Annotated in this window: 114 protein-coding genes and 1 tRNA gene (2 of these 115 only partly in view); 51 read left to right on the top strand and 64 right to left on the bottom strand. The window is 31.5% G+C overall.

Annotation, left to right across the window (positions count from 1 at the left end; genetic code table 11):
- Window positions 1-1,143, top strand: partial view of a S41 family peptidase gene (locus tag AC3IF2_RS06270; protein ID WP_489166214.1) — the 3' end only. The gene continues 2,142 nt to the left of window position 1, outside the view; only the last 1,143 of its 3,285 coding nucleotides appear in the window; the start codon falls outside the window, past its left edge; it ends in the stop codon at window positions 1,141-1,143.
- A 12-nt stretch (window positions 1,144-1,155) separates the two neighbouring features.
- Window positions 1,156-2,598, top strand: coding sequence for an amidohydrolase (locus AC3IF2_RS06275; protein WP_489166215.1), 1,443 nt, complete (start codon window positions 1,156-1,158; stop codon window positions 2,596-2,598).
- On the opposite strand, the gene AC3IF2_RS06280 is transcribed toward AC3IF2_RS06275, so the two are convergent.
- From AC3IF2_RS06280 to AC3IF2_RS06310, 7 genes are read right to left on the bottom strand one after another with little or no spacing between them, the layout of a single operon-like run.
- Window positions 2,588-2,905, bottom strand: a complete 318-nt coding sequence (locus AC3IF2_RS06280) for a DUF6122 family protein (protein WP_489166216.1) — start codon at window positions 2,903-2,905, stop codon at window positions 2,588-2,590. The two genes, AC3IF2_RS06275 and AC3IF2_RS06280, sit on opposite strands and share 11 nt — an antisense overlap.
- Window positions 2,905-3,519, bottom strand: coding sequence for a WbqC family protein (locus AC3IF2_RS06285; protein ID WP_489166217.1), 615 nt, complete (start codon window positions 3,517-3,519; stop codon window positions 2,905-2,907). Before AC3IF2_RS06285 ends, AC3IF2_RS06280 begins: the two co-directional genes overlap by 1 nt.
- A gap of 3 nt (window positions 3,520-3,522) precedes the next feature.
- Window positions 3,523-5,100 carry a signal peptidase I gene (gene lepB, locus AC3IF2_RS06290; RefSeq protein WP_489166218.1) on the bottom strand — a complete coding sequence of 526 codons (1,578 nt, stop codon included), beginning with the start codon at window positions 5,098-5,100 and terminating at the stop codon, window positions 3,523-3,525.
- A 21-nt stretch (window positions 5,101-5,121) separates the two neighbouring features.
- Window positions 5,122-5,823, bottom strand: a complete 702-nt coding sequence (gene dapB, locus AC3IF2_RS06295; RefSeq protein ID WP_489166219.1) for a 4-hydroxy-tetrahydrodipicolinate reductase — start codon at window positions 5,821-5,823, stop codon at window positions 5,122-5,124.
- Complete coding sequence (locus AC3IF2_RS06300; RefSeq protein WP_489166220.1) at window positions 5,824-6,411, bottom strand: DUF5683 domain-containing protein; 588 nt, start codon at window positions 6,409-6,411, stop codon at window positions 5,824-5,826. It abuts the gene before it with no gap.
- Window positions 6,411-7,310 (bottom strand): ParB/RepB/Spo0J family partition protein, encoded by a 900-nt coding sequence (locus AC3IF2_RS06305; protein ID WP_489166221.1) that lies wholly within the window; start codon window positions 7,308-7,310, stop codon window positions 6,411-6,413. The genes AC3IF2_RS06300 and AC3IF2_RS06305 overlap by 1 nt, the downstream gene beginning before the upstream one ends.
- On the bottom strand, window positions 7,276-8,076 hold the full coding sequence (locus AC3IF2_RS06310; protein ID WP_489166222.1) for a ParA family protein: 801 nt from the start codon (window positions 8,074-8,076) through the stop codon (window positions 7,276-7,278). Before AC3IF2_RS06310 ends, AC3IF2_RS06305 begins: the two co-directional genes overlap by 35 nt.
- 294 nt (window positions 8,077-8,370) lie before the next feature.
- On the opposite strand from AC3IF2_RS06310, the gene rpmH reads away from it, so the two are divergent.
- Window positions 8,371-8,529 carry a 50S ribosomal protein L34 gene (gene rpmH, locus AC3IF2_RS06315; RefSeq protein WP_480200245.1) on the top strand — a complete coding sequence of 53 codons (159 nt, stop codon included), beginning with the start codon at window positions 8,371-8,373 and terminating at the stop codon, window positions 8,527-8,529.
- 158 nt (window positions 8,530-8,687) lie between these two features.
- Window positions 8,688-11,537 carry a carbamoyl-phosphate synthase large subunit gene (carB, locus tag AC3IF2_RS06320; protein ID WP_489166223.1) on the top strand — a complete coding sequence of 950 codons (2,850 nt, stop codon included), beginning with the start codon at window positions 8,688-8,690 and terminating at the stop codon, window positions 11,535-11,537.
- Window positions 11,538-11,562: 25 nt separating this feature from the next.
- Here the strand turns inward: carB and AC3IF2_RS06325 are convergent, their stop codons facing one another.
- Window positions 11,563-13,362, bottom strand: a complete 1,800-nt coding sequence (locus AC3IF2_RS06325; protein WP_489166224.1) for a M61 family metallopeptidase — start codon at window positions 13,360-13,362, stop codon at window positions 11,563-11,565.
- Window positions 13,363-13,455: 93 nt separating this feature from the next.
- Here AC3IF2_RS06325 and AC3IF2_RS06330 point away from each other — a divergent pair, with 93 nt between their 5' ends.
- Window positions 13,456-14,631 (top strand): GlmU family protein, encoded by a 1,176-nt coding sequence (locus AC3IF2_RS06330; protein ID WP_489166225.1) that lies wholly within the window; start codon window positions 13,456-13,458, stop codon window positions 14,629-14,631.
- 53 nt (window positions 14,632-14,684) lie between these two features.
- Here the strand turns inward: AC3IF2_RS06330 and AC3IF2_RS06335 are convergent, their stop codons facing one another.
- From AC3IF2_RS06335 to AC3IF2_RS06360, 6 genes are all read right to left on the bottom strand, one after another.
- A complete protein-coding gene (locus AC3IF2_RS06335) occupies window positions 14,685-15,425 on the bottom strand; it encodes a hypothetical protein (RefSeq protein WP_489166226.1) in 741 nt (246 codons plus the stop codon).
- 184 nt (window positions 15,426-15,609) lie between these two features.
- Window positions 15,610-16,074, bottom strand: coding sequence for a hypothetical protein (locus AC3IF2_RS06340; RefSeq protein ID WP_489166227.1), 465 nt, complete (start codon window positions 16,072-16,074; stop codon window positions 15,610-15,612).
- Window positions 16,075-16,433: 359 nt separating this feature from the next.
- Complete coding sequence (locus tag AC3IF2_RS06345) at window positions 16,434-17,150, bottom strand: head GIN domain-containing protein (RefSeq protein ID WP_489166228.1); 717 nt, start codon at window positions 17,148-17,150, stop codon at window positions 16,434-16,436.
- Window positions 17,151-17,177: 27 nt separating this feature from the next.
- A complete protein-coding gene (locus tag AC3IF2_RS06350; RefSeq protein WP_489166229.1) occupies window positions 17,178-18,287 on the bottom strand; it encodes a hypothetical protein in 1,110 nt (369 codons plus the stop codon).
- 29 nt (window positions 18,288-18,316) lie between these two features.
- Window positions 18,317-18,859 (bottom strand): hypothetical protein, encoded by a 543-nt coding sequence (locus AC3IF2_RS06355; protein ID WP_489166230.1) that lies wholly within the window; start codon window positions 18,857-18,859, stop codon window positions 18,317-18,319.
- A complete protein-coding gene (locus AC3IF2_RS06360) occupies window positions 18,849-19,397 on the bottom strand; it encodes an RNA polymerase sigma factor (protein WP_489166231.1) in 549 nt (182 codons plus the stop codon). The genes AC3IF2_RS06355 and AC3IF2_RS06360 overlap by 11 nt, the downstream gene beginning before the upstream one ends.
- Before the next feature lie 248 nt (window positions 19,398-19,645).
- Here AC3IF2_RS06360 and lon point away from each other — a divergent pair, with 248 nt between their 5' ends.
- Window positions 19,646-22,084 (top strand): endopeptidase La, encoded by a 2,439-nt coding sequence (gene lon, locus AC3IF2_RS06365; protein WP_489166232.1) that lies wholly within the window; start codon window positions 19,646-19,648, stop codon window positions 22,082-22,084.
- A gap of 107 nt (window positions 22,085-22,191) precedes the next feature.
- Window positions 22,192-23,010 carry a sterol desaturase family protein gene (locus AC3IF2_RS06370; RefSeq protein ID WP_489166233.1) on the top strand — a complete coding sequence of 273 codons (819 nt, stop codon included), beginning with the start codon at window positions 22,192-22,194 and terminating at the stop codon, window positions 23,008-23,010.
- Here the strand turns inward: AC3IF2_RS06370 and AC3IF2_RS06375 are convergent.
- On the bottom strand, window positions 23,007-23,501 hold the full coding sequence (locus AC3IF2_RS06375) for a type III secretion system chaperone family protein (RefSeq protein WP_489166234.1): 495 nt from the start codon (window positions 23,499-23,501) through the stop codon (window positions 23,007-23,009). The two genes, AC3IF2_RS06370 and AC3IF2_RS06375, sit on opposite strands and share 4 nt — an antisense overlap.
- Before the next feature lie 130 nt (window positions 23,502-23,631).
- Here AC3IF2_RS06375 and AC3IF2_RS06380 point away from each other — a divergent pair, with 130 nt between their 5' ends.
- Genes AC3IF2_RS06380 through AC3IF2_RS06400 form a run of 5 tightly spaced genes read left to right on the top strand, consistent with a single transcriptional unit; the run spans window position 23,632 to window position 28,534 of the window.
- Window positions 23,632-25,575, top strand: coding sequence for a BatA domain-containing protein (locus tag AC3IF2_RS06380; RefSeq protein ID WP_489166235.1), 1,944 nt, complete (start codon window positions 23,632-23,634; stop codon window positions 25,573-25,575).
- On the top strand, window positions 25,572-26,825 hold the full coding sequence (locus AC3IF2_RS06385; protein ID WP_489166236.1) for a dihydroorotase: 1,254 nt from the start codon (window positions 25,572-25,574) through the stop codon (window positions 26,823-26,825). The genes AC3IF2_RS06380 and AC3IF2_RS06385 overlap by 4 nt, the downstream gene beginning before the upstream one ends.
- Before the next feature lie 42 nt (window positions 26,826-26,867).
- Window positions 26,868-27,197: a DUF4870 domain-containing protein gene (locus AC3IF2_RS06390; protein ID WP_489166237.1), complete on the top strand. Its 330-nt coding sequence runs from the start codon at window positions 26,868-26,870 to the stop codon at window positions 27,195-27,197.
- 58 nt (window positions 27,198-27,255) lie between these two features.
- Window positions 27,256-27,909: an alpha/beta hydrolase gene (locus AC3IF2_RS06395; protein ID WP_489166238.1), complete on the top strand. Its 654-nt coding sequence runs from the start codon at window positions 27,256-27,258 to the stop codon at window positions 27,907-27,909.
- 1 nt (window position 27,910) lies between these two features.
- Window positions 27,911-28,534: a DUF2490 domain-containing protein gene (locus tag AC3IF2_RS06400; RefSeq protein WP_489166239.1), complete on the top strand. Its 624-nt coding sequence runs from the start codon at window positions 27,911-27,913 to the stop codon at window positions 28,532-28,534.
- 123 nt (window positions 28,535-28,657) lie between these two features.
- Here AC3IF2_RS06400 and AC3IF2_RS06405 read toward each other — a convergent pair whose 3' ends face one another.
- Together AC3IF2_RS06405 and AC3IF2_RS06410 are read right to left on the bottom strand one after the other, a co-directional pair.
- Window positions 28,658-29,275 carry a class I SAM-dependent methyltransferase gene (locus tag AC3IF2_RS06405; RefSeq protein ID WP_489166240.1) on the bottom strand — a complete coding sequence of 206 codons (618 nt, stop codon included), beginning with the start codon at window positions 29,273-29,275 and terminating at the stop codon, window positions 28,658-28,660.
- Window positions 29,276-29,280: 5 nt separating this feature from the next.
- On the bottom strand, window positions 29,281-29,763 hold the full coding sequence (locus tag AC3IF2_RS06410; protein ID WP_489166241.1) for a hypothetical protein: 483 nt from the start codon (window positions 29,761-29,763) through the stop codon (window positions 29,281-29,283).
- Window positions 29,764-29,832: 69 nt separating this feature from the next.
- On the opposite strand from AC3IF2_RS06410, the gene AC3IF2_RS06415 reads away from it, so the two are divergent.
- On the top strand, window positions 29,833-30,228 hold the full coding sequence (locus AC3IF2_RS06415) for a MerR family transcriptional regulator (protein WP_489166242.1): 396 nt from the start codon (window positions 29,833-29,835) through the stop codon (window positions 30,226-30,228).
- Between the two features lie 39 nt (window positions 30,229-30,267).
- On the opposite strand, the gene AC3IF2_RS06420 is transcribed toward AC3IF2_RS06415, so the two are convergent.
- Both AC3IF2_RS06420 and AC3IF2_RS06425 read right to left on the bottom strand, forming a co-directional pair.
- Window positions 30,268-31,113 (bottom strand): phosphatase PAP2 family protein, encoded by an 846-nt coding sequence (locus AC3IF2_RS06420; RefSeq protein ID WP_489166243.1) that lies wholly within the window; start codon window positions 31,111-31,113, stop codon window positions 30,268-30,270.
- Between the two features lie 16 nt (window positions 31,114-31,129).
- On the bottom strand, window positions 31,130-31,891 hold the full coding sequence (locus AC3IF2_RS06425; RefSeq protein ID WP_489166244.1) for an MBL fold metallo-hydrolase: 762 nt from the start codon (window positions 31,889-31,891) through the stop codon (window positions 31,130-31,132).
- 89 nt (window positions 31,892-31,980) lie between these two features.
- Here AC3IF2_RS06425 and AC3IF2_RS06430 point away from each other — a divergent pair, with 89 nt between their 5' ends.
- A complete protein-coding gene (locus AC3IF2_RS06430) occupies window positions 31,981-33,435 on the top strand; it encodes a TonB-dependent receptor (RefSeq protein WP_489166245.1) in 1,455 nt (484 codons plus the stop codon).
- 317 nt (window positions 33,436-33,752) lie between these two features.
- Here AC3IF2_RS06430 and bcp read toward each other — a convergent pair whose 3' ends face one another.
- The gene (gene bcp / locus AC3IF2_RS06435; protein ID WP_489166246.1) at window positions 33,753-34,208 is read right to left on the bottom strand and encodes a thioredoxin-dependent thiol peroxidase; all 456 of its coding nucleotides are present in this window, start codon (window positions 34,206-34,208) and stop codon (window positions 33,753-33,755) included.
- Window positions 34,209-34,242: 34 nt separating this feature from the next.
- Here bcp and AC3IF2_RS06440 point away from each other — a divergent pair, with 34 nt between their 5' ends.
- On the top strand, window positions 34,243-34,902 hold the full coding sequence (locus AC3IF2_RS06440) for an endonuclease III domain-containing protein (RefSeq protein WP_489166247.1): 660 nt from the start codon (window positions 34,243-34,245) through the stop codon (window positions 34,900-34,902).
- Window positions 34,903-35,127: 225 nt separating this feature from the next.
- Here AC3IF2_RS06440 and AC3IF2_RS06445 read toward each other — a convergent pair whose 3' ends face one another.
- Window positions 35,128-35,712 carry an RNA polymerase sigma factor gene (locus AC3IF2_RS06445; RefSeq protein WP_489166248.1) on the bottom strand — a complete coding sequence of 195 codons (585 nt, stop codon included), beginning with the start codon at window positions 35,710-35,712 and terminating at the stop codon, window positions 35,128-35,130.
- A gap of 270 nt (window positions 35,713-35,982) precedes the next feature.
- On the opposite strand from AC3IF2_RS06445, the gene uvrA reads away from it, so the two are divergent.
- On the top strand, window positions 35,983-38,763 hold the full coding sequence (gene uvrA / locus AC3IF2_RS06450) for an excinuclease ABC subunit UvrA (RefSeq protein WP_489166249.1): 2,781 nt from the start codon (window positions 35,983-35,985) through the stop codon (window positions 38,761-38,763).
- 49 nt (window positions 38,764-38,812) lie between these two features.
- Here uvrA and AC3IF2_RS06455 read toward each other — a convergent pair whose 3' ends face one another.
- From AC3IF2_RS06455 to rpsF, 5 genes are all read right to left on the bottom strand, one after another.
- Window positions 38,813-39,508, bottom strand: a complete 696-nt coding sequence (locus tag AC3IF2_RS06455) for a hypothetical protein (RefSeq protein WP_489166250.1) — start codon at window positions 39,506-39,508, stop codon at window positions 38,813-38,815.
- A 122-nt stretch (window positions 39,509-39,630) separates the two neighbouring features.
- Window positions 39,631-42,729 carry a TonB-dependent receptor gene (locus tag AC3IF2_RS06460; RefSeq protein WP_489166251.1) on the bottom strand — a complete coding sequence of 1,033 codons (3,099 nt, stop codon included), beginning with the start codon at window positions 42,727-42,729 and terminating at the stop codon, window positions 39,631-39,633.
- Window positions 42,730-42,859: 130 nt separating this feature from the next.
- Complete coding sequence (gene rplI / locus AC3IF2_RS06465) at window positions 42,860-43,315, bottom strand: 50S ribosomal protein L9 (protein ID WP_489166252.1); 456 nt, start codon at window positions 43,313-43,315, stop codon at window positions 42,860-42,862.
- 13 nt (window positions 43,316-43,328) lie between these two features.
- Complete coding sequence (gene rpsR / locus AC3IF2_RS06470; RefSeq protein WP_489166253.1) at window positions 43,329-43,625, bottom strand: 30S ribosomal protein S18; 297 nt, start codon at window positions 43,623-43,625, stop codon at window positions 43,329-43,331.
- A gap of 3 nt (window positions 43,626-43,628) precedes the next feature.
- Window positions 43,629-43,970 (bottom strand): 30S ribosomal protein S6, encoded by a 342-nt coding sequence (gene rpsF, locus AC3IF2_RS06475; RefSeq protein WP_489166254.1) that lies wholly within the window; start codon window positions 43,968-43,970, stop codon window positions 43,629-43,631.
- Between the two features lie 118 nt (window positions 43,971-44,088).
- Between rpsF and AC3IF2_RS06480 the strand changes: the two genes are divergently transcribed.
- The 3 genes from AC3IF2_RS06480 (at window position 44,089) to AC3IF2_RS06490 (ending at window position 46,100) form a co-directional block, all read left to right on the top strand.
- The gene (locus AC3IF2_RS06480) at window positions 44,089-44,979 is read left to right on the top strand and encodes a sterol desaturase family protein (protein ID WP_489166255.1); all 891 of its coding nucleotides are present in this window, start codon (window positions 44,089-44,091) and stop codon (window positions 44,977-44,979) included.
- Window positions 44,980-45,085: 106 nt separating this feature from the next.
- A complete protein-coding gene (locus AC3IF2_RS06485) occupies window positions 45,086-45,388 on the top strand; it encodes an antibiotic biosynthesis monooxygenase family protein (RefSeq protein ID WP_489166256.1) in 303 nt (100 codons plus the stop codon).
- 169 nt (window positions 45,389-45,557) lie between these two features.
- Window positions 45,558-46,100, top strand: a complete 543-nt coding sequence (locus AC3IF2_RS06490; protein ID WP_489166257.1) for a DinB family protein — start codon at window positions 45,558-45,560, stop codon at window positions 46,098-46,100.
- Window positions 46,101-46,138: 38 nt separating this feature from the next.
- On the opposite strand, the gene AC3IF2_RS06495 is transcribed toward AC3IF2_RS06490, so the two are convergent.
- The gene (locus AC3IF2_RS06495; protein WP_489166258.1) at window positions 46,139-46,786 is read right to left on the bottom strand and encodes a porin family protein; all 648 of its coding nucleotides are present in this window, start codon (window positions 46,784-46,786) and stop codon (window positions 46,139-46,141) included.
- 86 nt (window positions 46,787-46,872) lie between these two features.
- Window positions 46,873-49,323: a replication restart helicase PriA gene (priA, locus tag AC3IF2_RS06500; RefSeq protein ID WP_489166259.1), complete on the bottom strand. Its 2,451-nt coding sequence runs from the start codon at window positions 49,321-49,323 to the stop codon at window positions 46,873-46,875.
- A 130-nt stretch (window positions 49,324-49,453) separates the two neighbouring features.
- On the opposite strand from priA, the gene AC3IF2_RS06505 reads away from it, so the two are divergent.
- The 8 genes from AC3IF2_RS06505 to AC3IF2_RS06540 all read left to right on the top strand — a co-directional run bounded on the left by AC3IF2_RS06505 (window position 49,454) and on the right by AC3IF2_RS06540 (window position 55,377).
- Window positions 49,454-50,704: a hypothetical protein gene (locus AC3IF2_RS06505; RefSeq protein WP_489166260.1), complete on the top strand. Its 1,251-nt coding sequence runs from the start codon at window positions 49,454-49,456 to the stop codon at window positions 50,702-50,704.
- Between the two features lie 208 nt (window positions 50,705-50,912).
- Window positions 50,913-51,779 carry an alpha/beta hydrolase family protein gene (locus tag AC3IF2_RS06510; protein WP_489166261.1) on the top strand — a complete coding sequence of 289 codons (867 nt, stop codon included), beginning with the start codon at window positions 50,913-50,915 and terminating at the stop codon, window positions 51,777-51,779.
- Between the two features lie 272 nt (window positions 51,780-52,051).
- Window positions 52,052-52,495 (top strand): SRPBCC family protein, encoded by a 444-nt coding sequence (locus tag AC3IF2_RS06515; protein ID WP_489166262.1) that lies wholly within the window; start codon window positions 52,052-52,054, stop codon window positions 52,493-52,495.
- 42 nt (window positions 52,496-52,537) lie between these two features.
- Window positions 52,538-52,837, top strand: a complete 300-nt coding sequence (locus AC3IF2_RS06520) for a GIY-YIG nuclease family protein (protein ID WP_489166263.1) — start codon at window positions 52,538-52,540, stop codon at window positions 52,835-52,837.
- A gap of 43 nt (window positions 52,838-52,880) precedes the next feature.
- Window positions 52,881-53,489: an alpha-ketoglutarate-dependent dioxygenase AlkB family protein gene (locus AC3IF2_RS06525; protein WP_489166264.1), complete on the top strand. Its 609-nt coding sequence runs from the start codon at window positions 52,881-52,883 to the stop codon at window positions 53,487-53,489.
- Window positions 53,486-54,067, top strand: coding sequence for an OmpA family protein (locus AC3IF2_RS06530; protein WP_489166265.1), 582 nt, complete (start codon window positions 53,486-53,488; stop codon window positions 54,065-54,067). Before AC3IF2_RS06525 ends, AC3IF2_RS06530 begins: the two co-directional genes overlap by 4 nt.
- A gap of 17 nt (window positions 54,068-54,084) precedes the next feature.
- A complete protein-coding gene (locus tag AC3IF2_RS06535; protein ID WP_489166266.1) occupies window positions 54,085-54,456 on the top strand; it encodes a VOC family protein in 372 nt (123 codons plus the stop codon).
- Window positions 54,457-54,474: 18 nt separating this feature from the next.
- Entirely contained in the window at window positions 54,475-55,377 is a 903-nt protein-coding gene (locus AC3IF2_RS06540) for a haloalkane dehalogenase (protein WP_489166267.1), read from the top strand.
- Here AC3IF2_RS06540 and AC3IF2_RS06545 read toward each other — a convergent pair.
- The 3 genes from AC3IF2_RS06545 to AC3IF2_RS06555 all read right to left on the bottom strand — a co-directional run bounded on the left by AC3IF2_RS06545 (window position 55,374) and on the right by AC3IF2_RS06555 (window position 57,002).
- Window positions 55,374-55,787: a VOC family protein gene (locus AC3IF2_RS06545; protein ID WP_489166268.1), complete on the bottom strand. Its 414-nt coding sequence runs from the start codon at window positions 55,785-55,787 to the stop codon at window positions 55,374-55,376. The two genes, AC3IF2_RS06540 and AC3IF2_RS06545, sit on opposite strands and share 4 nt — an antisense overlap.
- Window positions 55,788-55,798: 11 nt before the next feature.
- On the bottom strand, window positions 55,799-56,101 hold the full coding sequence (locus AC3IF2_RS06550; protein ID WP_489166269.1) for a hypothetical protein: 303 nt from the start codon (window positions 56,099-56,101) through the stop codon (window positions 55,799-55,801).
- A gap of 253 nt (window positions 56,102-56,354) precedes the next feature.
- Entirely contained in the window at window positions 56,355-57,002 is a 648-nt protein-coding gene (locus AC3IF2_RS06555; protein ID WP_489166270.1) for a rhomboid family intramembrane serine protease, read from the bottom strand.
- A gap of 62 nt (window positions 57,003-57,064) precedes the next feature.
- Between AC3IF2_RS06555 and AC3IF2_RS06560 the strand changes: the two genes are divergently transcribed.
- Window positions 57,065-57,955: a lysophospholipid acyltransferase family protein gene (locus AC3IF2_RS06560; protein WP_489166271.1), complete on the top strand. Its 891-nt coding sequence runs from the start codon at window positions 57,065-57,067 to the stop codon at window positions 57,953-57,955.
- On the opposite strand, the gene glmM is transcribed toward AC3IF2_RS06560, so the two are convergent.
- From glmM to AC3IF2_RS06595, 7 genes are all read right to left on the bottom strand, one after another.
- Window positions 57,952-59,343 carry a phosphoglucosamine mutase gene (glmM, locus tag AC3IF2_RS06565; RefSeq protein ID WP_489166272.1) on the bottom strand — a complete coding sequence of 464 codons (1,392 nt, stop codon included), beginning with the start codon at window positions 59,341-59,343 and terminating at the stop codon, window positions 57,952-57,954. The genes AC3IF2_RS06560 and glmM overlap by 4 nt on opposite strands.
- Before the next feature lie 93 nt (window positions 59,344-59,436).
- Complete coding sequence (rpsA, locus tag AC3IF2_RS06570) at window positions 59,437-61,671, bottom strand: 30S ribosomal protein S1 (protein ID WP_489166273.1); 2,235 nt, start codon at window positions 61,669-61,671, stop codon at window positions 59,437-59,439.
- A 187-nt stretch (window positions 61,672-61,858) separates the two neighbouring features.
- Window positions 61,859-62,812 carry an AAA family ATPase gene (locus tag AC3IF2_RS06575; protein WP_489166274.1) on the bottom strand — a complete coding sequence of 318 codons (954 nt, stop codon included), beginning with the start codon at window positions 62,810-62,812 and terminating at the stop codon, window positions 61,859-61,861.
- Window positions 62,813-62,818: 6 nt separating this feature from the next.
- On the bottom strand, window positions 62,819-64,156 hold the full coding sequence (locus AC3IF2_RS06580) for a peptidylprolyl isomerase (protein ID WP_489166275.1): 1,338 nt from the start codon (window positions 64,154-64,156) through the stop codon (window positions 62,819-62,821).
- A gap of 43 nt (window positions 64,157-64,199) precedes the next feature.
- Window positions 64,200-65,051 carry a hypothetical protein gene (locus AC3IF2_RS06585; protein ID WP_489166276.1) on the bottom strand — a complete coding sequence of 284 codons (852 nt, stop codon included), beginning with the start codon at window positions 65,049-65,051 and terminating at the stop codon, window positions 64,200-64,202.
- A gap of 4 nt (window positions 65,052-65,055) precedes the next feature.
- The gene (locus AC3IF2_RS06590) at window positions 65,056-66,954 is read right to left on the bottom strand and encodes a peptidylprolyl isomerase (RefSeq protein ID WP_489166277.1); all 1,899 of its coding nucleotides are present in this window, start codon (window positions 66,952-66,954) and stop codon (window positions 65,056-65,058) included.
- Between the two features lie 99 nt (window positions 66,955-67,053).
- Window positions 67,054-67,335: a DUF493 family protein gene (locus AC3IF2_RS06595; RefSeq protein WP_489166278.1), complete on the bottom strand. Its 282-nt coding sequence runs from the start codon at window positions 67,333-67,335 to the stop codon at window positions 67,054-67,056.
- Window positions 67,336-67,470: 135 nt separating this feature from the next.
- Between AC3IF2_RS06595 and AC3IF2_RS06600 the strand changes: the two genes are divergently transcribed.
- The 5 genes from AC3IF2_RS06600 (at window position 67,471) to AC3IF2_RS06620 (ending at window position 71,966) form a co-directional block, all read left to right on the top strand.
- Window positions 67,471-68,010: an AAA family ATPase gene (locus AC3IF2_RS06600; protein WP_489166279.1), complete on the top strand. Its 540-nt coding sequence runs from the start codon at window positions 67,471-67,473 to the stop codon at window positions 68,008-68,010.
- A complete protein-coding gene (locus AC3IF2_RS06605) occupies window positions 68,010-69,920 on the top strand; it encodes a RecQ family ATP-dependent DNA helicase (RefSeq protein WP_489166280.1) in 1,911 nt (636 codons plus the stop codon). Before AC3IF2_RS06600 ends, AC3IF2_RS06605 begins: the two co-directional genes overlap by 1 nt.
- Complete coding sequence (gene fmt / locus AC3IF2_RS06610) at window positions 69,913-70,857, top strand: methionyl-tRNA formyltransferase (RefSeq protein ID WP_489166281.1); 945 nt, start codon at window positions 69,913-69,915, stop codon at window positions 70,855-70,857. Before AC3IF2_RS06605 ends, fmt begins: the two co-directional genes overlap by 8 nt.
- 188 nt (window positions 70,858-71,045) lie before the next feature.
- Window positions 71,046-71,318, top strand: coding sequence for an HU family DNA-binding protein (locus AC3IF2_RS06615; protein ID WP_489166282.1), 273 nt, complete (start codon window positions 71,046-71,048; stop codon window positions 71,316-71,318).
- 90 nt (window positions 71,319-71,408) lie between these two features.
- Complete coding sequence (locus AC3IF2_RS06620) at window positions 71,409-71,966, top strand: YqgE/AlgH family protein (RefSeq protein WP_489166283.1); 558 nt, start codon at window positions 71,409-71,411, stop codon at window positions 71,964-71,966.
- Here AC3IF2_RS06620 and AC3IF2_RS06625 read toward each other — a convergent pair.
- Window positions 71,963-72,790 (bottom strand): aminotransferase class IV, encoded by an 828-nt coding sequence (locus AC3IF2_RS06625; RefSeq protein WP_489166284.1) that lies wholly within the window; start codon window positions 72,788-72,790, stop codon window positions 71,963-71,965. The two genes, AC3IF2_RS06620 and AC3IF2_RS06625, sit on opposite strands and share 4 nt — an antisense overlap.
- Window positions 72,791-72,904: 114 nt before the next feature.
- On the bottom strand, window positions 72,905-73,285 hold the full coding sequence (locus AC3IF2_RS06630) for an START-like domain-containing protein (protein WP_489166285.1): 381 nt from the start codon (window positions 73,283-73,285) through the stop codon (window positions 72,905-72,907).
- Window positions 73,286-73,414: 129 nt separating this feature from the next.
- On the opposite strand from AC3IF2_RS06630, the gene AC3IF2_RS06635 reads away from it, so the two are divergent.
- Window positions 73,415-73,488, top strand: a tRNA-Met gene (locus AC3IF2_RS06635).
- Window positions 73,489-73,542: 54 nt separating this feature from the next.
- Here AC3IF2_RS06635 and AC3IF2_RS06640 read toward each other — a convergent pair.
- Window positions 73,543-74,289, bottom strand: a complete 747-nt coding sequence (locus AC3IF2_RS06640; protein ID WP_489166286.1) for a M15 family metallopeptidase — start codon at window positions 74,287-74,289, stop codon at window positions 73,543-73,545.
- A 452-nt stretch (window positions 74,290-74,741) separates the two neighbouring features.
- Window positions 74,742-75,911: a THUMP domain-containing class I SAM-dependent RNA methyltransferase gene (locus AC3IF2_RS06645; protein ID WP_489166287.1), complete on the bottom strand. Its 1,170-nt coding sequence runs from the start codon at window positions 75,909-75,911 to the stop codon at window positions 74,742-74,744.
- Between the two features lie 111 nt (window positions 75,912-76,022).
- Here AC3IF2_RS06645 and AC3IF2_RS06650 point away from each other — a divergent pair, with 111 nt between their 5' ends.
- A complete protein-coding gene (locus AC3IF2_RS06650; RefSeq protein WP_489166288.1) occupies window positions 76,023-76,748 on the top strand; it encodes an SAM-dependent methyltransferase in 726 nt (241 codons plus the stop codon).
- A complete protein-coding gene (locus AC3IF2_RS06655; protein ID WP_489166289.1) occupies window positions 76,745-77,434 on the top strand; it encodes a ZIP family metal transporter in 690 nt (229 codons plus the stop codon). The genes AC3IF2_RS06650 and AC3IF2_RS06655 overlap by 4 nt, the downstream gene beginning before the upstream one ends.
- Here the strand turns inward: AC3IF2_RS06655 and recQ are convergent.
- Window positions 77,431-79,623 (bottom strand): DNA helicase RecQ, encoded by a 2,193-nt coding sequence (recQ, locus tag AC3IF2_RS06660; protein WP_489166290.1) that lies wholly within the window; start codon window positions 79,621-79,623, stop codon window positions 77,431-77,433. The two genes, AC3IF2_RS06655 and recQ, sit on opposite strands and share 4 nt — an antisense overlap.
- Window positions 79,624-79,706: 83 nt before the next feature.
- On the opposite strand from recQ, the gene AC3IF2_RS06665 reads away from it, so the two are divergent.
- The 5 genes from AC3IF2_RS06665 to AC3IF2_RS06685 are packed head-to-tail and all read left to right on the top strand — an operon-like array spanning window position 79,707 to window position 83,629.
- Entirely contained in the window at window positions 79,707-80,672 is a 966-nt protein-coding gene (locus AC3IF2_RS06665) for a KpsF/GutQ family sugar-phosphate isomerase (protein ID WP_489166291.1), read from the top strand.
- 1 nt (window position 80,673) lies between these two features.
- The gene (gene tatC, locus AC3IF2_RS06670; RefSeq protein ID WP_489166292.1) at window positions 80,674-81,489 is read left to right on the top strand and encodes a twin-arginine translocase subunit TatC; all 816 of its coding nucleotides are present in this window, start codon (window positions 80,674-80,676) and stop codon (window positions 81,487-81,489) included.
- Between the two features lie 36 nt (window positions 81,490-81,525).
- Window positions 81,526-82,125, top strand: coding sequence for a YdeI/OmpD-associated family protein (locus AC3IF2_RS06675; protein ID WP_489166293.1), 600 nt, complete (start codon window positions 81,526-81,528; stop codon window positions 82,123-82,125).
- Between the two features lie 2 nt (window positions 82,126-82,127).
- Window positions 82,128-82,868, top strand: a complete 741-nt coding sequence (gene lptB, locus AC3IF2_RS06680; protein WP_489166294.1) for an LPS export ABC transporter ATP-binding protein — start codon at window positions 82,128-82,130, stop codon at window positions 82,866-82,868.
- Window positions 82,869-82,927: 59 nt separating this feature from the next.
- Window positions 82,928-83,629 (top strand): tetratricopeptide repeat protein, encoded by a 702-nt coding sequence (locus tag AC3IF2_RS06685; RefSeq protein ID WP_489166295.1) that lies wholly within the window; start codon window positions 82,928-82,930, stop codon window positions 83,627-83,629.
- Window positions 83,630-83,710: 81 nt separating this feature from the next.
- On the opposite strand, the gene AC3IF2_RS06690 is transcribed toward AC3IF2_RS06685, so the two are convergent.
- The 5 genes from AC3IF2_RS06690 to AC3IF2_RS06710 all read right to left on the bottom strand — a co-directional run bounded on the left by AC3IF2_RS06690 (window position 83,711) and on the right by AC3IF2_RS06710 (window position 90,193).
- Window positions 83,711-84,379 (bottom strand): hypothetical protein, encoded by a 669-nt coding sequence (locus AC3IF2_RS06690; RefSeq protein ID WP_489166296.1) that lies wholly within the window; start codon window positions 84,377-84,379, stop codon window positions 83,711-83,713.
- Window positions 84,380-84,654: 275 nt separating this feature from the next.
- Window positions 84,655-85,020: a hypothetical protein gene (locus tag AC3IF2_RS06695; RefSeq protein ID WP_489166921.1), complete on the bottom strand. Its 366-nt coding sequence runs from the start codon at window positions 85,018-85,020 to the stop codon at window positions 84,655-84,657.
- Window positions 84,977-85,942 (bottom strand): PorP/SprF family type IX secretion system membrane protein, encoded by a 966-nt coding sequence (locus AC3IF2_RS06700; protein WP_489166297.1) that lies wholly within the window; start codon window positions 85,940-85,942, stop codon window positions 84,977-84,979. The genes AC3IF2_RS06695 and AC3IF2_RS06700 overlap by 44 nt, the downstream gene beginning before the upstream one ends.
- A 23-nt stretch (window positions 85,943-85,965) precedes the next feature.
- Window positions 85,966-89,256 (bottom strand): T9SS type B sorting domain-containing protein, encoded by a 3,291-nt coding sequence (locus AC3IF2_RS06705; RefSeq protein WP_489166298.1) that lies wholly within the window; start codon window positions 89,254-89,256, stop codon window positions 85,966-85,968.
- A gap of 133 nt (window positions 89,257-89,389) precedes the next feature.
- Window positions 89,390-90,193: a CDP-alcohol phosphatidyltransferase family protein gene (locus AC3IF2_RS06710; protein WP_489166911.1), complete on the bottom strand. Its 804-nt coding sequence runs from the start codon at window positions 90,191-90,193 to the stop codon at window positions 89,390-89,392.
- A 109-nt stretch (window positions 90,194-90,302) separates the two neighbouring features.
- On the opposite strand from AC3IF2_RS06710, the gene AC3IF2_RS06715 reads away from it, so the two are divergent.
- Genes AC3IF2_RS06715 through AC3IF2_RS06730 form a run of 4 tightly spaced genes read left to right on the top strand, consistent with a single transcriptional unit; the run spans window position 90,303 to window position 96,583 of the window.
- Window positions 90,303-92,162 carry a DNA topoisomerase IV subunit B gene (locus tag AC3IF2_RS06715; protein WP_489166299.1) on the top strand — a complete coding sequence of 620 codons (1,860 nt, stop codon included), beginning with the start codon at window positions 90,303-90,305 and terminating at the stop codon, window positions 92,160-92,162.
- Window positions 92,162-94,807, top strand: a complete 2,646-nt coding sequence (locus AC3IF2_RS06720; RefSeq protein WP_489166300.1) for a DNA gyrase/topoisomerase IV subunit A — start codon at window positions 92,162-92,164, stop codon at window positions 94,805-94,807. The genes AC3IF2_RS06715 and AC3IF2_RS06720 overlap by 1 nt, the downstream gene beginning before the upstream one ends.
- A gap of 3 nt (window positions 94,808-94,810) precedes the next feature.
- Window positions 94,811-95,659 carry a mechanosensitive ion channel family protein gene (locus AC3IF2_RS06725; RefSeq protein ID WP_489166301.1) on the top strand — a complete coding sequence of 283 codons (849 nt, stop codon included), beginning with the start codon at window positions 94,811-94,813 and terminating at the stop codon, window positions 95,657-95,659.
- Window positions 95,660-95,710: 51 nt separating this feature from the next.
- A complete protein-coding gene (locus AC3IF2_RS06730; protein WP_489166302.1) occupies window positions 95,711-96,583 on the top strand; it encodes a DUF1684 domain-containing protein in 873 nt (290 codons plus the stop codon).
- Window positions 96,584-96,706: 123 nt separating this feature from the next.
- Here the strand turns inward: AC3IF2_RS06730 and AC3IF2_RS06735 are convergent, their stop codons facing one another.
- Entirely contained in the window at window positions 96,707-97,288 is a 582-nt protein-coding gene (locus AC3IF2_RS06735; RefSeq protein ID WP_489166303.1) for a non-canonical purine NTP diphosphatase, read from the bottom strand.
- Window positions 97,289-97,429: 141 nt separating this feature from the next.
- Here AC3IF2_RS06735 and AC3IF2_RS06740 point away from each other — a divergent pair, with 141 nt between their 5' ends.
- On the top strand, window positions 97,430-97,621 hold the full coding sequence (locus tag AC3IF2_RS06740) for a cold-shock protein (protein WP_489166304.1): 192 nt from the start codon (window positions 97,430-97,432) through the stop codon (window positions 97,619-97,621).
- Window positions 97,622-97,685: 64 nt separating this feature from the next.
- Here the strand turns inward: AC3IF2_RS06740 and mscL are convergent, their stop codons facing one another.
- Entirely contained in the window at window positions 97,686-98,135 is a 450-nt protein-coding gene (gene mscL, locus AC3IF2_RS06745; RefSeq protein ID WP_489166305.1) for a large conductance mechanosensitive channel protein MscL, read from the bottom strand.
- 38 nt (window positions 98,136-98,173) lie between these two features.
- On the bottom strand, window positions 98,174-99,439 hold the full coding sequence (locus tag AC3IF2_RS06750; RefSeq protein WP_489166306.1) for a hypothetical protein: 1,266 nt from the start codon (window positions 99,437-99,439) through the stop codon (window positions 98,174-98,176).
- A 198-nt stretch (window positions 99,440-99,637) separates the two neighbouring features.
- Here AC3IF2_RS06750 and AC3IF2_RS06755 point away from each other — a divergent pair, with 198 nt between their 5' ends.
- A complete protein-coding gene (locus tag AC3IF2_RS06755) occupies window positions 99,638-100,747 on the top strand; it encodes a LamG domain-containing protein (protein ID WP_489166307.1) in 1,110 nt (369 codons plus the stop codon).
- Between the two features lie 2 nt (window positions 100,748-100,749).
- On the opposite strand, the gene rlmH is transcribed toward AC3IF2_RS06755, so the two are convergent.
- Window positions 100,750-101,223, bottom strand: coding sequence for a 23S rRNA (pseudouridine(1915)-N(3))-methyltransferase RlmH (gene rlmH, locus AC3IF2_RS06760; protein ID WP_489166308.1), 474 nt, complete (start codon window positions 101,221-101,223; stop codon window positions 100,750-100,752).
- Window positions 101,224-101,266: 43 nt separating this feature from the next.
- Here rlmH and nadC point away from each other — a divergent pair, with 43 nt between their 5' ends.
- Window positions 101,267-102,127, top strand: coding sequence for a carboxylating nicotinate-nucleotide diphosphorylase (gene nadC, locus AC3IF2_RS06765; protein ID WP_489166309.1), 861 nt, complete (start codon window positions 101,267-101,269; stop codon window positions 102,125-102,127).
- On the opposite strand, the gene AC3IF2_RS06770 is transcribed toward nadC, so the two are convergent.
- Window positions 102,128-102,772 (bottom strand): protein-L-isoaspartate(D-aspartate) O-methyltransferase, encoded by a 645-nt coding sequence (locus tag AC3IF2_RS06770; protein WP_489166912.1) that lies wholly within the window; start codon window positions 102,770-102,772, stop codon window positions 102,128-102,130.
- An 86-nt stretch (window positions 102,773-102,858) separates the two neighbouring features.
- Here AC3IF2_RS06770 and AC3IF2_RS06775 point away from each other — a divergent pair, with 86 nt between their 5' ends.
- Together AC3IF2_RS06775 and AC3IF2_RS06780 are read left to right on the top strand one after the other, a co-directional pair.
- Window positions 102,859-103,818 (top strand): Gfo/Idh/MocA family protein, encoded by a 960-nt coding sequence (locus AC3IF2_RS06775; protein ID WP_489166310.1) that lies wholly within the window; start codon window positions 102,859-102,861, stop codon window positions 103,816-103,818.
- Window positions 103,819-103,866: 48 nt separating this feature from the next.
- Entirely contained in the window at window positions 103,867-104,754 is an 888-nt protein-coding gene (locus AC3IF2_RS06780; protein ID WP_489166311.1) for a 3-hydroxyacyl-CoA dehydrogenase family protein, read from the top strand.
- 64 nt (window positions 104,755-104,818) lie between these two features.
- Here AC3IF2_RS06780 and AC3IF2_RS06785 read toward each other — a convergent pair whose 3' ends face one another.
- From AC3IF2_RS06785 to AC3IF2_RS06800, 4 genes are read right to left on the bottom strand one after another with little or no spacing between them, the layout of a single operon-like run.
- Complete coding sequence (locus AC3IF2_RS06785; protein WP_489166312.1) at window positions 104,819-105,934, bottom strand: efflux RND transporter periplasmic adaptor subunit; 1,116 nt, start codon at window positions 105,932-105,934, stop codon at window positions 104,819-104,821.
- 45 nt (window positions 105,935-105,979) lie between these two features.
- A complete protein-coding gene (locus AC3IF2_RS06790; protein ID WP_489166313.1) occupies window positions 105,980-107,242 on the bottom strand; it encodes an ABC transporter permease in 1,263 nt (420 codons plus the stop codon).
- A 14-nt stretch (window positions 107,243-107,256) separates the two neighbouring features.
- Entirely contained in the window at window positions 107,257-108,486 is a 1,230-nt protein-coding gene (locus AC3IF2_RS06795; protein ID WP_489166314.1) for an ABC transporter permease, read from the bottom strand.
- Window position 108,487: 1 nt separating this feature from the next.
- Complete coding sequence (locus tag AC3IF2_RS06800) at window positions 108,488-109,180, bottom strand: ABC transporter ATP-binding protein (protein WP_489166315.1); 693 nt, start codon at window positions 109,178-109,180, stop codon at window positions 108,488-108,490.
- A 100-nt stretch (window positions 109,181-109,280) separates the two neighbouring features.
- Here AC3IF2_RS06800 and AC3IF2_RS06805 point away from each other — a divergent pair, with 100 nt between their 5' ends.
- Window positions 109,281-109,691, top strand: a complete 411-nt coding sequence (locus AC3IF2_RS06805; RefSeq protein WP_489166316.1) for a thiol-disulfide oxidoreductase DCC family protein — start codon at window positions 109,281-109,283, stop codon at window positions 109,689-109,691.
- Window positions 109,692-109,872: 181 nt separating this feature from the next.
- On the opposite strand, the gene AC3IF2_RS06810 is transcribed toward AC3IF2_RS06805, so the two are convergent.
- The 7 genes from AC3IF2_RS06810 to gshB all read right to left on the bottom strand — a co-directional run.
- Window positions 109,873-110,448, bottom strand: a complete 576-nt coding sequence (locus tag AC3IF2_RS06810) for a DUF2911 domain-containing protein (protein ID WP_489166317.1) — start codon at window positions 110,446-110,448, stop codon at window positions 109,873-109,875.
- 54 nt (window positions 110,449-110,502) lie between these two features.
- Window positions 110,503-110,910 carry a hypothetical protein gene (locus AC3IF2_RS06815; RefSeq protein ID WP_489166318.1) on the bottom strand — a complete coding sequence of 136 codons (408 nt, stop codon included), beginning with the start codon at window positions 110,908-110,910 and terminating at the stop codon, window positions 110,503-110,505.
- 92 nt (window positions 110,911-111,002) lie between these two features.
- On the bottom strand, window positions 111,003-111,410 hold the full coding sequence (locus tag AC3IF2_RS06820; protein WP_489166319.1) for a hypothetical protein: 408 nt from the start codon (window positions 111,408-111,410) through the stop codon (window positions 111,003-111,005).
- A gap of 738 nt (window positions 111,411-112,148) precedes the next feature.
- Window positions 112,149-113,306: a peptidase MATCAP family protein gene (locus AC3IF2_RS06825; RefSeq protein ID WP_489166320.1), complete on the bottom strand. Its 1,158-nt coding sequence runs from the start codon at window positions 113,304-113,306 to the stop codon at window positions 112,149-112,151.
- A 32-nt stretch (window positions 113,307-113,338) separates the two neighbouring features.
- A complete protein-coding gene (locus tag AC3IF2_RS06830; RefSeq protein ID WP_489166321.1) occupies window positions 113,339-114,169 on the bottom strand; it encodes an N-formylglutamate amidohydrolase in 831 nt (276 codons plus the stop codon).
- 6 nt (window positions 114,170-114,175) lie between these two features.
- On the bottom strand, window positions 114,176-115,015 hold the full coding sequence (locus AC3IF2_RS06835; protein ID WP_489166322.1) for a sulfurtransferase: 840 nt from the start codon (window positions 115,013-115,015) through the stop codon (window positions 114,176-114,178).
- Between the two features lie 24 nt (window positions 115,016-115,039).
- Window positions 115,040-115,343, bottom strand: partial view of a glutathione synthase gene (gshB, locus tag AC3IF2_RS06840; RefSeq protein WP_489166323.1) — the end only. The gene runs 731 nt beyond the window's last position; 304 of the gene's 1,035 nt are visible here — the last part of the coding sequence; its start codon lies beyond the right edge, outside the window; it ends in the stop codon at window positions 115,040-115,042.

Consider the following 115,343-nt stretch of genomic DNA (forward strand, 5'->3'; position numbering starts at 1 on the left):
AATATGCACGGTGTTAATTGGAATGCTATGCATGCAAAATATCTTCCATTGGTAGATCGGGTAACTACTCGTAATGAACTTTCAGATCTTATAGGACGTTTTGTAGGAGAACTTTCTGCTTTACATACAAGTGTGCGCGGTGGAGATAGAAGAAGTGATAATAAAAATATAACTGTTGCCAGTTTAGGCGCTAAGTTTAGTAGAGATGAAAAAAATGATGGATTTAAAATAGAATATATCTACAAGGCTGACCCAGATTATCCAGATGAAAAATCACCTCTAGACGATCCTTACCTAGATATTAATGTAGGAGATGTTATTACTAAAGTTAATGGCAAAAATGTGCTAACGGCATTAGATATAGGTGAACTTATTAGAAATCAAGCAGGTAAGCAAGTTTTAATGACTTTAAAACGTGGAAATATATTTAGAAATGTTATTGTAAAACCAATTAGAAATGAGTTTAACCTACGTTATAGAGACTGGGAATATGGCAATCGTTTAAAGGTTGAAAACAAAGGAAATAATGATATTGGTTACTTACATCTACGTGCTATGGGTAGTAGAGATATCAGCCAGTTTTATAGAGAATTTTATCCTGTTTTCAATAAAAGAGGATTGATTATCGATGTACGGTACAATTGGGGTGGTAACATAGACAGCTTTATTCTAGAAAAATTACTTCGTAAAGCATGGATGTATTGGAAAGCAAGATCAGGCAAACCCACTTGGAATATGCAATATGCCTTTAGAGGACATATCGTTGTTCTTGTTAATGAAAATACCTATTCAGATGGTGAAGCTTTCGCTGATGGTTTCAAAAAATTAGACCTCGGTACAACAATTGGCACAAGAACCTGGGGTGGTGAAATTTGGCTGCATAGTGGTAATAGGTTAAGTGATAACGGTTTAGCAAGGGCACCAATGTTTGGTGTTTATGGCGATAATGGAAAATGGCTTATTGAAGGACATGGATTTGAACCAGATATTGTTATTGATAATTTACCACACGCAACATATAATGGACAAGATGCTCAATTAGAAGCAGCCATAAAACATTTACAACAATTAATTAAAGAAGATCCAAGAGATGTGCCCCCAGTACCAGCATATCCAGATAAATCTTTTAATAATAAAAACTAAAATTTAAATACAATGAAAACCAAACTTTTATTTCTAACAGGTCTATTCATCTGTTTAATAGTTTTCCCACAAAAGAAAAAGAAACTATCAAAAAACAAAGCTCAAATTCAAGCATCTGTTGAAAAACATAAAGCAAATCTTATAAAAATTAGTGATGAAATTTGGGCTAGTGCTGAACTAGCTTTCGAAGAATATAAATCTGCAGAAATACTAGCTAAATATGCAGAAGATAATGGTTTTAAAGTAGAGCGTGGAGTAGCGGGTATGCCTACGGCATTTGTAGCTACTTATGGTTCAGGAAAGCCTGTGATTAGTGTATTAGGTGAGTTTGATGCTCTACCTGGTATTTCTCAAAAAGCAGAACCAACTAAGCAACCATTAAATGAAGGAGCTGGCGGCCATGGTTGCGGTCATAATTTATTTGGTGCTGGTAGTTTAGGTGCTGCAATTGCTATAAAAGAGTTAATCGAACAAGGTAAAATTAAAGGCACTATCAAATTTATGGGCACGCCATCTGAAGAAAAATTCTTTGGAAAAATTTGGATGGTTCGAGAGGGTATTTGGGATGATGTAGATGTAAATATTAGCTGGCACCCTAGTGCAAGTATAAAAGCAGACGTACAAAGTTCATTAGCGCTTGTAGATTTTAAAGTAGAGTTTTTTGGGCAAGCTGCTCACGCATCTGGTGATCCATGGAATGGTAGAAGTGCTTCTGATGCGTTAGAATTATATACAACAGGCATCAACTATTATAGAGAGCATGTTAAGCCTACGGTAAGGATGCATTATCATATTCAAGATGGTGGTCAAGTGGTAAATGTGGTGCCAGATTATGCAAAACTTTGGATGAGAGTTCGTGATACAAAACGAGAAGGTATGATGCCAGTGTATGAACGTGTTATGAAAATGGCTGAAGGTGCAGCAATAATGGCAAATGTTGATTATAAAATATCTTTAATTTCTGGTATTTATGAAGTCTTGGTTAACAGAGCTGGTGGAGAAATTATGCAAAATAATTTAGAGTTATTAGGACCAATAAATTATACTGAAGAAGAGACTGCTTTTGGTAAAAAAATTCAAGAAGTTACTGGTAAAAAACAAGTGGGTATGGATAGTGCCATTAAGCCATTAGAAGCAACTAAAGAACATCCTGGTGGTGGTTCAACTGATGTTGGCGATGTAAGTTGGAATGTTCCAAATATTAACTTAGGTGTTACAACAGCTCCGAAAGATACCCCTTGGCACTCTTGGGCAGTTGTTGCATGTGGTGGCATGAGTATTGGACACAAAGGAATGATCTATGCTTCAAAAGCAATGGGCATGACTATGTTAGATCTTTTTGAGAACCCCAAATTCGTTGAAAAAGTAAAAGCAGAATATAAAAAACGTAAAGGCGATGCTGTTTACAAGGCTATAGTTCCAGATGGCCCACCTCCTATTCCTGCTAAGAAATAAATAGACAATCTATATAATCTGTTAATAAATGCAAGAGTAATCCTAATCCGATTACTCTTGTTTTCTTTAACAGGAAAAGTAACACATAAACAATTAAAGCATAGTATGTATGCAATGGATGAAAATTAATACTGCATCGATGTGCATCAAAAATAGGGTTGGCAAGTAAATGGTCTAAATCAATCACCATAGTGGCTAACATAATGATCCAGGCTTGCTTCCATTGTTTTTTAAAAAATATATAAGCTATTAACCCAGGAAATAGAAAATGTAACCCATAATGAACACTAAATCGTAAAACTTCCATTAAACATTTAAAATTTGTCTCTCAAGATAGTTTAAGGTATTACCACCTTCCATAAAAAGTAAATCTAAAATGCTCAAATTTTCTAGAAAACCATGTTTATCTGAAAATACTTGAGTGTAAGGATCAAAACCAAAACTATGCTTCGACTTAGCATCTACCAAAAAGCGATAATCCTTGCCACTTTTATAGTCTTTTTCAAAATCCGTTGTCTTTTGATAAGCATAGATCTCTAGTTGAGCATGATCGGTGATAAACTCATGACATTTAAAGTTAAAATCTAAAAGGAATTTTTCCTTAATAGCATATAAGGCTTCTAATTCATTATCAAAAAATTCAAAAAAAGGTGATGAATTATATGCTGAAGCAATAGATTTTAAATGCTGTTGTTGCCAATCTTCACTATAATCTATTTTTACGTCTTTAGTTGATTGCTTGTTATTTATTTTTAATACTGGAATATTTAGTAATTGCTTTCCGTTCGCACCATAAATATAACAACGAGTTCTATAGGTTTGTTTTTGATAATTATCTTTTACCTCAAAAGAAATTTTATCCGCTTTAGCGATTGCAACATATTGAGCTATAGGTGAAAAATAAGTAGGATAAAATAGCAAATACTAAGCTTTTCTACGTTTTCTAAAATAATTAAATACAAACCAACCAGTCAGTGCAATTATAAAGAACTTAAAGTATGAAGTTGGCTTACCGTTACCTTTAACTGTAGTAAATAATCGGTCCCAACGTATTTTATTAATACCGCTGGCATTTGTTTCCCAACTAAACCAAATGAATACCGGTTTACCAACAACATGATCAAATGGTACATAACCCCAAGCTCTGGCATCTAAAGAATTCTGACGATTATCACCCATCATCCAATAATAATCTTGTTTAAAAGTATATTCGTCTGTAATCTTGCCGTTGATCATAATTTCATTTCCATTCACAATTAAATTATTCTTTTCATATTCAGAAATGATGCGCTTATAAAACGGCAATGAATTTTTATCCAGCTTTACTGTAGTCCCTTTTTTAGGAATATATATTGGCCCAAAATTATCCATATTCCAACCTAAACTTGGCACATGAGGGAATAAATCTTCACCTTGACCCTTCGATTGTAATTGCTTTGTAACGCTCTTTACAGTAGGATTTTTAGCAATCTGAGCAGCTTCGTTATCAGTTAAAGTAAGATAATAATTACCGTCTTGCATTCTACCGCCCTCTCGAACATTGTATCTATTTGTAAGTAACGATTGATTAATTGGTTGCCCTGCAGTATTTACTATAAAATTATATTGAGGCTTTGCCCTATCTGTATATGTAGTACGATTACCATTAATATATATATACCCATCTTTAATTTCCATTGAGTCACCAGCAATAGCCACACAACGCTTTACCAAATTGGTTTTCTTATCAATAGGCTTATAATAGTTTCTATTAGGATGAAAATCATTCATGTCCAGCAATGTATCTGCTGGTTGATTAAATACAACTATCTCATTGCGTTCTATTTTCTGAAACCCAGGAAGTCGCATATAAGGCAATTGCAACTTATTTTTCCAAGATGATTCTCTATTTTCATAATCATCACTAAATAAATATGACTTTTTCTTAATTACTGGAAGTGTATCATGAACCATTGGCGCAGCAACAGTAGTCATTGGTACTCTAGCGCCGTAATGAAATTTACTTACAAATAAAAAGTCACCAACAAGTAAGGTTTTTTCTAATGACGAAGATGGTATTACATACGGACGCATAAAATACGTGTGTACTAAAGTAGCGGCCACAATTGCAAAAACAATAGAACTCACCCATTCACCTGCGCTTGATCTTGGCTTTAAACTTCTATCTTTTATGTATTCTACATCTAAAACATAGTTTACATAATAAATATAAAATCCTAATGTAAGAATTACTAAAAAGGTTTCTGGTCTAGAGTTTCTACCAAAACTACGAATGGTCTCTACCCAAATCACCGGAAACATAAACAAGTTAATTACCGGTAAGAACAGTAAGATTACCCACCATCTTGGGCGATTAATAATCTGCATTAAAACTAATGCGTTATAAATTGGTATCGCCGCTTCCCAGGCTTTTCTACCTGCTTTTACATATAATCTCCAAGTACCTAAAAAGTGAATTAACTGTACTATCAAAAATAATATAAACCAACCTTGTAATGTCATTCTATTTAGTTTAGTAAGATGCTATAACCTTAAAACATCCCTCATTGTATAAACTCCTTTTTTATCTTTTAACCATTCTGCAGCAATAATAGCGCCCAGAGCAAATCCGTCTCTATTCTTTGCGGTGTGCTTAATTTCAATTTCGTCTACAGAAGAATTGTAATATACACTATGAGTGCCAGGCACTTTTTCTATTCGTTTTGCTACAATAGGTAGCTTATTTTTATCACTTGTTACATCTAAAGCCCAAGCATTTTTAGATGAATTTTCAATAATCCCTTCTGCTAAGGTAATTGCAGTACCACTTGGTGCATCTAACTTTTGTGCATGGTGTATTTCTTCCATACTCACATTATATTCATCAAATTTAGACATCATCTTGGCCAGCTGCTTATTTAATTCAAAAAATAAATTAACCCCAAGGCTAAAATTTGATGCATATATAAAAGCACCATTTAAATCATTACAATTTTTTACTACCTCCTTATAACTATCTAACCACCCAGTAGTACCAGAAACAACTGGGACACCTTCTTTAAATGATTTATTAATATTATCAAAAGCTGAGTTAGGTATACTAAAGTCAATAGCTACATCAGCACTAGCAAGATTACCGTCTATATGGTCCTTGTCAATTATAGCTACAATTTTATGGCCACGATTCTTAGCCAATCGTTCAATGGTTTTACCCATTTTCCCGTAACCAAAGAGTGCTATTTTCATCTAAAAATCATATTTAAAGGTGATTCCTGCCAATGCCTGATTGCTAACAGGTGATAAAAATACGGCGGGCCTTAACGTTAAATTTGTATCTAAAGCTTTATCTGGTAAATGTGCATCGACATTAGCCTCCAATATATTTAAGGCATATAAACCAATAGTGATGAATAGCGATAAATCTCTATTCTTTTTGAATACATCTTGAGCTCGTATTAAAGCATCTTGACTTAAATTGGGTCTACCCTCTTCACCATCAAATTCATGAGGTCTATTTGCCAACTCTAATTTATATGCATCTCTATAACGGTTAAATTCATTGTCATTATCAAAATAAAAATATGCACCAGTGCCTATGGCTGCCCATACAATTGGAATCTTCCAATACTTCTTATTATAAGCCTGGCCTAAACCTGGTAAAACAGCTGAGTAAAATGCAGCTCGTGCAGGAGAAAGTGGATCTATGCCTTGATTTAGGATAATTCCTTTTACAGGAACAGAATCTTTCTTAATAATTAATTCATCGTTATTTTGTGCAAAAACGCCAAAAACGAAAAGAAAAAAAAAGATGCTATAAATAGACTTGTGAAGCACTATTGCAGTAATTTTTTGATACGATTAAAATCTTCTTCAGAATGAAACGGAATGATAATTTTTCCTTTGTCTTTACCAGAAATTTTTACGTCAACTTTATGCCCTAAATATTCACTAATATCCTTAACACCTTTTCTAATAAACTTTGGCAATTCTGTTTTTTCAGAAACTTCAATTGTTGGTTCCGAATTCCCATCACGAAGATTTTTAACCAATTGTTCAGTTTGACGCACAGATAATTTATTCTTAATTATCTTTTCGTAAATATCTAATTGCTCGTCTTGGTTTTCAATATTAATCAGAGCTCTACCGTGCCCCATGCTCAAAAAACCATCGCGCATCCCAGTTTGAATAATTGGGTCAAGTTTTAATAATCTTAGGTAATTTGTGACTGTAGATCTATTCTTACCTACTCTGGCACTTAATTGCTCTTGCGTAAGTTTAATTTCATCGATCAAACGTTGGTAAGACAAAGCCACTTCTATAGGATCAAGATCTTGACGCTGAATATTTTCAACTAATGCCATTTCGAGCATTTCTTGATCATTGGCTAGACGAACATAAGCTGGAATTTTTTCTAAACCAATCAGTTTAGAAGCTCTAAAACGACGCTCACCAGAAACTAATTGAAACTTACCATTTTCTTGTTTTCTAACTGTAATTGGCTGAATTACACCCAATTCATTTATAGAACTAGCTAACTCGCGTAATGCTTCTTCGTTAAAATATGTACGTGGTTGATAAGGATTTACTTCAATAGAATCTAAATCAATTTCAACGATATTACCAACAACTTTGTCAGCATTTTTATCTTTAATCGAATTGATATCCTCTACAGAATCTTTTAATAAAGCAGATAACCCTCTACCTAACGCTTGCTTTTTTACTGCTTTCGCCATTACTTACATTCTTTTTTAGAATTTCGTGTGCTAAATTAATATAATTTATGGCACCTTTACTTGTAGCATCATAAGCAATAATACTTTCGCCATAACTAGGCGCTTCACCTAAGCGAATATTACGCTGTATGATGGTTTTAAATACCATATTATGGAAATGCTTCTTCACTTCTGCCACAACTTGATTTGATAATCGCAAACGAGAATCATACATCGTTAGTAGTAATCCTTCTATATCTAATTCAGGATTATGCACTTTTTGTACACTTTTAATGGTGTTCAATAATTTTCCTAATCCTTCTAAAGCATAATACTCACATTGAATAGGAATAATTACTGCGTCAGCAGCCGTAAGGGCATTTAGTGTAATCAATCCTAAAGATGGCGCACAATCGATAACAATATAATCATATTCGTCTTGGATAGGAGCTATAGCTTGTTTCAACATGTACTCTCGCTCATCTTTGTCTACCAATTCAATTTCTATAGCGACCAAATCTATATGAGCAGGGATAATATCTACATTAGGTGAACTAGTTTTTACTATTGCTTGTCTAGCGGTTGTAGTGTGTTCAAGTAATTGGTAGGTTCCATCAACTACACTCTCAACTTCAATACCCAAACCAGAAGTTGCATTGGCCTGAGGATCAGCATCTATTAGCAGAACCTTTTGTTCTAATACTCCTAAGGAAGCAGCCAAATTTACAGTAGTAGTAGTTTTACCAACTCCTCCCTTTTGATTAGCAATAGCTATAATTTTCCCCATTAAAATTCTATGATAATTACAGCTGTAAAAATACGATTATTTAGCACTAATAAAAATGAAGTTTTGAACAAAAGCAAGGCCTTTCTTAACAAATTCATTTTCAAAAAATTAGTTTTAAACAAAGAAAAAGTATGTCTAAAAAAGGCTTAATAAAACACCCAAAAATAAATTTAGAATTTTTCTAATTATTCTATTTGCTAAACATAAAAAGGTTTGTATATTTGCGCACGATTTTAGCGACGCTGCTTATCACTAATAAAAAGAATACAAAATACATTTTAAAGATATACTGAAATGAAAAGAACGTATCAGCCATCGAAGAGAAAGAGAAGAAATAAACACGGCTTTATGGAAAGAATGGCTAGTGTTAACGGTAGAAAAGTTTTAGCTAGAAGAAGAGCTAAAGGAAGAAAAAGATTAACTGTTTCTTCTGAAGCAAGACCAAAGAAATAATGATTATTCATTTATATTAACAAAAGGTGTTACTGATTTAGTAACACCTTTTTTTTATATCTTTTTAATAAGTTTTTTAAAATTGATTAAAGCAAAAACAAGAAATTTAAAATATTTGCAACCATCTAAAATAAACGATTAAAATCTACACTTAAAAAATGCCAAAAAACAACAACATAAAATCGGTTTTAATTATAGGTTCTGGTCCAATCATCATAGGGCAAGCATGTGAATTTGATTATTCTGGGTCTCAATCTTTAAGATCTTTAAGAGAGGAAGGAATAGAAACTGTTCTTATAAATTCCAATCCTGCAACAATCATGACAGACCCTTCTATGGCTGATCATGTGTATTTATTACCTCTCACAACAAAGTCTATAATTAAAATCTTAAAAGAACATCCACAAATAGATGCAGTTTTACCAACTATGGGCGGACAAACTGCGCTAAATCTTTGTATAGAAGCAGATAATAAAGGTATTTGGAAAGATTTTGGTGTTAAGCTTATTGGCGTAGATATTGATGCAATCAACATTACTGAAGATAGAGAGCAATTTCGTGAGTTAATGGGTAAGATTGGTGTTAAAATGGCGCCTCAAGCTACAGCAACTTCATTCTTGAAAGGTAAAGAGATTGCTCAAGATTTCGGTTTCCCATTGGTAATCCGTTCGTCATACACACTTGGTGGTGCTGGTGCATCTATAGTATATAAAGCTGAAGATTTTGATGATCTATTAAGAAGAGGACTTGAAGCATCGCCAATTCATGAGGTTATGATCGATAAAGCCATGATGGGTTGGAAAGAGTATGAATTAGAATTACTTAGAGATAAAAATGATAATGTAGTTATTATCTGTACCATAGAAAATATGGACCCCATGGGTATTCATACGGGTGATTCTATTACAGTTGCACCTGCAATGACACTATCTGACAAAACTTTTCAAAAAATGCGCGATATGGCCATACATATGATGCGTTCTATTGGTGATTTTGAGGGTGGTTGTAACGTACAGTTCGCTGTAAGCCCAGATGAAAAAGAAGAAATAATCGCCATTGAAATTAATCCTCGAGTATCACGATCATCAGCATTGGCTAGTAAAGCAACTGGATACCCAATAGCAAAAATAGCTACGAAACTAGCTATAGGTTACTCCTTAGATGAATTAGACAATCAAATAACTAAATCTACCTCGGCATTATTTGAGCCTACTTTAGATTATGTTATCGTAAAAATACCTCGTTGGAACTTTGATAAATTTGAAGGAAGTGATCGAACCCTAGGTTTACAAATGAAAGCTGTTGGTGAAGTAATGGGTATTGGAAGGTCCTTCCAAGAAGCTTTACATAAAGCGACGCAATCACTTGAAATTAAGCGCAATGGTATCGGTGCAGATGGTAAAAGCTATACTGACTATGAGCAGATAAAGGATAAATTAAAAAATGCTAGTTGGGATCGTGTCTTTGCTATTTATGATGCCATACAAATTGGTATGTCTTTGAGCAAAATTCACGAAATTACAAAGATAGACATGTGGTTCTTAAAACAATATGAAGAACTGTTTGCTATAGAAAAAGAGATTGCTACTTATAATTTAGACACATTACCTAAAGAGCTATTATTAGAAGCCAAGCAAAAGGGTTATGGTGACCGTCAGATCGCACACATGTTAGGCTGTTTAGAAAGTCAAGTTTATAGTAAACGACAAGAATTAAATATTAATCGCGTTTATAAATTAGTTGATACTTGTGCTGCTGAATTTAAAGCCAAAACACCTTATTATTATTCAACTTTTGAAAATAATATGATGGTTAATGGTAAAGCTTATGCTGAAAATGAATCTGTAGTAACCGACAAGAAAAAAATAATTGTTTTAGGATCTGGGCCTAACCGCATAGGTCAAGGAATTGAATTTGATTATTGCTGTGTACATGGTGTTTTAGCTGCTAAAGAAGCTGGTTACGAAACTATTATGATCAATTGTAATCCTGAAACGGTTTCTACAGACTTTGATACTGCTGATAAATTATATTTCGAACCTGTATTTTGGGAACATATCTATGATATTATTCAGCATGAAAAACCTGAAGGGGTTATTGTTCAATTAGGAGGACAAACAGCTCTGAAATTAGCGGAGAAGCTAGATAAATATGGTATTAAAATAATTGGAACTTCATTTGAAGCACTAGATTTAGCTGAAGATAGAGGTCGTTTTTCCACCTTGTTAAAAGAGTTAAACATTCCTTATCCTAAATTTGATACTGCTACTACTGCTGAAGAAGCTATAGCAGTAGCTGATAAATTAGATTTTCCAATTTTGATAAGACCATCATATGTCTTAGGTGGTCAAGGAATGAAAATTGTTATTAATAAGGAAGAGTTAGAAGAACATGTTGTAGATCTACTAAGAAAAATACCTAACAATGTATTATTACTTGATCACTACTTAGATGGCGCTATAGAAGCTGAAGCAGATTCTATCTGTGACGGTGAAGATGTACAAATTATTGGCATTATGGAACACATTGAACCTTGTGGTGTACATTCAGGAGATTCTAATGCTACCCTACCTCCTTTTAACTTAGGTGAATTTGTAATGCAACAACTAAAAGATCACACTGTAAAAATCGCCAAAGCACTAAAGACCGTAGGTCTCATCAATATACAATTCGCTATAAAAGATGATATCGTATATATTATCGAAGCCAACCCAAGGGCTTCACGTACTGTACCGTTTATTGCAAAGGCATACGGAGAGCCGTATGTAAATTATGCAACAAAAGTAATGTTAGGTAAAAATAAGGTTAAAGATTTTGATTTTAATCCTAAATTAGATGGTTATGCAATTAAGCAGCCAGTATTCTCATTTAATAAATTCCCAAATGTAGATAAGCGTTTAGGGCCAGAAATGAAATCTACTGGTGAAAGTATCTTATTTATTGATGATCTAAAAGATGATCAATTCTACGAACTCTATTCAAGAAGAAAAATGTATTTGAGTAAGTAAACAAAAGAAGCCGCTTTTGCGGCTTTTATTTTTTACTCAACCATTCATCTCTTCTTAGTTTGTCTTTTTTGTTTTCTTTTTCAACTAGAGAAGTTGCATAAGAGTTGTTAGCATCAAAAACTAATTGTGTTTCTTTTTGTTTACCAAAACGCATAAAAACAACTTTAACAGATTGACTTGGTTTAAAGTGTTTTAAAAAATTTGCAGGTTTTATTTCTTTAGAAACAGCAATATCGTTAATTGATAATATTAGATCGCCATTAGCTAATCCCGCTTTAAAAGCTGCACTTCCTTCTAAAGGATTAGAAACTATTTTAAAACCGTTGCTAATACTAGCTCCGAAACTAGCTTCATTTTGCCTAGACTGTTCGAAAGAAACCCCTACAGAAGCAAACAATGATTTATAATCTGGCATTTGGCTATCAAAAATATATTTGCCAAAGAAGTTATTAGAAAAGTCCACTCCAGCATAAGCACTCAACAATTCTTGTAAATCTTTTATAGTATAAGGTATTTCTAGCTGACCATAAGTTTTCCAAACAAGTTTCATAAAATCATCTAGATTTTTATTATCATCTAAATTTCTTAATGATAAATCTAGTGCTAAACCAAGCACACTACCATAAGTATAATATGAAATAAAGGTATTCTCTCTATTTACTGGGTCAACAGAACGAGCTGCATCTACAAAAGGCGCTTGATAACTCATTTCAACAGGATTAAAATACTTACGTGCAGGTGAATTCCAAACATAATTTAATCCGCCTGCTAATCCTTTTATATAATCTTCTTGCGAAAGCAATCCAGCACGGCATAATATTAAATTTGTATAATAGCTTGTAAAACCTTCAGCAAACCATAATTCACCAGACATATTAGATTCCTCATAATCAAAAGGTTCTAATGATTGTGGTCGTATACGTTCTACATTCCATGCATGAAAAAACTCATGAGATACTGTACCCATATTCCTTTTTAAACCTCCATTGGCCAAACTTCTTGTACTTGTTAAAATTGTAGAGTTACGGTGCTCCATACCATCACCAGAAGCATTTGGTATATAACATGCTAAAAAAGAGTATTCATCATAATCGAAATCTGGTAATTCTCCATAGACTGCTTTTTGTTGTAAAACAACTTTTTTTACGCCATCGAAGTATTGATCTAGTTCTGCATCTGTTCCATTATGATGTAATACGAATTTGATAGTTTTATTCTTACCATTCTCATTAACAACAAAACTTCTTATAGCATGATTACTTATCTCAGTAGGGCTATCCATAAAATAATGTAAGTCTGGAGCATAAAAAGTATTATTTTCGAGTGACTTTAATTGGGTTGCTACTTTCCAGCCTAAATCTTTGCGTACATTAAATGTTACTTTTATCGGACGGTGTTCATAATTCTTAGCATACATAAATGTAGCTGGTATATTTAAATGTGCATGCGTTTCATCAATTTGTGAATACGTACCTCCTCCTCTATTCGCGAATAATGTATAGCTTATTTTTACAGCACCATCATGCCCAGCAACATTCCATTGATAAGGATTAGGTCTCGTTACAACTAATTTATTTCCTTTACTATCAACGGCTTTTAAATTATAGACATTCTTAGCAAATTCATGTAAAGCATAACGCCCTGGTGAAGTTCTGCTCATTCGTAATTCTAAGACTTTAGTTTCAAGATTTTGAAACTCTACCCCTATTACAGCTTCATGATGAATAGCATTATCAAAAGAAACAGTATAAATATTATGGGTTTGTGCTAAAACTAAAGTTGTAAAAAATAAAAATGTAATGTGTGCTAGTAAATGTTTTTTCATTTAAATAGATGATTTGTGAATTACCAAATTTATTAATAAATATGGTATTTGGCTATTGAATGACAAAACTTATCTTTGCCTAAAAGCTAATTAATGAACTACATCTTATTTGACGGAACTGTACGTAATGCCTTATTGCCCTTTACATATACACGACCTGTTGCAGATATTCGCATCGGTATTTTGACTATTCGTGAGAAATGGGAAAAACATTTAAGTTTTACTACAACTACTTTAACTGAAGAGTATTTAGAAGAAAAATACCCTATGGTAGAACTAGAAGAAAACATTATGATTAATGCTTCTTTTTTACCAACAATAGATTTAGTTGATAAAGTAAAGCGATTACAAAAAAATGAAGTAATTGTAAAAGATGATGAAATAGTTGCATTCTTTACTACTAATGCTCAAGAAGAAGTCGATTTTGATAGTTATACAACTATCGAATTTGAAAATAATTTACTTCAGGTAAAAAATACTTGGGACATTTTCTCAAAAAATGAGGAAGCCATAAAAGCAGACTTTGAGTTATTAACAGATGGTAGAAAGTCTGAACCTATACCTGATACAGTAAATTGTATTGGTAAAAATCATATTTTTTTAGAAGAAGGCGTTGATATTTCTTTTGCTACCTTAAATGCTTCTAAAGGACCAATATATATTGGCGAAAATGCCATTATTATGGAAGGTTCTCTAATTAGAGGTCCTTTTGCTATGGGACATGATGCTGTGTTGAAAATGGGAGCTAAAATCTATGGAGCAACGACTATTGGACCTATGAGTAAAGTTGGTGGTGAAGTAAATAATTCGGTTATTTTTGGGTATTCTGGTAAAGGGCACGAAGGTTATTTGGGTAACTCAGTAGTTGGAGAATGGTGTAATATAGGTGCAGATTCAAATAATTCGAACCTAAAAAATAATTATGCTGAAGTCCGTTTGTGGAGTTATGAAACTGAAGGTTTTGCAAAAACTGGTTTACAATTTTGTGGTTTGATGATGGGAGATCATTCTAAATGCGGTATTAATACTATGTTTAATACAGGTACAGTTGTTGGGGTTAGTGCAAATATATATGGAAGTGGTTTCCCTAGAAATTTTATTCCTTCTTTTGCTTGGGGCGGATCTTCTGGCTTTATGACATATAGAATGAATAAAGTAAACGAAGTGGTTAAAGCTGTGATAAAGCGTAAGCATTTAGAATATGATGATGTAGAACAAAATATTTTAAAACATGTTTTTGAGCTTACAGAAAAATATAGAAATTTCTAAATAAAAAAACTCCAGCTAAAGCTGGAGTTTCACTTTTTAATCAATTCAAATATTTAGATAGCTGGAAAACTAATACAGCTTAAAAATTCAATTCTTTCTTCATTATTTAAACCTTCATAAGCATAAAATGTAACTGGTAAATATTCAGCAGTATCAAAATCGAAAGGTTCATCTGCTTCTTCAATTGCTACTTCGTAAATATCATCTAATTTTAACTTAGCATTAAATCCTAAAGGTAAATAGTCTTTTGTGTTGAAGTCAAATACCTCATCTTCTTCTACAGTTGCATATTCTGTATATAATCCTTTAAATGCATCAAAGTTAGTTGGTAAATAGTCTTTAGTATTAAACTCAAATGGCTCATCTACTTCTTGTATAGCTATTTCTACAATATCTTCTAAATTTAATTCTGGATTGAATCCAACAGGCAAATAATCTTTCGTATCGAAATCAAATGTTTCATCTAATTCTTCTACTACTCCATAATCGATTAAAAATCCAGTATAGGCATTAAAATCAGCTGGTAAGTAATCATTAGTGTTAAACTCAAAAACTTCATCGGCTTCAGCTATATTAACTTCTTTGAACATTCCTTCGTATGCATTAAAGCCTTTTGGTAAATATGTTGCTGTATTAAATTCGAAACATTCGTCAACTTCCTCTAAATCAATAGTTTCAAAGTTTGGCACGTTGTTTGTATTATTTGATAGTGTAAGATCGGTTTCATATTCGATAGTTAACGCCGAAGTACTGAAAGCGATCAATAAACTAAGGCTTAAAAATATTTTTTTCATGGTTGTATGTTTTTAAATGTTTGAGTCTTTGTTTTAAAAATTTGTTACACTTATAAGACGATAGCTATTTTGTTTTGTTACCCTATTGGTTGATAGTTAAGAATACTTTAACACATAATTAGAGGTATCGTTAAATATATGTGAATAAAAAAGCCTCGGCTTTAACCGAGGACTCTTTTAAGGTTTATAGTTCGTTGACTATGGTACTCGTTTTATTAGGATTAAAATCTTTTGGTAAATACTTTTTAGTATCAAAATCAAATGATTCGTCTTCTTCTATCGTATTTATTTCTACAATAGATTCTAGAATGCTTTTATTTAAGTTGAATCCTATTGGTAAATAATCTTTTGTATTAAAATCAAAAAGTTCATCTACTTCTTGACTTACAGTACTAAATTCTATACCATACTTTTCTTCTAAGCTTAATTTAGCATCAAAACCTAATGGTAGGTAGTCTTTAGTATTAAACTCAAATGGCTCATCAACTTCTTCTTCTCCAACTATAACAGGGTAATTGTCTGTAGCTGTTTTAGGTTCATTGTTTGTAATTGTATCATTAGTAGTATATAATATACTTTCTGATAATTGTGTTGCAGTAGCTGTCAAAAAACTTATGGCTAGCATACTTGTTAAAATTAATTTTTTCATTTTTTTAAGGTTTTTTGGTTGTGTTCTTATTTTTAATTTAGTACTATGTTTTACAAGGTACTTTACAATAAGACGATCAAAAATATTTTTTGTTACACTTTTCATAAAATATTTTTAAATTTTATCTTTTAAAGTGATTGTAATCGTTTGTCTTTTATTACGTTACAAATATTTCTAAAATTTCAAAGGAGTTTCAAAAAAGAATAACTGAGCTGTTATTTTTGAAGTACGAATTGTTATATAATAGACGTCAATTAGTAAAAAATGTTACAAGAAATCGTAAAATATTATCATTTTAAGCACAAAAAAAGAGCAGTTTTAACTGCTCTTATAATTAGATTAGATATAATAATTTGAGTTTATCTAGAACTTACATTGCCAGATCCGCTTACTTTTACGTCTTGCTTTGCAGGATTACCTTTATAATATACATTGCCTGAACCTGATATTCTAGCTTTTAAATTGTCTTTAACACTAATTTTTACTCCGCCAGAACCGGCAATAGATACTTCAGCATCTTTTGAATTTAAATCGTAGGCATGAATATCACCTGATCCAGCTATAGCTGCTTTAACGGTATTAGTAGAACCTTCTAAATATATATCGCCAGAACCAGAAATAGCAGACTTAATATGACCTGTATCTACTTTTAGCTTTAAGTCACCAGACCCTGCTAAAGCAGCTTTAAATGAATCCGCTTTAATAACATCTTCTGAGTAAACATCGCCAGAACCAGCTAATCCTACCGATTCTATATCTCTAAAAGGAATTGTAATTAATATTTTCTTATGAGAAACATTAACTCCTTTCCTCCATTTAACCTTTAATTTACCGTCTTCAACTTTAGTAACTAGATATTCTAAAAGATTTTCATCAATATTTATAGTAAGCTTTCCTTCGGTACCGGCAACCAACTTAACATCAAAAGAACCTCCTACTCCAATCTTATCATATTCTCCAACAGTTCTGGTTTTAGTAACCATATTACCGTTACCTTTAACTCTCTTTTTAAGCCATTGGGCATTAACGTTTACTACAAATGTTACTGTTATTAATAGTGTGATTAGTTTTTTCATTATTTTAAATTTATAGTTTTATTTATTTTAATGGAAGGTTACACTTCCGTAATCAGAGTTTATTTTTATTGTAGAACCAGAGTTCTTGCTTTTATAATAACCTTCATAATATTTAGAAGAAGATTTTACAATTTGCTTAGAGATTTTGTATTTACCATCTTCTCTTTTAAATCCGCCATAACTTAATTTTAATTCAAAGTTAAAAGGGGCATCTGGTACACCAATCTTTACGCCGCAATAATCACCATTTACACTAACCGAATCAAAACCAGGTTTTAATTCTTCTATACGTAAAGACCCATAATCTGAAGTTATAGCTACTTTTTTAGAAATGGTACCTAACCTTGTGGTCAAATAATCACCATTTCCTGTAACTGTTGCTCCGTTATTAATCTTTAAACTTCCATAATCACAGTTATAATCTACATTGTCTAAGTTTTCAAAAACTGATGTAGTGTAATCGGCATTCAATCTAATATTGCCTGCGTCTTCTACAGTAAATTTAGAATAGTCTGCATTGATTGAGCCTCCATTCATTTTACCTATAGTTGAAGCGTTACAATAATCTATATTTATCTTATTATTAGTACTATGTAATTCGCCAATTATAATTTTTCCATAATCACAATTAATCGAAGCATCTCCTTTAATTTCATTCAATGAAATACTTCCATAGTCATTCATTAAATTTACATTGTTGGTTACTGGAACTTTTACCTTATAATTGATCTTATAATGTACATTGCTTTTTTTGCCCCAGCTCCAAGACCAACTAGAAGATTTCTTTTCAATAACTGTTTTAGCAGATACTAAGCTGTTACTTCCTTCTAATTCTACATCTATCATTTCTAGACGTTTCACAACTTTTTCCTCATTGTTTCCACTTACAGTAATCTTAACATCGATTACCACACGATTTTCATCCCAAGAAGTTACATCTACATTGCCATATCTGTTATTAATTTTTAACAAAGCATCAGCATTTACGTTGTACTCTTTTTTTACGGTTTTGCTCTTTTCATATTTTCCTTTATGATAATGGTTTTTGTTACAGCTATTTGGGCAATCATACGCCATTGCCAATGCTGGAATCATTATTAAAAGAAGTAGTAGTTTTTTCATATATATTGTTTTCATGACTTTATAATTAATAATTTGATAGTTAATTAAGCATTACTTAATTCACTTTTTAAGGTTTTAATTTCATCTAATTGTTGTAATAAGGTTTGTAAAACTTCAATGCGCTGTTGAAAGTTGTTGATCATAGCATAGATAATACGTTTATCTTGATCGCTATTTTCAAGTTCTAAGGTTAATTGATCATATTCTTTTTCTAACTCTTTTAAATGTATTAAAGCGTTATCTATTATTTCTTTATTACTATCATCACGTTGTAAATTGATGTCTTGTAATTCTTTTTCAATTGTAGAAACAAAGAAGCTTTGAGTTTCTTCCATTTCTGTAGATACTTCTGCTAATTGCATACCTTGTTCTGTAGTAGGGTTACCAAACCATAAACCAACTAATACTACAACAGATGCCGCTACTGCCAACCATTTCCATGTGTTCGGATTCCAACTTATATTCTTAGTTTGCTCAGACTGTTTGGCCAGTTTCGCTTCAAAACGATTAAAATGACCAATAGTTGGTTCTTGTAAGTCGAATTGACCTTCTAATTCTTTAAATCTTTTTTCTAAATTATCCTTCATAACTCAATACTAATAATTGACGTAATTTATTTTTTGCTCTAGAAATTGTTGTTCTACTATTTTGATATGTAATATTCATAATATCAGCAATCTCTTCGTAATCATATCCTTCTATAAGGTTCAGCGTTAATGCCACTCTATAATTTTCTTTTAATTGATTAATAGCTTCTGAAATTTCTTTTGCTTTAATCAAGGTGTAATCTGCATCTTCTACATCTTCTACCTTTTCAGGGATTACATCCAATTTAACCTCATCAAACCTATTATTCTTCTTTAATTGGGTTAAACTTCTGTTTATTACAATTCTTTTTAACCATGCACCAAAAGCAACTTCGCCTTTAAAAGTGCCCAATTTTGTAAATGCTACTAGAAACGACTCTTGCATAACATCTTCAGCTTCAAAGCTGTCCTTTAAAATCCTTACCGCCGTATTATACATTGCTTTATAGTACAACTTATAGATTTCGGATTGGGCACTAGACTCACCGCTTTTACAGCGCTCCAAAAGGTTTGTAATATGTTGATTTTTAGCTTGCAATGAATCGTTTCTGTTAGAAAGACAATACTGTTATTAAACTGTTACACTTTTATAAAAATAAATGTAAAATTTTTAATAAGAGTTAATTAATGTTAATAAAACTGCCTTGGCATAGGAATTGTCATATTATAATTGAAAAGAAGAATGATAATATGTATTTTACTGAAAATGAATTTTTTACAAAAAGGATGCATACATATTATTTCGAAGAATAAAACGTTTAATGTCATATTGACCTAGAAAGACCTATGAGTGATCCAAAATTTTTAAATCTTGACAGTTTGTCACTTCACAATATACTAGAAGAAGATGCAGAGTTAATACCTTTAATGACTCCAGAAGATGAAGAAGAAATTAGTAAAGAAGATGTACCTGAAATACTACCTATATTACCTTTAAGAAACACAGTATTATTTCCAGGTGTTGTAATACCAATTACTGCTGGCAGAGATGCTTCCATTAAATTAATTAAAGAGGCAAACGCTGGTGATAAAACAATCGGTGTAGTTGCTCAAAAAAATGAATTGGTAGAGAATCCTACAGCAGACGATGTTCATAAAATAGGTACAGTTGCCAGAATTTTGCGCATTTTAAAAATGCCAGATGGTAACACTATGGTGGTGATACAAGGTAAAAAACGCTTTGAAATTGGTGAATTTGTTCAAACTGAACCTTATATAAAAGCTACTGCAAAAGAAATAATAGAAGAAAAGCCCAAAAGAAAAGGTAAAGAATTTACCGAAATAATTGAATCTATTAGAGATTTGTCTTTAAAAATTATTAAAGAAAATCCTAATCTACCTAGTGAGGCTTCTTTTGCAATTAAAAATATACAGAGTAATTCTTTCTTAGTAAATTTTGTCTCTTCAAACATGAATTTGAGTGTTGAAAAAAAGCAAGAGCTATTAAATACAAATAGTTTAAAACAGAGAGCTTTATCTACACTTAAGGAGATGAATGTAGAATTGCAGCGATTAGAATTGCGCAACGATATTCAATCGAAAGTTCGCGAAGATATGGATCAGCAGCAGCGCGAATATTATCTACATCAGCAAATGAAAACCATTCAAGAAGAATTGGGTGGTGTTTCTTATGATGAAGAGCTTGAAGAAATGAAAGTTCGTGCTAAGAAGAAAAAATGGTCTAAAGAAATAGCTGATACATTTGCTAAAGAAATTGGTCGTTTACAACGTATGAACCCTCAAGTAGCTGAGTATTCAATACAACGTAATTATTTAGACCTACTATTAGACTTACCTTGGAATGAATATTCTAAAGATAAGTTTGATCTTAAAAAAGCTCAAAAAATATTAGACAGAGATCATTTCGGTTTAGATAAAGTAAAAGAGCGAATCATAGAGCATTTGGCAGTTCTTAAGTTAAAAGGTGATATGAAATCGCCTATTATCTGTTTATATGGCCCTCCTGGAGTTGGTAAAACATCTTTGGGTAAATCTGTTGCTGAATCTTTAGGTAGAAAATATGTACGTATGTCTCTAGGTGGTTTACGAGATGAAGCTGAAATCAGAGGGCATCGTAAAACATATATTGGTGCAATGCCAGGTCGTTTAATACAGAATATTAAAAAAGCCGGTACATCCAATCCTGTTTTTGTATTAGATGAAATTGATAAATTATCAAATAGTCATCAAGGAGATCCTTCTTCAGCAATGCTAGAAGTGCTTGACCCTGAACAAAATACTTCGTTTTATGACAATTATTTAGAGGTAGGTTACGATTTATCAAAGGTATTATTTATTGCCACTGCCAATAACTTAGGCTCTATTCCTTGGGCGTTACGTGATAGAATGGAAATTATTAATGTTAATGGCTATATTATAGAGGAAAAGATTGAGATTGCTAAAAAACATTTATTACCAAAGCAATTAAAAGAGCATGGTTTAACAAAAGAAGATTTGCAAGTAGCAAAACCTCAATTAGAAAAAATTATTGAAGGATACACTCGTGAGTCTGGTGTTCGTGGTTTAGATAAAAAGATAGCTAAAGTGGTAAGATATGCTGCCAAATCTATAGCTATGGATCAAGAATATAATAAGAAGTTGACCAATAATGATATTATTGAAATCTTAGGTCCTGCACGATTAGAACGTGACAAATACGAAAACAATGATGTTGCCGGTGTAGTTACTGGGTTAGCATGGACAAGCGTTGGTGGTGATATTTTATTTATAGAATCTATCCTTTCAAAAGGCAAAGGTGCATTAAGCATTACTGGTAATCTAGGTAAAGTAATGAAAGAATCTGCAACTATTGCATTAGAATTTATAAAAGCGAATGCTGATGATTTCGGTATTACTGTTGAAGAGATGGAAAAACAGAATGTCCATATTCACGTACCTGAGGGTGCCACACCAAAAGATGGACCAAGTGCTGGTATTACCATGTTAACTTCGTTAGTATCTGTTTTTACAAAAAGAAAAGTAAAATCACGCTTGGCAATGACTGGCGAGATCACTTTACGTGGAAAAGTCTTACCTGTAGGTGGAATACAAGAAAAAATATTAGCTGCAAAGCGCGCAAATATTAAAGAAATTATTCTTTGTAAGGATAATAAAAAAGATATAAATGAAATTAAACCTCAATATTTAAAAGGATTAAAATTTCATTTTGTCGATACTATGAAAGAGGTTATAGATATAGCTTTATTAAAGCAAAAAGTAAAATAATAACCTCATATAAATTTAAAGTTCTAAAAGCCTGTATTTTAATTAAAATACAGGCTTTTGTTTTTAGAATCATTTGTTACTTTTGTAAAACCCAAAATTGAAGTATAGTGGAAAGTTTCTTATTATTTTTTGAGCAGATGCCTTCTTGGCAAAAATTAGTTTGGATTTTTGTTTGTCTTAGTATTAGTTGGGGCTTCGAAGGCGGATTTCCTTTAGTGAACTTCAATTATAAAAAATGGTCTCATGCAGGTGTTAATCTTATTTTCTTAGCATGTAGCCTAGCTATCAATGTCATATTTGGTATTGCAACTGTTGGTGTATTTCATTATTTAGCAGAAAATCAATTAGGGTTATTATACTTAGTTGATTTACCTATTTGGGTTGAGCTCTTAATAGCAATTTTATTTTTAGATTTTGTTGCACAGTATGTAGTGCATTATTTATTGCATAAAGTAAAATGGATGTGGAAATTCCATATGATACACCATAGCGATACCAAAGTAGATGCTACTACTGGAACTCGTCACCACCCAGGTGATTATGTACTACGTGAAATTTTTGCTTTACTTGCAGTCATCCTTTTAGGTATGCCTTTTGCTTTTTATGTGGTATATAAAGTTGCCTCTATCTTTTTTACCTATTTTTCTCATGCAAATGTAAATATGCCTAAATGGATTGATAAACCCTTAAGCCTCGTATTTATAACACCAAATATGCATAAATTTCATCACCACTTTGAAAGACCGTGGACGGATACTAACTTCGGAAATATATTCTCTTTTTGGGATCGCATTTTCGGCACCCTTGTATATGATGATCCTAAAAAAGTAGTCTATGGTTTAGATGTTTTAGACGGTAAGCTTGATGAAGATGTATTGTATCAATTTAAAGTGCCTTTTGATAAGTCAATTAAAACAGATTATTAGATCTTTTTCTTTTTTTCTTCTAGTTTCTCTTTCCTCTTATCAGGAAAAGTCAGTCCCGTACTGTTGTAGGTTGTGCCATATGTATGTGCTGCAGTATAAACCTGTTGTATTGCACTAACAACTTGTTCTCTGTCTAGCTCTTTTAGCGGATGAATAAATACAGACCAGAGCAAATCGTTAGAAATAGCATATTTAACATCTAAAGCTGTATGAAAATTTGCTTCCATAACCTTTAACATATCTGTATACGCTAATTTTTTTTGTTCTATAATTGGTGACATAATTCGCATTCTATTATTATTTTGGTCGGTAACACAAAATAATAATCTATCTTTCATCATAAATTGCCAATTTCCTTCTTTACCTCTTAAGCTATCTGCTACAACATAGATAATTTTACCAAGCTCTTCGTTATTCATTTCTTGAGCCTTAACTGTATTAAAATTTAATGCAAGAAAAAAAATAATGGAAATGGATAAAATGTCTTTCATAATCTAAATATTTCTAATTTCGACAGTATAAACCGATTTTCCTTACCAAATTACAGATTTAATTTTACATTAACATTTTCCTTTTTGTACTTCTATATAAATTATTACTTTTGACAAATCAATTTGAACAATGCAATTTAAGCACCCAGAGATTCTTTACGCTTTATTTTTGCTACTCATTCCTATCATTGTTCATTTATTTCAACTAAGACGTTTCGAAAAAGTTCCTTTTACCAATGTAAAATTCTTAAAACAGGTAGAATTACAAACTCGAAAAAGTTCTAAATTGAAGAAATTCTTGATTCTTTGTGCAAGATTGTTAGCCTTAACGGGATTGATTTTTGCATTTGCTCAACCATATTTGAGTAATCTTAAAAAGGAAGAAGTACAAAATACCTATATCTATCTTGATAATTCTTATAGCATGCAAGCCAAAGGTAGTAAAGGTGAATTGCTTAAAAGAGCTAGTCAAGACATTATTGAAAATTTCTCAAATACTAAAAATGTTAATTTAATTACGAATGATAAGTTTTTAAAAAACCTTTCACAAGAAGATTTAAAAAAGGAATTATTAGAACTTAACTACCACCCAATAAAACAAGATATAAATGCTACACTATTTAAAATAAAAAATGAATTAAAAAATAATAAAAATACTTTAAATGAAGTTATTTTAATATCTGATTTTCAAAATAATAAAAAAATAAATATTGATAGTGTTAATTCATATAATTTTGTTCAGTTAAAACCAGTTAGGCAAGAAAACATCAGTATAGATAGTATATATATTTCTAGCCAAAATAACGAAAATATTACGCTAGAAGCTATTCTTAAAAACTATAATTCTAGTGCCGAAAACGTTAGTATCTCTTTATATAACAATACTATTTTACAAGGCAAATCTAATGTAGAATTCACAAAAAAGGATAAAGAAATCACTGAATTTGTCATCCCAAATAATGGTAATTTCAATGGTCGTTTAGTGCTCGATGATTCGAATCTAACTTTTGACAACGAACTCTATTTTTCCATAAATAAGGCTGATAAAATAAACGTATTAGCTATTGGCGATGATATAGATTATTTATCGAGAATTTATACAGCAAATGAGTTTAATTATACCTCTACTCAACTTAATCAATTAGATTATAGTTCTATTTTAGAGCAAAATCTCATCATTATTAACGAATTAGAAAACATCCCCAATTCTTTAGTTAGCAACTTATTAAGTTTTACGAATAATGGAGGAAGTTTAGTTATTATTCCAAATGTTAATAGTGATATTAACTCTTACAATGCTTTATTAAATACTTTAGGTTTAGGTAGTTTAAATAACAAAATAGAAAATGAATTAGCTATAACTGATATTAATTTTTCACATCCGCTACTAAATAATGTCTTTGAAAAACAAATCAAAAATTTTCAATATCCAACTGTAAAATCATATTATAGTACCTCTTTACCAAATAGTTCATCTATCCTAAAATTTGAAAACGAATCATCTTTTATATCACAATCTAAAATTAGAAATAGAACAGTTTATTTTTTAGCTTCTAGTATTAATAAAGACAATTCTAATTTTAAAAATTCACCTTTAATTGTACCCATTTTTTACAACTTTGGTAAAAATAGTTACAAGCATTCAGAATTGAATTATACTATTGAAAGAAACAATCAACTTGAAGTTAAAGCAAAGCTTAATAAAGATGATATTTTACAAATAGCAAATGATACCGAAAGTTTTATTCCACTACAACAAATAGGTAATTCTTCAGTTAAAATCACTTTAAATAATCAACCTTTGAAAAGTGGATTTTATCAGTTAAAGAATAAAGATCAAGTCATTAAAAATATTGCATTTAATTACGATAGAAACGAAAGTAGTTTAACTTATAATGACGTTGAATCATTTACTAAAGAAAAATCGAATGTAAAGTATTTCGATTCTGTACAAGATGTATTAAAAACAATAAATAAAGAATATCAAACAAGTAATCTTTGGCAAGTTTTTTTACTGCTAGCCATATTATTTTTACTAGCAGAAATTGGACTACTTAAATTTTTAAAATCATGAATGTTCTTATAAAGTCAGCAACAATTATTGATTCGAATAGTCCGCACAATGGACAACAAAAAGACATTTTAATTGAAAACGGTGTTATTACCAAGGTAGCCAATAACGTCGCTAACTCGAACAAATACAAAGAATTAAAGCTAGATCACTTACATGTTTCTTGTGGTTGGTTTGATACAAGCATTTCCTTTGGCGAACCTGGCTTTGAAGAGCGTGAAACCATAGAAAATGGATTAAAAGTAGCGGCAGCGAGTGGATTTACAGCTGTTGCCATTAATTCTAATACAAATCCGTTTATAGATAATAAGTCAGCTGTTGAGTTTCTAGTTAACTCAGCTAATGGAATTATTGGTTTGTACCCAATTGCTAGTTTAACCAAGAATTCTGAAGGTAAAGATCTGGCTGAATTGTATGATATGCAGCAATCTGGCGCTATTGCATTTGGTGATTATAATAAATCAATTAGCAATGCCAATCTTATGAAGGTTGCCCAATTATATACCCAAAATTTTAACGGTTTAGTATTGAGTTACCCTGACAATAATCAGATTTCGAATAACGGATTAGCTAACGAAGGGTATAACAGTACTCGATTAGGATTAAAAGGAAATCCTGCTTTAGCAGAAGAGCTTCAGGTTTCTAGAGATCTTTTTTTATTAGAATATACAGGAGGCAAATTACATATACCAACTATTACCACAGCTGGCTCTGTAAAATTGATAAAAGAAGCTAAAAAGAAAGGTTTAGATGTAAGCTGTAGTGTATCTGCACATCATTTAAGCTTAACAGACGATGAGTTATCGCCTTTCGACTCTAACTATAAGGTTTCTCCACCACTACGCTCAGAAAAAGACTGTAAAGCACTAAGAAAAGGCATCTCAGATGGAACTATAGATGTTATAACTTCTGATCATAATCCTATAGATATAGAAAACAAAAAGTTGGAGTTTGAGAATGCTTTAGACGGAACAATCGGATTAGAAAGCCTTTTCGGAGCAGTTAATTCAGTAATTGAATTAAATGATATTATAAAATGCTTGAGTGAACTTCCGCGTAAGCGATTTGGTTTAGAGCCAATAAGTATTAAAAAAGGAGAAAAAGCAAATCTAACATTATTCGATCCTTCGGTAGAATATACTTTTAGCGAAGATCACATTCTGTCTAAATCGAAAAACTCAATATTTTTAAATAAAAAATTAAAAGGGAAAGCCTACGGAATTATTGCAAACAATAAATTAGCTATCAATTAATATTATTATATTTACTACAATTAACCAAAATGTAAAAATCAAATGGAAAATGTAACCGTAAAAGAAGGGAAAACAACTGCAATAATAGCTTATCTATGGATTATTGGCTTAATAATAGCTTTTGTTATGAACAGCTCTAAGAAGAATTCATTTGCTTCTTTCCATATTAGACAAGTTGTAGGTTTAATAGCAATTCACCTTATTATTTACTTTTTAGAAAGGTATTTAGGTATCGGTATGATAGCTTGGGTATTAGATTTAGGATTATTAGTTCTTTGGATAATAGGTTTTATTGGTGCTATACAAGGTGAAGAAAAGAAAGTTCCGTTATTAGGAGACCAGTTTCAAGAATGGTTTAAAGGAATAGGATAAAAGAATAGAAACATATATTTTTGAGTCGCACAAATTGTGCGACTTTTTATTTTATTACATGAAACAATTATCATTAGAATATTTAGTAAGACAGCCAAAAACAACAATAGAAAATCCTCCGCTAATCATCTTATTACATGGTTATGGTAGTAACGAGCAAGATCTTTTTTCTTTTGCAGGTGAATTGCCAAATGAACTATTAATTATAAGCGCTCGAGCACCATTAACTTTAATGCCAAGTAGCTATGCCTGGTACGAAATACATTTTGACAATACAGACGGTAAATTTTCTGATATTCCTCAAGCTAAATCAGCTAGAGACACTATTGCTACTTTCATAGATGAGGTAAAACAAGAATTTAAGGTAAATAATGATAATACTTTTTTACTAGGATTCAGTCAAGGTACTATTTTGAGCTATGCAGTTGCTTTAAACTATCCAGAAAAAGTACAACATGTTGTAGCCTTAAGTGGTTATATTAATAATGAATTATTATCAGAAAATTTAAATTCAGAAAATTATAAAAATTTGGACTTTTTTATTTCTCATGGCAGTGTAGATCAGGTATTACCTGTTGATTGGGGGCGAAAAGCTAAGCCATTTTTAGATAGCTTGAATATCGAAAATAGTTATCAAGAATATCCTGTTGGCCATGGTGTAGCTCCACAAAATTTTTATGCTTTAAAATCTTGGATAGAAGAACGTATTTAAAATGAAAAATTACTTAACCTGCATTATTATTTTATTCGTTTCATTTTGTTATGCTCAAAATGATAATATATTATGGAGTTCTGTACAATTACAAACGAAGGCTTCAGATAAATTGACTTTGAATTTGAAACCTATATTTAGGTTTAATGATGATATTTCTGACTTCCAAAATGCATCAATAGATATTTTTGCTAATTATAAACTTGGTAAAGGTTGGTCAGCGCAATTAAGTTCTAGAACTTGGTTTATACCAGATCAAAAGCCTAGACAATTTATTTGGCCAGATATTGCGTATGGTTTTACAAAAGGAACCATAAAAATTGATAATAGATTACGATATCACCTAGCGTTAGATATAAACGATCGTAAAGATCCAGATTTTTTACGATGGAGTCTTCGATTTATGTATAACAAAGGAAAAGTAAAACCCTTTTTTGGTATAGAGCCTTGGTTTCGATTAAATGGATTTGAGCAATGGCAACGTATTCGTTATATGCCAGGCATAAATTGGAAGCTAAATGACACCTACTCTTTATCTTTTACTTATTGGAAAGAAGATAGTATTAATCTAGACCCAAAAGTTAACAACAATATCTGGCTAGTAAACTTGTTGATGAAAATTTAATACCAGTATTGATTATCTATAAAGTTTGAGTGAACTTTGCTTATCGGTAGAATAATATTAACCTGTACTGAGTGTAGTCGAAGTATTAAAACGAATTGATAATCCATATAGTTTGCATGTATTCTATCGCAATTTTGCCGTGCCAAGAAAATTATAACTGGCAGGTTTCCAACCGGGAATATATTTAGAGTCCAATGTATTTATTATTAATCCATTTTCCTCAATAATGGTTGGAATATCTCTATTGAGCGTACAACCACCACCTAATTGTTTCCAGATTGGATTAATGAAATTTTGCCATTTTTGAACAGATTTTTCTGGAGCTTTACCATGTTCACAAAAAATAACTTTTCCGTTTGTTTTTAGTACTCTTTTAATTTCATCAAAAGCCTCAGTTATATTAGGTATCGAACAGAGTGTGTAGGTAAAAACAACTGTATCAAAACTATTATTGTTAGAAGGAATATTTTCAGCAACTGCTTTTACGAAATTGAATTCAAAAGATAATTCTTTAGTCTCTACGCGATTTTTATTCCATAGTTCGATAGAAGGGTCAATAGCTAAAAGGTTTTTCACTTTTTCTTTATTGTAAAAGGGCAAATTCAAACCCGAACCAACACCAATTTCCAAAACATTGCCACTAGCTAAAGGAATAATTTTTTCTCTTTGCTTCATATTTGGTTGTTGATTGCAAGTCCAATCAATCACCTTTGGAAGAAGGTATTTGTTGTATAATCTCATAGTTTTCAATTATATTCAGCTAAAAACATTTCCAGCATCTTTTTAGACTCTAAAAGCCCTGAAATTTTGAGCAGAATACTATTTGTTCGATGGATCTTAATTTCAAATGTGAAAAAGGGACAACATCTTTTTTCTGTTATAATATATTCTGTCATTTTTAATAAGAATTTTTCATCGTATGGAAAGGAAAATAAAAATCCCGCTTCGATTTCTTTAGTACTCCTTACTCTAGAAAACACTTCTTTTTGAAGTTCATTTTTTCTTTCAGCCAGTTTAGATTCTATTAAATTACAGGCTATTAATTCGTATTCTTGCTTACCTATTTCGAAATCAATTGAGGTTTTTTGCTTAATGGAAATAGATTTTTTTTCGCAACAGTTGGCTGTACATGCTAATGGTTTTTTTGGCGAAAGCCCATTGAACCCAGATGTTAAATTTCCCCAAATAGTCCTTATTCTCGAGAACTTCATTTCATTTTTATTTGACATATTGGCAAAGATAAACCATGGAGTATAGTCAACGGTCAAGGAAAAAATCACTATTTTTAGAAAAAAATTATGCTAATAGGAGAAATTTCAAATAAAACGGGCTTATCTCGAGATACCATACGATTTTACGAAAAGAAAGGACTAATTAAGGTTAATCGTTCAGAATCTGAATGGAATAATTATAAGCAATATAGTGAGCAGAACCTTAACACCTTATTTCTAATAAAAAAATCGAAAAGTTTCGGTTTTACTCTTAATGAAATAGCAGAAGTTCTAGAATTGTTTGAATTGAATAAGGCCAACTGTTCTACAATAGAATTAAAAGTTGAGGATAAAATAAAAAAGATTGACAAAAAAATAACGGAATTAAAGGCAATGAAGAAAGTGATTCTAGAAAAAGTTGTCTCATCCAAACTTGCGTGTGATTCGGAATTAAATAATACAAATTGTAAAATTTTATCATAAGAAAAGAACGACATGCCAACAAAGCCTATGAGCGAAATTTTAAAAAGTCCCTACAAAACCAAGCTTATTCGGGCTAACATTTAATCGCCAAGAAATTTTATTTTTTCTTTTAAACTTGTATTTATTATTGTCTTTTAAGTAATTATCTATGCTGTCTACAATAAAAACACTTAAAACTATACCAATGGTAACATCTGTTAACCAATGTGAGCCAGACCATAGTCTAGAAATTGGGGCAATTAGACCTGCGCCATAAATTGGTGCTTTTACCCACCAGTTATCAAACTGTCTAGCAACCGCATGTGCTGTGGTAAATGATAAAATAGCATGCCCCGACGGGAATGAGTGATAGGCACCTTCGCTACTAAAAGGTTTAAAAGAGCCTCTACCTTCAAAAGTTAAAGGTCTAGCTCTACCAAAAGCATTTTTAGATAATGTTTGTATAAAACCAGCGGCAGTAGCAGATGCAATTAATAAAACACCTGTATGTCTAATCTTTTCGTTTCTTGTAAATAATCCAACACCATAAATACCAGCAGAAAGCATATAGTTATTTTGTGGTGCACCAAAATACCAACCAAATTCTTTTAAAATCTGAGGTGCATTTTCTTCTTGATTTATAAAATATTCTGAGCTTTCTTCGTCAAAACTGTACAAAATAATAGTGCTAAGAGCAACACCTCCTAATTTTAAAAAATCATCTCCTTTCCAGTGCAAAGGTCTTGTATATGCATGTTTTAACCCTTCAAATGCTGTTTTACCATCATATTTCATCATTTGCCAGATAGATTCTCGCTCTATACTATCCTTTTCTTGCTGTGCATTTATCGAAAAAATACACAACATCAATAAAACTGTAAATAAACTTTTAAAATTAGCTTTCATTTATTTTCAAAAATATCTAAACGTTAATTTTTAACCCATCGTACGCTAAACGCACATTTTCTGGCAGTTCTTTTTCAACTTCAGTATGGAATCCTAATCTATGGCTAATATGTGTTAAATAGGCTCTTTTAGGCTTTAATTTATTTATAAAAGCCAAGGCTTCCTCAAGATTTAAATGTGTAGGATGCGATTCTATACGTAAAGTACTAATTATTAGTACATCCAAATCGTTTAACTTTTCTTTTTCCCTATCAGAAATTGATTTAAAATCAGTTAAATAAGCAAAATCATCAATGCGATATCCAAAGATTGGTATCCTACCATGCATATACTCTACAGGAATAACATTCTTATCACCTAAAACAAATGGTTTATTATATAAAATCTCTATAGAGGCGCTAGGCGCTCCAGGATAACGATTTACTTTAGTAAAAATATAATAAAACCGTTGTTGCAAATTATCAGTGATCCGTTCGGGCACAAAAAGAGGCACGTCTCCCATTTTATGAGTAAATGGCCTAATATCATCTAAACCAGCGGTATGATCTGCATGTTCATGGGTAAAAAGTATACCATCAATCCTATTTACCTTTTCACGTAATAACTGTTGTCTAAAATCTGGCCCACAATCAACAATAAAACGATAGTCATTCCATTCTAACATAATAGAACTTCTCAGCCTTTTATCTCTTTGATCATCAGATAAGCATACTGGGTGGTCATTGCCAATAATTGGTATTCCTTGTGAAGTTCCTGTGCCTAAAAATGTAACGACCATTCAGAAAAATTTCTCAAAAATAACGCTAATTTATTTAATAGAATTAATCATTGTTAGTACATTTGTAACAAACAAAAACGCTTAGTAAAATGTCTATTACTCTTAAGGGAGACAAAGAAATCGAAAATATCCCCTCGGTTAAAAGAAAAGCACTTCGAATTAATTTAAACGAATTTTTATACGGAACCTTTGCTGAAATTGGCGCAGGTCAAGAAACTGTACGTAATTTTTTTAGAGCTGGTGGTGCATCAGGCACTATTGCTAAAGCAATGTCTGCCTACGATAAAGATTTTTCTGACGCTATCTATGGTATAGAAAAAGACAAGCGCTATGTTACAGAACCTCGTTTAAAGAGGATGCTTACGCATGAGATTGAATTAATGGAAGATCGTTTAAGTAGAGACAAACACCCAGATAAATTATTCTTTACTTATGCTAATACCGTAGCTACAATAGACTTTGCTAAAAAATTTAAAGGTCATGGTTGGGTTGGTGTTAAGTTTCAATTAGATGCCCTAGAAGATTATAATGAAATTGTAATGCACATCCGTTTTAAGCAGACAGATGCACGTTTGCAACAAGAAACACTAGGTATATTAGGTGTAAATCTTCTTTATGGAGCCTTTTACATGAATGACAGACCTAAAGATCTTTTAAAATCTTTTTACGATCATTTAGATAGAGATCAGATAGAGATTGACATGATCAATTTTTCTGGGCCACGATTTACATATGTTGACAACCGCTTAATGAGCTTACAATTAGTCCGTAATGGTATGACAGATGCTGTAATGTTCGGACCAGATGGTAATAACTTATTACCAGCTCAAGAATTATATAAAAAGAACATACTTGCTTTACGTGGAAGTTTTAGACCTGTAACTAAAGTGAACATGGATATGTATGAAAAAGCATATGACATGTTCTTACAAGAGCGAACTGTAGATGAAAAGAAGAGCAAAGTAATTTTTGAAATTACTTTAGCCAATTTAAGAGCAGAAGGTAAAATAAATGAGCGTGATTTCTTAGATAGAGCGGAATTATTATGCTCTCTTGGTCAGACAGTTATGATAACTAACTTTCAGGAATACTACAAATTAGTTGAATACTTCTCTGAGTTTACAAAAGCACGTATGGCATTAGCCATGGGTGTTTATAATTTGGTGCAAATTTTTGATGAAAAATACTATCGTCATTTAAGTGGTGGTATACTTGAAGCATTTGGTAAATTATTCTTTAAAGATTTAAAAGTATACTTATACCCTCTTAAAGATCAAGACAGCGAAGAGTTTATTACTAGTGAAAATTTAAAAGTGCATCCACGTATGAAAGAATTGTATAAATTCTTTAAATACAATGGAAAAATGCTAGATATTAAAGACTTTGATCCTGAAATTTTAGATATTTTCTCTCGAAAAGTTCTAAAAATGATTATGGATGGTGAAGAAGGATGGGAGGAAATGCTGCCTGATGGTGTAGCCGAAATCATTAAAGAGCATCGATTATTTGGATTTTCAAGAAGACGTATAGTTGGTAAGCGATAAACCGACCTTAAAACCTTATTTGGTAAGCTACAACACTAAAAATTAGAATATTTTACTATATTTGATAACGTTCAGATGTTATTTTTAATATTATAAGTTCATTTTTTTTGATTATTTAATGTGCACAATAAATAAGTTGATTAATAGAGAATTACAAATATTTAAAATGACGATTGAGCTGAGATTCTACAAAAAGAATTAATTATTAATCTGTTATTGTTATTTAGAGTTAACAACAGTAGAACAAAGGCTTAATAATTTTGAACTTAATATAGTCCCCATATTAAAAAAGGGCGAATCTTAATCAGATTCGCTTTTTATTTATCTAATAATTGAGCTGTGTGCTCTTTAGTTTTTACTTTAAGAATAATATCTTCTATAACACTTTCTTCATCGATCACAAATGTTGTTCTGTGAATTCCATCAAATTCTCTACCCATAAATTTTTTCGGACCCCAAACTTTATATGCCAAAATCACTTCTTTATCAATATCTGCTAATAAAGGAAATGGAAAATTATGTTTATTAATCCAATTCTGTTGTTTTCTAGCTGTGTCTGCACTCACCCCAAGTATTTCATAACCAATAGATTGAAATCTTTTATAATTATCCCTTAGATTGCAAGCTTCAAAAGTACAACCTTCTGTATTTGCCTTAGGGTAAAAGAATAAAACTAATTTTTTTCCTTTATAATCTTCTAATTTTCTTAATACCCCGGCATTATCTTTTACAGCAAAATCTGGTGCTTTCTGTCCTATTTTCAATGTTGTCATTATTTGTATTTTAGCCATACAAAGCTACCACTAAATGACAAAAAAAGAAAGCGTTGAATTCGTTATAAAAACCTTGAATAAATTATTTCCGAATCCTCCTATTCCTTTAGATCATAAAGACCCATATACCTTATTAATTGCTGTTCTATTATCTGCTCAAAGTACAGACGCTCGAGTAAATACTATTACCCCTCTCCTATTCAAAAAAGCAGACAATCCATACGACATGATTAAATTAACCATGGAAGAAATTCGCGAAATCATAAAACCGGTTGGTCTTTCACCTATGAAATCTAAAGGAATTTACGGATTATCGCACATTTTAATAGATATACATGATGGTAAAGTGCCTAAAAATATGGAAGCATTAGAAAAATTACCAGCAGTTGGTCACAAAACAGCTTCTGTAGTAATGAGTCAAGCTTTTGGAGTGCCGAGTTTTCCTGTAGATACGCACATTCATCGTCTACTATATCGATGGAACTTAAGCAATGGTAAAAATGTTGTACAAACAGAAAAGGATGCAAAGCGTCTTTTTCCGGAAGAAACATGGAATAAATTACACTTACAGATTATTTATTATGGTAGAGCTTATTCACCCGCAAGAGGTTGGGATTTAGAAAAAGATATTATTACAAAAACTATTGGTAGAAAGAGTGTACTAAACGAATATTACAAAATCAAAAAAGGCTAGTGATAATTCACTAGCCTTTTTCAACTAATTCAAATGAAACATAATAGGTTTCTCTTTTCTGTTTCTTACTACCCTAATTGACTTAGAATAATTTAATAAAAATGAAACAGTTTCGTCTTTTGGGTTGAATTGCTCGTTCAGCAACTCCTTAGAGTAAAGTTTTTCCATAAAATCTTTTAATTTGTTGGGGTTTTAAAAGATAACGCAGAAAAACTTACTTTATTGTTAGTTGGTTAAAATTATTTTATTCTTATCTATCACCTTTCTTAAATTGATTAATGCATAACGCATTCTACCTAATGCAGTATTAATACTTACACCAGTTTGTTCAGAGATTTCTTTAAAGCTCATATCTCTATAAATACGCATCATTAATACTTGTTTTTGGTCTTCAGGAAGTTCATCAACTAAGTTACGAACATCCATGTGGATCTGATCTTTAATGATTCTTTTTTCGGCATTTAAAGAAGAATCACTTAATACTGAAAAAATATCGAATTCATCAGTGTTTTTGAATGATGGCATTCTGTTATCTTTTCTAAAGTGGTCTATCACTAAGTTATGCGCAATACGCATTACCCAAGGTAAAAATTTACCTTCTTCGTTATAGTTTCCTTTCTTTAACGTATTTATAACTTTAATAAAAGTGTCTTGAAAAATATCTTCAGAGATATCTCTATCAAGAACTTTAGAGTAAATAAAACTGTAAATACGTTGTTTGTGACGACCAATAAGAATTTCTAATGATCTTTCGTTTCCGCTAATGTAGTTGCTAACTAAAACGCTGTCGTTTAATTGGTTTGCTTGCATAATTCCCTTTTTTAATTTTTACGAAGCTATGAGACTTCTTAATTAATTTTTGATAAAAAAGTAGAACTATACTATAAGCGTTTTATTTTAAAGTTAGGGGGAGACTAGCTCCTTTTTTATTGTTTGATCACTATGAGTCGATCGGGACAAATATAAACACAAACTTTTCATATAAACAAGTTTTTTGTAAAAAAATTTTATTTTCAACTAAGTTTTTTTTCAGAAATTAAGTAAGTACCTTTGCAGTTATTCTTATTTTAAAGGGCTTCCGTGAAGATAGACGACTTAAATCCTAAAGACTATATTATTATAAAAGGAGCAGCTTTACACAACCTAAAAAGTGTAAATGTTGCCATACCAAGAAATAAATTAGTGGTAATCACTGGGTTATCTGGCTCAGGAAAATCGAGCTTAGCATTTGATACATTGTATGCTGAAGGGCAACGCAGATATGTAGAAAGTTTATCTTCTTATGCTAGACAATTTTTAGGTAAATTAAACAAACCCAAAGTTGAATATATTAAAGGTATCGCTCCTGCTATAGCCATTGAACAAAAGGTGAATAGTACTAATCCACGCTCAACGGTAGGTACTTCTACAGAAATATATGATTATCTAAAGTTATTATATGCAAGAATTGGTAAGACTTACTCTCCTATTTCTGGTAATGAGGTAAAAAAACATACCGTTTCTGATGTTATTAATCACATTAAAGAATTTGATTTAGAAAGTAAATTATTACTATTAGCACCAATTATACTTGATAATGGTAGAAAATTAGAAAAGGTACTCGAAATATTGGCTCAACAAGGGTATTCTAGAATTAAGGTAAACAATGACGTTATAAGAATAGATGAATATAAGGTAAACAAAAAAGACACTTTGTATTTAGTTGTAGATAGAATCGTAGTTAAAGGTGATGGAGATTTCTTTAATAGGATAGCTGATTCTATACAAACTGCTTTCTTTGAAGGTAAAGGAGAATGTATTATCGAAAATCTTGCGGATAATAGTCAAAGAAAATTTAACAATCGATTTGAGCTTGATGGAATTACTTTTTTAGAACCAAATACACATCTTTTTAGTTTTAATAATCCTTACGGTGCTTGTCCTACCTGTGAGGGATATGGTAATATTATAGGCATAGATCAAGATTTAGTAATACCAAACACGTCTTTATCAATTTATGAAAATGCTATTGTTCCATGGAAATCAGAATCATTTAGTGAGTATAAAGATGCATTAATTGATAACGCCTATAAATTTGATTTCCCTATTCATAAGCCCTATTTCGAATTAACTGAAGAACAAAAACAGCTACTGTGGGAAGGTAATAGGTACTTTCATGGTTTAAATAAGTTCTTCAAGCATTTAGAAGAAAAAACATATAAGATTCAGTACAGGGTAATGTTATCACGTTATCGTGGTAAAACAAAATGTACCACATGCTACGGCAAACGTTTACGCAAAGAAACCAATAATGTTAAGGTTGATAATAAAACAATTACTGATTTGGTTGATATGCCAATTAATGAAATATTAGAGTTTTTTAAAACCCTGAAATTGTCTAAACATGATGAAGGTATTGCTAAACGTCTTTTAAAAGAAATAAATAACCGATTACAATTCTTATCTGATGTTGGTTTAAACTATTTAACACTTAATAGAGCCTCAAATACCTTATCTGGAGGAGAAAGTCAACGAATTAATTTAGCTACATCACTAGGAAGCAGTTTGGTTGGCTCTATGTATATTCTAGATGAACCAAGTATCGGATTACATTCTAAAGATACCGAACGGCTGATAAAAGTATTAAAAGAATTACGAAATCTGGGCAATACTGTTATTGTTGTTGAGCATGACGAAGATATTATGAAAGCCGCAGATCACATTATCGATATAGGGCCAGAAGCAGGAACATTTGGTGGAGAATTAGTAGCCGAAGGAAGTTTTAAAGAAATATTAAAAGAAAAAACCTTAACTGCTAACTACTTAAATAATAATTTACGAATAGAAGTTCCAGAAAAAAGAAAAACATCAAAAAAGTTTATAGAAATTAAAGGCGCAAGACAACATAATTTAAAGAATATCGATGTCAAGTTTCCTTTAAATACCTTAACTGTTATTACTGGTGTGTCTGGTAGTGGTAAGAGTACATTAATCCGTAACATATTATATCCTGCTTTACAGAAAAAGCTTTATAATTATGGTGATAAACCTGGCCAGTTTACTGAACTCAATGGCGAATTTGAAGCAATAAAAAATATTGAGTTTGTAGATCAAAATCCTATAGGTAGGTCTAGTAGATCAAATCCAGTTACCTATATTAAAGCTTACGATGATATTCGTGCTTTATTTACAAATCAAAAACTTTCAAAAATTAGAGGTTATAAAGCCAAGCATTTCTCTTTTAATGTAGACGGTGGTCGTTGCGAAACTTGTAAGGGTGATGGAAAAGTAACCATTGGCATGCAGTTTATGGCTGATGTCCATTTAACTTGCGAAACTTGTAATGGAAAACGATTTAAAAAAGAAATTCTTGAAGTAAAGTTTGAAGATAAGTCTATTGATAATGTATTACGTCTAACAATAGATGAAGCTATTTCTTTCTTTAAAGAGCATGCTCAAAAGAAAATTGTAGCTAGATTACAACCTTTACAAGATGTTGGCTTAGGGTATGTACAACTAGGTCAATCTTCTTCTACACTTTCTGGTGGTGAAGCGCAACGAATTAAATTAGCCTCATTCCTCGTAAAAGGAACTACAAAAGATAAAACTTTGTTCATCTTTGATGAGCCTACTACTGGTCTACATTTTCATGATATAAAAAAGCTATTGGCATCATTTGAAGCCTTATTAAACAAAGGACATTCAATTATAGTTATTGAACACAATATTGATCTCATAAAATGTGCAGATTATATTATAGACCTTGGTAAGGAGGGTGGTAAAAATGGTGGTTCCCTCCTATTTGAGGGAACACCGGAAGAACTAATTAAGTCTAAAGAATCATATACCGCAAAATACTTAAAGGAAAAATTAGTGTATTAAAAAACCGAAGTCGTTACTTCGGTTTTTTAAATATTCTATAATTATATTCTTAATTGTTTTCAGCTTTCTTTCCTTCTTTGGCAGCTTCTAAATTTTCTTTTGCTAATTTAAATTCTGGCTCTAAAGCAATTGCCTTTTGAAAACTAGCTTTTGCAGAGGTTACATCATCCATTGCAAATTGAATTAATCCTTTTAAGTTAGCAATAGCTGATAATAATGATACTTGTTGACTATGTTGTTTATTAATTGGTGTAGTAATCTTAATTTTACCTGTATCATTTAAAGATTCTGCTTTTTGAATTGCATTCATAGCTTCCTTATTTTTTTTCATAGAATAATAAATGTTTGCTAATTTATAAGCATGAAAATTATTATTCGATTTAGTAACTAGCTTTGCATACGATTGAGCTGCTTTATCATAAGCACCTAGTCCTTCTAAAGAGATTGCTTGCATTTCTAATATATCTTGCTTATTACCATCTCTACTTAAGATATCAGTACAAACCATAAAGCAAGGTGAGTATCTTCTTCCATTAAAATACAAATAAGCTAAACTATCTTTATATGTACTTGTAACTCCTTCTTTTGCAATAATTTTATAAATACTGTTAACAGCTACAGAATTATCTCCATAGGCTAAAGCTTGTTTCATAATCAATCTATCTAAAGAAGTATCTTTAGTTTCTTGAGCCGTAATAGAAAGAACGGTTAGTAATAATGTAATTCCAAAAATATAATTCTTCATAATCCTAGTTTTTAATGGCTGCAAATTTATTTAAATTATTGAAAATTAAAAGGTAAAGTTTTCATAAAAAAAACCGCCCTATAAAATGAGCGGTTTTAATTTATAATTACTTAATTTATTTTCTAAAAAATATATCTTAAGCCTAATTGCATTTGCCATCTAGATAATAAACTGGTGTTTGCACCAAAAGTATCCGTTAAAGAAGTATCAAATGAATAGGTAGGTACATTATTAGCATCTACAGAAACCCCTAATGGCTGTCTAGTATTGTTTGTTTCAACAATTCCCCAATCTGAGTTTAATAAATTACTTAAGTTTAAAATATCTACACTAAATTGTATTGCATTATCATCTGACACTTTTAATTCTTGAATAAATTTAAAGTCCCACTTACCTCTCCATGGAGCTAAAGCAGCGTATCTTTCAGCATACTGACCTCTTCTACTACTCAAATATTCATCTTGTTGAATAAATGCTTCAAGAGCTTGTGCCTGACCTGGACCAGAAAATTGCATGTTACCAATATCTCCAGAAGTAGGTATGTATAAAAGGTCATTTAGTCCTGAGCCATCTCCGTTAATATCACCACCGTATGTGTAATTAAAACGGCCTCCTTGTGCATATTCAAAAAATGTAGACATTGTAGTACTCCATTTATCATTACCATATGTCCATTTTTTGCTTACAGCTCCAATTATTCTGTGCTTATCTCCATATTTAGAGTTAGCTAATACGTCATTATTTACGTTACCAACAGCTGGGTTACCTGCAAATGCATCACTAGTAATTTCGGCTTCAATAGAATTTACATCTTTAGCATCTAAATAATTATAGGCTACCATGGCATATAAATTATTTTCCCAAGTTTTTTGAGCTTTAAAAGATGCATTCCATATTCTTCCTTTATCAGAATTTGTAAATACAAATGGCCCTTCACCAGCTCCGCCTATAATATCGGTAGCCTCATAAACAGGTCTATTATCTACGCCTTGTAAAGTACCAGAAGGAGCGAATAATCCCCAATTTTGCACATGTGGCCCATTAATATCCTTCGTATATGCAATATCAGCAGTTAAAACTAAACCACTTTCAAAACGCTTGTCTGCGCCAATATTTGTTCTCCATACTTGTGGGAATTGATAATCTGGATCAACCGCTTGTAAGAAAAACACATCTGGATTTGCAATTTGATTACCTAACCATACAAATGGAAAACGACCAGTAAATAATCCTGAACCACCTCTCAATTGAAAAGTATCGTCTCCATTAACATCCCAATTAAATCCTAATCTAGGTGAAATTAAAAACTTATTATCTGGCATCTGTGTATTATCTATCAATGTAGCTTGGCCATTATTAGGGTTAAAATAAGGAATGTTAGGTAATACAAATCCTCTATTAATAACTTCTTGAGCTTTCTCGGCAGAATCAAAGAACAAAGGCTTATCAAAACGTACACCATAGGTTACTTTAAATCTATCAGTAAGATTCCAGTCATCTTGTGCATAAAAAGATAATTGACCGACATTAGTCTCTGCTAAAGCCCATGCTCCAGGTGTACCTGGAGGTACTGCATTATTGGCATTAAATACATTTTGAGCATTTTGTAATGCGCCAACATAATTATTAGCATCAAAATCGGCTATATCTACACTTCCAAAAAGATCAAAACCATAAGCTACTAAATTGAAAGAGTTGTCAAATTGAAACTTCTCATAAGAAAATCCAACCGTAAACGTATGGTCTCCGCTAAAAATATTCAAATTGTTAGTCATTTGAAACACCTTTTGATCTAATCTATTATGAACTGAAAATGGCTCATGACCAGCAATAATATAATTTGAACCATCTCTAGTAATATTTATTGAAGGTGCTGGTACAGAGAAAGGATTTCTAAAATCATCAAAGTGTGTATAACCTATCTGAAATTTATTTGTCATGTTATCATTAAGCGTTGAATTTAATTCTAATTGAACCGAATTTAACTTATTATTAATTTGATAACCTGAATTTTGAAACTGTAAAGTGGTAGCACTGGCTTCTCTAAATTGAATTGCAGTTGGGTGTGCTGGCTTATCTTTAGATGCATCTAAAAAATTATAGATCAATGCCATTCTATTATTATCATTAATATTCCAATCTAACTTAAAAATACCTTTGGTAGAATTAGATTTATGGATAAAGCCTTGATATTCACCTGGGTCATAACCTACTGCTCTAAGAGCGGTTTGAACAGCGATTAAATCAGATTCTAAAACTCTTGATTCATTAACTGCGCCTGAACCTGTGTTTGGTAAAAAGTTTTGACCTAAATCATCTCTTTCATCTTTTTCGAAATTGACAAAAAAGAACAATTTATTTTTTACGATTGGTCCACCAACACTTAATCCATATTGGGTTTGAGAAAGTTCAGCTTTAGGCAATTTGTCACCTTGTATCTTTCTACCCGTAATATCTTCATTTCTAAAAAAGCCATATACGGTACCATGAAACTCATTAGTACCACTTTTGGTAACTGCATTTACTGAGGCTCCTGTAAAACCAGCTTGTGTTACATCATAAGGTGCTAATGATACTTGAATCTGATCAATTGCATCTAAAGATACTGGTTGTGCATCAGTTTGTCCACCTGGTGTAGCAGCATCTAATCCGAAAGGATTATTAAAAATTGCTCCATCAAGTGAAAAATTATTGAATTGATCATTACGACCACCAAATGAACCTCCACTAGAAGATGGTTCTAGTCTTGTAAAGTCAGCTTGAGAACGAGAAATGGTTGGCAACGTAGTAAGTTCTCTACGACCAACACTCGTTTCTGAACCTGTTCTATCATTTCCGAAAACATTATTGCCTCCTGTACCTCTAACAACTACTTCATCTAATTGCTGGCTATCTGGCACCATAGATAAATCTAATGAATAGGTTTTACCTAATGTTAAGAAAATATCCTTTACCTCTTGTGTCTTAAAACCAACATAACTTAAAGTTACTGTGTAGGGTCCACCAACACGCATATTTAATAGGTTGAAACGACCATCAAAGTTTGTTGTACCTCCATATTTAGTACCTGTTGGCGTATGTACAGCTACAACGCTGGCTCCAGGTAATGGTTGATTTTGATCATCTACTACAAGTCCTCTAATATTAGACGTGGTAACCTGAGCAAACGATGTAAGTGCAATACAGAAGAACAGTACTGCAAAAAAGTACATTTTTTTCATAATTATCTGAGTTTATTTTGAATTTAGTTTGAAGCTAATAAAGTTAGCTCATCCTTACGAAAGTATAAAAAAAAAGGCTATCCGAAAAGGATAGCCTTAAAACTTTACGTTGAATTAATCAACAATATGTTTATTTCTTTGCTTCAGCAACAACATCAAAAGGCACTTCTACAACTACCTCTCTGTGTAAACGTACTTTAGCATTGTATTTGCCCAAACGCTTTACTAAACCACCAGCAACAGAAATATATTTTTTCTCTATTTCTGTACCAGCTTTAGCAATAGCCTCGGCTACATCTGAATTACTTACTGAACCAAATAATTTATCACCAGCACCTGTTTTAGCAGCAATCTTAATTTCTAATGCTTTTAAAGCTTCAGCAGTTTTATTAGCTTCAGCAATAATATTTGCCTCTCTATGTGCTCTTTGCTTTAAATTCTCGGTTAATACCTTTTTAGCAGAACTTGTTGCTAAAACAGCATACCCTTGAGGGATTAAAAAGTTACGACCATAACCATTCTTAACAGTTACAACATCGTCTATAAATCCTAAATTCGCAACGTCTTTCTTTAATATAAGTTCCATAATCGTATCTTTATTATTTTAACATATCACCTACATAAGGCATTAATGCCAAATGACGCGCTCTTTTAATTGCCTGAGATACTTTACGCTGATATTTTAATGAAGTACCTGTTAAACGACGTGGTAAGATCTTACCTTGCTCATTTACTAAATACATTAAAAAATCTGCATCTTTATAATCTATATACTTAATTCCGTTTTTCTTAAAACGACAGTATTTAACTTTCTTTTGAGTATCAATATCTAACGGAGTTAAATATCTGATCTCTGCTTTGTTTCCTTCTTTTGCTTGTTGATCTATTGATGCCATACCTTAATTTTTAGTTGCTTTTACACGTTCTTTTCTAACATCTGCCCAAGCTGCAGCATGCTTATCTAACTTTACAGTTAAATAACGCATAATACTATCGTCTCTTCTAAATTCTAATTCGAAAGGAGCGATAGCCTCACCTGCTACTTTGTACTCAAATAAGTGGTAAAAACCAGTTTTTTTCTTTTGAATTGGATATGCTAATTTTTTTAAGCCCCAATCCTCTTTGTGTATCATTTCGGCACCTTTAGAAACCAAGTAGTCTTCAAACTTCTTTACTGTTTCCTTTACCTGAGTATCAGATAAAACGGGATTCAAAATGAAAACAGTTTCGTAATGATTCATAAATTAAATTTTAATTTGTTTATTTTTAAGCGTGCAAATATACGATATTCTTCTAATAACTAAACATAAATTTAACTAAAAAAATGTAGTTTTGAAATCGCTTTAAATTGCTCATTTTATGCAAGTACCAGAAATACCAGATTTAATACTTTACGCAATACCTTTCTTTATTATTACATTAATTATTGAAATAATAGTTGATGTACGTGAAAAAGCAAAAGCTTATGAAACAAAAGATGCCATAACCTCAATAAGTATGGGGCTTGGTAATGTAGCCCTAAGCTTTATAAGCAAAGCAATGGTTTTTGCTATTCTAATTTATGTTTACAACAATTTTAGATTATTTACAATCCCTTTTGTTTGGTGGGCCTGGTTATTAATCTTAATTGTAGATGACTTTGCTTATTATTGGTTTCATAGAATTAGTCACGAAAGTCGTTTTTTTTGGGCAAGTCATGTAGTACATCATTCGTCACAAAAATATAATTTAAGTACAGCGCTTAGACAAACATGGTCTGGAGCTTTTTTAGCTTTTGTTTTTTGGTTGCCGTTACCACTACTAGGGTTTCATCCAGCGATGATCTTAGCTCAAATGTCCATTAGCTTAATTTATCAATATTGGATACATACCGAGTTTATAAAAAAAATGCCTTGGTGGTTCGAAGCCATTTTTAATACCCCTTCACATCATAGAGTGCATCATGCAACGAACCCACAGTATTTAGATAGAAATCATGCTGGTATTTTTATTATTTGGGATAAGTGGTTTGGCTCTTTTGAACCTGAAGTAGAAAAACCAGTATACGGATTGGTTAAAAACATCAATTCTTTTAACCCATTATATGTGGCATTTCATGAATGGATTGGCATGTTTAGAGATGCTTCTCAGAAAAACACTTCACTACTTGGTAGAATTAAATATTTTATAAAGCCACCCGGTTGGAGACATGACGGTACTGGTACAATTTCCTCTGATTTGAGAAAAGAATGGGAGAAATCTAAAACTTGATTTTGTCATATTAAAAGCCGACATTCGCTTATCGGCCGTTAAAATGAATTAAAACTCTTCTTAGCTTAATGCTGTACGAAAGCTGAAAATTTAAAATACAATACAAATGATTGCAAGAATTTGGAAAGGAAAAACAAGAATTGAGCATTTGAAAGAATATACAGATTTCATGAAAGTTAGAGCAATTCCAGACTATTCCCAAGTTGATGGATTCATTAAATTAGCTTTTTTAAAACGAACCGATAATAATTACGCGTATTTTGATTTAATCACTTTCTGGGAAAATATGGAAGTGATAAAGGGCTTCGCTGGAAATGATTTTGAAAAAGCCAAATATTATCCAGAAGACAAGAATTATTTGGTTGAGTTTCCTGAAAATGTTATTCATTATGAAGTATTCGCTGAATAAGCCAGCATACAACAACATCTATAGTTTATTGTTATTTTAGAACTGACACCTGTTCTTAATAATATTTGTATATTTTGTTCGCGGAATAGTCCTTACGGAAGATTCGACAACGAAACCATACACAAGCCATAAACCAAACTCCTAATAAACTTACATTAATTACAATAACATGAAGCATCTATTTATTTTAACCTCAGCTTTATTACTTAACCTAACCACATCTCCACTACAAGCTCAAGAAAATATTCTTATTAAAGATTATTTAGAACGATTAGAGAATTCTCGGAAATATTTAATTCTTGTCGCAGAAACTATGCCTGAAGAAAAATATGGATTTAAGGCTTCGAAAGAATCTTTAACCTTTGCCGAAAACTTAATGCACATAGGGTTTGCATTAGATTGGCATAGCCAATCACTTTTAGGTGGTAGGGCATCTAGAGAATGGAAAACAGATACTATCTATAAAACTGTCAATAAATCTAAAAAAGAAATGATAGAAATCATTGACAAAACATTCGATGAGGCTATAAAATTGATGAAAAATTTCGATACAGCTAAGTTGGATGATGGATTAGATTATTTCGGTTTAAATAGATCTAAAAGGCAAATTTTCTTATTACTTTCAGATCATATAACGCATCACAGAGGGCAAATGCTTGTATATATGAGATTAAACGGACTCATACCACCTAGATATGTTTTGTTTCAATAATCTAAGGAGAGTTTAAATTCGGGTTCTAAACGAAATTCCTAATAAACTTCGCGTTCCTTTAAAAAGTAATTGAGAGAAAGGCTAAATGTTTTATTTTTCCATGTATCACTTTCGGTGTTTACTATATTAGATAAACCGATATAATAATTCAAACGGATTTTAACTCGTTTTTTAATTAAGAACCCGGTTCCTAAATTTGCTCCCATTGCAATTCTTTTAATATCGGCGTCACTACCAATATCTAAGCGTATCGTTTCAGTAGTATTTTCAACAGCTGCACGATTATTATATCCTAAATTGATACCAGTGTCTACAAAAAATTGAAAATTTCTTCTATTCCAGTTTATATAGTAGCCTAGATTTATTGGTATTTCAATAACATCAACACTCCACTTTTCGTCACTAGTATTAATACCTCTTCTATTTATAGCTTCAAATTGTCTTTTATTATAATTGATTCCTATTCTAAAGAATAAATTATCTGTAATATCTCTTTCTGCTAAATAACCAAAATGAAATCCTACTGAACCATTTGGGTCTACTGTTTCCCCGAAAATAAAATCAGCAGCATTATAATTAACACCAGCTTCTATACCATGATAAAATTGACTAAAAGAGAATTGTGAGGTTAGAAGGAATATAAGAATCGAAATTGCCTTTCTAAAAAATCTATTTTGTGCTCCCATATACATTCTTTTATAAAGAATTCGGTTTAACTTTAGGGAGTATACTTTACAAAAACGTGTTCAGCTAAAGTTTAGTATAGTTTAACTTAGTAGTTATCTACATCAATATTAAATCGAACTGATCTAAACTCAGCAATAGACTGAAAGCCATTCTTAATTTTTTGAATTACAGCCTTAGACCGTTTTAAAGAGCGTTCTTTAGGTAATTTTATTAAAATAGTTTTGATATGCTGGTTTCTTATTCGCGAAATTGCAGGACTTGTAGGTCCTAGTACCTTATCTCCAAAAGAGTTTACAAGTGATTTACCTAACCAATCAGCTGCCTTATCTACTTTATTAAAATCTTTATGTTTTAAGGTAATTTTCACCAAACGAATTATAGGCGGATAATGATATTGATGACGTTCATTTAACTGCTCTTTATACATCGTAGTATATTCATTGATCGTTACTTGCTGTAATATCTGATGATACGGATTAAAAGTCTGTATAGCTACTTTACCGCGCTTCTTCGCACGTCCTGCCCTACCAGATACTTGCGTTAACATTTGAAAACTCTTTTCATGTGCTCTAAAGTCTGGAAAGTTGAGCATATTGTCAGCGTTTAGAACTCCAACTAACGATACATTACTGAAATCTAAACCTTTACTTAGCATTTGAGTACCTACCAAAATATCTATTTCTTGTGCTTGAAATGAATTAATGATCTTCTCATAACCATATTTACCCCGCGTAGTATCTAAATCCATTCTACCTACTTTAGTATCTGGAAATAATTCTTTCAATTCTAGTTCTATCTGTTCCGTACCAAAACCTTTGGTATCTAACGTAACATTACCACATGCCGAACATGTTTGCGGCATAGATCGGTTATAACCACAATAATGGCATCGCAATTCATCACGATACTTATGGTAGGTTAAGCTCACATCACAATTAGGGCATTGAGGTGCAACACCACAGGTTTTACACTCTACTATTGGTGAATAACCTCTACGATTTTGAAATAAAATGACTTGTTCTTTCTTTTCTAATGCGCTGGCAATCAACTCTAATAGTCGCTCAGAAAAATGACCTTTCATTCGTTTTTTACGATAGCCTTCTTTAATATCGACCAGCTCAATTTCTGGCAACAGTACATTGCCAAAACGCCGATTCAATTCTACTAAATCATATTTGTCTTTTTTAGCATTGTAATAACTTTCTATAGACGGCGTAGCACTACCAAGTAATGTCTTAGCATTATGAATATTTGCCAATACAATTGCCGCATCACGAGCATGATATCGAGGGGCTGGATCAAACTGTTTATAGGATGTTTCATGCTCTTCATCAACAATTATAAGATCGAGGTCTGTAAATGGTAAAAATATAGCTGAACGCGCTCCTAAAATTAATTGTGTTTTTTCTTTTTTAGCTAAAAGGTTATTCCAAACTTCTACTCGCTCATTTAATGAGTATTTAGAATGGAAAACAGATATTTTATCTCCAAAGTAATTTTGAAGTCTTGTAATCAACTGAGTAGTTAGAGCAATTTCTGGCAACAAATACAAAACTTGTTTTCCCTTTTGTAAAACTTCTTCAATTAGTTTTGCATAGATTTCTGTTTTACCACTTGATGTAATTCCATGCAATAAAACAACATCTTTATTACTAAATGATTCTTTTAGGTTGTTAAAAGTATCTTTTTGAAGATCAGATAATTTAGGTAAATTACTTTTTTCTTTACTTAAATCTACTCTATCGACTTGTAAATGATAAAATTCTAAGATTTCTTTATCAACTAAAGCCTTAAGAACTGCATCAGAAACATTACTTTTCTGTATCAAATCTTTAGCCTTAATTGGCTTTTTAGATGTCTGCAAAGAAAAATAGGTTAGTAAAACTTCACGTTGTTTTTTTGCTCTACCTAAACTACCCAATAATTCATTTAATTTTTCATCACCGGTATAAGCATCATTTAAACGAATATATTTTACCAATTTAGGTTTGTATTGCTCATACAATTCTTCTTTTAGCTGTACTGCATCCTTATCTAATAACTTATGTATTATAGGTAATACTCGTTTTTTATCTAGAATTGCAGAAATTTCATCCACTTTTAAGGTAGATTGATGCTGTAAAGCTTCAACTAGTAAGAATTCATCATCTGTAAGTTCAGCATCTTCCTTAAATGTATCTTTTAAAGACACTAAGGTTTCACTTTCTAATAATAAAGAAGAAGGTAATGCAGAACGCACTACTTCGCCTAAAGAACATAGATAATAGTCAGCAATCCATTGCCAATGCTGTAACTGTTTTTCATTTACAATAGGCCTATCATCTAAAATTTGATGAATTTCTTTAGCATCATAAGCTTCTGGGGCTTCCTTATGAATCTTATAAACCAGTGCTGTATAAATCTTCGACTTCCCGAAAGGGACAGCAACACGCATACCACACTCTAAAAAACTAGCCTCAGCTTCGGTAATTGCATAAGTAAATAACCGTTGCAAAGGAATCGGTAAAACAACATCTATGTAATTAGTAGTATTCAATGGGTTTGTAAAAATATCGAATCAAATTTAACCTTGCTAACCTTAATTTCATTTTTTGGCACACTGTTTGGTATTCTTAGATTAAATAATGCTAACCAAAAGCAATTATTAACATCTTAACACTAAAAAAATGAAGAAAACAGCATTATTAGTAGCAGCATTTATCTTAACAGCCCTTTCTCCTCTCGCTGCTGCCGAGACCAAAGAAAACGCAACTAGCATTCGCTATTATAATGGATATGGAGATACGTTCACTTTCGTGGAAAGAGGTATTACATTTTCAGTATTTCAAAATGGTGAATTTGACTTTTATATAAATCCTAGACAAGGAGGCATTCATGCTGGTATAGATCTAGGCGCTGTGAGTATTAACTATAATTCTGGTTACGATTATGATGCATATGTACAATATGATGACTACGGAGCAATTGTGCAGATAGAAAATATTCCTATTTATTATGATTATTACGGACGTATCAGTCAAGCTGGAAGCGTACGTATACATTATAACAACAATCGTTTATATCGTGTAGGAGGATTATACGTTCACTATGATAGATTCGGAGTGTATTCACATTACACAGGATTCATTAATAGATGGAATAGAGCGTATGTGTATCACCCATACCACAACTATTTTGTAAGACCATTATTTACGAGCTGTATTGTTAGTTTTAACCCTTACAGACGCAATTATAGACCGTATAGATATACTTATAATAGAGGTCGTGGTTATGATAGAGGATATAGATATAGAAACTACAGACGCGATGGTAGAAGCTTTAGAAGCATAGATTCGCGTGTAAGAACTAATAATGATGGCAGAAGAGTTGCAAGACGTTCTAATGATGCTAGAAGAGGTAACGATCGTGTAGTAAGACGTAATGATGGTGTTAGAAGAGGCACACAACAGCGTTCAGCACGTAGTAATAGAAATCAGTCTGTAGACAGAAGGTCTCAAGGTGTTAGAAGAAGTGATTCTAGAATAACACAAAGAAGAGGTACTTCTACACAAAGAAGTTCGACGCCTAGAGCTACGCAAGAACGCAGAACGGTGCAGAGAAGATCTACAACTCCTAGAGCAGGTGAGCAAAGAAGAACCGTAGAAAGACGTTCTACTCCAAGAGCAATTGAACAACGTAGAACAGTAGAAAGAAGAACTTCTACGCCTAGAGCGAATAGCCAACAAAGAACTGTGCAAAGACGCTCAACAACACAGGCAAGAACACAAAGTAGAAAAGCACCACAAAGACGTGTTGTGCAAAATAGATCGAACAGTAGTAAAAAATATGCTACGAGTAAAAATAGAACTGTTAGAAAGCAATCTAATAGAACACCCCAAAGAAATACCACTACCGCTTCACGAAAAAGGAAAAGGTAAAATTGGTATGGATAAAAGGGCTCGCAATTGCGAGCCCTTTTTAATTTAGCTTGATTCTTAGCTTGTTTTCAGCTAACTTCGCATCAGTCACTAAATGGAATTAAAACCCCACTTAGCTTAAGGTTGTAGACAATACGACCAAAATTCTGAAGAAAATTATATGATAAAATTAACAAGTCGATTTTTATTACTAATCCTACTTGTAACTATGATTAGTTGTAATAAATCAGTTGAACAAAAAAAGACAACACCTAATCCAGAAAAAACTGAATCAATTGATTATATAAAAACAGAAAATGTGACTTTCGAGAGTGAAGGAGTTAAATTAGCAGGTACAATTTATAGCCCTAGCCATCCTCAATCAGCAGTTGTCATTGTTCACGGCTCTGACCAAGTACCTCGAATGACAAAGTTCGCTGAATTGTTAGCCAAAAATGATATTTTAGTATTGACGTATGATAAACGTGGAGTTGGAGAATCTGGTGGAATTTATGCTGGACCAGAAGTAGGAACAAATAACATTAGTGTTGAAAATCTAAATCTATTAGCAAAAGATGCAAGTTCTGCTGTTGATTTAATACATAAAGAAAGAGGAAATTTATCTATTGGACTTATAGGTGCGAGTCAAGCAGGTTGGATAATTCCAATTGTCGCAAGTGCAAATCCATTGGTAGAGTTTATGGTTTTGTTAAGTTGCCCTACGATAACCACTCTTGAACAATTAAGGTTTCAGTTTTATACAAACGGAAGAACGGATTTTTGGGATAATCATACAGAAAAAGATGCACGTGAACACATCAAAAACGATCCTGACAGGTATCAATTTGAAGCCACTGACCCAAAAGAGATTTTGAAAACTCTTTCAATTCCTGGTCTTTGGATTTTTGGCGAAAAAGATATTCAAATTCCTGTGAAAATGTGTATCGAGCATCTTAATGCTTTGAAATTAGAAAATAGATCATTTGAGTATGTTTTGTTTCCATCATTAGGACATAATACCAATAAGACAGAACCAATAAACATTTCAGTTAATTGGATAAAACAAAAGTCATTGGAAATTAACAACAATAAATAAAAATAAAGCGCTGCCTACAACACGGTATATAAGTAATAGCGGTTTAAGTGATAAAACCAAAGTATAAACATAAAAGCACCTTAACAATTAATGGATTAGTGAGACGAGGAGAATATTTTGGAAAGGATTATCTAAAAAAACTATCGGAAGACTTCATTAACTAAACCCAACAACGTGCATAATTCATTGTTAGTACTCGCCTACTTACGAAACTCCTATTTTTTCATACTAAAACATTCATTTTGTATCTTTGAGTACATCAATTTTATTAGATGAAATTCAAAGTGCATATAGATATCAACCAATCTTTAAATATTATTACTAAACTATTTGCTGATCCTCAATATTTAAAAGACTATCAAGACGGTTTTGTAAAAAAAGAGCTGATTAGCGGTACAGCTGGTAAAGATGGTGCGATTTCTAAAATGTATTACAAACATGGTAAACGAGATATGGTATTAACAGAAACCATTAAAGCCAATAAGTTACCAGAAACATTTGAAGCATTTTATGAGCATAAGCATATGGATAATACTTTTTTAGCCACTTTTACAAAGTTAGATGATGCGAAAACACGCTATACTATGGAAGTCGATTATATACGCATGACTTTTTTACCAAAGTTAATGGGTGTACTCTTCCCCAGCATGTATAGAAAACAAGGTGAAAAGTGGATGAACAATTTTAAAAACCTTGCTGAAAATTACAAAGATTAATTGTTTCTTGTCATTCCAAACTTGATTTGGAATCTATACAACATGAAATTATATCATCAATATTATGTTTACATCCTAACCAATAAAAAGAATGGTACAATTTATATAGGAATGACTAATGATTTAGAAAGAAGGATGTTTGAACATAAAAAGAAACTTATTGAAGAATTTACCAAAAAGTACAATTTAGTTAAACTAGTTTATTTTGAGCAATTTCAATATGTAAATGATGCTATTAAAAGAGAAAAACAATTGAAAAATTGGAATAGACAATGGAAGATAGATTTGATTGAAATCGATAATATGAGTTGGAACAATTTATCAATTGATTGGTTTGACTAATAGATGCTGTATCAAGTACAGCATGACAAAATAATATAATTGAGTGGATTTATTTAGTAGTACATTAAAAGAGCCTCAAAATTTACTTCGAAAAGATGGTGTTGTAAATTATTATGGAAAAGTATTACCACAACAAAAAGCAAATCACTATTACGAGCGATTACTAAATACTATAGATTGGAAAAATGATGAAGCTAAGATCTTTGGTAAGTTAATTATTACCAGACGTAAAGTAGCTTGGTATGCCGATAAACCTTTCGAATACTCCTATTCTAACAGAATAAAGATTGCTTTGCTTTGGACGCCAGAATTACTAGAATTAAAACAAATGGCTGAAGAAAAGACTAACGAAACGTATAATTCTTGTCTTTTAAATCTTTATCATGATGGTTCCGAAGGTATGGCGTGGCATTCTGACGGAGAAAAAGATTTAAAAAAGAACGGTGCTATAGCTTCTTTAAGTTTTGGCGCAGAACGCAAATTTGCTTTTAAACATAAAGAAACCAAGCAAAAAGTTGATTTGATATTAGAGCATGGTTCTTTACTCGTTATGAAAGGTGAAACTCAAACCAATTGGTTACATCGCTTACCTCCTACTAAAAAAATAAATAAACCTCGTGTTAATTTGACTTTTAGAACTATCGAAGAATGAAAGAACTAGTAAAATTTTTAATTTTCATGATTACTTTTACCTCTGTTGCACAAGAGGATCTTAGAATAAATATTGACTCTACTAAAGTAGTTCTTATTGGCAATAGACTTTTTAAAGCGCATCAAGGTCGAGAATATAAAAACGACGGATCAACTAACAATACGAGAATTCAATATTCAGAAATAGATTTATCGAATATATTATTTAAAAAATCTACTTCTGAGCTTTTACCAAGTTCTTACAACTCATTAAATGCTCTAGTTATTTTATTAAGAGATAATAAAAACTTAAATCTCAAAATTGATGGGCATGCCGATAAAATTGGGCATACAATTAAAAATTTAAAATTATCTATCCGAAGAGCAAGAACAATAAGGCTCTATCTTTTTAAGAAAGGAATAAAAATAAATCGTTTAATTGCAAATGGTTACGGAGATACTCAGCCAATATGTAAATCTCCATGTAAAGAAAATCAACGTGTAGAATTTATAATAATCAATAATGGGCTAGAAAATAAATTAAGAATAAAATTACCAGAACAGATTGATACAATGCAAATTATAAACAAACCAAATTAATAAAAACATCATAAATTATGAAACTAGGTGCTTTTTCTATTAGTCTCGCTGTAAAAGACATACATGCTTCAAAAGAATTTTATGAAAATTTAGGATTTTCTGTCTTTGCAGGAGAACTAGAACGGAATTATCTAATTATGAAAAATGGCAATGCTTTGGTTGGTCTTTTTCAAGGAATGTTTGAAAATAATATCTTGACTTTTAATCCTGGGTGGGATGAAAACGCTCAAAAATTAGATGATTTCACTGATGTTCGCGACATTCAAAAACATCTAAAAAGCAAAGGCATAAAATTACAGAATGAAGCTGATGAATCTACTTCTGGTCCTGCAAATTTTGTAGTGGTTGATCCTGATGGAAATCCAGTATTGATAGACCAGCACATCTAATCATTAAAAGTGTTAAACATGAAAAAAGTAGTTAGAACCCCAGAAAGTAGATTCGAAAATTTATCAGACTATGATTTTAAAAGCAATTATTTAGAAGTTGAAGATAGTCTGCGTCTTCATTATCTAGATGAAGGTGAAAAAAGCGATCCTGTTGTTCTATTGTTACACGGAGAGCCTAGCTGGTCATATTTATATCGTAAAATGATTTCTGTCTTAGTAGCAAATAACTTTAGAGCTGTCGCTCCTGATCTTATAGGCTTTGGAAAGTCAGATAAATTTGTAGACAAAAGTGATTATTCTTATCAAAAGCATCTAGATTGGCTCACAACATTTATTAAAGAACTCGATTTAACTAATATTATACTCTTTTGCCAAGATTGGGGCGGATTACTTGGTTTACGCATCATTACTCAAATGTCCGAACGTTTTGATATGGTTGTAGCGTCTAATACATTTTTGCCAACTGGTGAATATCCTATGCCAGAGAGTTTTTTAAAGTGGAGAGCATATTCACAACATTCTTCTTCTTTTGATATTGGTAAAGTTATAGATATGGGTACGCATCAAGAATTATCTGAAGCTATCATTGCAGCCTATAATGCGCCTTTTCCGTCGGAAGAACACAAAGCTGGCGCTAGAATATTTCCAACATTAGTACCTGTTGAAAAAGGCGACCCAGAAGCCATAAAAAATAGAGATGCTTGGCAACAGTTAATGCAATGGCAAAAACCTTTTTTAACCATTTTTGGTGATAAGGATGATATTATGAAAGGTGCTGAAAAAATCTTTCAAAAACTAGTGCCTGGCACAAAAGGTCAAGATCATACCATGCTCGAAGCGGGACACTTTATTCAGGAAGAAAAAGGAGAAGAATTAGCTGAGCTTTTAGTTAAATTTTATATAAAAAATAATCAAATTTAACTTTCAAATACTTCATCATCATTACTAAAAGATTTAAACTCTACCATATAGCCATTAGGATCTTTTACAAAAAAAGAAATATGTTCTCCTTTTTTATTCTTTAAAAAAGTAATTTCATCGAACACTTCAATATTAGAGGCATTTACTTTCGCATAAACCTTTCCCCAAGTAGTAATGTCAACGATCACTCCATAATGAAATGAAGGTAAAATTTTACCCTCGAAACTGTAATTCTGATAATTAAAATCAAATCTACCAGATTTAGTAAAGGTAATTTGGTTTCCATAAAGATTAATATCTAACCAATTATTGGCATTTCTAGCTAATTGAGCACCTAATTTATTGCAATAAAAATCTTTTGTTTGATCAATATCGAAACAAGGCAATGATAAATGAAAGGAAGCTTGCATATTTTAAAAATTTAATCTCCATTTAAGTTAATATCCTTTTCGTCAACTTCAACAATACTACTGTCTACATTTTCAGTAACTTCGTCCTCATCGTCTTCATCCATAAAATCTTCCATTCTTTGTTCAAGTCTCACACTAACTTTTACTAGGTAAACCGTGTCGTCTGTTTTAACTTCTACAGCCTCTATAAGTTCATTTTTAGCATTTCTAAATGAAATAATATCAGAATCATTATATCCGTCTGGATATTTTTGCACCAGAAGGTCTAAAATATTCTGCGTCAATTTACTATAATCAACAATTATCCTTTTCATAAAGTAGTATTTAAAATGTGATACAATGAGAATACAAGCACAAACTGCGCTCGTTTTAGCGATCTATAATTAATAGAATGAAGTGGAAAATAACCTGATTTTTCGCTGTGTTCACCAAACACATTACAACTATCCTTTTCCGAAAAATAATTGTTTACGAAATAAGCAAAACGTAACATTTAACTTAATCAAACAATTCAAATGTAGAAAATAATTTGATTCAGCAAACAATTAACAAAAAATAATTAGACGTTTAATTTCGCTCTAACTTATCCTTAAATAAAAACATTAAGATAATTGGTAATGCAAGAATTAAGATGATTGTCCTATTTTCTGCGAATATTTGAGGATACAACGCTAAAGTTAATACAAAGCCACCTATGGCACCACCCATGTGCGCGCTATGCCCAATATTCCCTAACTGCGCTTTCATACCATATATAGAATATAAAAAGTACCCAACACCAAATACCCAGCCAGGAAAAGCAAATACTGGAAAGAATATAAAACTCAACCGCATATCAGGATTCAACATGATAGCCGCATAAACAATACCCATAACTGCTCCAGAAGCACCAACAGCACTATAATAAGGTTCTCGTTTGTGCATACTTAAAGATAAGGTGCTACCAGCCAATAAACTGCCAAAATAAATAATTACAAATTTTAATACACCAACCTGATTAATAACTTCGTCTGCAAAAATATAGAGAGCAAACATATTAAAGAATAAATGTGCTTGATCTACATGCAAAAATCCAGAAGTTAACATCCGTAATTGTTCTCCTTTTAAAATAGGCCCAACTTGAAATTTATTTTTTTCAATAAACAGTCGATCAGAAAAACCTTTAAAAGAAACTAAAACATTAGCGGCAATTATTGTAAGTACAGCAGCATTCATTCAGAAGAATTATTTTGTTCAAAGATAAAATTATATACCGATATTTGCTCAAAATTTTACGAGTGCAATTTTTAACTTTTATACTTGTTTATCCTTTTATTTGGTTATTCTCAATATTGCCGTTTAGAATACTGTATTTTATTTCTGATGTCGCGTATTATATCATTTATTATGTAATAGGCTATCGTAAAAAAACTGTTTATTATAATCTAAATCTTGCATTTCCAGATAAAAGTAAAGACGAAATAAAGAATATCGCAAAAAAATCGTACAGACACTTTACAGATATTTTTGTTGAAATGATAAAATCATTTACTATTTCTAAAAAAGAACTTACAAAGCGATATACTTTTAAAAATATCGATATTCTACATAAATTAGAAGATGAAAATCGTAGTGCCATGTTACTCGCGGCACACTATGGAAATTGGGAGTGGATTTTTATTTTAAATACACAAGTAAAATTTAATGGGTATGCTATTTATAAAAAAGTAAAGAACCCATACTTTGACAAAAAAGTGAGAGAGACTAGAGGAAGATTTGGAACAACTTTAGTGCCAACAAAAGAAATCTTTTCTGTAATTAGTAAGAATGCAAAAAATAAAAAATTATCGCTGTATGGGTTTTTAGGAGATCAATCTCCCAAGCCTGAAAAAGCACATTATTGGGGTGAATTTTTGGGGGTTAAAAATGTGCCTATACATACAGGAGCAGAATTACTATCAAAAAAACATGATCTACCAATCGTAATTTTTACTACTAAAAAAATTAAAAGAGGTTTTTACGAAACTACATTTATAACTACAACTAACAATCCTAAATCTGTTAAAGATTACAAAATTACAGATCAGTTTTTAGAGATTATAGAAAAACAAATAAGAAAGGCCCCAGAATATTATTTCTGGACTCACAAACGCTTTAAACACATTGGCAAAATGCCAATCAAAAATTAGATACCTGCCACTTCAGCTATTTCTTTCATAACTTTTTGAGCTAAGGCATCTGCATTTTCTTGCGATGTACTTTCCGTGTAAATTCTAATGATAGGCTCGGTATTTGATTTTCTAAGATGTACCCATTCATCAGCAAAATCAACTTTTACACCATCAATGGTTGTTACAGTTTCGTTTTTATAGTTTTCTGCCATCGTTTTTAAAATAGCATCCACATCTAGACCAGGTGTAAGTTGTATTTTATTTTTACTCATAAAATAGCTAGGGTAACTTTCGCGGAGTGCTTTGCAACTCATATTAGATTTTGCTAAGTGTGTTAAAAATAAAGCAACACCTACTAAAGAATCTCTGCCATAATGAGAAGCTGGATATATGATTCCGCCATTGCCTTCTCCACCAATTACTGCATTCGTATCTTTCATTAATTGAACAACATTTACTTCGCCAACTGCGCTAGCTTGATATTTACCACCATGTTTTTCGGTAACGTCTCTTAATGCTCTTGACGACGATAAATTAGAAACAGTATTTCCTTTGGTTTGACTTAGTACATAATCTGCACAAGCCACCAAGGTATATTCTTCTCCGAACATAGAGCCATCTTCACAAATTAATGCTAAACGATCAACATCTGGATCAACCACAATACCGCAGTGAGCTTTCTCTTGAACTACTAGTTTAGATATATCTGTTAAATGTTCTTTTAATGGTTCTGGATTATGAGGGAATTGCCCATTTGGTTCACAATATAATTTTACACACTGTACCCCTAATCTATCTAATAATGCTGGTATAGCTATTCCTCCTGTTGAATTAACAGCATCTACAACTACTTTAAAATTAGCATTCTTAATAGCATCTACATCTACCAATTCTAAAGCTAAAACTTCATCGATGTGTCTATCTATATAACCTTTATCTTTTATGTATTGACCTAAGTCATCTACTTCCGCGAAAGTATAGTTATCACTTTCAGCAATCTCTAAAATCTCAGCACCATCTGCTCCATTTAAAAATTCACCTTTTTCGTTCAGTAATTTTAAGGCATTCCATTGCTTAGGATTATGAGAGGCAGTTAAAATAATTCCTCCATCAGCATTTTCTAATGGCACCGCAACTTCTACCGTAGGCGTTGTAGATAAACCAACATCTACTACATTAATACCCAAACCAACCAATGTGTTTGCCACAATACTACTGATCATCTTACCAGAAATACGAGCATCTCTACCAATAATAACTTTTAAATTATTTTTCGAGTTGTTTCTCTTTAACAACCAAGAACCATAAGCTGCAGCAAATTTTGCAGCATCTATTGGTGTTAAATTATCATTTACATTTCCGCCGATTGTGCCACGTATTCCAGAGATTGATTTTATTAAGGTCATAGTTCAATTTTAATGAAAGCAAATATAAATGATATTGCATAAAAAAACCGCTCGATAAACGAGCGGTTTTTAATTTATTTACAATGGTTGGTTTTATTTACCGTCCATTTTATCTTTAAGAGCTTGTAAAGCTTCATTAGCATCTCCTAATGTTGGTTTTTCAACACTTTCTGCCATTTTCTTTTGAGCTTTCTTAAAGTTTCTCTCTTCTTGAGCTTTAAATATTGAAGTATGAGAAGCTACAATTCGTCTATACTCTTTACTAAATTCTAGTACTTTAAAGTCTAATGTTTCACCTTTAGCCAATTTAGAACCATCTTCTTTTTCAGTATAACGATTAGGTACAAATGCCTCAACTTCGTCATTAAATACTACGATAGCACCTTTGTCTGTTTTCTCTTTTACAACACCAGAGTGTACAGAATCGATTGTGTATACTTCTTCGTATTTATCCCAAGGGTTTTCTTGAGTTTGTTTGTGACCTAAGTTTAACTTACGACCCTCAACATCTAATTCTAATACTTGTACTTCTAAGTTATCACCAACTTTTACAAAATCTGATGGATGCTTTACTTTCTTAGTCCAAGATAGATCTGAGATATATACTAATCCATCAATACCTTCTTCTAATTCAACAAAAACACCAAAGTTAGTATAGTTACGTACAATTCCTGTGTGCTTAGAACCTACAGCGTATTTAGAAGTAATATCTGTCCAAGGGTCTGGATGCAATTGCTTCATACCTAAAGACATTTTACGCTCTTCTCTATCTAAAGTTAAGATTTGTGCTTCTACCTCATCACCAACTTTTACAAAATCTTGTGCCGAACGTAAATGTGTAGACCAAGACATTTCTGATACGTGAATTAATCCTTCAACGCCTTCTGAAACTTCGATAAATGCACCGTAATCAGCAATAATTGCTACTTTACCTTTTACTTTATCGCCAATTTTTAAGTTTTCATCTAAAGCTTCCCATGGATGCTTACTTAATTGCTTAAGGCCTAATTGAATTCTAGACTTGTTATCATCAAAATCAAGGATTACAACATTTAATTTTTGATCTAATTCTACAACTTCACTTGGGTGATTAATTCTACTCCAAGATAAATCAGTAATGTGTACTAATCCGTCTACTCCACCAAGGTCAACAAATACACCATAAGATGTTACATTTTTAACAACACCTTCTAATACTTGACCTTTTTCTAATTGACCAATAATTTCTTTTTTCTGTAATTCGATATCAGCTTCGATCAATGCTTTGTGAGAAACAACTACATTTTTAAATTCGTGATTGATTTTCACAACCTTGAATTCCATAGTTTTATCTACGTACTGATCGTAATCTCTAATTGGTTTAACATCAATTTGAGAACCTGGTAAGAATGCTTCGATACCAAATACGTCAACGATCATACCACCACGAGTTCTACATTTTACATAACCATTAACTACTTCTTGAGTTTCGTGTGCTGTGTTTACACGCTCCCAAGCTTTGATTACTCTCGCTTTTTTATGAGATAATACTAATTGACCCGTAGCATCTTCTCGCTTATCAACTAAAACTTCTACTGTATCACCAACAGCTAAACTAGGATTGTAACGAAACTCATTTAATGAGATTACACCTTCTGATTTAGAGTTAATATCTATAATTGCTTCACGCTCTGTTAAACGTGTTACAGTACCTTCGATCACTTCACGTTCGTCTACAAACCCAACAGTACCCTCTAAGGCTTTTTCGAAAGCTTTTAATTTATCTTCATCAACAGCTTCAATACCTTCTTCGTATTTATGCCAGTCGAAATTATCTAAAAATTCTTGAGTGTTAGTAGCTACTACTTCAGCAGGTTGAGCAGCTTCAACTTTTTCTACCTTTTCTACTTTCTCTTCTACTTTTTCAGCTTTTGCTTCTGCTACAGCTTCTTCTTTCATTTCTGTTTTTTCTTCTTTTTTAGGTTCTTCTTTTACTTCTTCTTTTTCTGAAGTTTCGTAAAAAGATTGTAACCCTAGCTCTTCTACTAAGATAGTATAGAAAATAGCTCTATACTTATTTCTGTTAGATGAACCAATAGTATCAATTGCTTTAGCAATAGCATCATCTAATTTAGCAGAATCTTCTTGACCTAATTTTTTGATCAAAAAATTCTTTTTTACAGTTTCTAATTCTTTTGAATCTGAACTTGAAACTTTTTCTGAATCTGCTTTGTAGATAGAAGGACCTAATCCTTTTGTTACTGATGCTAGTAAATTTGTGTCGATTTTTATACCATGTTTTTCAACTTCTGCTGTATATAAATCGATTTTTTCTTGAAGTTTAGACATAAGTCTAATTGTTTTGTATCTTGTTACTAATCAGATTATTAAGCGAAAATAATATCAAGAGATGTTTAACTTTATTTGTGTAAATCCTTTTTATAAATCTTAACTCGCTAAAAAAGGAGTGCAAATTTACAAATATTTTTCAATTCTAACAATAAGTAAATCAATAATTTAAAATGATAGAAATCTTCTAAAAAAGTGAGGTAATAATTTCCTTTTCGGATATGTTTTCAGCTTCAGCTTTATAATTCTTTACTATACGATGACGTAAGATTGCATTAGCAACTTTTCGTACATCTTCTATATCTGGTGAAAACTTACCTTTAACAGCTGCATTTGCCTTAGCTCCGAGAATTAAATTTTGAGATGCTCTCGGGCCTGCACCCCAATCGATAAAATCTGAAATTATTTGTGGAGTTCCATTAGCATTTGGCCTAGTCTTACCCACCAAAGAAACAGCATATTCTACTACATTATCAGCTACAGGAATACGTCTAATTAAATGTTGTAGATCAATAATTTCTTGCGCTGTGAATACCGAATTAACTTTGTTTTGAATATCGGATGTAGTACTTTTTACCACCTGAACTTCTTCGTCAAATGAAGGATAATCTAGGTAAATCGAAAACATAAAACGATCTAATTGAGCTTCAGGTAACGGATATGTTCCTTCTTGTTCAATTGGATTTTGTGTAGCCAATACAAAAAACGGTTGGTCTAATTTATAATGGTGACCAGCAACCGTTACAGCTTTTTCTTGCATAGCTTCTAATAAAGCAGCTTGTGTTTTTGGTGGTGTTCTATTAATCTCATCTGCCAGAATAATATTAGAAAATAACGGCCCTTTAATAAATTTAAATTTCCTGTTTTCGTCTAATATCTCACTCCCTAAAATGTCTGATGGCATTAGGTCTGGTGTAAATTGTATACGCTTAAAATCTAAACCTAAAGCCTCAGCTACTGTGTTGATCAATAATGTTTTTGCTAACCCAGGTACTCCAACTAATAAAGAATGACCACCGCATAAAACTGAAAGTAATACGTGATCTATAGCATCATGTTGCCCTACAATTACCTTAGCAATTTCTGACTTTAATTGAGCATGTTTCTTAACAAGATTTTCGATAGCGGCAACGTCTGACATAGGTGATTAGTTTTTAGCCCAATTATTTTTAAAAGTACATTTTTTGTAATCGTTATTTATTTTAATGTACGTATCACCTATCTTCTCTTTAGCCCATTTAGCAACAGTTTCTTCTTTTTTCTTACGTAATGCTAAATCTTGAATCTTTACATAATCTTGACTTAGATCAGCTTTGTGAGCTGGTGTTTTCTTTTTTACTAAAATCATCTTGTACATCTTCTCACCTTCTCTAGTTTCATCATAGAAAACTTCACTAATTTCTCCTTCCTTCAATACACTTATTCTAGCATAAAGGGCCGGATCCATTCTTGTAAGGTCAAATTTTGTATCACTTGTTAATGGGTTAACCAATAAACCACTATTGCTTTTAGTGTCTTTATCTTCAGAATATTTTTTAACAGCTTCTTCAAAAGTAAGTTTCATTGTTAAAATATCTTTTCTCAATTGAGTTAAGGTATCTTTTACTTGTAATTTCTCATCTTCAGTAATCTTTGGCTGTAATAGTAAGTGCCTTGTATCTCTTTGCTGCCCTTTAATTTTCTCTACTTGCAATATGTGATAGCCAAAATCTGACTCAAAAGGTTCAGAAATCTCACCTTCTTCTAAACTAAAAGCCGCTTCTTTAAATTCTTTTACAAATTGACTTTCTCTGGTCAATGTATAAGCACCTTTATTGTCAGTTACCCCAGGGTCTTCAGAATATAAAATAGCTTTCATTGTAAAACTATCACCGTTTTCAACTTCCTTCTTAATTTCATTCAATCTTTTAATAACTCGATCTGTTTCTTCTTGCGATGGATTTGCATACAATACTATTTGTGCTAATTCTACTTCTGCACCAAAATCTGGTAAGTTACCTTCAACTTCTAAACTCTTATAATAGCTTCGTACTTCTTCTGGAGTAACATCAACTTTTTCTGTTAACTTACCTTCCATGCTTTCTATGAGTGCTGATTCCTTTTCAATTTCAACGAACTCAGTTCGTAAATCTGAAATATTATCAAAACCATAATACTGTACCATTCTATCTTCAGAACCTAATTGCTGCATTAAATAAGCAATTTTACGTTCAACTCTTTGATTTACATTAGCATCTGAAACAACAACACTATCAATTACCGCATGATGTGCTAATAATTTTCTATCCATCACTTGTTCTAATATCTCACAACTTGAAGCTTTTACCTTACCTTCACTCTGTTGTTCTAATTGCTTTTTAAAAGCTTCTACTTCTGAATCTAATACGATATTCTTACCTACTACAGCAGCTACTCCATCAAGTTTAATTCTCTTATAGTATACTTTAGAGCTATCATTCTCAGTACTATTTTGTGCAAACGACATTGTAGTTATAGTTAATATCGCCACAAATAATGCTGTTATTTTTTTACTCACGTTCATAAATCTCAAATTCTTTATTATTAATTGCATCTTCTATAAGTGTTTCTTCTATTTTTTTCAATAATTCTAACTTACGTCTATGTAAAATCATTTGTTTTACTGTTGGTACTACGTAGCTCATCGGTGCTATATCACCTCTTTTAAGTACTTCTTTTACAGCGATCAAATATACTCCTAAAGGATCTTTCTTTTCAAAAAACTTACTTTTATTTAATATTCGTTCTTTATCCTCAGAGTCTAAAGATGGTATTTCTTTTAAGATGTCCTCCAATCGAATCCAAATAGAATCATTTAAATTAAAAGATTTTAACTCTAATTCTTTTGATTTTAAGCTGTCGAGATCTTCTTGTTTATCTGACCTAAATAATTCTTCGAAATCTTTAGGATTTAAAACTTCGTTACCAAAATGAATATACATGATCTTAACTAGTTCTTCATTTAGTTTAAAAATCTCTTTATTTTCATTGTAAAATGCAGCAACATCTTTAGAAGTTGCCATTGTGTCTAAATATTGCTCAACTACGGCCTCTTTATATTTATTTATTAAAAGATCTTGGCGGTATTGAGCAACTAATTCATCAATTTTATCAATATCATCTCCAAGGTTAATCTCAGCCTTTTTTAATAACAATTGTTTTTTAGCCCAATTGTTCAAGAAATCTTTTGTTAATAGCACACTGTCTTTCTCCTGAATTTGTTCTGGTAAAATAACATCTAATTCATCTTGATATAAATAAGAATCGTAAACACGAGCTACAGCACCACCATTCTCTGATTTGCCAACACATGAAATTGCTGTAATCAAAATAAAAAAACAATATGATAATATTCTATTCAATCTTCTAATTAGGGTTTTGTTTAATCAGTCTTTTAAGGGTACGCTTATTAATCTTTACTTCATATTTATTTCTCAATTCTGCTATCCAATCTTTTTCAAGCTTATCTTGAAAATCATTCATAACCAAACCTTTAGCCTCTTTTAATTCTTTTAAAGAAGGTTCTATTACTTTTTTAACCTTTACAACAAAATAATTCTTCTCTTCATTATAAATTTTAGACACTCCTTCTTTTAATTCGAAATTCTTTGGTAGTTTTTTGTTATCAGCCTCAATAATTCCTTGTGAAAATAACACATGAATAGTAGGATCTTCATTCACCAATTTCTTAATTTCTTCTACCGATTTATCTTCTTCTAAATATTTTTTTACCAGCTGCGCCTTTTCTAATTTAGTACAAGTTGCTAAAATTAGATCACCTCGCTTGTTATGCTTGTAGTCTTCGCGATGCTCATTAAAATATTTTTGTAATGAGACTGTATCATTTTCTGAGCGTTTCCATACTTTTTCTTGTAAAAGGTCAAATAACAATAAACCATCCTTGTATTCTTGCATGGTAATGGCAAAGTCTTGGTTGTCTTTTTCAAGATTATCCTTATAATAATTCAATAGTTCTTGGTCTAGAAAATCATTATAAGTTGCCCGTAATGATTTATTTCTCTGTTTCTCATTATAAGCAACAAGATCTTTTAATTTTATTTTCTTTCCATAAATGGAATAGATCATATTATCTGAATTACTGGCTATTTTTTTTGTATCATTTTGCAAAAAAATTCGTTTCATATCATTATCATAATTGATCTGAAATTCTTTTTTTAATCGATCAGCAACAGACTTACCAATAGCCGTAGCACGCTCACTATTTTCAATTTTTTTTGTTAACTCATCCTTCAATTCATCATAAGATTTAATCGGATGTTTCTTAATTAATTTTACTACATGCCAGCCATAAGACGTTTCAAACGGTTTCGAAATATCGTCTTCTTTTTCTAATGAAAATGAAACATCTGCAAAAGGCTTTATCATTCTATTGGCAGTAAACTTCTGTAATTTACCACCTTTCATTGCACTTTGTCTGTCTTCTGAATATTTACGAGCTAAAAAATCAAATTTATCACCTTGTTGAATCTTAGCATAAATATCATCGATTTGAATTTTTGCAAATAAAGAATCGTTCTTTTTATTCTTGATCATTATATGTGCAACTTCTACTTCTCCTCTAGATGGTCGTTTATCGTTTACTTTTACAATATGATAACCAAAATTGGTTTTAAAAGGCATTGAAATTTTTCCTATTTCATTAGCGTAAGCAGCATTTTCAAAAGAATAAACCATGCCGAAAGCTGAAAAATATCCTAGGTCTCCACCATTTTTTTGAGCTGAAGGATCTTCAGAATATAATTTGGCAGCCTCCTCAAATGGAATTCCATTTAATATCTTGGTTCTCGCTTCAACAATCTTATTATAAGCTTTTAAAGTATCTGCTGGTGAAGCTTTAGGGCTCAATCTGACCAAGATATGGCTGGCATTCACCTCGGTTTTCATTCGTTCGTATGCCTCTTTAACTAAAGCCGTAGTAACTTTTGAATCTTTTAAATATGGCTGTACTAATTGCTCTCTATATTTTTCTAATTCTTTTTTGTAACTATCAACAGAATCTAATCCTAGTTCATAAGCTTGCTTCAGCTTAAGTTTATAGTTGATATATAATTCGAGATATTCGTCGATCGTTTTTTTATTCTCTTCATCTACGATATCTCTATTTTTATTAAAAACTCTTAAAAATTCGGTTGAATATACTGGCTCAGAATCTACAGTAAAAATGATATCTTTTTTACTCTGTGCATAATTGTAAGTACTTAAAAATATAAATACTATAAGAACAAATCTATTGAATCTCATCATCTAATTCTTCTAAAATATTTTCTTGATCTTTTAAAACGTGGAATAGATTTTAGAACGAACAAAAATATTTTTTATTTTTTATTTTTCTTGTTAAATAAATCACAAAGAAATTACACCTTCTACTGTAGAAACTTCCTTATATTTTGTAATCACGTCGTCTGCATTTTTCATTTGAACTCTAACAGTTATACTATTGTATTTACCCGTTTTAGAAGGTTTTGTATTAATTACCGCACCTGTATGATTAAAGATATTTTCTATCTGTGTCATTTTCTCCTTGCTAGAAGGTATAATAAACTTATACATATACTCCGTTGGAAAACTAGTAGTTTCTTCTAAACTAGCTTTTAATTTTATATAAAATGCATCCTCTTTTGTCATCGTGATATTTTAGCTAAAGTTTTCAAAAACAATACCATTTTAAAATTCTTTAAAAGTGCTGACAAAATTACCGATATTATTCTTCTTAATTAAATATTTTCTTTTCTTTGTTAAAACTGAAATTTTACAGGAAAAATGCAGCAGAAAATAGTAATTACAGGAGGGCCAAGTACTGGTAAAACAACAGTAATTAATGAGTTGGTAAAGAAAGGATTTAATTGTGTTGAAGAAATATCTAGACAAGTTACCAAAAAAGCTCAAGAAGATGGTATCGAACAGCTATTTTTAGAAGACCCCTTACTATTTAGCAAGCTTTTGTTAGAAGGAAGAAAAAAACAATTTAAAAAGGCAGATAAAAGCAAAGATAAACTTGTTTTTTTTGACAGAGGCATACCAGATGTACATGCCTATATGAATTATTTAGGTGTAGAATATCCAGATATTTATATTAAAAAAAGTAAGGAGTATAAATATGATCTTATTTTCTTAATGCCCCCTTGGGAAGAAATCTATATTACTGATAAAGAGCGCTACGAAAGTTTCGAACAATCTTTAGCTATATACAATCACCTAAAAAATACCTACCAAGAGCTTAATTATGAGGTTATTGAAATACCAATTGATTCTGTTGATAATCGTATTGATTTTATTTTAAGAACCATTAAAAACAATTAATGATTGCTCCATTAGAGGTATTAAAAAAATATTGGAAATATGATTCTTTTAAAGAACCTCAAAAAGAGATTATCACTAGTGTTTTATTAGGTAAAAATGTTTTAGCTGTCTTACCAACTGGAGCTGGCAAATCGATTTGCTTTCAAATTCCCGCCTTAATCAATGATGGAGTTTGTATTGTTGTATCTCCATTAGTAGCTTTAATGCAAGATCAGGTTAAAAGTCTAAAAGAAAAAGGGGTAAAAGCTGTAGCATTATCTTCCTCCTTAAAACAAGATGAAATAGTAGATCTTTTCGATAATTTACGGTATGGTAATTTTAAGTTTTTGTATCTATCTCCTGAAAGATTACAATCAGAGTTTATTCAAGAAAAAATAAAACAATTAGATGTAAATCTTATTGCAATAGACGAGGCTCATTGTATTTCTGAATGGGGGCATGATTTTAGACCATCTTATCGAAAGACCAATGTTCTTATCAATATGCATCCTAAGGCATCAGTTATAGCATTAACAGCATCCGCTACAGCTAAAGTTGCAAATGATATAGTAGAGAATCTCGAATTAAAAGACGTTGTTCAATTTAATAAAACCTTAAAAAGACCAGAATTAGCTTATAATGTGATTAGAACAGAGGATATTAACTACACCACTAAACAACTATTATCTAAAAAAATGTCTCCAGCTATTGTTTATACAAGTAGTAGAAAAACCACAAAAAATTTAAGTGATTTCTTAAATAGAAATGGTTTTAAAAGTAGTTATTATCATGGTGGTTTACCTGCTGACGAAAAGCAACAGTCTTATCAAAATTGGCTTTGTGAGAAAACACCTGTTATCGTCGCTACTAATGCTTTTGGTATGGGTATAGATAAAGCCAATGTGTCAACAATTATACATGTGAACTTACCTTTTAGCTTAGAAAATTATATTCAAGAATCTGGTCGTGCAGGTAGAAATGGTGAAAAATCCAACGCTTTTCTTCTATATAATAATGCCACTATTCATCAATTTGAAAGACAATTCAAAAAAGGAATAATTTCAACCGATTTTTTAAAAGATATTTATCAAAAATTAAATCAATTCTATCGTATTGCTAATGGTGAAAAGCCTTTAGAATTTTTTCAATTTGATCTTAATGAATTTTGCAATAACTATAATCTACCATATTTAGAAACATATACAGCAATTGATCTATTAGAAAAAGAAAGTATTGTAGAATTAAATCAGAATTTTCGAAGAAAATCTTCTTTAAAATTTACAGTCAATCAGCAACAATTGTTTGATTATATAAGCCATGATAAAGAACTTGATAATCTTATTAAAACATTGCTAAGAACTTATGGTGGGCTCTTTGAGCAGCATATTAAAATTGATGAATATACCCTATCAAAAAAAGTTAGTATTTCAAAAGAATTACTAATTGAGAATTTAAAAAAAATTCATTATGATAAAATTGCTGATTATAAAGTTATTAGCAGTAATTATATCTTGCAATTTTTAGTGCCAAGAGAAGACGATTATGTTATTAACAGAATTTCAAAAAATATAAAACAACGACATAAAATAAAGCAGCAAAAGTTTGATGCTATTGTAGGTTATGTAAGAAATTCTACTACCTGCAGAACCGTACAATTATTATATTATTTTGGAGAAAAAAATATAGAAAAATGTGGGAATTGTGATGTATGCTTACCTCAAAAAACAGAAGAAGTATCAACAGATTATAGAAGTGCCTCCATATTGATTAGTAACTTATTAAAAGATTCAAAAGCAAAAACATCTAGAGAAATTATAGAGCAATTAAAACTTGACAAAGATCTTGTACTTACTACGCTTCAGTTCTTATTGGAAAAGAACAAAATTACGCTAACTTCGCACAATAAATTTGAACTTAATACCAATGCGTGATTTGCGAATTGTTTTTATGGGCACACCAGACTTTGCTGTCAGTACTTTAAGTGCTTTACTTACAAATAATTTAAAAGTGGTTGGTGTAATTACGGCACCAGATAAGCCAGCTGGTAGAGGCAGAAAATTAAATCAATCTGCAGTTAAAAAATTTGCTCTAGAAAATAATCTAACAATTTTGCAACCTACAAATCTAAAAAATGAATATTTTCTGAATGAATTGAGAGCATTAAAAGCAAATCTTCAAATTGTTGTTGCTTTTAGAATGTTACCAAAAGTAGTTTGGCAAATGCCTGAATACGGAACATTTAACCTTCATGCATCTTTATTGCCAGAATATCGTGGAGCAGCACCAATTAATTGGGCTATTATAAATGGAGAAAAGAAAACTGGTGTTACTACTTTTTTTATTGATGAAAAAATAGATACTGGAGAAATTATCTTACAAAAAAAGGTTGAAATTAAAAAAAGAGACACTGCAGGTGACCTACACGATAAATTAATGATAGCTGGTAGTAAATTGGTAGTTAAAACTGTTGAGGCAATTGCTAACGAGTCTTTAGAAACTAAGAAACAGCCGAATAAAGAATTAAAGGCTGCTCCAAAAATATATAAAGAAACCTGTAGAATAGATTGGCAAAAATCTCGTAAGAAGATTTACAATAAAATTAGAGGCTTGAGTCCCTATCCTGCTGCTTGGACTGTTCTTAAAAATGGAGATCAATCATTTGAAATGAAAATTTATAAAGTAGAAAAAGAAAAAACACCTCATTCAAATGTGATCGGCACTGTAATACATTCTAAAAAAGAATTAAAAGTTGCCGTTAAAAAAGGATATATAAATATCCTCGAATTACAGTTATCAGGTAAACGAAAAATGAAAGTTTCTGACTTCTTAAACGGATTCTCTTTTGAAAAAGATGTAAACGTTCTGTAAGCCCCTGTTTATGGGCTTTTATGTGTTTTTTAAATGATTTTTCCTGCCTTTATTAACAATTACATCTAATTTATCAACAAAACAGCTAGTTTTTGGTGCCAAATCTTGTGTAAAACCCTATAAAATCTATATTTGTTGGGCTTTCACGAAAAGCAAAAATAATATTTAATCAATTTAATTTTTTAATTATGAACAAATCAGAATTAATAGAAACTATGGCTGCTGATGCAGGAATTTCTAAAGCTGCTGCTAAAAAAGCTTTAGATAGTATGATGGGATGTGTAGAAGGTACACTTAAAAAAGGAGGAAGAGTTTCTTTAGTAGGTTTTGGTTCTTGGTCAGTTACTAAAAGAGCTGCTAGAGATGGTAGAAATCCACAAACTGGAAAGGCTATTAAAATAGCTGCTAAAAATGTAGTAAAGTTTAGACCAGGTGCTGAATTAAAAGGTTCTGTAAACTAAAAATAGTTTAAAGAAATAGAAAGACCTTCATAATAATGGAGGTTTTTTTTTGTTATAAATTTTGTTATATTAGTTGAATATTAATCTATTATGTATACTGTAAAACCTTCTAAAGGAAAACTTTTGATCGCCGAGCCATCTATATTAAACGATTCTTCGTTTAATAGATCAATCATTTTGCTTTCTGAACATAATGATGAAGGTGCAGTAGGTTTTATTATTAATAAACCATCTACTTATACCATTAGTGACTTAATACCTGAGATAGATTCTGACTTAAGAATTTATAATGGGGGGCCAGTTTCAAAAGAGAATTTATACTTTGTTCATCGTGTACCAGAATTGATACCAGATAGTGTAGAAATTGGTGAAGGTATTTTTTGGGGAGGAGATTTCGATAGTGTTCAACAATTACTTGAGGACGGTACTTTGTCACCAAAAGATATTCGATTCTTTTTAGGATATTCTGGATGGAGTAAAGAACAGTTACAAGATGAATTAGATACTACCTCTTGGAAAGTAATTGAAAATAAATTCAAAAATATCTTTGGTGTTCCTCACAAAAATTTCTGGAAAGATGAATTAATGAAATTTGGCGGAGAGTATCAAATCTGGGCAAACGCCCCCGAAAATCCTAGCTTAAATTAAGCCAATAAAGCCAACGCGTTTAATTTCTTACTTAGTTTCTCTGTAACTTCTTTGCTATAAGTTTTTCTTCTATACTTGGTAATGGGTTGAATTCCTACAATTGCATTTGTAATAAAGACTTCGTCTGATTTTTGTAATTCAAAAGGTGAAATTTCGGTTTCTTCGATAGTTAATTCTTCATCCTTATTAATTATTTCAATTAATTTCTTTCTAACTATGCCTTTAATACAGCCTTCTGTCAATGCAGGGGTTAAAATAGTATTTCCTTTAACTAAAAAAATATTTCCATTAATAGCTTCAACCAAATGTATTTTTTCATTTAATAATAAGCAATTGTTATAACCATTTTCAGATTTAAAGATACTTGCTACAACATTGATCAAACGGTTATTTGACTTAATCGTTGACAATAATCCTGAATGGATATAATGGTCTTTAAATAACTCTACCTCATAAGTTTCAGCAATAGTTTCTATAAGTCCACTTGCTTCGATAAGAAAATCTGTTGAGTTATTTGCAGGATTATATAGCCCGCCTTCTTTTCTATAAACTGAAAAACGAACGCGAGCATTGTCTAAATTGAGAATAGCTAAAAGCTTTAGTATTTCATCCTCAAAATATTCTAATGTAAAGTTCATTGCCATTTGCATACGTAACATACGAGTAGATGCCATTAATCTAAAATAATGATCTTCAACAAAAATCACTTTTCTATTTTTTATTTTAATGGTTTCAAAAATTGCATCACCATATTTAAGAGCTCTGTTCTCTGTAGAAATCGAAACACTAGATTTAGGTAAAACTTTACCGTTAAAGTTAATCATCAAGATAATTATTAGTTGCGAGCAAAAATACAGAATGTTAGGCTATTCTTTTTAGGTTTAAAGCTAAAAAAAGCCTTAAAATTAAGGCCTATCATATTCTTTGTTGGAAGTATTTTATGCTCCTATGGTATGTTTAAGTTCATCAACTTGATTTTCCCAAAACATTTTAGACTCTTCAACTTCATCTTCATCTGCAAAAGCAGTTACAATTAAGGAAACATCTTTGGTTATATCGTCTACCTGAATCTTAAATTCAAAATAAGTGTCTTCATCTTCTTCTAACCATTTAAAACGAATACGCTCATTGTTTTTATAAGATACTCTTTTGGCTTGTTCTTCAGAATCATCCCAAATAAAAGTAAAGACATCACTACGAGAATTAACGTTGTCTGCAAACCACTCACCTAGCCCATCTGGTGTAGATAAATATTGGTATAAAAAGTTTGGTGATGAGTGTATTGGAAACTCTATTTCGAACTTAACTTTATCGGACATTTATTAATTTTAATTTTACTAAGGATGACAATATATATATTATTTGTTTTAAAAAAAACTTTTTACAAAAAATTAAATACGTTTACTTGTAGCCAATAAATTTGTTTTTATATTTGCAACCGCAAAAATGGCGAGGTAGCTCAGATGGTTAGAGCGCAGGATTCATAACCCTGAGGTCGGCAGTTCAATTCTGCTCCTCGCTACAAAAAAACCCAAGCAAATTGCTTGGGTTTTTTAATTAATATGAGTTAGTATATTTAAAATAATAGATTTCTATTTATACCCATAATATTATTTTTTGTATAGGTTTTAATAAAAGACTCTGTAAAGTGCTGGCGACCCAATAATTCTTGCTTTTTTAACAGCTCTTGCACTTCTCTTTCTCTATATGCCTTTAACATAGGCTTACCTAATTCTGCAAAACTATAATGCCAAGGTTCGTATTTAAATCCTTTTCTTGAATGATCATTTGTGTAGACTTGATAGAATCCATACTTATGTGCGTTAATATCCATCCATTCTCTGAATGTTTTATAAATCCCATAACCATGGAAATTTTTTGTACTTAGTGGATATCTGGAAGTTTTAATTCTACCATTCACTACATCTATTTCAGTTCCCCAATGATGTCGAGAACTACCTGGTATAGCTGTATAACGAATATTACTATAAACAGCTTCTTTAGGTGTTAACTTTCTTGAGCGGTAACGTTTATATTTACGAGTCCAAATTAAATTTTGGTGATTAAAACTTCTGTAACTAGATACTACTCGTATAGTAAATCCATCTCTTTCTGCGTGACGGCTCATTTCTTGAAAAGCTTGATGAGCTTTCTTCAACATTCTATAACCTTTACCATACAGTTGAGGATTTCCTCTACCAATTAAATCCTTCTCTGTAAATGATAAACTTTCTGTGGTATTTGTAAAAGCTAGATTAGGACTAGCTATAACAGCAATACCAGCAAAAGTAGATGACTTTAAAAAATTTCTTCTAGAGTTCACTTTGATTATTCAATTAGCAAATAAAACTTGTTATCATTTTAAATCTAAACGAAACACTATGACTCCTCCCTAAATAGTAAGATTCGTTTTAAAATTTTCTAAAATCTAAATTACTCTAATGGTATTCTTTTCTAAAATAGTTTAACTCTTAATTATTAACAATATTTCGCATTGTAATAGTATTAGAAAATAAAAAAAATAATTATTTACAACTATCTTATTATCAATCAATTAATATTAATTTTTTATAATTAAAATAATTGATTTTTATTAACAAAAAAACTTAAAAGCGAAAGTTGAGTACGATAGAAATACTTATACAAATAGACTAAAATTGTAATTCTATAAATTAAAATAGATCGTTATCAATGAAGTGTTGCGAGAGTGGCTCAGTTAGATAAAGCGTTAACCTTCCAGACTGAATATCGTCAGTTCAAACCTAGTCTTACGTTCTAGTTTTTAGAAAATTGTTTATTAACTTTTTTACTGCCTTTATACATTTCATATTTTACAAAGCGACATTCTAATTTTCCGTTAAATACTTTGATCTTTTTTGAAGTACGTAGGCCTACATTTTTTAGACCTTGTTCAAAATCTGAAGTAATTAACCATGCATCTGTGTCTGTATACCCTTGTTTTAAGGTATTACCAATTTCTTTATAAAATATAGGAACATCTATCTCTAGGCGCTCTCCATAAGGCGGATTGAACAAGACAATCGTTTTACCTTCAATAGTTTTTTCTGTATTAAAAAAATTCTCTTGCTCTATCTTAATGAAATCATCTAGATTAGCATTCTTTACGTTATCGAATGCTTTTCGTACTGCAGATGGAGCTTTATCTAAACCTATGATTTCCTTATCAGAAGATCTGATCCTCTTCAATAAAGACTCTCTTATTTTTTCGAATAAGTCCTCATCAAAATCTTTCCAACGTTCAAAACCAAACTCTCTGCGATTAATATTTGCTGGTATATTGTTAGATATCATAGCGGCTTCTATCAAAATAGTACCACTTCCACACATAGGATCAATAAAGTGTTGGGTTCCATCATAACCACTTAATAACACTAATCCTGCTGCTAACACTTCATTAATAGGTGCAATGTTCGTAGCACTTTTATATCCTCTTTTGTGTAATGAATCTCCTGAACTATCTAATGAAACTGTACAAAATTCTCTTTGAATATGAATGTTTAACTGTACGTTAGGATGCTTAATATCTATATTTGGTCTTATTCCAAATTTATTTCTAAAATAATCTACTATAGCATCTTTAGATTTTAAAGCTGCATAATGTGAATGTGTAAAATTATCTGAATTTACAACTGCATCTATAGCAAAAGTCTCTTCTTGGGTAAAATACTTTTCCCACTTAATAAATTGCAATTGCTTATATAAATCATCTTCGTTTCTTACTTTAAATTTTCTAATTGGTTTCAATATTCTTACAGATGTACGCAAGGCTAAATTTGCTTTGTACATAAAACCATTATCGCCAACAAAAGAAACGCTACGTATACCTTCTTTTACATCCATAGCACCTAATTGACGTAATTCTTTTGCTAGCAAGTTTTCAAAACCAAACATGGTTTTCGCAACCATTTTAAAGTTCTCATTCATTCTAAAAATATTTCTGCAAAAGTACAGTAATTTACTGTGATTAAAGCTTAGAACTGTCTATTGAAATTCCTATGAATTGATTTCTTACTTTTGTGTTTCGTATTACATGTAATGGATAATAAAAATTGGTTTCAATATTGGTTTAATTCTAAGTATTACCATATTCTATATCAAGATAGAAATGATGATGAAGCTCAATTATTTATGTGCAATCTTACTTCTTTTCTAAAATTAAAAACTAGTAGCAAAATTTTAGATTTACCTTGCGGGAAAGGGCGTCATTCTGTTTTCTTAAATTCTTTAGGTTACAACGTCGTAGGTGCAGATCTTTCAAAAAACAGCATTAAATATGCCAAGCAATTCGAAAATAATACTTTAAAATTTGAGGTGCACGATATGCGAAATCCCTTACAGTTAAGATATGATGCTATTTTTAACTTGTTTACCAGTTTTGGTTATTTTGATGATGATGAGGCAAATATAGAAGTCTTAAAAAATTTAAAAAAAGGATTAAAAAAAGAAGGAGTGTTAGTAATAGATTTTTTAAATACAGATTATGTTAGAGAACATCTAATTACTCAAGAAATACAAACAAAAAACGGTATCGAGTTCAAAATCGATAGGTCTATAAATACAGATTTTATTGTAAAAGATATTCATTTTAAAGCAGATGCTGAAAATTATCACTTTACTGAATATGTTCGAAATATTGATTTAGAAACTTTTAAAGGATATATAAACAAAGCAGGTTTGAAATTAAAACATATATTTGGTGACTACAATTTAAATTCTTTTAAAAAAGAAAACTCAACTCGACTAATTTTAGTGTTAGAATGAATTTTATCACCTTAATTTTATCAGTTCTTTTTGGAGTACTTGTAGTACTTGTTTTAAAACCAAAGACCAAGCTAATTCAACTGCTTTTATCTTTTAGTGGTGCTTATTTATTATCAATAACTGTTTTGCATTTAATACCTGAAGTATTTGAGTCGCATCAAACAAATATTGGGCTCTTTATATTATTAGGTATTTTATTACAAACAATCTTAGAATTCTTTTCTAAAGGAGCGGAACATGGTCATATTCATGCTCATTCTGCTCTAACAACAGTGCCTTGGTTACTTTTTATAAGTTTAAGTATACATGCCTTTGTAGAGGGAATTCCGTTAAATTCAACTGAAAACAATACCTTGCTTTGGGGAATTGTAATTCATAAAATACCAGTAACCATAGTATTAGCTGCTTTTTTATTAAATTCTAATTTATCTAAATCCGTAGCATATACAATCATTATTGCTTTTGCCTTAATGAGTCCTTTAGGTCTTTTATTTTCAGAAAATAGTTCTTTTTTTCATCAATATCATACTCAGATAACCGCAGTAATTATTGGTGTATTTTTACATATAGCAACTGCAATTCTTTTTGAAAGTTCACAGAATCATCAATTCAATATTAAAAAATTTGTGGTAGTTCTATTAGGGTTTGGATTAGCTTTTTTGAGTACGCAATATTTAGGACATTAATTGGCTACCTGACTAATAAACTTAATTCTCATTAGACGTAATTCTTCTTCATCATAATCACCATCAAACTCATCTAAAGCTTCTTGAATACGGTCGTTTTCGGCTTCCATAAAGTATTCATAAATTTCTTCTTGTTGTTCTTCATCTAATAAGTCGTCGATACTATAATCTATGTTCAATTTAGTACCCATATAAACTATGCGTTCCATCTCTTTCGTTAACTCGCCCATAGTAAGGCCTTTAGACTTTGCAATATCTCCTAAAGGAATTTTTTTATCTGTATTTTGAATAATAAACAGCTTTAATGAAGAGTTTAAACCTGCACTTTTAACAACAAGATCATCAGGCTTAACAATATCATTATCTTCTACATATCTCGAAATTAATTCGATGAAAGATTGACCATATTTTTTAGCCTTACCATCTCCTACTCCATGCACATTAGAAAGCTCTTCAATAGTTGTAGGATATTTTAGGGTCATATCCTCTAAAGAAGGATCTTGAAAAACGGCAAATGGAGGTACACCTTTCTTTTTACCTACACTTTTTCTAAGATCTTTAAGCATTTGCATTAACCGATCATCTACAGCACCACCAGAACTCTTAGTGTTTGTTATAATAGTAGCATCATTATCAGTTGCATACACATGATCTTCAGTCATCATAAAAGAAACAGGGGTTTGAATAAAGTTGAGTCCTTTTTTAGTGACTTTCAAGACGCCATATTGTTCTATTTCTTTACTTACATATCCAGCAACTAAAATCTGGCGAATAAGTGCCATCCAATGTGACCCGTCTTTATCTTTACCAACTCCAAAGAAAGGTTTTTTATCAGTCTTACGTGATTTAAGCAATGCATTTTCTTTACCAACTATGGTATTTACAATCTCTTTAGATTTATATTCTTGATTAGTATCTCTAATAACTTCAAGCAAGATTTTAACATCATTTTTAGCTTCTTTCTTCTTTTTTGGATTACGGACATTATCATCCATATCAGCTCCGTCACCATTCACTTCATCAAATTCTTCACCGAAATAATGTAGCAAGAACTTACGGCGAGACATAGAAGTTTCGGCATACGATACTACTTCCTGTAAAAGTGCATGACCAATGTCTTGCTCAGCAACTGGTTTGCCCGATAAAAATTTTTCTAACTTTTCAATATCTTTATAAGCATAGAATGCAAGACAATATCCTTCTCCTCCATCTCTACCTGCTCTACCAGTTTCTTGATAATAACTTTCTAAACTTTTAGGAATATCATGATGTATTACAAAACGAACATCTGGTTTATCGATACCCATACCAAAGGCTATGGTTGCAACCACAACATCAGCATCTTCCATCAAGAACATATCTTGATGCTTTGCTCTTGTTTTAGCATCTAAGCCTGCATGATATGGTATTGCTTTTATTCCATTTACCTGAAGAATCTGAGCAATTTCTTCCACCATTTTACGGCTGAGACAATAGATAATGCCTGATTTTCCTGCATATTGTCGGACAAACTTTATAATATCTTTTTGTACTTCTTTAGTCTTTGGACGAACCTCATAAAATAAATTAGCTCTATTAAAAGATGCTTTAAAAGTTGTAGCATCTGTCATCGCTAAGTTTTTTAAAATATCCTCTTGAACTTTTGGTGTTGCTGTCGCAGTTAAACCAATAATAGGAACATCGTCGATCTTCTTTATAATGTTTTTGAGATTTCTGTACTCTGGTCTAAAATCGTGCCCCCACTCAGAAATACAATGCGCTTCATCAATAGCCACAAATGAGATATTTTGATCTTTTAAAAAATCTACATATTCTTCTTTGGTTAATGATTCTGGAGCTACATATAGTAGTTTGGTAATACCACTTCTAATATCATCCATTACCTGATTTACCTGTGTCTTATTTAAAGATGAATTTAAAACATGTGCGATACCGTGTTCAGTTGATATTCCGCGCAAAGCGTCAACTTGGTTTTTCATTAAAGCAATCAGAGGAGAAACAACAATAGCGGTACCCTCTTGAACTAAAGCTGGTAATTGATAGCAAAGTGATTTACCTCCACCAGTGGGCATAATTACAAAGGTATTCTGACCAGCAAGGATACTATTTATTACTTGTTCTTGTAATCCTTTGAACTGACCAAAACCAAAATATTTTTTTAAAGCTGCGTGTAGGTCTAATTTTGTCACGACGGGTAAAAATTTATCTATTATTTTAGATACATTTGCAAATAGTTACTAATATCTTTTTTTTTATAAAACCTAAAATAATTTTGAGCCTCAAAAAAAATATTCTAGATATTGCTAAGCAAACTATTTCTATTGAAAGTAAAGCGATAACGAATTTAATAAATTTTTTGGATAAAGACTTTGAAAATGCCGTTAAATTTATATTAAATAACAACGGTAGAGTTGTCGTTACTGGTATTGGCAAGAGTGCTAATATTGCTAATAAGATTGTTGCTACTTTAAATTCTACCGGCACTCCAGCAATTTTTATGCATGCGGCAGATGCAATTCACGGTGATTTAGGTATTGTACAAAAAGACGATGTAGTGGTCTGTATTTCTAAAAGCGGCAATACCCCAGAAATCAAAGTATTACTACCTCTTATTAAAAATTCTGAAAATAAAATAATAGCAATAACTGGCAATAAAGATTCTTTTTTAGGGCAAAACGCTGATTTTGTTTTGAATTCTTATGTAGAGCAAGAGGCATGTCCTAATAATTTAGCACCCACAACTAGCACAACTGCACAATTGGTTATTGGCGATGCTTTGGCAGTTTGTTTACTTGAGATGAAAGATTTTACAAGTAACGATTTTGCAAAGTATCATCCAGGTGGTTCTTTAGGTAAAAGACTCTATTTACGTGTTAACGATCTTGTAGATAAAAACGCTAAACCCGAAGTTTCGCTTGAAGCATCTATAACAGATGTAATTATAGAAATTTCTGAAAAACGTTTGGGAACAACTGCCGTTACAAAAAATGATGATGTAGTTGGCGTTATTACAGATGGAGATATTAGAAGAATGCTTAAAAATAACCAAAGCATTGATGGGCTAACTGCTCAAGACATAATGAGTCCAAACCCAAAGACTATAGAAAGCACTGCTATGGCTATCGATGCCTTAGAATTAATGGAGACTCATAACATCACCCAACTTTTAGTTGCTGATGATAATAAATATCTTGGGGTTGTACATTTACATGATATTTTAAAAGAAGGAATTATTTAAGATGGCAAAAAGCGAGCAAGGAGAAATGTCGTTTTTAGACCATCTTGAAGTACTTAGATGGACATTGGTAAGGTCTACTCTTGCTGTATTGATTGCAGCGTCTGGAGCATTTATTATGAAAGAATTCATCTTTAATAAAATAATTCTTGCACCAAAAGATGCTTCTTTTTTTACTTATCGTTTTTTATGTTCAGTATCCAAGCAATTTGGCACTAATGGCTTGTGCATAGATAGTATTCCTTTTATTGTTCAAAGTAGAACGATGGCTGGACAATTCTCTGCTCATATTTGGACTTCGATTACTGCAGGATTTATTATCGCTTTCCCATATATTTTATGGGAAATTTGGAAATTTATCAAACCAGGTTTATATGCTAAAGAACGAAAAAATGCTAAAAGTTTTATTATAGTTTCTTCATTTCTTTTCTTTATCGGAGTTTTATTCGGTTATTATGTAATTACTCCACTTTCAGTTAATTTTTTAGGTAATTATTTAGTAGCAGATCAGGTAAAAAATAATATAGATCTAAGTTCTTATATAGGATTGATAAGAGCCTGTGCCCTTTCTGCCGGATTAATGTTCGAGCTACCAATTATTATTTTCTTTTTAACTAAGCTTGGCTTAGTTACGCCAGAATTTTTGAGAAAATATCGTAAGTATGCATTAGTACTTGTATTAATACTTGCTGCCTTAATTACTCCTCCAGATGTAATCAGTCAAGTAATTGTAGCTATTCCAATGATTATTTTATATGAAATAAGTATTACTATTTCAAAAATCATTATCCGAAAAGAGAAAAAAGCTGCCACTACTTAATTTCTTTATAATTTTGTTTAGATTCAACTTTTTAAAATGGAAACTCAAGAAAAGATAGACAAGTACATAGCCAAACAAACAAAATATAAAGATGCACTTATTAAATTAAGAACACTTTTGATGTCTACTGAGTTAAAGGAAACTGTAAAATGGGGAATGCCTACTTACACAGTTAATGACAAAAATGTTATAGGTATTAGCGCTTTTAAGAATCATTTTGGAATGTGGTTCTTTAACGGAGCATTATTAAAGGATACGCATAAAGTACTAAAGAATGCTCAAGAAGGCAAAACGCAAGCCATGAGGCAATTAAGATTTGAAACTATTGATGATATTGACGAAAATTTGGTTTTAGGTTATGTAAAAGAAGCTATTGAAAATCAAAAAAAAGGGTTGGTAGTAAAGTTAGTTAGAAAACCTAAAAAATTAGTCATCCCAAAAGAGTTAAGCGCTTCATTTAATGCTAATACTGAATTTAAAAAAGCGTTTGACTCTTTAACACCAAGCAAGCAAAGAGAATATGCAGAGCATATTATAGAAGCCAAAAAAATTGAAACAAAACAAAAAAGAATAGAGAAAATAACACCTATGGTTTTGAGTGGAGTTGGTTTAAATGATAAATATAAAAATTGTTAAGTTTGATTTTAAGAGCAGAAAATATTCAAAAAGTTTATGGTAGTCGTAAAGTTGTAAAAGGCATTTCACTACAAGTTGAGCAAGGAGAGATCATTGGATTGTTAGGACCTAATGGTGCTGGCAAAACTACTTCTTTCTATATGATCGTTGGTATGGTAAAACCTAATGAGGGTAAAATCTTTCTTGACAATGAAGATATTACTAATGATTCAATGTATAAACGTGCTCAAAAAGGTGTGGGTTACTTAGCTCAAGAAGCTTCTGTATTTAGAAAATTATCTGTAGAAGATAATATAATGGCAGTACTACAATTTACTGATCTTACAAAAAAACAGCAAAAAGAAAAATTAGAATCCTTAATTGATGAATTCAGTTTAGGGCATGTACGTAAAAATCGTGGTGACTTACTTTCTGGTGGTGAACGCAGGCGTACAGAAATAGCGAGAGCATTAGCTTCAGATCCTAAATTTATATTATTAGATGAACCTTTTGCGGGTGTAGACCCTATTGCTGTAGAAGACATACAGAGTATTGTAGCGCACCTTAAAGACAGAAATATTGGTATACTAATTACTGATCACAATGTACAAGAAACATTGGCTATTACTGATAAAACCTATTTAATGTTCGAAGGTGGTATCTTAAAAGAAGGTACGCCACAAGAACTAGCAGATGATGAAATGGTGCGTAAAGTATATCTAGGCGAAAGCTTTGAACTAAAAAAGAATCGATTTTATAATTAATTTACTGTTACTAAATTAATTTTCTGTCGTCTTATTTAGAAAATCAATACCAAATCGACATGAAAAATTCTTCTTTATTTTCATTATTTATTCTATTACTTATTTTTTTAGGGTGTGTATCAAAATCAAATGATCCTGAGTTTTTAAATCAATTTAGCGGAAACTATTTATATACCGAAGATGAATTAGTTAAAGTGCATTCCGCTAATAATGAACTCCTTATTGATTGGCGTGGCGCTACTAATATTAAACCTTTAAAAACTGGAGATAATACTTTTTTTGTAAAAGAAATGAATGCAAAAATTCAGTTTCTAGTAAATCCTAATGACGAAAAAGAATATTTAGTTTTTGTTCCTAAAGATAGAGATAGTTCTTTAAAATATGTACATGTAAAAGTATCTGAGGATTATAAAACACCTAATCAATATTTATCTGAAAATAATTACGAAAAGGCTCTAGAAGGGTATTTAAATATCAAACAAAAAGATTCTTTAAATGTAATAATAGAAGAGCGTAAATTAAATAGACAAGGTTATCGCTACTTAAGAGATGATGATATAGAAAAGGCGATTAATATCTTTAAAATTAACATTGCTCTATATCCTGAAAGTGCTAATGTATATGATAGCTATGCTGAAGCTCTTTTAAAGAAAGGTGACACTCTGGGTTCAATAGAGAATTATCAAAAATCTCTAAGGTTAGATTCTGGTAATAGACGTGCAAAAAGACAACTTGAAAAGTTACAAAACAACGATCAATAAGACTATATAAAACTATTTCATTCTTCAAAACAAAAAGCCGCTAGAACTTTTTCTAACGGCTTTTCTTTTATATTAAGAGGCTTATTCACATCTTCCTAAGAAATCTTCTTCATGTTGATTTAAATGTCCCCAAATGGCATTTACACTTACACAAATAGTTATTCCTTTATGACAGATATATACTTTTTTATTATTCTTATGACAATATTCATATTCTTGATCGTCGTCACCACTATCAATATCATCATCGTTTGAATCATCATTATCATCTGAGCTGTCATCACTACAAACTTCAAGAGCAGTTTGAATAACACCTTCTAATTCTTCTACACTATTAATTACAGTTTCAACGCCCTCAGCATCTAATAAAGTTACAGGAAATAGTATATAGTAAGAATTTGTTGCTGTTAAAGTAGTATTAAAAAAATCTAATAATTCTTCATCACTATTAACCGTTATTTTTTGAGGTGTAGGATTATCTCCATAATACGCATTAAATGTTACTGGATACTTAAACCCTGAACATTCTGGTAATGATGATTGAGATTTTTGATTTATTGTACTGTTATTTAAATTAATTTCAGCTAATTTTATAATTAGCTCAGTTACTCTAGAGTTCTTTGTCATTAAATTACTTGTATCATCAAGTATAACATCCTCTTTGCTATCACAAAATGTTAAAAACAGCAGTGGTAAACACAAAAGTGATTTAAAAAAAGTTGATTTAAGAATAGTAGTTTTTATTTTCATACTTATAAAGTTTAATGAATATTAGAGCTGTTAACTATTTAAATGAAATATAAATGTTTAGTGACATTATATCTCTGTATATATATAACAACTTGAAAGTTAAAAATCCTAAGCTAGACCTTAATTTTTTTAATGAAGTGAATTGATTCTTGTAAATAATTACGCTGTTTCTTCTCTGTTAGCCTCTCTTCCGTAATTGTTTTCTGCAAAGAAGAACACCATAGCAATAAGATCAATTAATGTTTCTAAGTTAAAGTTTTTCATATTTAAATAATTTATTTTCCTTCACCAGTTTCTACTCCTAAAACTTTTCCTTTTTTATCTACTAATAGTATATAATCCCAATTTTTTCTCTGAACCTTGAATCTATATACTTTAGTTCCGTTAGAGCTTTTAGAAAAAGTAGCTTGATCTTCTATCTTGTAACCTGAGTAATTCTTAAGCGTACTCTTTACAGCTTTAGGCACATCCGCAGTTGCTATTTTATTTTCTCTTTGCTTATCTTTTTGTTGAGCAGCTGTATTATTTATTCCGAAAAGAATAAAACTAGCTACAACAATTAATTTTAAATATTTCATCTTTTGAATTTTTAATAGTTTAGTTTCTACTCCAGCTAGTATTTGAGCTTCTTTCAAAGTCATAACCCAGTGTTATTAAATGTGTGCCAGCATTATTTAAGTCAGCAGCAGCATTAATATTCCATTGAAAAGCATAGCCAACATAGAATTGATCCTTTTTTAAACCTAATAATCCTGCAATAGAAGAAGGTTCAAAACTTTGATCATTAATAAATCTACCATTAACACCTGCCCACATGTAACCAGTATCTGTGATCTTACGTGCTTTAAAATTGAGATCTGTTATAGATCGACCATCTCCTTCGAACAATTTAAAATAGATTGAAGGTTCATACTCATATTCTTCATTCTGGCCCGTGAATTTATATCCAGTATACACATAATAATTTCTAAGTTTAACAGGCTCAGTATTATCGAATATCTTTAAACTCTTATTTAAAATATTTGATGCGTTAAAACTGAAAAAGAATTCTTCCAATCTGTATAAAAATCCTACTTCGAAATTATGATTTGACGTTGAAGGAGATGCACCAATACTAGGGTCGGTAACAGGATCTTCACCACCAGTTGTGAAATCTTCAGTATCAATTTTAAAATGATTGAATTTATAAGAAATGCCTAATGATAAGTACTGCTCATTTGCATCATTTAAAGTTAAATGGTGTGCATAAGATAATTGCCCACCTAATTGTTTAGTGTTACCATTTTTATCATTATAAAGTAATACTCCAACACCAGAACGTTCATTGTTCAACCGAGTATCGAATGATAAGGTTTGTGTATTAGGCGCATTTTTTAGGCCTAACCATTGCGCAACACCACTTAAGCGTAATCTACTATAATCGTCACTATATCCTGCATATGTAGGTGAAATAACAAATGGATTTTCAACTAGATATTGTGAATACGGCGATAATTTAAATTCTTGAGCTCTGGCAAAAAAGCTACAAGTAAAAATTATTAGTATTAAGACTATTTTTTTCATCGGTTTGTAGGGCTTTTTGTTGATTAACGGTAAAGTGTAACATTACCTTTAAACTCTCTGTCATCGGTTGGCTCATTCAACTTGACTATATACCAGTAATCACCTGAAGGTAGTTCTTTACCTTTATAACGGCCATTCCAGCCATTATCTTGGTTGTTACCACTAAACGTTCCAATTAAGCGTTGGTATCTATCAAAAATCTTAACAGCTATGTTAGGATACAATTCAATATTTCTAGGATACCACGTATCATTATGAGTATCATCATTAGGTGTAAAGAAATTTGGAATTTCTATATCTTTAAACTCAACTATTTCTTCTACTATACATCCTCTAGCATCTCTAACATAGAAAGTATAGAATCCTGCGCTTGGTGGAATAAATATATTACTCGATCCAAAATCTTCATCAGTTACTTCTGGTGAAACATTTTCTGAAGGGTTTTTAAGCATAGCATATTCATAATCTGGCGTTCCATTTACAGCATTAACTATATAATCTCTTAAAGCTGGTGAACTTACATGTTGATCTACCGTAAAAGTCACTGGTGTATAATTATCAATAACAATATCTATAGGCTCAGCAGTACATCCTGTAGAATTCTGGCGCACAGTAACTGTATGTTGACCTTGTGATACATCTTCGAAAACTCCAGTACTATTAGAAGAACCTCCATCCAATTGATAAGTTACATCGTTGGCGAATTCAGCAGCGACAGTAGCTGTAATGGTATTTACCGCTCCTTCACAAGAGAATCCACCCTCAGCTTCAAATTGCAAATCAATTTGTTCAAGAAGTGTAATTGACTCTATAATATCACAAGTGTTTACACCTTTATCTTTACGGATAATGATTTGATAATCACCTTTTGGTAATCCAGAGAAAGTTGAGTTTGATTGGAAATTTGTACCTCCATCTATACTATAAGATATTGTATTACCTGCACTATTTTGTGAAATATTGACTGTAATACTTCCATCTGAACCTTGATAACAAAGTACATCTTGTTTTACAACTTCGTATTCAATTTCTTCGTCAAAATCTATATTAGCAATTGTAGTAGTTGTACAATTATTAGCATCTCTAACAGTAATAGTGTGGTTACCTTCTTGAGTCGTTTCAAATATGTTAGAGGTTTGGAATGCACTACCATCCATACTATATTCATACTCATTTGTACCTCCAGTAAATATGGTGCCTCCGTTACCAGTAACTTCAATTCTTCCACTAAGAGAATTACCATTACAAGGCATTATATTATCTAAGACAACATTACTTGCTGTTAACAAAGTAGGCTCTTGGACTTGGAAATTAAAAGTATCGAAACAACCATCTGTATTCGTAACTCTTACAGTATAGGTCCCAATATCTAATCCATTAAATGTATGAGATTTTGCAGTAATCGCGCCTGTATTTGCTAAGGTAGTACCTCCTTGTGATAATACATATGTAAAAGTAGCAGCGTCATCAGTAACACTAACTGTAACTCCGCCATCTGCACTGTCTTTACATAAATTATCAAAAGGTGTAAATTCTACATCTAAGCCGAGTACTGTAACTGTACGCGTAGTTACTGTACATCCTACTTTTGTTTGTGTACAAGTATATACCCCTGGTCCGGTAACCGTAATTATTTTAGAGTTTGCGGCTAATAGATTGTTATCTTCATCTCTCCACTCATATATATTATAGCCATCATCTCCTGTAATTGTTAGGTTGTTATTACAAAACTGTAATACAGTATCAAATTGACATGAACTAGTATCAACAAAAAGTAGCATGGCTCCTTCATTACCTAATCCACAACCATTTATGCCATTAAGTCCAGGTTGCCCTGTAATATTTGTACCTGAAGTTTCCCCATCATATGAAGACTCTAAGCTATTTTCTAAAATATTTGTACATGCATCTGAGTAGTCAAAACATTGATCTGAAGCTGTAACTTGGTATCTTATGTCGTATGCCGCATTAGCAGGATCAGATTCTCTCAAAACAAGATTATTTGGTATAATAAATTCTAAAACCACCAACCCATTTGCATTTGTACTTCTAGTATAAGTAACTCCTGAGGGTAATTCTATTGTGCTTTCATTTAACGTTACATTAAATGGTAATGTATTTCTTATTATTGTATTTTGCGCATTGTCAGTACCAATATTCTGAAAATTAAGATTATACCATACTACTGCTCCTAATGGAACTGGTGAGTTTAATGTAATCTGATTTCCGGAAGTATCTTCAACACTCGTAAGAACTTGTAGTGTCGGTTCAATAATATTTACAGAAAAGGTATTTAAAAAAGTATAAATCCAGTCACCTCCAACATCATTTCTAACTCTTACAGTTGCTCCTGTTTCATTATTGCCTATTAAGTTATTACCAGCATTTAAAGCGGTTAAATCGAGTAGTTTTTGATCCCAACCCAAAGTATTTTCACTATTAAGATTTCTATCTGCTACTATAACACCATTGTCAGTAATTCGACTATTAAAGAAATTATCTACTGGATTAGCCGCATCATATAAGTCTGTAAAAGTTGCATTATTATCAGCTCTAAATTGCATTCTATCTCCTTGCCAACTATAATCACCTTCTAAAGCCGCAACACCTACTTTTCCCTCAACTGGCCCTGATGGCGGAGTAACAAATCCAGAATAATTAAATGGAACTACAGTATTAGAATTATTTACAGCAGAAAAACCATCAAAAGTAGAAATATATTTACGTGGTTCATTAGGATCTTCATAAACAATTACTAAAGACCAACCAGCAGCCGCATCTTGTCCTATATTTGTACTTATATTAGCCACAAAGTATTCACCAGACGCATTACCAGACGTGTTTAATAAATTTGTTACATCTTTATAATAAACTAAATCTAAATTCTCTCTTAATGCAGTATTAGAAATATCCGCAACAATATCCTGATAAGTACCACCAGGAACTTTAAACTTAACCTGATTTGGTGCAGGAGTGGATGGTGCGGTTTCTGCTCCCCAATATAAACCAGCATATACAACTCTATTACAAGCATTGGTTGTAAAAGTAGCACTACTTGAACTAAATGTACTTGTGTCATTATCGATATCGACAAACACCATGTCTATAAAGTTATTCTGAGTTGTACCATTATATGGTGTATTACTCGTAGGACCAAGAATGGAGTTTCCAATAATCGTTAATTCACCATTGATCCCAGTACTTTCATACCTTTTCTCAAAAGGAACAGTCGTTTGCGAATAAATTAAAGTGGGGATTATTAAAAAAATTGCTAAAAGCAAAACAGCCTTAGCATGATTAATGGCTTGATTCATAACAAATGTTTAGCGATTACTTACACTAAACGAACAAAACCATACAATTATTTTCTTATAATGCTTCTAAGATTTAAAAATTAACATTGAAATAATTTAAATAGCTGATTTTCAATTATTTAAATATATTGGATCATTTCTCTTTTATTAAAGAAAGTAAAATGTAAAGTAAAATTATAATTGGAATGGCTACAAACTTCAACAAAATTAAAAGTACTATTGAAACTATTAAAAAAACTATTTCTATTAAATTATTCTTAATAGAGAAGTTTTTGAGTTTCAGAGAAAATAAAGGTAATTCTATATTCATTAGAATTGATAACCCAAGTGTTACTACGGTTAAAAAGTATTTATTATTAATTAGGTCAATTGCAAATTGATGCTCTCCAAAACTTATAATTAATGGTAACGAAATAACAAAAAGTGCCATTGCTGGCGTTGGTAGGCCTATAAAAGATGTTGTTTGCCGTTCATCAATATTAAACTTAGCTAATCTATAGGCAGCAGCAAGTGTAAGCAATAATCCTACAAATGGTAGTATATGGATTTTAGTGCTAAATAATGCTAAATCTCCTGTATTCTCAAATAAAGTCCAATTACCAATTTCACAAGATAATCCATCTAACCAATCCTTATGAATTGATCTTATAAACAATTGAAACATAACAATTCCTGGCACAACTCCAGATGTCACCATATCTGCAAGAGAATCTAACTGAATACCAAAATCACTCTGAACATTTAATTTTCTAGCTACCAATCCATCAAAAAAATCAAAAAAGATACCTAATAGAACAAAAAAAGCTGCTTCAATTAATCGATCGGTTGCAGCTAACATCACTGCAATTACACCACTAAGCAGATTTAGTAGTGTTATAATATTTGGAATGTGTTTTTTAATGATTTTAGGTTTTAGTTTGGGTAAATTTAAAGAAATAAATCATATATCTAGTTCTTAATTTCACTGTTAATAAATTATCTGTAATCGATTTCATTTTTTAGTATGAAGTAGTATTTTAGCAAATCTGCATAATTTATAATTATTAATGGCTAAACAAACAACTTATACCGAAGAAAATATACGCTCGCTCGACTGGAAGGAACATATAAGAATGCGCCCGGGTATGTATATTGGTAAGTTAGGTGATGGTTCTTCTCCTGATGATGGTATTTATATTTTGATAAAAGAGGTCATCGATAATTCTATTGATGAATATGTGATGGGAGCCGGTAAAACCATTGAGATTTCGGTAAAAGACAAAAATGTTTCTATTCGAGATTATGGTAGAGGAATCCCTTTAGGGAAAGTAGTAGACGTGGTTTCTAAGATGAATACTGGTGGTAAGTACGATTCTCGAGCATTTAAGAAATCTGTAGGATTAAATGGAGTTGGTACTAAAGCTGTTAATGCGCTTTCTTCACATTTTAAGGTACAATCTGTACGTGATGAAAAAACAAATATTGCAGAATTCGAAAAAGGCGAATTAACTGTAAACGAGGGACCACAACCTTCATCACTACGTAAGGGAACTAAGGTAAGTTTTGTGCCAGATGAATCTATATTTAATAAGTATAAGTATAGAAATGAGTACATTATAAAAATGATTAAGAACTATATTTATCTAAATCCTGGGTTGACTATAGTTTTTAATGGTGAAAAGTATTTTTCAGAAAATGGATTAAAAGATCTATTGGAAGAGAATATTGTTGAATCAGATATGCTCTACCCTATCATTCACTTAAAAGGTGATGATATAGAAGTGGCCATAACACACAGTAAAACTCAATATAGCGAAGAATATCATTCATTTGTAAACGGCCAGCATACTACTCAAGGTGGAACTCACCAAAATGCATTTAGAGAGGCAGTTGTAAAGACTGTTCGTGAATTTTTTGGAAAAAATTATGAAGCTTCAGATATCAGAAAATCAATTGTTTCTGCTGTTTCAGTTAAAGTAATGGAGCCAGTTTTTGAAAGTCAGACAAAAACAAAATTAGGCTCTACAGAAATGGGAGGTGGCTTACCAACAGTGAGAACGTTCATCAATGATTTTGTAAAAACAAATCTCGATAACTACCTACATAAAAACCCAGAAACGGCTGAAGCTTTACAAAGAAAGATTTTACAAGCTGAAAGAGAACGTAAAGATCTTTCTGGTATACGCAAATTAGCTCGTGAACGCGCTAAAAAAGCAAGTTTACATAATAAAAAACTTCGCGATTGCCGTGTTCACCTCAACGATATGAAAAAAGACAATCGTCTCGATAGTACGTTGTTTATCACTGAGGGCGATTCTGCAAGTGGTTCTATCACAAAATCACGCAATGTGAACACTCAGGCAGTTTTTAGCTTACGCGGTAAGCCATTGAACTCATTTGGTATGAACAAAAAGATTGTTTATGAAAATGAGGAATTCAATCTATTACAAGCTGCTTTAAATATAGAAGATGGCATCGAGAATTTGCGCTATAACAACATAGTAATTGCTACAGATGCTGATGTAGATGGTATGCATATTCGGTTACTACTAATTACGTTTTTTCTGCAATTCTTTCCTGAATTAATCAAAGAAGGACATCTGTATATTCTTGAAACTCCATTATTTAGGGTAAGAGACAAGAAAGATACACATTATTGTTATTCTGAAGATGAAAAACAAAAAGCTATGAAAAAATTAAGAGGAAAAGCAGAAATTACACGCTTTAAGGGTCTTGGTGAAATATCACCTAATGAATTTGCTCATTTTATTGGCGGAGATATGCGTTTAGACCCTGTAATGTTAGATCGAGAAATGTCTATTGAACAACTACTTACTTTTTATATGGGCAAAAACACACCTGATAGGCAAAAATTTATAATAGAAAATCTTAAAGTTGAACTAGATTTAGTTGAGGAAGAAGTATAATGCAAGAAGATAACAACCAAGAAGAACATTTAGATAGTAACGAAGAAGTCAATCAAAAAGATATTTCTCCGCAAGAAACTATAACACGTGTTAGCGGCATGTATAAAGACTGGTTTCTAGATTATGCTTCATATGTAATTCTAGAACGTGCGGTGCCAGCTATAGATGATGGTTTTAAACCTGTTCAGCGTCGTATCATGCAGTCTATGAAAGATTTAGATGATGGACGTTACAATAAGGTTGCTAACTTAGTTGGTCATACCATGCAATATCATCCTCATGGTGATGCAAGTATTGCTGATGCTATGGTGCAATTAGGGCAAAAAGAGCTTTTAATTGACATGCAGGGTAACTGGGGAAATATACTTACAGGTGATCGTGCAGCAGCTTCACGTTATATTGAAGCACGTTTATCAAAATTTGCTTTAGAAGTTGTATTTAACCCTAAGACTACTGAATGGCAAGCTTCTTACGATGGTAGAAGAAAAGAGCCAGTTGATCTACCAGTTAAATTTCCTTTGCTATTAGCACAAGGAGCCGAAGGTATAGCCGTTGGACTTTCAACAAAGATTTTACCTCACAACTTCAATGAATTAATTGATGCCTCTATTAAGCATTTAAAAGGTCGTAGTTTTAAGTTAGTTCCAGATTTTTTAACAGGTGGTATTGCTGACGTTACCAATTATAATGATGGACTGAGAGGCGGCAAAGTTAGAGTGCGTTCTAAAATATCTCAATTAAATAAAAATACATTAATAATAAATGAGTTACCATACGGAACTACAACTTCTACTTTAATAGATTCTATCCTTAAGGCAAATGAAAAAGGAAAGATAAAAATAAAACGTATAGAAGATAATACTGCCGCAGAAGTAGAGATTTTAGTGCATTTACCGAATGGTGTTTCACCAGACAAAACCATAGATGCACTATACGCTTTCACAAACTGCGAACAATCGATCTCTCCACTAGCTTGTATTATTGAAAATAACAAGCCAATCTTTATTGGTGCTACAGAAATGCTTCGTAGATCTACCGATCATACTGTAAGTTTGTTAAAACAAGAATTAGAGATCCAATTAGGTGAGCTTGAAGAGCAATGGCATTTTGCTTCGTTGGAGCGTATATTTATTGAAAATAGAATTTATCGTGATATTGAGGAAGAAGAAACCTGGGAAGGCGTTCTTAAAGCTATCGATAAAGGATTAAAACCTCATACAAAGCATCTTAAAAGAGCTGTTACTGAAGAAGACATCATCCGCTTGACGGAAATTAGGATTAAAAAGATATCTAAATTCGATATCGACAAGGCTAAACAGCATATAAAAGCACTTGAAGATAAAATTGCAGAAGTAAAGAAAAATCTAGCCAATCTTATTGATTATGCTATTGATTACTTTAAAAATCTAAAAACTAAATACGGAAAAGGAAAAGAGCGAAAAACCGAAATTCGAGTGTTTGAAGATATTGTAGCTAGTAAAGTAGCTATGAAAAATGCTAAACTCTATGTGAATAGAGAAGAAGGTTTTATTGGCACTTCGATGCGTAGAGATGAATTTGTGGTCGATTGTTCGGATATCGATGATATTATTGTCTTTAGAGAAGATGGTAAAATGATTGTTACTAAACTAGATTCTAAGACTTTCGTCGGAAAAGGCATAATACACGTTGCTGTGTTTAAAAAGAAAGATAAACGAACCGTATACAATATGATGTATCGTGACGGTAGGTCTGGGTCATCATACATGAAACGTTTTGCCGTAACTGGAATTACTCGAGATAAAGAATACGACCTAACAGCAGGCAACAAGGCGTCTAAGGTGCTATATTTCTCTGCAAACCCTAATGGAGAGGCAGAAGTGGTTACAGTCCATTTAAGAGCAGTAGGGAGCATTAAAAAACTTAAGTGGGATATAGATTTTGCTGATCTAGCCATAAAAGGAAGAGGTGTAAGAGGGAATACCGTCACCAAATACACTGTAAAACGTATTGAATTGAAAGAAAAAGGTATTTCTACCTTAAAACCTCGTAAGATTTGGTTTGACGATACGGTACAACGATTAAATGTAGATGCGAGAGGTGATTTGTTAGGTGAATTCACTGCCGAAGATAGATTATTAATCATCTACCAATCTGGTATTGTAAAGACTATTAGACCAGAATTGACTACGCATTTTGATGACGACATGATTGTTTTAGAAAAATGGATGCCAAATAAACCTATTTCAGCTGTGCATTATGATGGTGATAAACAACGCTATTTCGTTAAACGTTTTATGATTGACAATCCAAATAAAGAGGAAAAATTCATCACTGATCATCCAAAATCACAATTAGAAATTGTGGCTACAGATTTTAGACCTATGGCAGAAGTTATTTTCTCTAAACGTAGTCTCGATCCTATACAAATAAATTTTGAAGAATTTATTTCAATAAAAGGTATTAAAGCTGTTGGAAATCAATTGACTACAGAAAAAATAAAACAAGTTAATTTACTAGAATCGCTACCCTTTGAGCCTCCAAAAGAAGAAGATATAGAAGTGGTAGATGAAGAAGAGGTAAATTCTGAAGAAGATGCTCCTGTAAAGAAAAAAGACAACAAAATAGAGGAAAATAATGATGAGGGGCAAACTACCTTATTCTAGCTTATGAGTATAACTGATTACAATTTTCCTTTGAACTCCTTTTGGCAAATTCTGCTTTACTGCTTTATAGTACTAGTTGTTTCATGGTTAATCTCTAAGATCGTTCGATTTTTATTGGTAGCCTACATAAAAAGAAAAGATTCTGATCAGCAATATAGTATTACTAGGTTAAAGTTTATAAAAAACTCATTAACGTTTTTTATTGGTATTATAGCCTTTACATTTATAATTTACACAGTTCCGCAATTTAAAAGCAGAGCTACACTCATATTTTCTGGGGCAGGTATTTTAGCTGCCATTATAGGTTTTGCAGCACAAGCAGCCGTTTCCAACTTAATTGCAGGCGCTTTTATTGTGATCTTTAAACCTTTTAGAGTTGGTGATTTTATAAAATTGGATGATTCTAGACAGGGTATTGTTCACGACATCACTTTGCGCCATACGGTTATTAGTACTTTTGATAACAAACGACTAATCATACCTAACTCTGTAATAAGTACAGAATCTATTTTTAATAATTCTATTGATGATGAATATGTGCTTAGTTTTAACAATTTTGTAATTGGTCTTAACGCGGATATTGACAAAGCAATTGATATCATTAGAGAGGAAGCTTTAAAGCTTGATTATATTATAGACAATCGTACGCCAGAGCAAATAATGCAAAATGAAGAGCAAATTCGTATTAGAGTAAAAGATATGAACGAAATCGGTATTTATTTACGAGCATTTGTTTGGGTAAAAGAGCCTTGGGATGAATTTAGAGTAAAATCTGACCTGCTACAGGCTGTTCATAGACGATTTAAAGAAGAGGGTATTGACTTGCCGGTACCATTAAGAAAGATGGTTTAATTATCAAATCTGCTATCTTTATAGCGTAATTACCCCTTTAATTGATGTAACATGTATAGAATAATCTATTTATTTACTTTTATATTATTTGTTAACTGTGCTAAAAAATCACAATTAGATTACAATTACTTAACTAAGTTAAATAAGTACAGAATTGATAAAATGAATAGCCGTAAAGATGGTTATTTACAATTGGTAGCCTTAACCAAACTAAATGATTCTATAAATATATTTGGTAAGAATAAAAACAATAATCTATTGTTAAATATAGAAACATTGCCAGATACTATTGGTGTTTTTAGTTATAACGACAGTATTTTAAATTTTAAGGCTAACTCAGCCATTAAAATAAACAATGCAAAAGATTCATTAGTTACTTCAGTTGATTTGACCTTTGATGAGTATGGAAGCTCACAAAAACTAAATTATGACCGTTTAACTTGGCAAATAATTACCAGAGCTAATAGTCATTTTTTAAGAGTTTGGGATACCAAAAACCCAGAAATAGAATCTTTTAGAGGGTTTAATTACTTTGAACCTAACAGCGAATTTATTTTTGAAGCAGATTTTACACATTACAAACAAGCAAAAACAGAAAAGGTTAAATCACAACTAGGTGTGCAAACATCTACTAATTTTATTGGTAAAGTAGATTTTAACTACAATAATACATTGTATTCATTAGATGTTGGCACTAATGGGTTTGTAATGGTCGCAGACGAAACCAATGATAAAAAAACCTATGGAGGTGGCCGTTATATTTATATAGATGTACCAGAAAAAGACGGTAAAGTAGTTTTAGACTTTAATAAGTTATACAACCCTCCATGCGCATATAACAATTTTACCACTTGTTTATATCCACCAAGGCAAAATCATTTACCTTTTGAACTAAAAGCTGGTGAAACAATCGATAGAATTTAACAGTTAATAAAATTTTTGTCAGTCAGAGTGTCAAATCTTTGATTTGATGTATCGAAAACAAAAAAATTTTGTAGTTAAGATTTCTCGATACAAGATTCCTATAAAGTTTCACTCGAAGTGACATTATATTAAATAATCTGTTAAAAACTCAACCAACTTAGCCACTGCTCTACCCCTATGGCTAATAGCACTTTTTTCTTGCATAGTCATTTCTGCAAAAGATTTATTAAATCCATTAGGTATAAAAATAGGATCATAACCAAACCCATGTTCGCCTTGCTTTCTCTTTAGTATTTCACCTTTACAAATACCTTCAAATAAATATTGCTCATCATTAAGATTTAAAGCTATTACTGTTCTAAATTGAGCGCTTCGATTTGACTTATTCTCTAGGTTTTTGAGCAATTTGCTCATATTAGCCTCAGAATCATGATAAATACCAGCATATCGAGCCGAATAGACGCCAGGTTCGCCATTTAACGATTGAACCTCTAAGCCAGTATCGTCTGCAAAACAATTATAATTATAATTTTTAGTGACAAAATCTGCTTTTAATTTGGAATTACCTTGCAATGTATTAGCGGTTTCAGGTATCTCTTCAGTACAATTTATATTAGTTAAACTTAATAACCTGATGCTTTTTGGTAATAATTGTTGGACTTCTTGTAGTTTGTGCTGATTGTGTGTAGCAAAAATAATCTCCATATGAGCACAAAATTAAGAGATACTTATGATTTATTGTATAAACTGTTGTAATTTATTGAAAATCAAAAAGAAATATCAATTTATAGCTAGAGTCATTATAAAAGAACTACTTTTGCAGCTTAATTAAATAAATATATTATTATGAGTACTGGTACAGTAAAATTTTTTAATGACTCTAAAGGTTTTGGATTCATAACTGAAGAAGGAAACGATAAAGAGCATTTTGTACACATTTCTGGATTAATCGACGAGGTTAGAGAAGGTGACAAAGTTGAATTCGATTTAACAGAAGGTAAAAAAGGATTAAACGCAGTTAATGTAAAAGTAATTTAATTACTTACAATATTTTTTACAATATAAAAGCATGTCGTCTGACATGCTTTTTTTGTATAAAATTCTATCCTTTTAACCCAGCTTTTAAAAGCTTATTTTGCTCTTCTAATAATTCTTTAACACCAGCTAGCAATTCTATATCTTTTGGGGTTACTACAGTCTTATCTGCGGTATCTTGGGCTTTACGACGTAGCCTATTCATAAACTTAACTACTACAAAAATGGTAAAACCTACTATTAAAAAATCTAGCAGAGCTTCCGCGAAAGCGCCATAACCAATAGCTACTTCATCAGTAAGTACAACTCCAACGGTATCCAATTCGGCATCTCGCAGAATAATACGTCTGTCTTGTAAATTAATTCCGTTAGACAACAACGACAACGGAGGCATTAATACCTTTTTTACTAGTACATCTATTACCGTATTGAAAGAAGCACCAATAATAATACCAATGGCCATATCTATCATATTGCCTTTTACTGCAAATTCTTTAAACTCTTTAAGTAAATTCATAACTGGTAGAAATTAAAAGCACAAATGTATATAAATACTTAAAAAGTCTTTGGCTCAAAATTTTCGTTAAATGTTAGGTTATTATTGGTGTCTGTTATTTTTAGATTGTCTACTTCGCCGACACCTAAAAAACGAAAACGAACTCCTACTACATCGCCTATCGATTTATTATATTCTCTTGTAAACACATTATTATTATTTATAAAAATAGTTGCCAACTTATTTTTGACTTCAACTTTTATATCTTTAAAATCAGACAGATCTGTGCCTAATGCAGAAAGGTCGTGTTCTTTTCCACTTAAGAAAAGATCACTTAGCATAATACCAATTTCAGATACGCAACCAGTAATAGAAAAAGGAATAATAAATGCACTTTTGGTACCAACTATCACAATAGTAGATTGCTGACACACGGCCCATTTATCTCTGTAAGTATTCTTAATTGAGGTAGTAAGTATAAAATTATCACCTGAAATTGGTGTAATATCATTCACATAATGAAATGAAGATATTAATGGTTTTTCGCTAGCCTTAATTTCCTCTAAGATTTGTTCGCTAAAAGCTAATTTACCTGACAAAATATTCTTTGATTGAATATACTTAGGTATAGGTTCGTAATCTATAGTACCAATCCAATCCTCAGCTTTTATAAAAAGGTCTTCTTCTTTAATGATTTTACCATCTACAAGCAATTTAGCTCTAAAGTAGCCAGGATAATAGTATTGCCCCGTTGCTTGTTTTTGACCCTTATTAATCTTTATAGTTTTTGTAGGATCCCAAAATTGTTGAATGTAAATACTGTCAGATTCTACTCCTTTAAGATCAAAATCAAAAACCACTGAATTTGGCAAGCCATCTGTAATAGGTCTACTGCTAAATTGAATATTAGAAATGTCTTGTTTGATTGGAGTGCTTTTACCCTTCATAGAATAAAAGGATATGAAAACAATGGTCATTATAGCAGCAGAAGTCATAATAACTCCAAGATTAGGAGAAATCTTTTGAGCAAACCAAGATGGTTGCTTAACGTTCGCATCATTCTTAAAATCTCTCCAATTTAAAAAACCTGCAAACTGAGCCAAGGTATTTAGGGTACTAATACTTGGCGCGTTTTTATAATTTACTTTACCCCAAACTCTTTTTAAAGTAGTAGGACTTAAAAGTACTTGTGTTTGTTGTTGAATTTTTTCGCTTAACTCAATAAATACATCGTTATGCCAAGACATTGAGTTACCCCACTCTAATTGTTCTTCTATAATAAGAAGACATTTTTTTACTAATGTATGTTCTGGGTAAGTATTCATAACAAAGCAAAAGTCAGTAAAAGTTTTGATTTGAACAACAATGAATGAGATTGAACGGATTTGTTTATGATCTCTTTAAAACATTTTAGAATTTTAACATACAAAATTTGGAGCCTGACGCCAAACACCTAATACAAATAGGTTATAGTAACTATTTAAGGCTCCAAATTTTATTATTATAACTTTTAAAAATATAACATGAATAAATTAAAAATAGTAATAACAATTTCATTACTAGTTCCCTTAACCATCAATTCTCAAAATATTATTCCTCTAGATACAATAAATTGGAATATACAAGCAAAGTCTTATGAGTTTGTAAATTACAAAGGAAAAAGTGCTATTTATATAGATCAAGGTGTACTTGTCCTAAAAGATAAAAAATTCTCTAATGGTACCATTGAATTTGACATGTATTTACCAGAAGAACGCACTTATCCTGGTGTATTTTTTAGAACAGATGATAAATTTTTAAATGGCGAGCAATGGTTTGTTAGAACACATTTATCTGGCTTAGAAGATTGCAATCAAGCTGCACCAGTGACCAATGGTATAACACCCTTTCAATTTTATTTTGGACCAAAGTATTCATTTGCTTACAATTATAAATATGATGATTGGACTCATGTGAAAGTTGTTGTCAATGATGATAAAGCTCAAGTCTTTTTAGATTATTCTGAAGAACCAAATTTGTCTTGGAAATTATTTCATGATGCTAAATCTGGTGGGCTACTAATAAGAGGAAGTAGACTTCCTATACATATAGCTGATATAAAAATTGATGAGAATAATTACGAGCTGAAAAACTTTAAACCTATTGATAACAAACCAATAGAAGGAGTTATTGAATCATGGCAAATTTCAGATAAGTTTAAAGAGTCTGAATTAGATACTTTAAGTACTATTAAAAAGGTTATATCAAAAAGAACCTGGAAACATAGTATCACTGTTGAGGAAGGCGTGGCAGCAAACATATCTAGAAAAGTTGTTAGATATGATGATAGGCCAAAATTAAATACCGTTTTTGCCAAAATTGAAATAATTTCTGATAAAGCCCAAACTAAGCTATTTGAATTTGGCTATAGCGATAGAGTTATTGTAATATTAGACGAAAAACCTATTTATAGCGGTACAAATAAATGGCGTACAAGAGATTATAGATATTTAGGTACCATAGGTTTATTTGACGGAGTCTATTTGAATCTTAAAAAAGGAAAAAATACGTTGTTAATGGCTGTTTCTGAAGATTTTGGAGGGTGGCTGGTTACCGGTAAAATAAGAGATAAAGAAGGCGTGAAAATCAAATAATTTTATTCATGGTGATAAGGTTCATTCTTTAAAATTGTAAAAGCTCTGTACAGTTGTTCTACCATAAATAAGCGAATCATTTGATGAGAGAAAGTCATTTTAGAAAGACTTATTTTGTCTTGAGCTTTTCTATAAACAGCTTCAGAAAATCCATAAGGGCCGCCAATTACAAATACTAGTTGTTTTATACCAGAATTCATTTTCTTTTGTAAAAAATGTGAAAATTCAATTGATCGAAATTCTTTACCCTTTTCATCTAATAAGATCAACTGATCTGTGGTTTGTAATCTTTTTAATATTAATTCTCCCTCTTGCCCTTTTTGTTCAGTTTCTGAAAGATTTTTAGCATTTTTAATATCTGGCAAAATTTCTAATTCAAACTTTACATAGTGCTTTAATCGTTTTTGATATTCTTCAATTAATTGCACTAATCGTTTATCATCTGTCTTACCAATAGCGAGTAGTTTGATTTTCATCTGATAAATATAAAACTTATTTTTGCCTAACAAATATTAATAAATGATCAGTCAAAAACAATTCGAAAAAGAATTAGAACTTATTATCAGTAACGCTATAAGGGAAGATGTAGGTGATGGAGACCACAGCTCGTTAGCTTGTATTCCAGCTGAAGTAAAAGGAAAGGCGAAGCTTTTAGTAAAAGATGAAGGCATTATTGCAGGTGTAGAATTCGCTAAAATGATCTTTAATTATGTAGATAAAGACATGACGATTGAAACATTAATTGAAGATGGTAGTAAGGTAAAGTATGGTGATATCGTTTTTTATGTAACTGGTAGTTCACAATCGATTTTAAAGGCTGAACGTCTTGTTCTGAATGCCATGCAACGTATGAGCGCTATTGCTACTAAAACACGCTTTTTTGTTGATCTCTTAGAAGGAACTGGCACGAAAGTGCTAGACACTCGCAAAACAACCCCAGGTATTCGCGCATTAGAAAAATGGGCAGTTAAAATTGGTGGTGGCGAAAATCATCGTTTTGCATTATATGACATGATCATGTTAAAAGATAACCATATCGATTTTGCTGGCGGGATTACCAAAGCTATTAATAAAACCAAACAATATTTAAAAGAAACTGATCGTGATCTTAAAATTATTGCTGAAGCTCGTAACCTAGAAGAAATTGAAGAAATTTTAAAATCTGATGGTGTCTATAGAATATTGATAGATAATTTTAATTACGAAGACACTCGTAAAGCAGTTAGAATGATAGGTGACAAATGCTTAACAGAATCTTCTGGTGGAATTAATGAAAAAACAATAAGAAAATATGCAGAATGTGGTGTAGATTTTATTTCTTCAGGAGCACTCACCCACTCTGTGTATAATATGGATTTAAGTTTAAAAGCAGTAGAATAATTACTTCTGACTTTCCTTTAGCATCGGTACAAATCGAAAGCTACCAAACTCTTGCTTTTCGAAGTCTTTTTCACCATTTCTAATATACAAAGTCATAATCTGAACATCATCACCAACAGGGATCACAAGCCTACCACCAACTTTTAGTTGTTCTAATAGAGGTCTAGGTACAAAAGGAGCACCAGCAGTTACAATTACTTTATCAAACGGCGCATGCTCTTTCCAGCCAATATAACCATCACCAAAGTTTAATTTCTTAGCTACATAGCCAACTTTTGGTAAAAATTTTCTAGTTTTCTCATACAGTTCTTTTTGACGCTCAATACTGTATACTTTAGCACCCATCTCAACTAAAACAGCAGTTTGATAACCAGAACCCGTACCGATTTCAAGTACTTTATCACCTTTTTTAATTTCGAGTAACTCAGTCTGAAAAGCTACGGTATACGGCTGCGATATTGTTTGATCAGCGGCGATAGGAAAAGCCTTGTCTTGATATGCAAAATCTATAAAACCAGAATCCATAAAAAGATGACGAGGTATTTCCTTAATAGCTTTTAGCACCTTTTCATCTTTTATACCTTTAGACTTAATTGTTTGAACTAACTGATTTCTAAGTCCTTTATGTTTAGCAGTATCTTTTATCATTTCGGTCTCAAATTACGGAAATAATTCACCAAAAAAACAAATTAAAACCGCTTATTTTGTAGCTTTGTTCAAAATCATTTTCCATGCTAAAAGTTGGTGTTTTAGGTGCTGGGCATCTTGGTAAAATTCACTTAAAATTATTACAACAATCAGATAAATACGAGTTGGTAGGGTTTTACGATCCGAATCAAGAAAATGCAAAAAAAGTAGCCGAACAATTTGGTTATAGATTTTTTGATACTATCTCAGAATTGATTGATGCAGTAGAAGTAGTAGATATAGTGACACCTACACTTTCGCATTTCGATTGCGCCAAAGAAGCCATTACTAAAGGGAGGCATATTTTTATCGAAAAACCCATTACTAATACAGTATCTGAAGCAGAAGCTATTAAAACATTGGCAAGTATGCATCATGTACGCGGACAAGTTGGTCATGTAGAGCGTTTTAATCCTGCTTTTACAGCAGTAAAAGACACTATTAATAATCCAATGTTTATAGAATCTCATCGATTGGCAGAATTTAATCCTCGAGGTACAGATGTACCAGTAGTTTTAGATTTAATGATACATGACATTGATATTATTTTAAGTGTTGTCGATTCTAAGGTGCGTAATATAAACGCGAGTGGTATTGCTGTTATTAGTGAAACACCTGATATTGCAAACGCACGAATAGAATTTCAAAATGGATGTGTAGCTAATTTAACGGCAAGTAGAATTTCCTTAAAGAATATGCGTAAATCTCGCTTCTTTCAAAAAGACGCATATATTTCGGTTGACTTTTTAGAGAAGAAAAGTGAGGTGGTAAAAATGAAGGATGTACCAGAAAATCCTGATGAATTTGCCATGATCTTACAAAATGCGGAAGGTGTTAAAAAGCAAATCTATTTCGAGAATCCAGATATAGAGCCTAATAATGCTATTTTAGATGAGTTAGAGACTTTTGCCGATGCCGTAAATAACAATACTACGCCTATTGTTTCACTTACTCAAGGTGCTAATGCCTTACGTGTTGCTCAGCAAATAATAGATTGTTTTTAATATAAATACTATACTTTCGCTTTCGCGGAATAAAAATCAAAAATAATTATGAAGAATGTAGCTGTAATTGGAGCTGGAACTATGGGTAACGGAATTGCCCATACTTTTGCACAGTTTGGATATAAAGTTCAGCTTATTGACAAATCTCAAGATACACTTGATAAAGGAATAGCGCTAATCGCTAAGAATTTAGACAGAATGGTTGCTAAAGAAAAAATTTCTGAACAAGATAAGCAAGATACACTAGGTAGTATACAAACTTATACCTCTGTAAAAGAAGGAGTACAGTATGCAAGTTTAGTGGTTGAAGCTGCTACAGAAAATATTGATTTGAAACTCAAAATTTTTAAAGAGTTGGATGAAGTATGCCCAGATGACACCATTTTAGCTAGTAATACTTCATCTATATCCATCACAAAGATTGCTTCAGTTACTAATAGACCAGATATGGTTATAGGTATGCACTTTATGAATCCTGTGCCAATTATGAAATTAGTTGAAGTTATTCGTGGTTATAATACTTCTGATGAAGTTACTAATACTATAATGAAACTTTCTGAAAAATTGAATAAAGTACCAGTAGAAGTAAATGATTATCCTGGTTTTATAGCTAATAGAATTTTAATGCCAATGCTTAATGAAGCTATTTATTCGTTGTATGAAGGAGTAGCTGGCGTTTATGAAATTGATACAGTAATGAAATTAGGTATGGCCCACCCAATGGGACCATTACAACTGGCAGATTTTATTGGTTTAGATGTTTGCTTGTCTATTCTAAATGTTCTACATAATGGATTTGGTAATCCTAAATATGCGCCTTGTCCTCTGCTGGTTAACATGGTAACAGCTGGAAAATTAGGTGTGAAATCTGGTGAAGGATTTTATGATTATTCAGAAAGTAGAAAAGCAGAAAAAATTTCGAAGCAATTTGCTTAAAACGAAAAATGCTCCAGTTTAGAATTTAAACTGGAGCATTTTAAATATAAATTTACTTTACATTTTAGTCGTTATCCTCTTCTTCTTCATCGTCTTCTTTCTTAGCCTTCTTATTCCAAACTTTAATTTTATCTTCTGGCGTTACTCCTTCTAAAATTTCAACGTTTATTCCATCAGAGATCCCTAGTTTAACATCACGTTTCTCATATTTATCCTCTCCAGTCAATACCTCAACATAAGGCTCTTCAGTTTTTTTATCAAACTGCAATAATGATTCTTTAATAGACAATACGCTGTCTTTTTGTTCTAAAATTATTTCTGCATTGGCACTATAGCCTGCACGTAAAAAATAGCTATCATCTAAGGTAACATCCGCCTTAATTGTAAATTGTACAGCTCCACTCTCTTCAGTTCCTTTTGGGGCAATAAAATTTAACTTAGCGGGAAATTTTTTATCATTTACAGCCCCTAATGTGATATCTAGATCAATATCTTTTTGAATCTTACCAACTTCAGCCTCATCTACTTTTCCTTCAAAAATCATTTTTGTCATATCAGCAATTGAAGCAATTGTAGTACCCGCATTAAAATTATTACTTTGTATTACCTGATCACCCTCTTTAACTGGAATTTCTAATACTGTTCCTGCAATTTGAGCTCTAATGTTGGTATTAGCTCCACCACCACCAACAGAACCTCTTCTAATGATTTGGTAATCGTTCTGAGCGTTACGTAAATCTTGCTTTGCTTGATTATAAGTTAACTCAACAGCTTCAAATTCAGATCTAGAAATTACACCTTTATCATATAACGATTTATTTCTGTTATAAGAAATTTCGGCATTATTTAATTGTATTTGAACACTATTTACACGACCTCTAGCACTATTTAAAGATTGCTCATTTGGCACAACTCTTACTTTAGCTATAAGATCTCCTTTTTTAACTTTAGTTCCTTCTTCTAAGTAGATTTTATCTATAATACCTGAAATTTGGGGCTTGATCTCGATCTCTTCTAAAGGAGTTACTTTACCTGTTGCCACAGTTTTCTTAACTATATTAGTTTTAAATGCAGTTTCGGTTTCGTATTCGACAGGAGATTTACTGTTCATCTTACCAAACCATATTAGCACTGCTATTAATGCTACTGCTATGACACCAAATATGATCTTTCTTTTCATTTGTTATTGATTTTCTTAGTTGATTATTTATATATTATGTTTCTATTATTCTTCTCTTAAGGCTTCAATTGGCCTGATACTCACTGCTCTTTGTGCTGGAATTAAACCTATTAATGTTCCAAAAGTAACTAATGCTAAAACTGCACCAATTGCTATTGGAATATTTACAGTAGGATTCACAAAAGGAATACCATCACCTCCAACTAAAGTGGCATTTATTATAAATAATATTAGTCCGCCAAAAATAATTCCTAATACACCCGCGATAAGTGTTAAAAAAACTGATTCTAATACAATCTGGCCTTTAACATCTTTTGGTGTAGCTCCTAAAGCTCTTCTAATACCTATTTCCTTTGTACGCTCTTTTACTGTAATCAATAAAATACTACCAATAGCAATTACTCCGGCAATTAATGTTGTTATACCAACAAACCATGTTAAGAATTTAATCCCTTTTACAAAACCCGTAATTCTAGCATACATCTCTCCAAAATTAAAAGAACCAAAAGCTCTCTCATCTTCGGCATGCACTTGATGTCTTCTTTTTAAAACGGTCTTTACATCTTTTTCAACTTTAGTGATATCTGCATCTTTATGTGCGGCAATAACCATCCAACCAATTCCATCTCCGGTATTATTTAGTTTTCTAAAAGTAGTAAACGGCATATAGATAGAATCATCACTTTCAAAACTACCGCCAGTACGCTCTTTATAAACTCCTACTACTTGAAAAAAACTTCCATTAATTTCAACATAATCCCCCACAGCTTTTTCATCTTTTTCAAATAATTCATCCACTACTTTTTTACCAATAATGCATACTTTACGTTCAGTTTCTATGTCATTTTTATTAATAAATCTACCATCGTAAAGTTTGATTTTATTAACATTATCTAGTATAGGATAGTCACCAAAAACTTTATACGTTTTAGAGTTAGTTTTTCTTTTTACTTGAGCAGGTGGACCTCCGAAAACACCTTGTACATTTCTTGGTGCGACAAATTCTACCTCTGGCACATATTTTTCAATAGCTTGCGCATCTTGTACTTTTAATCTAATTCTTCTACCTCTTTGAAAGCCTTTATTTGGCACTCCTGTTCTACTACCCCATAAAAAAATACTATTGGTAGCCAAATTGCTAAATTCTCTATCAAATCCATTCTCCATTCCTCTAGCTGCGCCTAATAAAGTGATGAATAATAAAATACCCCATAGAACACCTATTATTGTAATTGCAGTTCTAAGTTTACTCTTTTTTATAGAGCCAAATATTTCTTGCCAAGTGTCACTATCAAAAATAAATTTCATAATACTAGAGGTTTTTAATCTTCACTTAATGCTACTACTGGTTTTATTCTGGCTGCACGTCTGGCTGGTATATATCCAGCAATTGCACCTACTAAAACTAAAATAACTGTAGCCGAGATAATTGTTCCAGAATTAACCTGTGGGTTTGTAATGAAAAAATCTTCTAGACTATTACCCATTCTACTTAAGGCAAAAACTGCAATAAGTAATCCTACATATCCTGCAATAGCTGTAATAAAAACTGACTCCTGTAAAATTAATCCAACAATTGAACCTGGAGTAGCACCTAATGCTTTACGAATACCCAATTCTTTAGTACGCTCTTTTACAACAAAGACCATGATATTTCCTATTGCAATTGCCCCAGCAAATAGAGTTCCAATACCAATCCATAGAACAATCATTTGAAGCATATTAGCAAACTGCATGTTTTGTTGGTAATTATCAAACACTGATCTGATCCAGATACCGCTTTTATCACTTTTAGCTACAGAATGCTTCTTCTTTAAAATCTTACTAATATCTGAAACCATTTTTTTAGCTCCAGATACACCTATAGCTTTATTAAAAGATAAGTTTATTTGATCGATTTCATCAGTATTTTTGTGTACCAATTGTGTAGTAGATACCGGAGTGTAAATCAAACGCTCTTCATTGTCTCCACCAGCATCTTTAAATATTCCTACAATTTTATAAGTACTGCCATTCATCTCTAAAAACTTACCTAAAGCAGGTTGGTTTTTAAATAAATCTTCTTTGACTAAACGACCAATAACGACAACTTTACTTTTATTTTTAATATCTCTATTATCGATATATCTACCCTCAGTAATTATAGTTTTCTCTAAAAATTGATGATCCGGAAAAACCGCTCTTAAGCTATAAGTGCCTGATTCTTCTTTATTTACAACTTGAACTGACTTATATACTCTTGGTGTGATGTATTCAATTTTATCACCAAGTTCTTTTTTTAATAACTCAATATCGTCATTTTTAAATTGTATTTGACGTCCTTCTTTAAATCCCCTGTATGCTTTTGAAGTCATTCCAGTGCCAACAAATATGGTATTTGTAGCATCGTCTGAAAAGAATTTATCAAAAGTATTTTTCAAACCGTTACCCATTCCGAAAAGAACCGTAAAAATAAAAATACCTAAGGCAACAGTAAAAGCTCCTAAGAAAGTTCTAAGCTTATTCTTACCTATTGATTGAAATATTTCTTGCCAACGGCCTATATCGAACATCTTATACCGCTTTAGCTTTTTTTGTTAACTCATCACTAATAATAACACCATCCTTTAACCGAACTATTCTATCTGTTTGCTCTGCTATGTCTTCTTCGTGGGTAATAACAAAAACCGTCATTCCTTCATTATTAATTTCTTTTAATAACTCCATTACAGAATGTGAAGTTGTAGAATCTAATGCCCCAGTAGGCTCATCGGCTAAAATTACCTTTGGTTGAGTAACTAAAGCCCGAGCAATAGCTACACGTTGCTTTTGACCACCAGATAGCTCACTTGGTAGGTGATTTGCCCAATCCTTTAACTCTACTTTGTCTAAATATTCTAAGGCAATTTTTTGTCGTTCTTTTCTACCTATGCCTTTGTAATAAAGTGGCATGGCTACATTTTCTAGAGCTGTCTTATACGAAATCAAGTTAAATGATTGAAATACAAAACCTAAAAACTTATTACGTAAAACAGCTGCTTTTTTCTCATTTAATTTTTCTATTAATTCTCCATTTAAATAATATTCTCCTTCATCATGTATATCTAATAGCCCAACTATATTTAATAAAGTAGATTTTCCAGAACCAGAAGATCCCATTATAGAGACAAACTCTCCTTCTTTAATGGTTAAATCTAGGCCTTTTAAAACATGAAGGGAATCTTTACCCATTGGGTACGATTTGTGCAGCTTTTTTAATTCAATCATTTGGTTAATTATTAAACTTTAAAATTAAGAATTGGTATGCTCTGCAATTCATAATATTATGTTAAAAGACGATACAAACTCTATTTTGTAACTTTGTAATGTGATAAACTTAAAGAACAAAAATATTATACTTTTTGACGGAATTTGCAATCTTTGCAATTCTTCTGTTCAGTTTATCATAAAAAGAGATAAAAAAGGTCATTTTTTATTCTCGTCTCTACAATCTGACGCCGGTCAGCAAATTTTGTTACACAATAATCTAGAAAATTTAGACTTTAAAACTATTATATTGATTGAAAATGAGAAGGTCTATAGTAACTCTACAGCAATATTAAGAATAGTAAAACTACTTTCTGGTCTCTATCCAATGCTTTACGGATTAATAATTATCCCAAAACCAATTCGCGATTTTTTCTATACTGTAATTTCAAAAAACAGATATAAATGGTTTGGCAAAAAGGATAATTGCATGATCCCAACTCAAGAATTAAAAGCTAAATTTTTACCATAAAAAAAGCCTAGATCGAAGATTGACCTAGGCTATTAATGAGAAGCATTTTTGAAACAATTATTATTCTTGTAAAAGTAGTATTTGTATTTCTGTAAGTTTCATTTTGACATTCTAGTCAAATAAAATGCTCCTCATTTTTTATATACATTTAATTCCTTTATTGCATTTAATTTTTTATCATTTAAAGTTTAGCAAAAAACTCTTGCTCTTCTACTCTAATTGGCACTTTTATTCTAGTAGTACCCCATGCTAATACCATATCTAATTGCTCATCTCTTTTTTTGAAGGCAATAGAAAATGATTCCAATAATTCTGCTTTGCTAACGGGGACTTTGATTCGAGCTACATCAGCTTTTGGGTTATATTGAAATGCACCCCAAACATCGAGATTAGAATTCAAGATCACTTCCCATTCATTTTCGCCTGGTATCGTTAGCAAAACATAAGTACCTGCCTTAACAACTACATCATTAATTACAGTGTCTTGATATAATTTTATCTCTGTCGCTTCATTAGCTCCTGTTCTCCATAACTCCCCAAACGGAATTTTATTGCCAAAGATCTGTTCATTTTTAGTAGCTGATGGTCTTCCATAAATTACTTTAACCAATGGAGCTGATACTTTACTCTCTCTATAATATGCTATATCGTGCGGATCTTTATCTAAATTTTTAAACCCTTGGCTATTTCCTTTTAAGGAAAATAATAACATAGCATATATTATGATGATCGTTTTTATGTATATAGACTTTTTCATTTGTTCGTGATTTAAATTATTAAATATCTTCATAGCAATTTGGCTTTTAGAGTATTAGTCATTCATATTTGCAGCTAGTGTATTATCTGTTTTTAAAACATTATTTAACTTACGTGTTGCTGATACGGTAATCTTTGATGTAATTACAAAGTTTGATGTATACAATCTTAAATTATAAGTACCTGCTGCTAACTTTGTCTTATCTATCTCACAAGATTTACCTTTGTTTTTAGAAGTAAATACCGGTTCACTTGTACGTGGATCTAAAATCTGATACTTATAAAATATATCTGCAGATTCTAATTTCATATTATCTTCTCTTGTATCGTCTATGATCGTCATAGCTACTGAACCGTCTGGACCAGTTGTTACATATTTTAATCTCTGTGGCGCTTCATTATTCTGAGCAAATGTTATTAATGCTACTAAACTTATTACGATGGTGAAAACTACTTTCTTCATGATTCTAATTTTTAATTGTTTATACTTTTTTTTGACGTTATAATTTTATTTAAAGGAAGAAAGGAGTCCGTCGATTCAACTATTATATAGTATTAGTCATTCATATTTGCAGCTAGTGTATTATCTGTTTTTAAAACATTATTTAACTTACGCGTTGCTGATACGGTAATCTTTGATGTAATTACAAAGTTTGATGTATACAATCTTAAATTATAAGTACCTGCTGCCAACTTTGTCTTATCAATCTCACAAGATTTACCTTTATTCTTTGATGTAAATACCGGTTCACTTGTTCTTGGATCTAAAATCTGATACTTATAGAATACATCTGCAGATTCTAATTTCATATTATCTTCTCTTGTATCATCTATGATCGTCATAGCTACTGAACCGTCTGGACCAGTTGTTACATATTTTAATCTCTGTGGTGCTTCGTTATTCTGAGCAAAAGTTATTAATGCTACTAAACTTATTACGATGGTGAAAACTACTTTCTTCATGATTCTAATTTTTAATTGTTTATACTTTTTTAGTTACTGTGACATCAATTTTAATTAAGGAAAGAAAGGAGCAAGTCATACAATATTTCGTTAAAATTTTTTGTATTTCGTTGTATTTCAACATCTTAAAATAGTATTTCGTTTTTAGATTAAGATGTAATCTCCCTATGTTGGCTTTACAATAAAGCAACATTAAATCCGTTGTAAATAGAGTGAACTACTCACAAATTCTCTTAACAGAGAAAACTAAAATTGATTAATTAAAGATTTTAAGTACGAAGGAAAAAATTCCTTATAAATGTAATAGCGACTTACCAAAACCTAATAAAAGGTTAATATAAAATCTTTAAGCTCTTTTTGTTATGAAGACCGTGTTCTAGATACAGAACAAAGAATTCAAGAATAATTAACGAAATACATTGCTAACGTACAATAAAGAACTATATGTGTCAATAGAGCAATTAGTGATTTTTTAAACTCATGGAAAACCATGAGTTTTTCATATTTAACTTAAATAATTGATTATAAATAAGTTACATTTATAAAAATGATAGAATTGATAAAAAAATGATTAGTACTTTTTTTAAATTAATAAATTTTCGAAGAAAGTATTCCCCTTTTTCAAGTATGAAAATTTAAGATTTATCCAGCCAAATTAGTGTCTTTTTAAAGAAAAAAGAAGTCAAAATTGTGAAAAATTGCAATTTTTAACCTTTTCAACAATAAGTTTTACGCCTATTATTTCAAGCTTTTTAAGATAAAATCTATAGTCTTATTTATATTCTTATTGTCTTTATAAGAATCTGTAATATGTTTAGAAGGTACAGCATATCCTTTATTTATAAGGGTTTCTATTGCATCTACATATTCTAATGATACTTTTCCCGTAAGCAGTAAACTCAGATCTTTACCTTCCTTGTAGTAGTCAAATACCTTTTTAAGCCCAGTCAAATACAAATAGTCTTTGGTAAAACCACCTCCTCTATGCGCTCGCATAGTTATATAAAACGCTTCTTCTCTATTTAGATCATATACGTTGTGTAACAATCTAAATGTTTTAGAGAATTGATATCCCTTTGCTAAGCTATCTACCGCGATCACCCTATAAGCTAGTTCTTTAAGACGTTTTACTGTTAAACTACCAGACATATATTCACTAAATACTGCTAAACCTTCTTGAGTCTCTACATTATTAGGAAAACCATGCGAAAAGATCTTTAACGGATGTAAAAGCCCATTCATGGTTGTAACCATATGCACTCCGATCTCATGGTTAGTCAATACCGCCATCTGATTGTCTGAGAACGTATGATGATTATTTATCACTAAAGTTTTGATATTATTCAGTACCATAGCAATTGCCCCCATTTCATCAGAATACTTTATTTCATAGGTAAAATCGTACTGTTTCGAGTAGTCTCTAAAAAATTGTTCAGCTTGTTTTGGAGAATACTTTGGTTGGAACTGTTCAGAATTAGGGTCTTCTTCTTCAAAATGTAAAATGAATTTGGCATTCTCTACATCTTGTTCTGTAGGTGTGCCAAAAGAATGCAAACTATTGTAATAAAATCTCTTACCCTCTCCTATTGTTTCTATACATTGAATTAAACCTGAATAAAAATATATAATCTCTTCATAAAGCTGTTTTAGATCTTTATCTTCAATCAATTCAATAGGCTGTGCAAAGAACTCCCTATGCAATTTAAATTTATCGAAATCTATATTTGGATATTTAAAAACTGGGTCGGTCAAATATTTTGAAGCAAAAAATTGTTGTTTTTGCTCTTCTATATTAATAGGATTAACATAACTTAATAGCTCAATTTTCTTAACTAATTGATCTATATATGTATCTATTTTAAATAAAGCTTCAGTAGCAACTTCAGATTCTTTCATCAAATATCAATTCTTCAAAAGGAAAGGCAAATTTAAGGTTTATGGTTAGTATAAAAAGTATTCGCATGCTTTTTTAAATCTGTTCTCAACGATTTTTCTACAGCAGCTATAACTTCAGGATACATAATTTGATTCAATTCATCGCAATATACTTTGGCGATTTCGGTAGCTAATACTAACGTATTACTAAAATTTTCTGTTATACATTTTAAAAAATAGCCATTTCCTTGAAACGTATCATTAATCTTAGAAGTAGATTTAATTCCGTTTGGTAATTGCATTTTCTCCAACACAGAGCGCCATAGTTCAATATCGTTACCAAATCTATTATTATCTACGTTAGATGTGCCTAAATTCCAAGTTGGTACTTCCCTATCCCATCGTTTCCAATTATAACTGTGCATATCGTAAACAACACAAACACCAAAAAGTTCTTCTAATTTACTGATTAACGCATTAACGACTTTATAAAAATTATAGTGTTTTTGTAAACTTCTATTGTGCATCTCCTTTGGCAATGGGTTCTTCCATAATTGTTTACCCCAAGCATCTTCATAAATTGCATTATTTGGATGGCGATTTAGATCATATTCAAAACGAGAATCCATACCAGCAATGATAACAGGATGTGTTTTTACCATTTCTTTGGTTGCAGGATCCTCTTCGAACCAACGCTCATATTCTGTATGTAAGCAATTCTCCCATAGCTCTTTTCTAAACTGATGCCCATCGTGTACTGCTCCACAAGCATAATGTACATATTCGTCTATTTTTATTGTGAAAGAATAATCGTCAGAAACTGCTTCGAATGTTTCTTTATTATTAATTTTTTGAATGATTTGATCAACTGAAAGTTTTAGCATATTTATTTAATTTTCAATTGGTAATTCATGTTTACTTCCCCATTCTGTCCAAGATCCATCATAAACAGAAAGGTTTTTATAACCAGCAACTTCGGCTCCTAAAGCTAAAATACAAGCTGTAATTCCAGAACCACAAGAAAAAATGATTTCTTCTTTATTTTCGGTAATGTCCTTAAACTTATTTTTTAATATTTCTTTCTCTAGTAATTTACTTTCTTTTACTAAATCTGTATAAGGTAAATTTTTTGAATTTGGTATATGGCCACTACGTAATCCTTCTCTTGGTTCTTTAATTTTACCTTCGAATCTATTTGCGGAGCGTGCATCTAAAATTAACTTATCTGATGAATTTATGGCCTTTAAAACTTCATTATGATTATTAATAAAGCTTTTGTTCAAAGTAGCCTTAAAATTTCCTAAAATGCCTTCATATTTTTTTGGTTCTTCAATTGGCAAGCCTTGATTATTCCATTCTAATAAACCTCCATCTAAAACCGCCACATTTTCATGACCAAATGACTTAAACAACCACCATGCTCTTGGCGCTGAGTAAATTCCATAATCATCATAAACTACAATTATACTATCAGTATTTATCCCCAATTGTTGAGACTCTTTTTCAAATTTTTTAAAAGAAGGAAATGTATTAGGAAATTCTGAAGTAGTATCACTAAAAGTATGTTTAATATCAAAGAATCTCGCTCCTTTAATCTGCTGTTTTACAGAATTAGCATTATCAGAATCGGTCACCTTTTTTAAGGTAGCATCTAAGATCACAAGGTTAGGCAGCTCCAGGCTTTTAGATAGCCATTCAACAGAAACCAATGGTTTAGGTAAGACATTCATAAAATACTATTAAATCGAATCTAACTAGGCTTCGTCTACTACTCGTCTAAGATCAGTTTTGCGTCTAAAAGCAGCACTGCGTTCTAATACTTTGCTTTCTAAAAAGTCTATAACTTTTTCTTGAAGTCTCACTTTATAAACCTTGTTTATATAGGTAATTCCACCTGGGCTCATAACATTAACTTCAACCAATTTACCTCCAATAACATCTATGCCTACAAAATAGAGCCCGTCTTTTACTAGTTTAGGTCCTATCTTTTTACACAATAACTTTTCTTGTACCGTCAATTTATGTTTTGCAACTCTACCACCAGCCGAAACATTAGAA

The sequence above is a fragment of the Maritimimonas rapanae genome, assembly GCF_057837205.1.

Coding starts and splice junctions, on each gene's coding strand:
- AC3IF2_RS06455 (WP_489166250.1), bottom strand. CDS start 39,508: ATGAAGAATTATATTTTTGGAATTACATTATTACTAACCGTTCTTTCT.
- AC3IF2_RS06460 (WP_489166251.1), bottom strand. CDS start 42,729: ATGAAAAAAATGTACTTTTTTGCAGTACTGTTCTTCTGTATTGCACTT.
- AC3IF2_RS06355 (WP_489166230.1), bottom strand. CDS start 18,859: ATGAAGGATAATTTAGAAAAAAGATTTAAAGAATTAGAAGGTCAATTC.
- AC3IF2_RS06340 (WP_489166227.1), bottom strand. CDS start 16,074: ATGAAAAAATTAATTTTAACAAGTATGCTAGCCATAAGTTTTTTGACA.
- AC3IF2_RS06720 (WP_489166300.1), top strand. CDS start 92,162: ATGCAAGAAGATAACAACCAAGAAGAACATTTAGATAGTAACGAAGAA.
- AC3IF2_RS06685 (WP_489166295.1), top strand. CDS start 82,928: ATGAAAAATTCTTCTTTATTTTCATTATTTATTCTATTACTTATTTTT.
- AC3IF2_RS06325 (WP_489166224.1), bottom strand. CDS start 13,362: ATGAAAAAACATTTACTAGCACACATTACATTTTTATTTTTTACAACT.
- AC3IF2_RS06600 (WP_489166279.1), top strand. CDS start 67,471: ATGCAGCAGAAAATAGTAATTACAGGAGGGCCAAGTACTGGTAAAACA.
- tatC (WP_489166292.1), top strand. CDS start 80,674: ATGGCAAAAAGCGAGCAAGGAGAAATGTCGTTTTTAGACCATCTTGAA.
- AC3IF2_RS06605 (WP_489166280.1), top strand. CDS start 68,010: ATGATTGCTCCATTAGAGGTATTAAAAAAATATTGGAAATATGATTCT.
- AC3IF2_RS06825 (WP_489166320.1), bottom strand. CDS start 113,306: ATGAAAGAATCTGAAGTTGCTACTGAAGCTTTATTTAAAATAGATACA.
- AC3IF2_RS06385 (WP_489166236.1), top strand. CDS start 25,572: ATGAATGTTCTTATAAAGTCAGCAACAATTATTGATTCGAATAGTCCG.
- AC3IF2_RS06535 (WP_489166266.1), top strand. CDS start 54,085: ATGAAACTAGGTGCTTTTTCTATTAGTCTCGCTGTAAAAGACATACAT.
- AC3IF2_RS06835 (WP_489166322.1), bottom strand. CDS start 115,015: ATGAATGTCTTACCTAAACCATTGGTTTCTGTTGAATGGCTATCTAAA.
- AC3IF2_RS06390 (WP_489166237.1), top strand. CDS start 26,868: ATGGAAAATGTAACCGTAAAAGAAGGGAAAACAACTGCAATAATAGCT.
- AC3IF2_RS06515 (WP_489166262.1), top strand. CDS start 52,052: ATGAAATTCAAAGTGCATATAGATATCAACCAATCTTTAAATATTATT.
- AC3IF2_RS06420 (WP_489166243.1), bottom strand. CDS start 31,113: ATGAAAGCTAATTTTAAAAGTTTATTTACAGTTTTATTGATGTTGTGT.
- AC3IF2_RS06530 (WP_489166265.1), top strand. CDS start 53,486: ATGAAAGAACTAGTAAAATTTTTAATTTTCATGATTACTTTTACCTCT.
- AC3IF2_RS06480 (WP_489166255.1), top strand. CDS start 44,089: ATGCAAGTACCAGAAATACCAGATTTAATACTTTACGCAATACCTTTC.
- AC3IF2_RS06545 (WP_489166268.1), bottom strand. CDS start 55,787: ATGCAAGCTTCCTTTCATTTATCATTGCCTTGTTTCGATATTGATCAA.
- AC3IF2_RS06690 (WP_489166296.1), bottom strand. CDS start 84,379: ATGAAAATAAAAACTACTATTCTTAAATCAACTTTTTTTAAATCACTT.
- AC3IF2_RS06625 (WP_489166284.1), bottom strand. CDS start 72,790: ATGATTAACTTTAACGGTAAAGTTTTACCTAAATCTAGTGTTTCGATT.
- bcp (WP_489166246.1), bottom strand. CDS start 34,208: ATGACAACATTGAAAATAGGACAGAAAGCACCAGATTTTGCTGTAAAA.
- AC3IF2_RS06695 (WP_489166921.1), bottom strand. CDS start 85,020: ATGACTTTGAAAGAAGCTCAAATACTAGCTGGAGTAGAAACTAAACTA.
- AC3IF2_RS06780 (WP_489166311.1), top strand. CDS start 103,867: ATGAAGAATGTAGCTGTAATTGGAGCTGGAACTATGGGTAACGGAATT.
- rplI (WP_489166252.1), bottom strand. CDS start 43,315: ATGGAACTTATATTAAAGAAAGACGTTGCGAATTTAGGATTTATAGAC.
- AC3IF2_RS06755 (WP_489166307.1), top strand. CDS start 99,638: ATGAATAAATTAAAAATAGTAATAACAATTTCATTACTAGTTCCCTTA.
- AC3IF2_RS06415 (WP_489166242.1), top strand. CDS start 29,833: ATGCTAATAGGAGAAATTTCAAATAAAACGGGCTTATCTCGAGATACC.
- AC3IF2_RS06785 (WP_489166312.1), bottom strand. CDS start 105,934: ATGAAAAGAAAGATCATATTTGGTGTCATAGCAGTAGCATTAATAGCA.
- AC3IF2_RS06650 (WP_489166288.1), top strand. CDS start 76,023: ATGGATAATAAAAATTGGTTTCAATATTGGTTTAATTCTAAGTATTAC.
- AC3IF2_RS06830 (WP_489166321.1), bottom strand. CDS start 114,169: ATGCTAAAACTTTCAGTTGATCAAATCATTCAAAAAATTAATAATAAA.
- AC3IF2_RS06675 (WP_489166293.1), top strand. CDS start 81,526: ATGGAAACTCAAGAAAAGATAGACAAGTACATAGCCAAACAAACAAAA.
- AC3IF2_RS06380 (WP_489166235.1), top strand. CDS start 23,632: ATGCAATTTAAGCACCCAGAGATTCTTTACGCTTTATTTTTGCTACTC.
- AC3IF2_RS06275 (WP_489166215.1), top strand. CDS start 1,156: ATGAAAACCAAACTTTTATTTCTAACAGGTCTATTCATCTGTTTAATA.
- AC3IF2_RS06700 (WP_489166297.1), bottom strand. CDS start 85,942: ATGAAAAAAATAGTCTTAATACTAATAATTTTTACTTGTAGCTTTTTT.
- AC3IF2_RS06795 (WP_489166314.1), bottom strand. CDS start 108,486: ATGTTCGATATAGGCCGTTGGCAAGAAATATTTCAATCAATAGGTAAG.
- AC3IF2_RS06730 (WP_489166302.1), top strand. CDS start 95,711: ATGTATAGAATAATCTATTTATTTACTTTTATATTATTTGTTAACTGT.
- rpsR (WP_489166253.1), bottom strand. CDS start 43,625: ATGGCATCAATAGATCAACAAGCAAAAGAAGGAAACAAAGCAGAGATC.
- AC3IF2_RS06655 (WP_489166289.1), top strand. CDS start 76,745: ATGAATTTTATCACCTTAATTTTATCAGTTCTTTTTGGAGTACTTGTA.
- AC3IF2_RS06630 (WP_489166285.1), bottom strand. CDS start 73,285: ATGTCCGATAAAGTTAAGTTCGAAATAGAGTTTCCAATACACTCATCA.
- AC3IF2_RS06375 (WP_489166234.1), bottom strand. CDS start 23,501: ATGAAAGACATTTTATCCATTTCCATTATTTTTTTTCTTGCATTAAAT.
- AC3IF2_RS06345 (WP_489166228.1), bottom strand. CDS start 17,150: ATGAAAAAACTAATCACACTATTAATAACAGTAACATTTGTAGTAAAC.
- AC3IF2_RS06540 (WP_489166267.1), top strand. CDS start 54,475: ATGAAAAAAGTAGTTAGAACCCCAGAAAGTAGATTCGAAAATTTATCA.
- AC3IF2_RS06590 (WP_489166277.1), bottom strand. CDS start 66,954: ATGATGAGATTCAATAGATTTGTTCTTATAGTATTTATATTTTTAAGT.
- mscL (WP_489166305.1), bottom strand. CDS start 98,135: ATGAATTTACTTAAAGAGTTTAAAGAATTTGCAGTAAAAGGCAATATG.
- carB (WP_489166223.1), top strand. CDS start 8,688: ATGCCAAAAAACAACAACATAAAATCGGTTTTAATTATAGGTTCTGGT.
- AC3IF2_RS06495 (WP_489166258.1), bottom strand. CDS start 46,786: ATGGGAGCACAAAATAGATTTTTTAGAAAGGCAATTTCGATTCTTATA.
- AC3IF2_RS06425 (WP_489166244.1), bottom strand. CDS start 31,891: ATGGTCGTTACATTTTTAGGCACAGGAACTTCACAAGGAATACCAATT.
- AC3IF2_RS06615 (WP_489166282.1), top strand. CDS start 71,046: ATGAACAAATCAGAATTAATAGAAACTATGGCTGCTGATGCAGGAATT.
- AC3IF2_RS06505 (WP_489166260.1), top strand. CDS start 49,454: ATGAAGAAAACAGCATTATTAGTAGCAGCATTTATCTTAACAGCCCTT.
- AC3IF2_RS06395 (WP_489166238.1), top strand. CDS start 27,256: ATGAAACAATTATCATTAGAATATTTAGTAAGACAGCCAAAAACAACA.
- AC3IF2_RS06330 (WP_489166225.1), top strand. CDS start 13,456: ATGAACTACATCTTATTTGACGGAACTGTACGTAATGCCTTATTGCCC.
- AC3IF2_RS06555 (WP_489166270.1), bottom strand. CDS start 57,002: ATGAATGCTGCTGTACTTACAATAATTGCCGCTAATGTTTTAGTTTCT.
- AC3IF2_RS06750 (WP_489166306.1), bottom strand. CDS start 99,439: ATGAATACTTACCCAGAACATACATTAGTAAAAAAATGTCTTCTTATT.
- glmM (WP_489166272.1), bottom strand. CDS start 59,343: ATGACCTTAATAAAATCAATCTCTGGAATACGTGGCACAATCGGCGGA.
- nadC (WP_489166309.1), top strand. CDS start 101,267: ATGATCAGTCAAAAACAATTCGAAAAAGAATTAGAACTTATTATCAGT.
- AC3IF2_RS06550 (WP_489166269.1), bottom strand. CDS start 56,101: ATGAAAAGGATAATTGTTGATTATAGTAAATTGACGCAGAATATTTTA.
- AC3IF2_RS06575 (WP_489166274.1), bottom strand. CDS start 62,812: ATGTCAGACGTTGCCGCTATCGAAAATCTTGTTAAGAAACATGCTCAA.
- rpmH (WP_480200245.1), top strand. CDS start 8,371: ATGAAAAGAACGTATCAGCCATCGAAGAGAAAGAGAAGAAATAAACAC.
- AC3IF2_RS06740 (WP_489166304.1), top strand. CDS start 97,430: ATGAGTACTGGTACAGTAAAATTTTTTAATGACTCTAAAGGTTTTGGA.
- AC3IF2_RS06580 (WP_489166275.1), bottom strand. CDS start 64,156: ATGTCGTTTGCACAAAATAGTACTGAGAATGATAGCTCTAAAGTATAC.
- dapB (WP_489166219.1), bottom strand. CDS start 5,823: ATGAAAATAGCACTCTTTGGTTACGGGAAAATGGGTAAAACCATTGAA.
- AC3IF2_RS06440 (WP_489166247.1), top strand. CDS start 34,243: ATGACAAAAAAAGAAAGCGTTGAATTCGTTATAAAAACCTTGAATAAA.
- AC3IF2_RS06735 (WP_489166303.1), bottom strand. CDS start 97,288: ATGGAGATTATTTTTGCTACACACAATCAGCACAAACTACAAGAAGTC.
- AC3IF2_RS06810 (WP_489166317.1), bottom strand. CDS start 110,448: ATGAAAAAGTCTATATACATAAAAACGATCATCATAATATATGCTATG.
- AC3IF2_RS06815 (WP_489166318.1), bottom strand. CDS start 110,910: ATGAAGAAAGTAGTTTTCACCATCGTAATAAGTTTAGTAGCATTAATA.
- rpsF (WP_489166254.1), bottom strand. CDS start 43,970: ATGAATCATTACGAAACTGTTTTCATTTTGAATCCCGTTTTATCTGAT.
- AC3IF2_RS06405 (WP_489166240.1), bottom strand. CDS start 29,275: ATGAGATTATACAACAAATACCTTCTTCCAAAGGTGATTGATTGGACT.
- AC3IF2_RS06620 (WP_489166283.1), top strand. CDS start 71,409: ATGTATACTGTAAAACCTTCTAAAGGAAAACTTTTGATCGCCGAGCCA.
- AC3IF2_RS06335 (WP_489166226.1), bottom strand. CDS start 15,425: ATGAAAAAAATATTTTTAAGCCTTAGTTTATTGATCGCTTTCAGTACT.
- AC3IF2_RS06400 (WP_489166239.1), top strand. CDS start 27,911: ATGAAAAATTACTTAACCTGCATTATTATTTTATTCGTTTCATTTTGT.
- AC3IF2_RS06595 (WP_489166278.1), bottom strand. CDS start 67,335: ATGACAAAAGAGGATGCATTTTATATAAAATTAAAAGCTAGTTTAGAA.
- AC3IF2_RS06310 (WP_489166222.1), bottom strand. CDS start 8,076: ATGGGGAAAATTATAGCTATTGCTAATCAAAAGGGAGGAGTTGGTAAA.
- AC3IF2_RS06820 (WP_489166319.1), bottom strand. CDS start 111,410: ATGAAGAAAGTAGTTTTCACCATCGTAATAAGTTTAGTAGCATTAATA.
- AC3IF2_RS06485 (WP_489166256.1), top strand. CDS start 45,086: ATGATTGCAAGAATTTGGAAAGGAAAAACAAGAATTGAGCATTTGAAA.
- AC3IF2_RS06725 (WP_489166301.1), top strand. CDS start 94,811: ATGAGTATAACTGATTACAATTTTCCTTTGAACTCCTTTTGGCAAATT.
- AC3IF2_RS06790 (WP_489166313.1), bottom strand. CDS start 107,242: ATGAAATTTATTTTTGATAGTGACACTTGGCAAGAAATATTTGGCTCT.
- lon (WP_489166232.1), top strand. CDS start 19,646: ATGAGTGATCCAAAATTTTTAAATCTTGACAGTTTGTCACTTCACAAT.
- AC3IF2_RS06715 (WP_489166299.1), top strand. CDS start 90,303: ATGGCTAAACAAACAACTTATACCGAAGAAAATATACGCTCGCTCGAC.
- AC3IF2_RS06350 (WP_489166229.1), bottom strand. CDS start 18,287: ATGAAAACAATATATATGAAAAAACTACTACTTCTTTTAATAATGATT.
- rlmH (WP_489166308.1), bottom strand. CDS start 101,223: ATGAAAATCAAACTACTCGCTATTGGTAAGACAGATGATAAACGATTA.
- AC3IF2_RS06510 (WP_489166261.1), top strand. CDS start 50,913: ATGATTAGTTGTAATAAATCAGTTGAACAAAAAAAGACAACACCTAAT.
- AC3IF2_RS06775 (WP_489166310.1), top strand. CDS start 102,859: ATGCTAAAAGTTGGTGTTTTAGGTGCTGGGCATCTTGGTAAAATTCAC.
- fmt (WP_489166281.1), top strand. CDS start 69,913: ATGCGTGATTTGCGAATTGTTTTTATGGGCACACCAGACTTTGCTGTC.
- AC3IF2_RS06645 (WP_489166287.1), bottom strand. CDS start 75,911: ATGAATGAGAACTTTAAAATGGTTGCGAAAACCATGTTTGGTTTTGAA.
- AC3IF2_RS06430 (WP_489166245.1), top strand. CDS start 31,981: ATGTCTATTACTCTTAAGGGAGACAAAGAAATCGAAAATATCCCCTCG.
- AC3IF2_RS06490 (WP_489166257.1), top strand. CDS start 45,558: ATGAAGCATCTATTTATTTTAACCTCAGCTTTATTACTTAACCTAACC.
- rpsA (WP_489166273.1), bottom strand. CDS start 61,671: ATGTCTAAACTTCAAGAAAAAATCGATTTATATACAGCAGAAGTTGAA.
- AC3IF2_RS06410 (WP_489166241.1), bottom strand. CDS start 29,763: ATGTCAAATAAAAATGAAATGAAGTTCTCGAGAATAAGGACTATTTGG.
- AC3IF2_RS06305 (WP_489166221.1), bottom strand. CDS start 7,310: ATGGCGAAAGCAGTAAAAAAGCAAGCGTTAGGTAGAGGGTTATCTGCT.
- AC3IF2_RS06705 (WP_489166298.1), bottom strand. CDS start 89,256: ATGAATCAAGCCATTAATCATGCTAAGGCTGTTTTGCTTTTAGCAATT.
- AC3IF2_RS06520 (WP_489166263.1), top strand. CDS start 52,538: ATGAAATTATATCATCAATATTATGTTTACATCCTAACCAATAAAAAG.
- AC3IF2_RS06445 (WP_489166248.1), bottom strand. CDS start 35,712: ATGCAAGCAAACCAATTAAACGACAGCGTTTTAGTTAGCAACTACATT.
- lepB (WP_489166218.1), bottom strand. CDS start 5,100: ATGACATTACAAGGTTGGTTTATATTATTTTTGATAGTACAGTTAATT.
- AC3IF2_RS06280 (WP_489166216.1), bottom strand. CDS start 2,905: ATGGAAGTTTTACGATTTAGTGTTCATTATGGGTTACATTTTCTATTT.
- AC3IF2_RS06800 (WP_489166315.1), bottom strand. CDS start 109,180: ATGATTGAATTAAAAAAGCTGCACAAATCGTACCCAATGGGTAAAGAT.